Genomic DNA, 112078 nt, shown 5'->3' with positions numbered 1-112078 from the left:
ATGGCGACCATCATGACGGGATTAGTCGCGGCCGTCGCTTTGCCCGTTGCCGCGCAGGAGAAGCCAGGATTTCGGGACACGCCGACGCTGCCCGGTGGTCAATGGCATGTCCATGATGCCGACCGGCCCGCACCGACGGTAGTCACGCCGGCTGCAACCCCCGGTGGGGCGCCCGCCGACGCAGTCATTCTATTCGACGGTCGATCGACCGACGCGTGGCAAGGCGCGAGAGGTGCCTGGCCGGTCGCAAATGGCGCTATGACAATCCCGTCGCGCGCGAAGAGCGGTGGCGAGAACAATCTCGTATCGAAACAGAGTTTCGGCGACGTGCAACTGCACCTGGAATTCCGGTCGCCCAACCCGCCGACAAAGACGTCTCAGGATCGCGGGAACAGCGGCATCTGGTTCATGCAGCGGTATGAGGTGCAGATTCTCGATGGTTATCAGAACCCGACCTATGCCGATGGCACGGTGGGCGCAGTCTATGGCTGGAAACCACCATTGGTGAATGCGGCGCGCCGACCGGGCGAGTGGCAGACCTACGATATCGTGTTCGAACGACCGCGCTTCGCGGCCGATGGCGCGTTGCTGCGACCGGCTTACGTGACCGCATTCCTGAATGGCGTGCTGGTCCAGAACCATCAAGCGATGCTGGGCACCACGATTTGGCGTCAAGTTGCCAGTTACAAGGCACATCCCGATGCGGCGCCGATCCAGTTGCAGGATCACGACTCGCCGGTATCATTTCGCAACATCTGGGTTCGCCCGCTGACCGATGCGGCGATTGCGCAGGATCTTGGAAAGGACGGCAAGTGATTGACCGCAGAACTGCCTTGGCGGGCATCACCGCCATGTTCGGCACCGCCTTGTACGCCCCGATCGCCCGCGCGGCCGGCGCCGTTAAAACAGCAACGATGCCGATCATCAGCGAAGGCCCGCCCAGCGTGGCGGTGTTCACCCCCGTTCAACGGGCCCTGATGACCTCGCTCAGCGAGCGCGTATTGCCGACGACCGATACACCGGGCGCGATCGCGGCCGGGGTTCCGGCGTTTATCGAAAAGATGCTGGCCGACTGGGCCATGCCCGAAGATCGGGTACCGATCATCGCCGGGCTGGATGCAATCGAGGCCCGCAGTATGCAGGACTACAAAGTGCCGTCCGCCCGAACAACTGCCTTGCAGCAGGACGCGCTACTCACCTTGGCGATGAACGATCGGTTGCCATCAGGTAGTGTCTTCTTTGAGGCATTCCGGCAGCTCGTCCTTACCGGCTACTACACGTCGGAGATCGGCATGACGCAGGAGCGCGAATATCTGCCCGTCCCGGGCGAATATAACGGCGCCTTTCCTTATTCTCAGGTCAACAAGGTGTATTCGGCATGATTATCAACCGCAGAAACCTGCTGGCTGGCGCTGGATCGGTTGCCGCCCTGACCCTCGCCGATCTGGCGATGTCACCCGCCTCCGCCGCTCAACTCAAGGCAATCGGCCTGCAACTCTACACCGTCCGCGAACTGTTCCAGAAGGACCCGGTAGCCACGCTCGAGACGGTCGCGAAGATCGGGTACCGCGAGGTCGAATATGGCGGTGGCGGCTATGACGCCATGGACCATGCCATGCTGCGCAAGACGATGGACCGGCTCGGTCTGCGGGCACCCTCTGTCCACATCGGCTATGATGCCCTGCTTGGGCAATTCGACAAGTCAGTGACGATGGCGAAGAGCCTTGGCGCTGATACCGTCATTCTGCCTTACATGACCGACCAGTATCGGAACGAACAGGCTTGGGAAGCGGCGTTGCCAAACTTCAATCGGTTTGCCCGGGATCTTCGAAAAGCCGGTCTGGGATTCGCTTACCACAACCATGATTTCGAGTTCACGACCAAGCCGGGCGGCGTCAGTCTTTACGACCGGTTCCTGAAGGCAACCGACCCGGCGCTCGTGAAGGTCGAACTCGATCTGTATTGGGCGGCACATGCCGGTGAAAACCCTGCGGCGCTGATCGATCGCCTGTCGACCCGGCTCTACGCCTATCACGTCAAGGACATGCGCGCCGATCGCAGCATGACGGCGGTGGGTAATGGCACGATCGATTTCGGCGCCCTCTTCAAACTCAAGGGCAGCGCTGGGGTCCGCCATTTCTACGTCGAGAACGACGAGGCGCCGGCGCCCTATATCCCCGACATCACCACCAGTTTCCGCACGCTACGTTCGCTGCGTTTCTGATCGACTATTCGGAGAGGAATATCATGGCTTCGACCAACAGGTTCGACGCGATCGTCATCGGATCGGGCGTCAGCGGCGGTTTCGCCGCGAAGGAATTGACCGAAAAGGGTCTGCGCGTCCTCATGCTCGATCGCGGGGTGATGGTCGAGCATGGCGAGGGCTATACCTACGATGGCAAGCCCGCCTACGAAGTGCCGGCGCGCAACATCATGCCCAAGCCGCTGACCGAAAGCGACTATTTCATCGCCAAGCATGGCTATGTCTCGCCTAGCAATCAGCGGTTCTACAATGACGACCGACAGAACCCCTACGCCTTCGACGAAGGCAGCCAATTCTATTGGATCAGGCCCGGTGCGGTCGGCGGCAAGTCGCTGATCTGGGGGCGCTGGACTTTCCGGTGGAGCCCGGAGGATTTCGAGGCCAACAAGCGCGATGGCATCGATGGCGAGTGGCCGATCCGCTACGACGACATCGTGCCGTGGTACAGCTATGTCGAGAAATACATCGGCGTCTCGGGCTCGCGCGAGAACCTGCCCTATCTGCCCGACAGCGATTTCCAGCCGCCAATGCCCATGAACGTGGCGGAGAAGTGGCTGAAGCAGCGGCTCGAAACCAAGTTTCCCGGCCGCAAGCTCATCAACACGCGCCTGTCCAACATGACCGAGGACAAGCCCGACCAGAACCGGACGAAATGCCAGTATCGTAACCAGTGCAGCAATGGCTGCTCGTTCGGGGCATATTTCTCGACGCAGGCGGTAACGCTGCCAGCGGCTCGCGCGACCGGGCGTCTCACGCTGCAATCCGACGCGGTCGTCACAAATCTGGAATATGATGCAGCCCGCAAGCGTGTGACCGGCGTGCGCTACATCGATGCCAAGACTGGACAGGCCGAGGTGGTGAAGGCCGATCTCGTGTTCCTGTGCGCCTCGGCGATGGCATCGACTCAGATCATGATGAACTCACGCGCGCCGGGTAGCGATCGCAGCTATTTCGACGCGAGCGGGACGCTCGGTCGATATGTCATGGACCACATCTTCCGCGTCGGGATCGAGGGCGATATTCCCGGCATGGACGAATATATCGAATATGGCCGCCGGCCGGGCGGCGTCTATGTGCCGCGCTTCCGCAATATCGGCGGTGACGAGGGCGTCGGCTTCAAGCGCGGCTATGGCTATCAGGGCAGCGCTCATCGCGATCCGGCGAAACCCGTCGGTTTCGGCGCCTCGATGAAGCACGCGATGCGCAAATATGGTCCGTGGAAGTTCAGCATGGGCGCGTTCGGCGAGTGCCTACCTTACGAAGACAATCGCGTGTCCTTGCATGCCTCAAAGGTCGATCGGTTCGGTGTACCATTGATGCGGTTCGATGTCCGTTTCCGCGACAATGAGCTGAAGATGATGGCAGATGCCCGCGTGCAGGGCGAAGCCATGCTGAAGGGCGCGGGACTGACGAATGTCACCAGCTCCGAGAAGGAACATGTCCCCGGTGATGCCATTCACGAGATGGGTGGTGCACGCATGGGCGCCGATCCACGCCGGTCGGTGCTGAACGGCTGGAGCCAGGCCCACGACGCGACCAATCTGTACGTCACAGATGGCGCGCAGATGGCTTCTGTCTCATGCGTAAATCCGTCGCTAACCTTCATGGCGCTGACCGCAAGAGCCGCGGATCATGCAGTCAAGCAGATGCAAAAAGCATAAGATCGATATCACTGAAGGAAGTGGGGTCCAATTCTCGACGCTAATCAGGTCGATAATAGGACCTCACTTCCCCTTGCTAAAACCAGTGTCTGAAAACAAAGAGTTCTCGCCGTCATAAGCTAGATGGCTAAATCCGCGTCTTCCGGCAGAGGCACAGTTAAGCGACCATCTATCAAACGGGCCCTGAAAAACCGGGTTTTTGATTGCCCCCTACCCTTCAGGTCATACACCATCCAGCCGAGATCGATTATCCGGTCAGAGTGCGCCAAGCTCGGAACGCTTGGCGGGTCCTTGACCGTGGACACGGTGGCGGGACATTCGCGAAGGCCCAAAAAAGCAGCCGGTTTCACAGTCCAACCGTCGTCCTCCGTCATTCCCCGGGATCGTCGCGCATGAATGATATATTCGACATCTAGGAGCGCATTGATCCGGCGCGCAGGATAATTCCCGGCCTCAGCGCTAGTAATCCATCCGAATTGGATAGGCCGCAGGACATCTATGCTATCGACGGTCCAGCCGTCTGGCGTTCGGCTATCGACCCCCTCTAATAACCGTAGCGCGGCCAAGGGCGTCATCATGTCATAACTGACGAAATCCTCTCGGCATTCCGGGCGACGAAAACAAGCTCGCTCGCCGGATACCCGTACCGACACACGCAACGACAGCACCTCCGTTCGACTTGCGTTCGGGTTGTGTTCCGTCAAGATCGCTCAGTCCAGAAATGGCCTGTCCGGATCGGAGATTGTTAACCGCCGTTATCGAGGCAATCTTATTACCGCGGTCCACCGCCTAATGATCGGCGGTATTTGGAAGAGGGCTTGCCTCATGATTATCACCGTAACTGCCAAGCGTATGCGTTCCGGATCGTCCACGTCAGCAACCCAGTTGCAACTCCGTGTCGAGCTACCCGAGCGATCAGCCACAAATGCCCATCGCTCGTACCGTGCGGATCGCCGCGCTCGTAGCTAATAATCGATAACGCAGGCAACGGCTTGTTCGCGGGGCGAGTCCTGCGCATAGCCGTTGCCGTCTGTCGGAGCCTACGCACTATCAACGATCGTCTTTTACCCGCCATCGGTCTGCGTCTGCTGTCGGTCGGTCTGTTCGCCACCATGAACGCCTGCATCAAGCTGGCTGAAATCAACGGGGCGGTGCTGGGCGAGATCCTGTTCTTTCGACAGTTCGGGGCAGCGATCCTGGTGACCGGCGTCATCGCTGCCGGGCCAGGGCTGGCAACGGTGCGGACGCAGCGGATCGGGGCGCATGTGTCGCGGTGTGCGGTCGGCGTCATCAGCATGGCCTTTACCTTTGCCGCGTTGCTGGCGCTGCCGCTGGCAGAGGCGACGACCATCGCCTTCACGACGCCGATCTTCGCGACCGTGCTGGGCGCGGTGGTGCTGGGCGAGCCGACCGGGTGGCGACGGTGGTCGGCGGTCGCGCTGGGCTTTGCGGGCGTGCTGATCGTGATGCAGCCGGGCGGGTATGCGATCCCGCTCTACGGCGCAGCATGCGGCATCACGGCGGCGGTCCTGACGGCGGTGATCTTCATCCTGCTGCGCCAGATTGGTCGGACGGAGAAGGCGCAAACGACGGTCTGGTGGTTCTCGGTCTTGTCGTTGCTGCCGCTCGGCATCGTGTATCTAACACAGGCGCAGGCGCATCCATTGAAGACGTGGCTGGTGCTGATCGCGGTCGGCCTTGTCGGCGGTGGTGCGCAACTGGCGATGACAGCGTCGCTGAGGCGGGGTGCGGTGTCGCTGGTGGTGCCGTTCGACTATACGTCGCTGTTATGGGCGACGGCCTATGGCTGGTTGCTGTTCGGGGCGTTGCCGAGTGCGACGACGTGGATCGGGGCGCCGATCATCGCGGCCAGCGGTATCTATATCGTCTGGCGCGAGCATCGGCGGCGGCGGGCCGAGACGATGGCGGCGATCAGCGAGGAATAGCGCGCGACGCGGCCAGCAGGCGGCGGGCCCGGAGGAACATCTCCAGCCGCTGTACGGCGATCAGGCCCAGCGCGAACGCCATCAGCATGTCGGTCACCGCGATCGTATCGAGGTGCAGCCAATAGGCACCGCCGGCAGTGGCGGCGCGGCGAAGCAGGACGAGCGCCACGACGAAGATCAGCGCCGCCGGCGAGGATGCCTGGCTGAGCGCGTGGGTGGCGGGATCGACATCGATCCGCATCATCCGCCCGCGTTGCCATCCCAGCACACCGCCCAGGGCCAGCGCCATCAGGCAGAAGGCCCAGCCCCACCCGTGTGGCGGCATCTCGACGAAGAGGAAGGCCATCAGCGCGGCGAAGATGGCGGGCATGATCCATAGCCGCTCCAGCTTCAGCGGCTGTGGCCGACCCAATCGTTTCCATCGGACCGCCAGCACCACCGCCAGCACGATCGCCGGGATGGCATAAGCGGCGAAGAGGCCTTGTTGGATTTGCATGGTGCCATCATGTCCAAGCGGATCGGCGGCGTCCAGCGTGTTTGCCGCCTGTCGCGGGATCGGAAAGTTAGGCTAAAGTTAGGCCTAAACCGTACCTAACTCGACGATTGCCACCGGCGCTTTTGGCCCCATTTCACCCCCCCCTGCCCTGCCGTTCCCCGACATAATGCCGGGGAACGGGCTGGTCGTGGCCTGGACAGATGATAACCGATCCAGGGGGTTGTAGGACAGCCAGGTTATTCGGCGGCCTGCGCGATGGCGACAGGCTCTTTCCAGACTAGGATGGGCTTGCGTGCCGCCTGCGTCTCGTCGAGCCGGCTGCGCGGCGCGAAGTGGGGGGCGGTCTTCAGCGAGGCGTCGCCGGCCTTGGCCCGTTCGGCAACCGAGCGCAGCGCGCCGATGAACTGGTCGAGCGCGGCCTTCGATTCCGTTTCGGTCGGTTCCACCAGCATCGCGCCGTGGACGACGAGCGGGAAATACACCGTCATCGGGTGATAGCCCTCATCGATCAGCCCCTTGGCCACATCGAGCGTCGAGAAGCCGTCGGCGAGGTTGGAGTCGGAGAACAGCGCCTCGTGCATGCACGGCCCCGCGCCCGCGAACGGGGCATGGAGCACGTCTTCCAGACTGCGCAGCACATAGTTGGCGTTGAGGACGGCATCCTCGGCGACCTGACGCAGGCCATCGGCGCCGTGGCTGAGGATGTAGGTCAGCGCGCGGGTGAACATGCCCATCTGGCCGTGGAAGGCGACCATGCGACCGAAGCTGTCGGCATGGTGCTCGCCGGCGGTTTCCTCTTCGATCAGGACGAAATGCTCCCCCTGCTTTTCGACGAAAGGCAGCGGCGCGAAGGGCGTCAGTGCTTCGGAGAAGACCACCGGGCCGGAGCCGGGCCCGCCGCCGCCATGCGGGGTGGAGAAGGTCTTGTGCAGGTTGATGTGCATCGCATCGACGCCGAGATCGCCGGGGCGCACGCGGCCGACGATCGCGTTGAAGTTGGCGCCGTCGCAATAGACGTACCCGCCGGCGGCGTGGACCGCATCGGAGATCGTCTTTAGATCGCGTTCGAACAGACCGCAGGTGTTGGGGTTGGTGATCATCACGCCGGCGACATCGGGACCGAGCCGCGCGATCAGCGCGGCGGTGTCGATGCGGCCGTCGGGCGTGGCCGGAATGTCCTCTACCGCGAAGCCGGCGAAGGCGGCGGTGGCGGGGTTGGTGCCGTGCGCCGATTCAGGCACCAGGATGACCTTGCGCGCGACGTCGCCGCGTTTGGCCAGCGCCGCCTTGATCGCGAGGATGCCGCAAAGCTCGCCATGGGCGCCCGCCTTCGGACTCATCGCGACGCTGGTCATGCCGGTGAGCGTGACGAGCCAATGGGCGAGTTGGTGGATCACCTCCAGCGCACCCTGCACGGTATCGACGGGGGCGAGCGGGTGAACGTCCAGGAAGCCCGGCAGCCGCGCCATCTTTTCGTTGAGGCGTGGATTGTGCTTCATCGTGCAGCTACCGAGCGGGAACAGGCCGAGATCGATGGCGTAGTTCTGGCGCGACAGGCGGGTATAGTGGCGGACCGTCTCTGGCTCCGACAGGCCGGGAAGGCCGATCGGGGCGGTGCGGGCGAGGCCGCCGAGCTTGTCAGCCACCGCGGTGGGGGCATCGAAGCCGGTGAAATCGACGCCGGTCGTGGTGGTGTCGCCGATCTCGAAGATCAGCGCTTCCTCCAGCATCAGCGCCTTGTTGCCGGTGAAGGTTGGGGAGGCGTCGTTGCCCTTGGTCGGCGTGGTCGGGCGCCAGCCGCTCTGATTGATGCTCATGCCAGTATCTCCTGGAGCGCGGCGGCAAGGGTTTCGACATCCTCCGCGGTGGTCGTCTCGGTAACGGCGACGACGAGGCCGTTGGCGAGGTCGCCTTCGCCCGGATAGAGCCGGCCGAGCGAGACCCCGGCGAGGATGCCGCGATCGGCGAGCGTGCGGACGACGGGGCGTGCCTCGACCGGCAGCTTCAGCGTGAATTCGTTGAAGAAGCCGGTGTTGACCAGCTCGACGCCGGGAACCTGTGCCAGGCGCGTCGCGGCGGCGACAGCGCCGGCGTGGTTGACCTCGGCCAGTTGGCGCAGGCCGGCTTCACCGAGGAGCGTCATGTGAATCGAGAAAGCAAGCGCACACAGGCCCGAATTGGTGCAGATATTCGACGTCGCCTTCTCGCGGCGGATGTGTTGCTCTCGCGTGGACAGGGTCAGCACGAAGCCGCGACGGCCATCGGCGTCCACCGTCTCGCCGCATAGGCGGCCGGGCATCTGGCGGACATATTTGTCCTTGCAGCCGAACAGGCCGACATAAGGTCCGCCGAATTGCAGGCCGACGCCGAGCGACTGCCCCTCACCCACGACGATATCGGCATCCATCTCACCGGGCGACTTAAGCGCGCCGAGCGCGACGGGTTCGGTGACGACGACGATCAGCAGCGCCTTCTTTGCATGCGCCGCGTCGGCCAACGGCTTCAAGTCGGCGATCCGACCGAGGATGTCGGGATACTGGACGACGACGCACGACGTATCGTCGTCGATCGCACCGATCAGCCGGTCGATATCCATGTCGGGGACGAGCCACGGCGTAGTCGTGTCGAGCACGTCGCCGGTGTATTTCGCCATCGTTTTGGCGACCGAGACATAATGCGGGTGCAGGCCAGACGACAGGATCGCCTTGCCCTTGCGGGTGATGCGCCGGGCCATGCCAATCGCTTCCCAGCAGGCGGTCGAGCCGTCGTACATCGAGGCGTTGGCGACATCGGTGCCGAGCAAGCGCGCGACCTGCGTCTGGAATTCGAAGAGCATCTGAAGCGTGCCCTGTGCGATTTCCGGCTGATACGGCGTGTAGGCGGTCAGGAACTCGCCGCGCTGGATCAGGTGATCGACCGAGGCCGGTACGTGATGGCGATACGCGCCGCAGCCGAGGAAGAACGGCACTTCGCCCGCCACAATATTCTTGCGGGCGAGCGCGGTCATGTGCCGTTCGACCGCCAGTTCGGACGCGTGGTTCGGCAGATCACGGACGGGACCGTCAAGACGGGCGTCTTCGGGCACATCGACGAACAGCGCATCGATCGTGTCGGCGCCGATGACGTCGAGCATCGCGTCGCGGTCGGGCTGGGTGAGCGGCAGGTAGCGCATGTGTTGCTCCTCCCCTCCGGATTGCGGGAGGGGTTTGGGGTGGGGCGTTTGAAGAGGTGGGAGGCGCTCGTTTCGGCTTAACCCGTTGGCGCGCACTGCCCACCCCCGACCCCTCCCGCAAGCGGGAGGGGGAGAAGGATCAGAGCTTGGCGACGAAGGCTTCGTAGGCGGCCTCTTCCATCAGGCTTTCCAGTTCGCTCTCGTCCGACAGGGTGATGCGGAAGAACCAGCCCTCGCCTTCGGCGTCGGAGTTCACCAGATCGGGCGAGTCGGCGAGCGCCGGATTGCCTTCGAGGACGGCGCCGGAGACGGGCGAATAGACGTCGGATGCGGCCTTCACCGATTCGACGACGGCTGCCTCGTCACCCTTGGCCAGTTCGCGGCCATCGGCGGGAACATCGACGAACACGATGTCGCCGAGCTGGCTCTGGGCATAGTTCGAGATGCCGACGGTGCCGATCGCACCCTCGACGTCGATCCACTCATGATCCTCGGTGAAATAGCGCATTCTTCAGGCTCCAGTCTTGGTGGATTGGCGGATGTAGCGATGAGGCACGAACGGCATCGCCGAGACGGTCGCGTCGTGGACCTTGCCGCGCTGGATCAGGCGGACGGCGGTGCCGGTGATCGCGAGGTCGGCGGGGACATAGGCCATGGCGATCGGCGCGCCGAGCGTCGGGGCGAAGCTGCCGGAGGTGACACGGCCGATGATCGAGCCGTCCTCGGCGACGACGGACGCGCCCTCCCGCACCGGCTGGCGGCCGGTGACGATCAGGCCGACGCGCTTCACAGCGGGGCCGGATTCGCGCTCGGCCAGGATGCGGGCGGCGCCGGCGAAGTCGGCGGCCTCGCGGCGGCGCTTCGACAGGGCGAAGCCGAGATCGGCCATGACCGGCGTCGTCTCGGGATCGAGATCGTGGCCATAGAGCGGCAGGCCCGCCTCCAGCCGCAGCGAGTCGCGCGCGCCGAGTCCGATCGGCTTCACCTCGGGTTCGGCACAGATCGCGTCGGCGAAGGCGGCGGCGTGTTCGGCGGGGATCGAGATTTCGACACCGTCTTCACCGGTATAGCCCGAGCGGCTGATCCAGAGCGGGGTGCCGTTCCACTCGAACGCGCCGGCGGTCATGAATACCAGCGCCTCGACGCCGGGGATCAGGCGCGAAACGGCATCGACCGCTTTTGGCCCCTGCACCGCGAGCAGCGCCTGTTCGTCTTGCAGGTTGATGGTGATGTCGTCGGCCATCGAATCGAGAAAATGGCCGATATCGTCATATTTGGTCGCGCCGTTGACGACGACATAGATCTCGTCGGTGCCCTCTTCGCCGGCGCGGCGGGTGACCATCAGGTCGTCGAGCACGCCGCCGTCCTCGTTCAGCAGCAACGAGTAACGCATCCGGTTGCGGCCAAGGCCGGTGATGTCGCCGGGCAGGACGGCTTCGAGTGCCTTTGCCGGATCGACGCCGTCGCCGGTGAAGACGAGCTGGCCCATATGGCTGACGTCGAACAGGCCGGCATTCTCGCGGCACCACAGATGCTCGGCCATGATGCCCTCATACTGGACGGGCATGATATAGCCGGCGAACGGCACCATGCGGCCACCATGGGCGCGGTGCCACGCGTCGAGCGGGAGGAGCTGTGGCTCTTCCTGATCTTCGGGTGCATCTTCGACGTTGAGGAGCGTGTCGGCTGGTAGGTCGCTCATGATACCGTCTCCAAAAAGGGCGGACGACGGCGGGACGCCCGCGATCGATCCGAACCCCCTCTGTCACGGGACCTGAGAGCTTTCGCCGGCGCGCCTGACGGACGCGGGCTTACCCCTTCGGTGGCCATCGACCTGAAAGGTCAGCGGCGCTTTCCAGAGTGTCGTATATCCTCGCGCGGTCCCTGGTGCCTGAGAGATTCCGGGGTGGTTGCTCCTTCGGCGCCCCGGATCCAGTCCGGGGTCTCTCCCGCGCGGGGCATCGACGGGACCGGCTCTGGCCAGCCCCGCCGGTTTAGTCAATCGGGGATCGTGTAACTTGCCTTATCGCGTCACGTTATAGCGCAGTTGCGCTTCGTTGAGCTGGAAGCCGACCAGCGCCTCGAAACTGGCGGAGAGGACGGCCTTGCGCACCTCGGGCTGGGTCAGCGGATCGACGGCGGCGTCGTCGTCGCCGGCCTTGCGACGGCGGGTCAGGCGTTCGCGCACCTCGGCCGGCAGCGTTGCGGCGGACCGGCTGACGGTAGCACTGGCGGTGCCGCTGGCCTGGGCGCGGGCCTGACCGGCGTCGAAATGCAGCTGGATCGTGCCGACGCGCTTGGCGACCGGGTTGGCACCGCCGCGCACGACGGCGATGTAATAGGGCAGCTGCACGTCGCGGGCGCCGTCGGTGCGCAGGCGACGGGCCTGCACGTCGAAGCTGACGGTGGTGACAATATCGTCGGTGGCATCGGCGCAGGTGCCGCGCACATTGGTCATCGTTGCGACGAGATCGATCGCTGACTGCGCCTGGCTGGTCGGCGGATCGAAGACCGTGACGTCGCCGGTGCCGGCGGGCACGCCGACGACCGGGCAGGCGGAACGGACCGCGGAGACGCCGCCGGTCGCGTCGATCTCACCCTTGCTGGCACAGCCGGCGAGCAGGACGGCGGTGGAGGCGGCAATCAAGAGGGAGGCTTTCACGGGCGACGCATACCTTTTGCAAGCGGCCGGCGGATCGGCTGGCCCTTTGCCCGCAGCCATAGGAACCGGCTTGGACGGGCGCAAGCAATCGCGTAAGGCCGGCACCATGCAGACGCCCCTTGCCAAGCCGCCGCTCGACCTCCTGATCGCCGCGCCGCGCGGCTTTTGCGCCGGTGTCGACCGCGCGATCCGGATCGTCGAGCTGGCCATCGAGAAGCACGGCGCGCCCGTGTATGTCCGTCACGAGATCGTCCACAACAAGTTCGTGGTCGATACGCTGAAGGCGCAGGGCGCGATCTTCGTCGAGGAACTGCACGAGGTGCCGGACGGTGCGCCCGTCGTCTTTTCCGCGCATGGCGTGCCGAAATCGGTGCCGGCCGATGCCGAGAGCCGGGGCCTGGACTATCTCGATGCCACCTGCCCGCTGGTCTCCAAGGTGCACCGGCAGGCGGAACGGCTGGTCGCGGCGGGGCGGCATATCGTGTTCATCGGCCATGCCGGCCATCCCGAGGTGATCGGCACGTTTGGCCAGGTGCCGGCGGGCGCGATGACCCTGATCGAGACGGATGCGGATGCCGAGGCGTTCACGCCGCCCGATCCCGCCAACCTCGCGTTCCTGACGCAGACGACGCTGTCGGTCGACGACACCGCCGCCGTGGTCGCCACGTTGCAGCGGCGCTTTCCGTTGATGCAGGCGCCGCGCGGCGAAGACATCTGTTACGCGACATCGAACCGGCAGGCCGCGGTGAAGGCGATCGCCGGGCAGTGCGACGCGATGCTGGTGATCGGCGCGCCCAATTCGTCGAACTCGGTCCGGCTGGTCGAAGTCGCCGAGCGCGAGGGTATCCGGGCGATGCTGATCCAGCGGGCGGCCGATCTGGACTGGGCGTTCCTGGACGGCGTCGGTACATTGGGCTTGACCGCTGGTGCCTCCGCGCCCGAATTGCTGGTGCGCGAACTGGTGGAGCGGTTGTCGGAGCGGTTCACGGTGTCCGAGCGCGAGGAGGAGACGACGCGCGAGACGATCGCGTTCAAGCTGCCGCGCGGGCTGGAAGCGGTAGCGGCCTGAATCATCCATCGGGGGCACGAACTGAGCCATGGCCGTTTATACGCAGGTGTCGGCCGAGGCGCTGACGGCGTTCCTTGCCCGGTACGATCACGGCGCGCTGGCGTCGGCCAAGGGGATCGCGGAGGGCGTCGAGAATTCCAATTATTTGGTAGATACGACGACCGGGCGCTTCATCCTGACATTGTACGAGAAACGGGTATCGGCGGACGACCTGCCGTTCTTCTTCGCGATGCTCGATCATCTGGCGGGCGACCGTAATCTGGTGCCGCGCGGACTGCCCGATCGCGAAGGCCGGGTCATCCAGGAACTGGAAGGTCGGCCCGCCTGCCTGATCGAATTCCTGTCCGGCGTGTCGGTGACGCGGCCGACGGCGGCGCAGGCGCGGGCGGCGGCGGCGGCGATGGGGGTGATGCACCGCAGCCTGGCGAGTTTCGACGGCGGGCGGCCCAATACGCTGGGCGTCGATGACTGGCGGCCGTTGCTGGAGCGGTGCGGTCGGTCGCTCGATACCATTCAGGTGGGACTGTACGCCCGGGTCGATGCTGCACTGGCGTCGGTAGAGCGGGACTGGCCGCGCGATCTGCCGGTCAGCGTGATCCATGCCGATCTGTTTCCCGATAACGTCCTGATGCTGGACGACCGGGTGACGGGGCTGATCGACTTCTATTTCGCCTGCACGGACGTGCGCGCCTATGATCTGGCGGTGATGCATTCGGCCTGGGCATTCGATCCGGCGGGCGAACCGCTGGACCCGGCGGTGGGCCGGGCGCTGGTCGAGGGATATGACGGCGCGTTCGGGCTTTCGGCGGCGGAGCGCGCGGCGTTATCGGTACTGGCGCGGGGCGCCTGCCTGCGGTTTCTGCTGACGCGCGCGTGGGACTGGCTGAACACGCCGGCCGATGCGCTGGTGACACGCAAGGACCCCCTCGCCTATGCCCGCCGGCTGGATTGGTATGAACGGGACAATGGATTTGACGCCGGTTGAAATCGCGACGGATGGTGCGTGCAAGGGTAATCCGGGTCCGGGCGGCTGGGGTGCGTTGATCCGCGCCGGGGATCAGGAAAAGGAATTGTCGGGCGGCGAGAAGCTGACGACCAACAACCGGATGGAACTGACCGCGGCGATCGAGGGGCTGAAGGCACTGACGCGACCCTGCGCCGTGACGCTCTCGACCGACAGCCGGTACGTGATGGACGGCCTGACCAAATGGATCCACGGCTGGCAGCGCAACGGCTGGAAGACGGCGGACAAGAAGCCGGTGAAGAATGCCGAGCTGTGGCAGGCACTGCTGGACGCGGCCAAGCCGCACAAGATCGAGTGGAAGTGGGTGAAAGGTCATGCCGGCCACCCGGATAACGAGCGGGTCGACAAGCTGGCGTCCGATGCGGCGGTGGTGGCCGGGCGGGGGTGAGCCGGCGAGGGTCTGTGTCGTCGCCTTCACTCTTCGGGGGCTTTAAGCCTTCCACCCTCTCCGGGTGGGAGGGAAAGACCTAGCCTTCTTCTACGGGAGCTTCCGGGCCGTTTTTCAGGACGGAGGCGATGGCGTTCCGGGCGCCGGCCTTGCTGGCATAGCCCTCGGTCCAGAAGATCGTCTCGCTGTTGTATTTGAACTTGGCGACATACTCGCCGGCCTTGTTCTGCTCGATCACGAATTTATGCGCCATCGTCGCTCTCCTGCCACTGCTGAAGTCAGCGGATGCTATCAACGAATCGACCCGGCGCATAGCGGGCGGGATCGACGCCGGGCAGGTCTGGCGATCGATCCAGTATCAGCGCGGCCGCGAGCGCCGCCGCCGCCGGGGCGGTCTGGATACCGAAGCCGCCCTGCCCCGCGCACCAGAAAAAGCCGGGTTCGGCAAAGCCATAGACCGGGCGGCGATCGGGCGCGAAGCTGCGCAGGCCGGCCCAGCGATGCTCCACCGCCTTGATCCGCCAGTCGACCGCGCCCTGCAAGCGATCGATGGCGATCGCGACGTCGATCTCCTCCGGCGCGGCGTCGCATGGGTCGGTGGGGATTTCGTCATGCGGCGACAGCCATAGCCGGCCGCCCGATTCGGGTTTGAAATAGAAGCCGCCGGCGATGTCCGCGACATGCGGCAGGCCGGCAGGCGGCGCAGGATCCGTGCGGAGTTGCACCATGGTGCGGCGATAGGGGCGGATACCGATCGGCCGAACGCCGCAGCGCGCGGCCACCACGTCTGCCCAGGCACCGGCGGCATTGACCAGCACGGGGGCGGTGAAGCGGCCGGCGGGCGTCTCGATCGACCATCGTTCATCACGCCGTGCAGCCGATCGCACGCCCGCGTCGGTGGCGATGACCGCACCGGCGCGGCGAGCCTGTGCCAGATAATGGGCGTGGAGCCCGGCGACGTCGATATAGGCGCAGCTCGGTTCCCAGATGCCGATCGTCCAATCGTCGCGCAGACCCGGGACATGGGCGTGCGGGTCGACCGATTCGAGCGCGACCGGGCTGTCGCGGAATTCGTCGAGAAATACCGCCGCTGCCGCCGAGTCGCTGGCCCGGCCGATATGCAGCGATCCGAGCGACTCGAGGAAACCCCCCTCGCGCAATGCCGCGCCCGACGCGGTGGTCAGCGGCTGGATCGCCGGGCCGCCATAGGTTTCGGACCAGAACGCCGCCGACCGTCCGGTGGCGTGAAGGCCCGGCGTCGATTCGGATTCCAGCACGACCACGCGGGCATGCGGTGCGAGCGCGGCGGCGAGGCTGGCGCCGGCAATGCCGCCACCGGCGATCGCGACATCGTATCCGCCGCCGCTGCCGGGATCGAGGACGCTATCGGGGTTGAGGACGGGATGATCGGTCATCGAAAGCCCGGTTACGGTTTCGCAAGCCCTGCCGTCTACACCGCATGACCATGGAATGGGATTTCGTTCGGATCGCGCTGGTGCTGGTCGCCGTTACCCTGCTGTTGTCGGCGGGGATCGAGGATGCACGCACGCGGGAAATCGCCAACCGCAAGAGCGCGGCGCTGGTGCTGCTGGCGCCTCTATGGTGGTGGGCGAACGGGGCGACGCTATGGCCGGGGGTACCCCTGCAACTGGCGCTGTCGCTGGCGGCGCTGGGTGTGTTCGCGTTCGCGTTCCACATCGGTGCGATGGGTGGCGGCGACGTGAAGCTGATTGCGGCGCTGAGCCTGTGGCTGCCGCTTCAATTGTTCGTGACGATGCTGGTCGTGATGTCGCTGGCCGGCGGCGCGGTGACGCTGGCGATGATCGTCGAGCGGCGGCTGAAGCGCGGCGATCCGGCGGGTGCGGTGGAGGTGCCGTACGGCGTGGCGATCGCCATCGCGGGCATTCTGGCCCTGCGCGAACCCATCCTTAACCAATTTGGCTGATGATTAACGTCGGATCAACCGACGGCCCTTCGAAAGGCGCGAGAAAGACACATGGATAGTCGCAAGGTCATTCTGCTGGTCGGCGCCCTGATGGTCGCGGTCGTCACCGCGCTGTTCGCGCGGTCGCTGATCGCGGGCAGCGCCGCGCCGCAGGCCGCCGCCGCCAACCAGCCACCGGTCGTCAACGGCCCGGAAGTGCTCGTGGCGACCCGCGCGCTGCCGATCGGCACCATCCTGGATGCCACCGCGCTGAAATTCCAGCCATGGCCGCGCGAACTGGTCGACAACGCCTATTACCTGAAGGCCAGCACCGATCTGGCCAAGCTGCAGGGTACCGTCGTCCGCAACCCGATCACCGCCGGCCAGCCGGTCACGCAGGGTGCGCTGGTGAAGCCCGGCGATCGTGGCTTTCTCGCCGCCGCCCTTGGGCCAGGGATGCGCGCCGTGACGGTGCCGGTATCGGCGCAGGCGGCGGTCGCGGGTTTCGTGTTTCCGGGTGACCGGATCGATCTGGTGCTGACGCAATCCGTCGCCGGTGGCGGCGACGGAACGCCGCTGCATGTGTCGGAGACGATCATGCGCAACCTGCGCGTGCTCGCCACCGATCAGCGCACCGACAATATCGCGGGCGATGACGGCAAGACCGTGGTCCGCACGTTCTCCAACGTAACGATCGAGGCGACGCCGAAGATCGCGGAGCAGATTGCGGTCGCCCAGACGCTGGGTTCGCTGTCGCTGTCGCTGCGGTCGATCGCCGACAATTCGAGCGAGCTGGAAGAGGCGATCGCCTCGGGCGCAGTAAAGGTGCCGGACGGCGACCCGCGGGCGGAAAAGGCGATGATCTTGCAGATGGCGCGGCAGCCGCAGACCGGTGCCTCGACCTACGCCACCGGTGCCGATGTATCGCGGTTCCAGCGCCGGTCCGTTCCGGGTCGGGCACCGGATTCAGGTATCAGCAGCATGTCGCCGAGCGGCGTGATGGCGACCGGCGGCGTGCCCGCAACCATTCCCGGCGGCACCGCGCAGGCGCCGGTGCAGAGCGGCCCTGTCGTGCGGATCGCCCGTGGCAACAACGTGTCCGCCGTATCGGTGGGGGGAAAGTAAGATGCGCGTTTCGATGAAGGTCCTGGGGAAGCCGCTGGGTGGCACGCTGTGTCTGGCCCTCGCCATGCCGACAATGCCGGTTGCCGCGCAGACGATGCCGGTGATGGCCACCGCCGCCCCGACGCTTGCGCCGGTCGTGCAGGTCAATACCGGTCGCGGGCGGCTGGTGACGCTGGCCCGGCCGATGAGCGATCTGTTCATCGCCGACGATTCGATCGCCGACGTGCAGGTCCGCTCGCCGACGCAGCTGTATATCTTTGGCAAGAAGACGGGCGAGACGACGATCTCGGCCACGGCGCGCGGCGGCGCGGTGGTGTTCACGACGACGGTGCGGGTGGGCAATAACCTCGATTCGGTGGCTTCGATGCTGGCGCTGGCGATGCCGGATGCCAAGGTGGTGACGACGCCGATGAACGGCATGATGCTGCTGACCGGCACCGTCGCGACGCCCGGCGATGCGGCGGAGGCGGAGCGGCTGGTCCAAGCGTTCGTCGGTGACGGCATGAAGGTGCTATCGCACCTGCGCACCGCGACGCCGCTGCAGGTGAACCTGCAGGTGCGGATCGCCGAGGTGAGCCGCAGTTTTGTAAAGAACATCGGCGTCAATCTGGCGACGCGTGACACCACCGGCGGCTTCCAGTTCGGAATCAGCGGCGGCCGGTCGCCGGGTACCTTCGCAGCGGCCGGTGCGGGCGTTTCGGCTTCCGGCTTCACCAATGGGTCGCAGCGCAGCACGATCGGCATGGCTGGCAAGCTGCTGGGCCTCGACATCCTGAGTGCGATCGATCTGGGTGAGACGATCGGTCAGGTGACGACGCTGGCGAACCCCAACCTGACGGCATTGTCCGGCGAGACCAGCACCTTCCTGGCGGGTGGCGAGATTCCGATCCCGATCAGCCAGGGGCTGGGTGCGGTATCTGTCGAGTTCAAGCAATACGGTATCAGCCTCGCCTACACACCGACGGTGCTGTCCGACGGGCGCATCAACCTGCGCGTCCGGCCTGAAGTGTCGCAGCTGTCGTCGGCGGGCGCGGTGCAGATCAACGGCACGACCATCCCCGCCCTCACCTCGCGCCGGGCGGAGACGACGGTCGAGCTGGGATCGGGCCAGAGCCTGGTCATCGGCGGGCTGATGTCGAACACCCAGCAGAACTCGATCGAGAAGACACCGGGGCTGGGCGATATCCCGATCTTGGGATCGCTGTTCCGGTCGAACGGGTGGCAGCGCAACGAGACCGAACTGGTCATCGTCATCACCCCGTATCTGGTGAAGCCGGTCGACAGCCCCGGCGACATCGCTTTGCCGACCGACGGATACAAGGCGCCGACCGATATCGATCGGATCCTGCTGGGCAAGTTGAGCAACGGTCAGACCGGCGGGCAGCGGCCGGTGCCCATGATGGCGCCGCCTGTCCAGTCACCGCCCCCAGCCGGGACGACGGCGGGCGGAACCGACCCAGTGACAGCCCCCGCCCGCAAGCCCCGCGCCGGCGCGCCGGCTCCTGGTTTCACGCAATGATCGCCGCTTCCCGAGGAATCGCTTCGATGACCACGCGTTCGCTCCTTCTTGCCTGCCTGATCCCGGCGCTGGCCGTCGGCGGTTGCACCGGCACCCGCAATCGTGGCCTGGAATCGGTCCATCAGCCGGTGGTCGCACGGACGGATTATCTGCTGGATCTGCAAGCGGCGGGGGGTTCGCTGGCCGCTGGTGAGGCACAGCGGTTGCAAGGGTGGCTGGCCGGGCTGCGCGCCGGTTATGGCGACCGGATCGCGATCGAGGATCCCGGCACGGGATCACGCGATGCGGTGGCGGAGATCGTATCTGGCTTTGGCCTGTTGCTGACCGACGAAGCGCCGGTATCGGCGGGCGTGGTCGCGCCCGGCACCGTCCGCATCGTGGTCAGCCGGATGAAGGCGCAGGTGCCGGGATGCCCGGACTGGTCGCGTGATTCGTCGGTGGATTACGAACAGAACACGTCATCGGGTTATGGCTGTTCCACCAACAGCAATCTGGCGGCGATGATCGCCAATCCGCAGGACCTGATCCGCGGCGCGGGCGCATCCGGCATGGCCGATCCGATGACCGTGTACAAATCGATCGACCTGTTCCGCAAGGCAGCCCCGAGCGGTGGCGGCGGCGCGAACGTGAAGGCCGAATCGGCGGGAGGGAAGTAGAATGAACGCACCCTGGAAACCGGCGGGCGCGGCCGTTCGCGAACCCTTCGTCGCCTATGTCTGCGACGACACCACCGCCGATGCGCTGCGCCCGGTCGTCGCCGAGCTTGGCTGGTCGGTCGAGAAGATCAACAAGGGCGGCCTGCGCGCCGGCGTGCAGGCGCTGTCAGTATCGGCCAGCCCACAGATCCTGTTCGTCGATCTGGCAGAATCGGGCGATCCGCTGAACGATATCAATGGGTTGGCCGAGGTATGCGAGCCCGGCACGGTCGTGATCGCGGCCGGACAGGTCAACGACGTGCGCCTGTACCGCGATCTGGTCGCCAGCGGCATTCAGGATTATCTGCTGAAGCCGCTGCATCCCGACATGCTGCGCGACGCGTTCGGGCAGGCGCAGGCGTTGCTGCATGCCCCCAAGGCCGCCGATGTCGCGGTCGACCGGCCGCATGCGGCGATCGCGGTTATCGGCGCGCGGGGCGGGGTCGGCGCATCGACGGTCGCGTCGTCGGTCGCGTGGTTGCTGGCGGAGCGCGAGGGACGATCGACCGCGCTGCTCGACCTCGACATCCATTTCGGCACGGCAGCGCTGGCGCTGGATCTGGAGCCGGGCCGCGGCCTGACCGATGCGATCGAGAATCCCAGCCGGATCGACGGCCTGTTCATCGAACGCGCGATGGTTCGCGCGTCGGAGAAGCTGGCGGTCCTGTCGGCCGAGGCACCGATCAACGCGCCGCTCGTCACCGATGGTGCCGCCTTTTACCAGTTGCAGGAGGAGATGCGCGCCAGTTTCGAATGCACCATCGTCGACCTGCCGCGCGGGATGCTGGTCCAGCATCCGCATCTGATGAGCGACGTGCAGATCGCGGTGATCGTCACCGAACTGACGCTGGCGGCGGCGCGTGACACGATCCGCCTGCTGTCGTGGATGAAATCGAACGCCCCGCAGACGCAGGTGCAGGTTTTGGCCAATCGCGTGCTGACCGCCGGCACGCCAGAAATCACGCGCAAGGATTTCGAGACCTCGATCGAGCGCAAGATCGATTTCAGCGTGCCGATGGACCAGAAACTGGCGTGCCAGGCGGCCAAGCTGGGCAAGCCGCTGGCCGAGGCGGGCAAGACGACCAAGACGGTGACACCGCTGGTCGATCTGGTCACCGCCCTGTCGCGCATGGGGGTGGGCGCCGGCGGCGACGCGGTGAGTGCGGTAAAAACGACGACGCTGCTGGGCAAGATCGGCGATTTCAAAAGCCTGATGGCGAAGCGCTCGCCCGCAAAGAAGTAGGCGCGCGATGCTGCCGATCATCCTGATGATGCTGGGTTGTTCGCTGGTGCTGGTCATCGGCGTCATGGCCTTTTCGGGCCCATCGACGTCGCGCATCCAGGCGCGGCGGCTGGCCGGGCTACGCAATCGCCACGCCGCCGACGTGATCGTGACGGGACAAACACGCGGCATCTCCGCCACGCGCGATACCAAGATGGATATCGCATTCGGCCGCATCCTGCCTAACCGCGCGTTGTTGGCCAAGCGGCTGGCGATGACCGGCAAGGACTGGACGGTCGGCCAGTATGGCATGGCGACCGCTGGCCTGATGGTCGTCGTGCTGCTGCTGACCGTGTTACGGGGATTGCCGGTGTTGATGGCGCTGATGATGGCGCTCGCGATCGGCGCCGGCCTGCCGCATATGGTGGTGGGCAAGGTCATCAAACGGCGGGTCGGCAAGTTCACCACCCGGTTCCCCGATGCGATCGAGCTGCTGGTCCGTGGCCTCAGATCCGGGCTACCAATCAGCGAGACGATCGGCGTCGTCGGGGCCGAGGTGGACGGCGCGATCGGCGAGGAATTTCGTGCCATCGCCGACAAGATGAAGATCGGCCGCACGATGGACGCGGCGTTGCAGGAAACCGCCGATCGGCTGGGCACGCCCGAGTTCCAGTTCTTCGTCATCACCATCGCCATCCAGCGCGAGACGGGCGGCAATCTGGCCGAGACGCTCGCCAATCTGGCCGATGTGCTGCGCAAGCGCGCGCAGATGAAGCTGAAGATTCGGGCAATGTCGTCCGAATCCAAGGCGTCCGCCTATATCATCGGGTCGTTGCCGTTCATCGTGTTCGGGCTGATCTGGTTCATCAACCCGTTGTATATCGGCAAGTTCTTCGTCGACGAGCGCCTGATGGTGACGGGTATGGGCGGCATGATGTGGATGAGCATCGGCGCGTTCATCATGTCCAAGATGATCAGTTTCGAGATTTGAGGAACTACGGCTGATGGGCGAGACCGCCGGACCGACGCTGCTGGGCGTCGATGTGATCTGGGTTGCGACGATCCTGTCGGGCGTCGCGGCGTTCGCGGTGATGGTGGCGATCTATGCCGCCACGACCGTGCGCAATCCGATGGCCAAGCGCGTGAAGGCGCTGAACGACCGGCGTGAACAGTTGAAGGCCGGCATCACCGCATCGACCAAGCGACGCGCCAAGCTGGTGCAGCGCAACGAGACCACCGACCGGCTGCGATCGCTGCTGGGATCGATGAAGATGCTGCAGGAAAGCCAGATTAAGGACGCGCAACTGAAGCTGTTGCAGGCTGGCATCCGGTCAAAGGAATGGGCCGTCGCGGTGATCTTTGGCCGGCTGGCGATGCCGATCGTGCTGGGCGGTATCATCGGCTTCTGGGTCTATGCGACCGATGGGTTCGTCGAATGGTCGCCGATGAAGAAATACGCGCTGGTCGCGGGGACGCTGATCCTGTCGTACAAGGCGCCCGATATCTTCCTGAAGAACCGGATCGCCAAGCGGTCCGATGCGATCCGGAAAGGGTTGCCGGACGCACTCGACCTGCTGGTGATCTGTGCCGAAGCGGGGTTGACGGTGGATGCGGCATTCCACCGCGTGGCGCGCGAACTGGGGCGGGCCTATCCCGAACTGGGCGAGGAATTCACGCTGACCGCGATCGAACTGGGGTTCCTGACCGATCGGCGACAGGCGTTCGAGAACTTGGCCACACGGGTCGCGCTGGAGGCGGTGAAGGGCGTGACGACGACGATGGTGCAGACCGAGAAATACGGCACGCCCCTCGCCTCTGCGCTGCGGGTCCTGTCGTCGGAATTCCGCAACGAGCGGATGATGCGAGCGGAGGAAAAGGCGGCGCGGCTGCCGGCGATCATGACGGTGCCGCTGATCTGTTTCATCCTGCCGGTGTTGTTTGTCGTGATCCTGGGACCGGCGGCCTGTTCGATCAAGGATGCGCTGCTAAGCGGCAACTAAGCCGCTGAAACCAAGCGTCGGGACGGATCGTTGACCTTGCGTAACAGGAGGATGCGATGTTGTTTTCGACCCCGACGCAATTTGCGGTGCTGGCGCTGGCGCTGATCGCCGGCTGGTTATTGGGCCTGGCCAGCCACCCCGGCGGGCGCAAGTGGAAGGAACGCTATTCCGCCGAGCGAGAGGCGCATGCCGCGGCGCGCAAGGACGCGGACGACCGGATCGCCATAGCCGACAAGCGGGCGCTGGAGGCCGATCGACGGTTCGTAGAGGCCGAGCAGCTTCGCGAGGCGCCGGTGGTCGAGCGCGATCTGGCGGTCGGTACGCGTACCGAGACGGTGGCGATGCGACCCGTGGACGCCACAAGCTCACGCCCATTCGCCGCGTCGTCGGCACGGCCGGCGTATCCCAGCGACGGTCGCCGTGGCTGGTTCGATTGGGGCGACCGTACAACCGTGGGGTGATATGCTAGTCCGTCGCCCCTGCACCGGGGCGACGGACCATGACGTTTAGCGCGCCCGAAGCGCCGCCTGCGCCGCGGCGAGCCGGGCGATCGGTACGCGGTAGGGTGAGGCCGAAACGTAATCGAGGCCGATCTTCTCGCAGAATGCAATGCTGGCGGGATCGCCGCCATGCTCGCCGCAAATGCCCAGCTTGATATCGGGTCGTGTCTTGCGGCCGCGCTCGGCGGCCAGTTCGATCAGCTCGCCGACCCCCTCGACATCGATGCTGACGAACGGGTCCTTGGCGTAGATGCCCTGTTCGACATAGGCGCCCAGGAAGCGGGCGGCGTCATCGCGGCTGACGCCGAGCGTCGTCTGGGTCAGGTCGTTGGTCCCGAACGAGAAGAATTCCCCCGACTCCGCGATCTCGCCGGCCTTCAGCGCGGCGCGGGGAAGTTCGATCATCGTGCCGACGAGATATTCGATCGTCCGGCCGCGTTCCTCGAACACCGCCTTGGCAGCCTTGTCGACGACGGCCTTCATCAGATCGAGCTCACGCTTGGTGGCAACGAGCGGGATCATGACTTCGGGGATCGGCGCGGTGCCGCTCTTTTCGGCGACGTCGATCGCGGCCTCGAAGATGGCGCGGGCCTGCATCTCGTAGATTTCGGGATAGGTGACGCCCAGCCGGCAACCGCGATGGCCGAGCATCGGGTTGAATTCGTGCAGCTCGGCGGCGCGGCGCTTCAGCGTGTCGATATCGATGCCGGCGGCCTGAGCCACCTCCTCGAACTCGTTCTCCTCGTGCGGCAGGAATTCGTGCAGCGGCGGATCGAGCAGGCGGACGGTGACGGGCAGGCCGGCCATTACCTCGAAGATTTCCGCAAAGTCGCTGCGCTGGGCCGGCAGCAGCTTGTCGAGCGCGACACGGCGGCCCTTCTCGTCGGTGGCGAGGATCATCTGGCGGACCGCAGTGATGCGGGCGGCGTCGAAGAACATATGCTCGGTGCGGCAGAGGCCAACGCCCTCCGCGCCGAATTCGCGCGCGGTGCGGCAGTCGAGCGGGGTTTCAGCGTTGGCGCGCACCTTCAGCCGGCGGACCTCGTCGGCCCACACCATCAGCGTGCCGAAATCGCCGGCAAGCTCCGGCTGCACGGTGGCGACCGAGCCGGCCATCACCTCACCCGTGGTGCCGTCGAGCGTCAGCGTATCGCCTTCGCGAATCTCGCGCCCGGCGACACGCATCACCTTGTCCTTGGCGGAGATCGAGATGCCGCCGGCGCCGGAGACGCAGGGGCGCCCCATGCCCCGCGCGACGACGGCGGCGTGGCTGGTCATGCCGCCGCGCGCGGTCAGGATGCCCTTAGCGGCGTGCATGCCGTGGATGTCCTCGGGGCTGGTTTCGGTGCGGATCAGGATCACCGCCTTGCCGTCGGCCGCCCAGCGTTCGGCCGTGTCGGCATCGAACACCGCGGCGCCGGATGCGGCACCGGGGGAGGCGGGAAGCCCCTTGGCGATGACGTCGCGATGCGCGTTCGGGTCGAGCGTAGGGTGGAGAAGCTGGTCGAGCGCCATCGGTTCGACGCGCAGGATAGCTTCCTCATGCGTGATCAGGCCTTCGTTCGCCATGTCGACCGCGATCTTCAGCGCGGCCTTGGCGGTGCGCTTGCCGCTGCGAGTTTGGAGCATCCAGAGTTTCGTGCGCTCGACCGTGAACTCGATGTCCTGCATGTCGCGGTAATGGGTTTCGAGCGTGTCGAAGACCGATGCCAGCTCGGCATAGACCTCTGGCATCGCCTCTTCCATCGAGGCGGGCTTGGCGCCGGCTTCCTCGCGCGCGGTCTTCGTCAGATATTGCGGGGTGCGGATGCCGGCGACGACGTCCTCACCCTGCGCGTTGATCAGGAATTCGCCGTAATAGGCGCGGTCGCCCTTTGACGGATCGCGGGTGAAAGCGACGCCGGTGGCCGAGGTTTCGCCCATATTGCCGAAGACCATCGCCTGGATATTGACGGCGGTGCCCCAGGCGGCGGGAATGTCGTTCAGCCGGCGATAAACCTTGGCGCGTTCCGACTGCCACGATCCGAACACCGCGCCGACCGCGCCCCAAAGCTGGTCGTGGACGTCCTGCGGGAAGGGCTTGTTCCACTGCTTCTCGACCAGCGCTTTGTATTCGGCGACCAGCGCGCGGAGATCGTCGGCGCTAAGTTCGGTGTCGAGGGTGAATCCCTGATCTTCCTTGGCGATCTCCAGCGCTTCCTCGAACGCGCCGTGATCGAGTTCGAGGACCACGTCGGCGTACATCTGGATGAAGCGACGATAGCTATCCCACGCAAACCGCGCATCGCCCGATGTCGCGGCAAGTCCCTCGACGGTTTCGTCGTTGAGGCCGAGGTTGAGGACGGTGTCCATCATGCCGGGCATCGAGGCCCGCGCGCCGCTGCGGACCGAAACGAGCAGGGGGTCGGCGGCATTGCCGAACGTTTTGCCGGTAACGCCCTCGATATGGGCGATGCCGGTGGCGACCTCGTCGCGCAACCCTTGCGGGAAATTGCCGCCCTCATCGTAATAGACCGCGCAGAAATCGGTCGAGATGGTGAAGCCGGGGGGCACCGGCAGGCCGATCGACGCCATTTCCGCCAGGTTCGCGCCCTTGCCGCCGAGCAGGTTGCGGTCGCCCGAACCGCCGTCCGAAACACCGCCGCCGAATCGATAGACATACTGCGTCATGGCCGGTTCCTCGCTGGTCCCCGAAGGGAAGATCATGGCGTCCTGTTAAACAAGTTAAACGCGGTCGTCAGCCCTCGATTTTCGAAAAGTCCGCGACGGTGTGGACGGCAGCGCGGACGCGGGTAAGCAGCGCGAGGCGGGCGGTGCGTTTGGCGGGATCGGCGTCGTTGACGGTCACGGTGTCGAAGAACGCGTCGATCGGCGCCCGCAGCGTGGCAAGCGCGGCCATCGCGGCTTCGAAATCCTCGCGCGCGACGGCATTGGCGGCGGCGGGTTCGGCGGTGTCGAGCGCGGCGTGGAGCGCGGCCTCGGCCGGTTCGGGGGTGTAGGAGAGCACGCCGTCGCCCTCATCGAAGGTGACGTTTTCCTTTTTCAGGATGTTGGCTGCGCGTTTGTACCCGGCGAGCAGGTTGGTGCCATCCTCGGTCGTGACGAACGCCTGCAAGGCGCGGACGCGGGCAAGCAGGCGGACGAGATCATCCTCGCCGCCGAGCGCAAACACGGCGTCGATCAGGTCGTGGCGGACGCCAGCTTCGCGTTGCTGAACCTTCAGCCGGTCAGCGAAGAACGACAGCAACGCGGGCGTCGCGCGGTTCGAGGATTCAAGGAACGCGGCAACCACGGGGTTGTCTTCGTGGACGCCGACCCGCTCGTCGTGCAGCAGGCTCTGGATCAATTCGCGCGTGCTGGCGAAATCACGTGCAGTCTTGTCGAAAACGGCGGCGAGATCACCACCGATCCGCATGGCGACGGTGTAGCCGAAAGACTGGGCGACCTCACCCACAGCAAAGTCGAACGCCTGATGCAGCCGCAGGCGCAGCGACGAGCGTTCGATCAACAGCAGGATGCCGAGCGCGGCCCGGCGCAACGCGAACGGGTCCTTCGAGCCTGTCGGCAGTTCGCCGATCGCGAAGAACGATGCGACGGTATCGAGCTTGTCCGCCAGTGATACCGCGACCGTGACCGGATCGGTCGGGACGTCGTCGCCCTGCCCGACCGGCTTGTAATGATCGCGGATCGCGGCGGCGACGGCGGGGTCTTCACCCTGAGCCGCGGCGTAGTATCCGCCCATCAGCCCCTGTAGCTCGGGGAACTCGCCGACCATGCCGGTGACCAAGTCCGCCTTCGCGAGGCGGGCGGCGCGTTCGGCTTGACTGGCCAGGGTTTCCCCCTCGGCGGCGGATGGCTCACCGTTTGCTGAAAGGCCCTCACCTAGCCCCCGCACGCGGGATGGCCATCCTCGAACGATGCCCTCTTCCACCAGCCAGCGGGCCAGCTTGGCGACGCGATCTACCTTGTCGGCGACGGTGCCGAGCCGTTCGTGGAAGACGATCTTTTCCAGTTTGGGGCGCAGGTCGTCGAGCGGGATCTTCAGGTCGGTGTCGTAGAAGAAGCGGGCGTCGGCGAGGCGGGCGGCGAGGACCTTGCGGTTGCCCTCGACGATCTTGGCGCCGTCGTCATGTGCGTCGATGTTGGCGGTGCAGACGAAGGCGTTGGCGAGGTTGCCCGCGGCATCGCGACAGACGAAGTATTTCTGGTTCACGCGCGCGGTGAGCTGGATCACTTCTGGCGGGACGGTGAGAAACTGCTCGTCGAAGCGGCCGAGCAACGGCACCGGCCACTCGGTCAGGCCGGCATTCTCGATCAACAGGCCCTCGTCACGGACCAGCGTCAGCCCGGCCTTTGCAGCGGCCATCGTGGCGCCGAGCGCGATGATCGACTGGCGTTCGGCCTGATCGACGATGACGTGGCAGGCGCGCAGCTTTTCGACATAGTCCGCTGCCGATCCGATCGTGATCGGGCCGGGGTGATGGAAACGGTGGCCATAGGTGATGGCCGAACTGGTGATGCCGGCGATCTCGATGGGCACGATCGTTTCACCCAGCAGCGCGACGATGCCGTGCAGCGGGCGGACCCAGCGGAGCGACTCGGTCGAGGTGGAGGCGCCGCCCCAGCGCATCGATTTCGGCCACGGAAAGGCGCGGATGATCGCGGGGATCGCCTCGGCCAGCACCGATGCGGTGGCGCGACCGGGCTTTTCGGTGATGGCGAAGAAGATGCCGTCGCGTTCGACCAGCTGCTCACGGGTCAGGCCGGTCTTGCGAAGGAAGCCGTCGAGCGCCTGTGGCGGGGCGGATGTCTTCGGGCCCTTCACCTCTTCGGACACGGCCAGTGTCTCAGGCGGCAGATCGCGGGCGATCAGCGCGAGACGACGGGGGGTGGCGTAGGTGACGATCGCGGCGGCGGACAGGCCGGCCTTCGCCAGTTCGGCGGTAAACAGGCGGGCGAAATCATCCCGCGCCTTGTCCTGCATCCGCGCGGGGATTTCTTCGGAGCGGAGTTCGAGGAGGAAGTCGGTCATCGTTTTTCGGGGCCGAAGAAGAATGAAGGAGTTTGTTCGCGCGGAGACGCGGAGACGCGGAGAAGAAGATTTGAGTGGTTGGGCCGTGGGTGGGGCCGATGTTCCTTCGACGCCCGCAGGCGCTCCCTGTAGATCTGGGGACGCGACAAAAGTGCCGAGCTAACAGCGAGCGCTACGGCCCCCTTTTCCTCCGCGTCTCCGCGTCTCCGCGCGGACAAACCTTCTTCCATCCAGTCGAGCATCGTCACGCCGCCCATCCGTTCTTCTCCATCCAGGCGCCACAGGCGCCCTTCGCCAGATCGCGGACGCGGCCGATATAGGCCTGGCGTTCGGCGACGGAGATGACGCCGCGAGCCTGGAGCAGGTTGAAGGTGTGGCTGGCCTTGATTGCCTGTTCATAGGCGGGGATGGGCAACCCCGCGGCGAGGCAGTTCTCGCACTCGGCGGCAGATTTGCGAAACTGGTCGAACAGGGTGTCGGTGTCGGCGACCTCGAAATTCCATTTCGACATCTGTTTCTCGTTTTCGAGAAACACGTCGCCATAGGATACGCCGGCGTCGTTGAACTTCAGGTCGTACACATTGTCGACGTCCTGAATGTACATGGCGAGGCGTTCGAGGCCGTAGGTCAGCTCACCAGCGACGGGTTTCATGTCGAAGCCGCCCATCTGCTGGAAATAGGTGAACTGCGTCACTTCCATGCCGTCGCACCAGACTTCCCAGCCGAGACCCCAGGCGCCGAGCGTGGGGGATTCCCAGTCGTCCTCGACGAAACGGATGTCGTGCAGGTTCGTGTCCACGCCGATCGCGGCTAGGCTGCCGAGGTACAAATCCTGCAGATTGGACGGGCTGGGCTTCAGAATTACCTGATACTGATAGTAATGCTGCAGCCGATTGGGATTCTCGCCATAGCGGCCGTCGGTGGGGCGGCGGCAGGGCTGGACGAAGGCGGCGTTCCACGTATCGGGGCCGAGCGCGCGTAGCGTCGTGGCCGGATGGAAGGTGCCGGCGCCCATTTCCATGTCGTAGGGCTGCAGGATCAGGCAGCCATGATCGCTCCAGTAATCGTGGAGGGTGAGGATCATGCGCTGGAAGGATAGCGGGTTTGTCACGGGCGCGTCTCTGGCCGATGGGGCGGGCTCTGGCAAGAAGGGCAGCCCCTGCCTACATCGCGCGGGCATGACCCGATCCTTTCGCGCCGCGTTCACGGCCCTCGCCCTTACCCTGTCGCTGCCCGCCTGTGCGCAGACCGCGAAGCCCGCCAACGATGCCGATCCGGCGCTGTGGGTGGTGAAGGATGCCGACACGACGATCTATCTGTTCGGGACGATCCATGTGCTGAAACCCGGCATGACCTGGTTCGACGAAGCGGTGAAGACCGCGTTCGACCGATCGGACGAGGTGAAGCTGGAGCTGGTGATGCCCGATCCGGCGACGATGCAGGGACTGGTGAAGGCAACGGGGCTGGCCCCGGCCGGTACGCCGCCGCTGGTCGAGCGGCTGCCGGTGGCGCGGCGGGCGGCGTATACGCAAGCGGTGATCGATGCGGGCCTGCCAGCAAATGCACTCGACAAGTTCAAGCCGTGGCTGGCGGCGACGCAGCTGTCGGTGACGCCGCTGGCGAAGCTGGGATACGACACGTCGAACGGGCCGGAACAGGTCATCACGGCGGCGGCGAAGGCGGCGGGCAAACCAGTGACGGGGCTGGAGACGGCGGCGCAGCAGCTTGGGTACTTCAGCAGCCTGTCGGACAAGGCGCAGCTGGAGTTTCTGGGCAGCACGATCGATGAATTGCCAACGGTCGAGACGGTGATGTCGAAGATGGTCGACGACTGGGCTGCCGGGCGTCCGGAAGCACTGGCCGAGGATATGAACGACAGCCTGAAGGACTCGCCGGAGGTCGCCAAGGTGTTGTTGGTCGATCGCAACAAGCGGTGGGCGACATGGATCAAGCAGCGCATGGCACGGCCGGGCACGGTGTTCATCGCGGTGGGTGCCGGGCATCTGGCGGGGGCCGATTCGGTGCAGGCACAGTTGAACGCACTGGGGGTGAAGGCGACGCGGGTGGCTTATTGAATCTCTTCCCCGTCGGACGGGGGGAGACTGGAAGACTTGCGATTTTCACCTGTCTCCGCTAAGCGCGCCCGCTTCCGGCCATGGTCATCCCTGGAGGCGTGGCGCGGGAAAGCACAAGTTTCGGAGATATGATATGAGCGACACCATTACGCTCGCAGCCGAGACGCGCGACCGGGTTGGCAAGGGAGCCTCCCGGGCGCTGCGTCGTGACGGCCGCGTGCCTGCCGTGATCTATGGCCAGAACAAGGAGCCGACTTCCGTTCATCTGGAAGAGAAGGTCCTGATGAAGGCGCTGATGACCGGCCACTTCATGAATTCGATCGTGATGGTCGATGGTCAGCGCACGCTGCCCAAGGACGTGGCCTTCCACCCCGTCACCGATCGCCCGATCCACGTCGACTTCCTGCGCATCGGCGAGCACACGACCGTGACGGTCGCCGTGCCGGTGGTGTTCACCGACGAGGAAGAGGCACCCGGCATCAAGCGCGGCAATGGTGTGCTGAACATCACGCGTCACGAGATCGAACTGGTGGTCGATGCGTCGGATATCCCGGCCGAGATTTCGATCTCGCTGAAGGGTCTCGAAATCGGCGACTCGATCCACATCTCGGACGTGAAGCTGCCCAAGGGCGCGACGGCCGCGATCGACGACCGCGATTTCGCGATCGCCACGATCGTGCCGCCGACCGTGCCGACCGTCGAGGACGAGCAGCTTGAGGCCGAAGTCGCCGAAGCACAGGCAGCCGAGGCTGAGGCCGAAGCGGCCGCCGAGGAGCCGAACGACGACGATAACGACGACGACAAGGTGTCGGTCCAGAAGAAGGACTGATGCCGACTGCGTCGCCCACCGGGTGGCGTACCGATCGGGGGCAGGGAAGCGGCGACGCTCCCCTGCCCCTTTTTCGTTGGGAGAGATGACGTGCAGGTGTGGGCAGGACTCGGCAATCCGGGCGCGCAATATGCGCTGCACCGGCACAATGTCGGCTTCATGGCGGTCGATGCCATCGCGGCGGTGCATGGCTTCGGCCCGGTCAGGAAGCAGTTCCAGGGCTGGACGCAGGAAGGCCGAATCGGGTCGGAGAAAGTGCTGTTGCTGAAACCGGCGACCTTCATGAACGACAGCGGCCGGTCGATCGGGGAAGCGCTGCGCTTCTACAAGCTGGATGTGGACGCGCTGACGGTGTTCCACGACGAACTCGATCTGGTGCCGTTCAAGGTGAAGGTGAAGACCGGCGGCGGCGCGGCGGGGCATAACGGCCTGCGATCGACCGACCAGCATCTGGGCCAGGAGTATCGCCGGGTACGTCTGGGCATCGGCCATCCGGGGCACAAGGACCGGGTAAGTGGTTATGTACTCGGCAATTTCGCCAAGGCTGAAATGGACCCGCTGGCCGATATGCTGGGCGCGGTGGCGGGCGAGGCCGCGTGGCTGACCGCCGGTGATCCGGTGCGGTTCATGAATGACGTCGCCATGCGACTGTCCTGAACTGTAAATGATAGTTGATCGCAATAGTTGAATACTTGAATGAGACTTATTCGCAGCTTGAGTGAGAGTTTATCGCAATAGTTGATTGTTGTTGTTTCAGGAACTTTGCGGGGTTACTTGACGTTCAACAGACAACAACTTGCAACGGAGATATTCCATGGCTCTCACCACCGCCGGCGCCGCTGCATGCGCCAAGTGCCGCTTTTTCGATAGCGAGGCATCCGCCGATCTGGGCCTGTGCCGTTACAACCCGCCGATCAGCCAGCCGAGCGGCGACACCGCCGGCGTATGGCCGAAGGTCGAAGCAAATGACTGGTGCGGCCACTTCGAGGCTGCTGCGGCCTAACACCCCCAGTCTTCATCAAATACGAAAAAGCCGGTCGCGACGAAATCGCGGCCGGCTTTTTCGTGTGCGATGAAGCATGGGGCTGAACCGGGAGCGATCGGGGACATACTGCTGCCATGCGGATTGCTGCCATTCAATGTCGGGCCATTGCCGATGATGCCGTGGCCGCGGGCGACGCGATCGTGCAGCGCCTGCAATGGGCCGCGACGGAAGCTATCGATTTGATCGTCTTTCCCGAAGCGTTTCTGCTGGGGCATTCTTATGACCTCACCACGATCCGCTTGCGGGCGGGGCATGCATCCGACTTCGCCCTGACCGCTTTGTGCAGACGCGTGGCGGCTTATTCCACGACGTTGGTCGTGGGCGCCTTCGTTTCGGTGGACGGACGGATATTCAATCGTGCGCTGGTCATCGAACGCGGCCGGATCATCGGGCATTTTGCCAAAGCCCACCCCAACGAACCGGGCGTCACGGCGGGCGAAGATTTTCCTACCTTCGTCAGATCGGGTGTCCGGTTCGGCATCAACATCTGCAACGATGCCAATCATGCCGACGCTGCTGAAAGACTGGCCGAACAGCAGGCTCGCCTGATCCTCTACCCACTGAATAATATGCTGCCGCCAGAAACGGCAGGGCGCTGGCGGACGAAGAGTCTCGCCAATCTGGTGGACCGCGCCCGTCAGACCGGCTGTTGGGTGGTATCATCCGATGTGACCGGCGCTTGCGACGATCGCCTGAGTTACAGCTGCACCGCGATCGTCGCGCCGGACGGTCGGATCGTGGCGCGGGTTCCGGAACTGGTGGAAGGGGCCGTCGTGTTCAGCCTACCCGATGTCGAGGTGGCCACCGACCAGATTGTGGGCTGACTGACTCATCTGACGCTGGCGGCGATTATACCGGCCACACCCGAGCATGCGCTTCCTCGAACGCGGCCAGATCGTCGGGATCCTCGATCAGCCGGCGCGCCCGATCGTGACAGTTGCGGGCGAACACGCTGATGGCGCCCCGTGCGGACGGCAGGGCCGTCGACAGAGCGGCCAGCGTGCTGGTGAGACGGATGGCGACCTCTGTCTGACTGCCGCCATCCCGCAGGATGGGACGGAAGGCGTCGGCCAGCATGTCGTCAATCGTCAGTCGCGGCAGGTGAACGCGCGGCCGCTCGGCCCGCTCTGCTGGCCCCGGCTCGTCGGGTGGCAGGCAAAGCAGGACGCGAAGGAGGGCGTTCAACACTTCGATCGCGGTTCCTGGATCGTTGACCGCGGGTGACAGCGCCCGGCTGGCAATTTCGGACAGCGCGATCAGGCCAAGCCGGGGGTCCTGATCGAATGTGCGGTGCCGCTCGATCGTAAACGCAGCGATCATCGCACCGCGCGTCTCATCGTCGATCGCCCCCTCGACCTGCATCAGGTCGCGCTGTGGATGCAGCATCGTTCCCGGCAAGGCGCTGACGTGGATGACGAGGCCGGATCGGGCGGCGATCGCGCCCAACTCGGCGATATCGATATGGGTTACATATCCCGTCCTTTCGCCGCGGATCGGCGTGGCGTCACCCGGAATCGGCACGACTGGCCGGCCACCGAGATAGGGATCGTCAGCGAACGCCTTCATCGCCTGCCCGGCGGCATCCTCAACCCGGTCGATCACGTCGGACATGCGCCCGAACGCGGTGATATGCGCGATCCAGCGCAGCAACGTCACGACGACCCAGATAATGACTAGGATCGTCGCTCCGAACAGGATGATCCGGCCTTCGGTGCCGTAGACACTCGTCTGCAACCCGATGATGCCGACGATCGAAAAGACAAAGGCACCCAGGAAGGTAGACAACGCGTTCTGCGAGGTCGGATCGCTGATGAGCAACTGCGTGGCGCGGGGCGTCGCCAGTTGCGTTGCGGACGAATAGGCGCTGACCATGGCGGTGAGGGAGAATGTCGTCACCGCCAACATGCTCGACGCCATGATCTGAAGGATCGTGCCGACCGCGTCCTGCCCCAGATCGCCGCCGAAATCATAGGGCAGATGCGGCGTCACCACGGCTGCCAGTATCGCTAGTGCGACGCTCAACAGGCTGATGAGGGCAGCGCGGAACCAGACCTGACGGATGATCCGCCTGACGATCCATGACCATCTGCTCAATGTCTGCCCCTCCCCAATCGCCCATAGCTGGCGACGGATTACCAATGCACGACGCGGCCGAACGTGCCGTCGATCGCATGATACGCATTGACCAAGACGCTCCCAGCTATTAGTGAGAGGCATTCTCATTAGCGAGTGGAGTGCGTTACTTGTACGACCTCATCGATCGGCCGGTTTCCGAATTGCCTGTATTCGAACGCTATCTCCTCGATGCGACACGGACCTGGGTTCATGCACTGACGTTGGCGGGCGTACCCGCCACGGCCACCGCCAGCGGTTTTGCCGGACATGGCGGCGCGACCGCGTGTGCGGCATTCGATCAGGTGATGCGCGCCATGGATGACGGATCGGCGGAGACGCTGGTGTTCCAGCGCCCCTGCCACTCCGACGTGGAGGAAACCGAGGCCGTCGTGCTCGGCATCTGGCGACTGGTGCGCGCGGACCGCATCGCCGCGGCGCAGGCCGCCGCCGCCACGCTGGTCGATGGTACGGCCGCGCGCGCGGTAATCGCCGGAATGACACGGGTGGTCGCAGCGGATCACGCGGCGGGTTGATCCCGCCGCCGCGACGGGCGCGTGGTTGACAGGCCCTCCCCCACGGCGCACCCGCATCCGTCATGGCGGTACGGCAGTTCTTTCCCACGCTTCTCTATGATGAACAGCTGGGTGACGAGGCCCTGTTGACCGAACTGGAGCATTCGGTGCGGACATTGGCGGTGGACGATACTGCCGGTCGTCGCTGGTCGCGCGATCATGGCTATCGCGGTTATACCTCGTACGCGTCGCTGGACGACTTGCCGCGGCGCGATCCGATCTTTGCCGATCTGAAGCGGTTACTGGACAAGCATGTCGCGCGCTTTGCGGAGGCCTGTGCGTTCGATCTGGGCGGCAAGCGGCTGAAGCTCGACAGTTTGTGGGTCAATCTGCTGAAGACCGGCGGGCATCATAGCGCGCATCTGCATCCGCACAGCGTCGTATCCGGTACGCTGTATGTCGTGATGCCGGAGGGCGCCGGCGGCCTGACGCTGGAAGACCCGCGCCTGCCGATGCTGATGGCCGCCCCCACCCGCCGCGCCGATGCGGTGGAGGGCATGCGGACGTTCGAGACGATCCGCCCCCTGCCCGGCACCGTTTTGCTGTGGGAAAGCTGGTTGCGCCACGAAGTTGTCACCAATGCCGCCAAGGGTGAACGGATCAGCATCAGTTTCAATTATCGTTGATGGCGATAGCGCTTTGTTCCCGCCCGCCATTCCCCTTTATCGCAGGAATAGCGCATTTCGCCGTTAACCATTTTTCAGCGCTTGTCGGCCATTGATAAGACCGGATCGGGAATGGTGGCCAGTCGGCTGCCGGATCGACAGCGGGAAGGCGTTATGTTCGGAGCGGTTGTCTTCACCTATGGGATGCTGATGAGCTTTGTGCTCTCTGGCGCGGCGCGCAATCGCAAGGAACAGCGACCCAATCCCAAGATTCTGGAATTTGTCGGCCTGATCCTGTGCGGTGTATCGGTCGCGTTGTCGGTGAGCCTGTTCGGCTATGCCGCCGTGGACCAACTGGCCGGCTGATCCGACCCATTGAGGTAAGGGGCCGGGGCCGCTAGAGCGACGCTTTCCCCCTCACCTATCAGGAACGACGCATGGGTTTCCGCTGCGGCATCGTGGGCCTGCCCAATGTGGGCAAGTCCACCCTTTTCAATGCGCTGACCGAGACGGCGGCGGCCCAGGCGGCCAATTACCCGTTTTGCACGATCGAGCCGAACGTCGGCAACGTGGCCGTGCCCGATGCGCGACTGGACAAGCTGGCGGCGATCGCCGGCTCTGCGAAGATCATCGAAACGCAGCTGGCATTCGTCGACATCGCCGGGCTGGTCCGCGGCGCGTCGAAGGGCGAGGGGCTGGGCAACCAGTTCCTCGGCAACATCCGCGAGGTGGATGCGATCGTTCATGTCCTGCGCTGTTTCGAGGACGGCGACGTCACCCATGTCGAAGGCAAGGTCGATCCGATCGCCGATGCCGAGACGGTCGAAACCGAGCTGATGCTGTCGGACCTCGAAAGCCTCGAAAAGCGCGTCCCCAATCTGGCGAAAAAGGGTCAGCAGGGCGACAAGGAATCGAAGATCGGTGCGTCGGTACTGGGTCAGGCACTGGATCTGTTGCGCGAGGGCAAGCCGGCGCGGCTGACCAAGCCGAAGGACGAGGAGGAGGCGCGCGTCTTCGCGCAGGCGCAGTTGCTGACCGCCAAGCCGGTCCTGTACGTCTGCAACGTCGACGAGGCGAACGCCGCCGACGGCAATGCCTTCAGCGCGCGCGTGTTTGAAAAGGCCAAGGCGGAGGGTGCCGAAGCCGTTGTCGTATCCGCGGCGATCGAGGCGGAAATCGCCACGATGCCGAGCGAGGATCGCGGCGAATTCCTGGCGGAGTTGGGCCTGTCGGAAACCGGGCTCGCACGGGTGATCCAGGCGGGATACAAGCTGTTGCACCTGCTGACCTTCTTCACCGTCGGGCCGAAGGAAGCACGGGCGTGGACGGTGCATGTCGGTGCGAAGGCCCCGCAGGCCGCCGGTGAGATCCACACCGATTTCGAACGCGGGTTCATCCGGGCGGAAACGATCGCGTTCGATGATTACATCGCGCTGGGCGGCGAAAGCGGTGCGCGCGATGCGGGCAAGCTGCGTCAGGAAGGCAAGGAATATGTCGTCCATGATGGCGACGTAATGCTGTTCCGATTCAACGTCTGACGGGGTGCGTGACCGCGTCCTGACGGGTGTCGCGGTCACCGGCTTCGCGTTCGGCACCGCGACGCACGCGTGGGATTTCCTGCGCTTCGGCTGGTGGCCATATCGATATGGGCCGGTGGGCCTGACGCTGTTCTCGAACGCGCTGGTGTTGCTGGATGCGGTCGTCGTTGTGCTGTTGCTGACACGGCGGCGGGTGGGCTTGTCGGTCGGGATTGCCGTCATGATGCTGGATGTAGTGGCCAACAGCTATGCATGGCGGGTGTTAGGCTATGACGGGTTCGACATCGCGGTGCCGATCCAGGCGGCGTTCCTGATCTTCCTCTTGATCGCGTGGCCGGCGCTGGCGGGGCGGCATTGCCGCGTATAAAGGCAACTCTACTATGCCGATCGATCTGATCTGTCTCGATGCCGATGATACGCTGTGGCACAATATGCGGCATTTCGTGGCCGCCGAAGACGCCTTGCTGGCGATGCTGGCGCCGTTCACCGATGCGGGCGTCGCGCGCGATACGCTGACTGAATGTGAGGCGCGGAACCTGCCGCTGTATGGCTATGGTGCCAAAGGCTTTACCCTGTCGATGATCGAAACCGCGTTGGAACTGGGCGGCGATGCGTTGCCGGCCAGCGTGGTGGGTGAGATACTGGCGGCGGGTCGCGCTTTGTTGGCGCATCCGGTCGAGTTACTGGACGGGATCGAAGCGACGCTGGATGCGCTGGCGACACAGGGGCGGCTGGTGCTGGTGACCAAGGGCGACCTGCTGCACCAAGAGGCGAAGCTGGCTGCTTCGGGCCTGGGCGATCGTTTTGCGGGAATCGAGATCGTCAGCGACAAGACGCCGGCGACCTTCACGCGTATCTTTGACCGTTACGCCGTTCAGCCCGCGCGGGCGGTGATGGCGGGCGATTCGATGCGATCGGACGTGTTGCCGGCGATCGAGGCGGGGGGTTGGGGCGCCTATGTACCGCAGCCACTGGCGTGGGACCACGAACACGCCCCTGCCCCCGTCAACCATCATCGGTTCGCGCAGTTGCGGTCGCTCGCCGAACTGCCGGAATGGATCGATAGGATCGCCCGACTCGACGCATGATCGCTGGCGATTCGCCGTAATAAGCGACACATTCGCGGCAGGAGATTGTCGATGCGGTATTTCGAGGATGTGACCGTTGGCCATCGGGCCAGCTTCGGTGAATATGCGGTGACGCGCGAGGAGGTAATGGCCTTTGCCCAGCAATACGATCCGCAGCCCTTTCATCTGTCGGACGAGGCGGCGGCCGTGACGCATTTCGGGCGTCTGTCGGCCAGTGGCTGGCATACCTGCGCGATGACGATGGCGATGATCGTCGAGAATTTGAAACGCCATGACGAGGCGGGATTGGGATCACCCGGCATCGACGAACTGCGCTGGTTGCGCCCCGTCTATCCGGGCGACACGCTTCGTTGCGAGACAGAGATCCTCGACAAGCGGCGGTCGAAGAGCCGACCGGAAATGGGCCTCTATCGCAGCCGCATGACCGTGTTCAATCAGGATGACGTGGCGGTGATGAGCTTCATTTCGCAGGGTATGATCCGAACGCGGGAGACCGGCTGAGCCCGCCCGCGTGCCCGCCGCAGATCAGGGTATCTGGGTCTGCGGCGCGCCGCCGCGTTGCATGGATCCGCCGCGCGCGCCGCCGCCACGGTTGCCAGAACCACGACCCTGTCCGGGGTTACCGAACCCACGGTTCTCCCGTCGTTCCTGGCGCATCTGGCCACGCAGTTCGCGCTGCGCCTGGCGACGCTCGTTGTTCACCTGACCGCGATCGATCATACCATTGCGGTAGTCGGGTCGATTGCCACGAACGACACCACGATCGTTACGGCCGTCCCGGCCGCCATCGCGTGACTGATCACGCCGGAAATCGGCCCAGTTGTCGCGTGGGCCATCACCGCGGATGTTGCCGCGGCGACCCTCCCAATAACGGCGCTGGCCGTCGTTCCAACGGTGGCGACCACGGTTGCGATCGTACACGTACACGCCGGTGCCGGGATAATAGTAATTACCATACCAGCCATAGTTGGCGAGGCCGCCATAGCCGCCATAACCATAACCGGCATCATATGGGTCGTAATACCCCCCAGAGCCGTAACCGCCGCCGACGCCATAACCGACATTGACGCCGGAATAGCCATAGCCATCGGTACAGGCGGACGTGGCAAAACCCAGCCCGACGAGAAGACCGGTCAACGCAAGACGACGAATAGACATGGCAACCTCCAGTACTGCGAGGCAAGCGGCAGGAACGCACCGCTAGTCATGAGGGAACGTGGCTGAACGATTGCTGGTTCCGAAGTACATTCTGCCGCAACTTTGGTCGCCGAGCGCGAAGTGAGCCCATCACGAAGAAGGGGCAAGACCACCGGTCCCGCCCCCTTTTAAATCAAATCGTGTCAGTCACCGAACGGCTATCAATGCTTCACGTCGCGCCAGACGTTCTGATACGCGCCCCATGCCAGGAAGCAGAAGATCAGGATGAACACGACCGACGCGAAACCGGCGGCGTGGCGTGCTTCCAGTTTTGGCTCCGCGGTCCAGGTCAGGAACGCGGCGACATCCTTGGCCATCTGATCATGCGTGGCGACGGTGCCATCGGTGTACGTTACCTGCCCATCGGTCGTCAGTGGCGGCGGCATCGCGATGTTCAGGTTGGCGAAGTACGGATTGTAATGAAGACCATCGGGTGTCTTCGTTTCCGCAAATTTCTTCAGCAATTCGGCTGGTTGCGGACGATATCCGTCCTTGCCGACGAGCGAGAAAACATAGTTTGCGCCGTCATGACGCGCCTTGGTGATCAGTGACAGATCGGGCGGCAGCGCGTTGTTGTTGGCGGCGCGAGCGGCGACCTCATTGGCGAAGGGCGACGGGAAGCGATCGCTGGCAACGCTCTTGCGCGTGGCAGCTTCACCGGTGTCGGGGTTCACCGACGGCGTCTCGATCACCCATTGATTGGCGATCGCCTTCACCTCGGCCTCCGAATAGCCGATCTCTTCCAGATCGCGGAAGGCGACGAACTTCAGGCTGTGACAGGCTGAGCAGACTTCCTTGAACACCTGGAAGCCGCGCTGCACCTGACGGCGATCGTATTTGCCGAAAAATCCCGCCGACGACAGACCGGCATCGCGCGGATGCAGGTGGAATTCATGCTCGGCGGTCTCGGGCGCCGGATCGGTGATCGCGGTGGATACCGTCCCCCAGAGCGCCAGCGCCAGCACGAAGGTGAAGCCGGCGCCGACCAGTATGGCGATGATGCGAACCATGGTGCGTGTCAGTCCTTATCAGTTCGCGAGCGCAGTCTGGGCGGGGCTGGTGCCCCCATTCTTCGTCAGCACGGCCTCCGTAATCGAATTCGGAAGGGCGCGAGGCCGCTCCGAACTCGACACCAGCGGCAGGATCACGAGAAAGTGCAGGAAGTAATAGGCGGATGCCAACTGCCCCAGGATCACGTTGCGAGCATTCGCCTCCGCACCGCCGACATAGCCCAGCAACAGCACGTCGAAGAGAAGCACGATCAGGAAACCGCGATACTTCGGCCGATAGTTCGACGAGCGCACCGGCGACGTGTCGAGCCAGGGCAGGAAGAACAGCAGCAGGATCGACCCGAACATCGCCAGCACGCCCCACAGCTTGGCCGGCAGGATGAAATCCGCCGTGAAGCTCTTCAGGATCGCGTAAAACGGAAGGAAATACCATTCCGGTACGATGTGCGCAGGCGTCGAAAGCGGGTTCGCCTCGATATAGTTATCGGGGTGACCAAGCAGGTTGGGGCTGAAAAAGATCAGCGTTGCGAAGATCAGCAGGAACACGCCCAAGCCGACCGCATCCTTGGCCGTGTAATAGGGATGGAACGGCACCGTATCCTGCTTGCCCTTAACATCGACACCGGTCGGGTTGTTCGAGCCGGGAATGTGGAGCGCCCAGATGTGCAGGATGATGACGCCCGCCGTGACGAACGGCAGCAGATAATGAAGCGAGAAGAAGCGGTTCAGCGCGGCGTTGTCCGGCGCGTAGCCGCCCAGCAGCCAGATGCGGATCGATTCGCCCACCAGCGGGATCGCAGAGAAGAAGCCGGTGATGACCTGGGCACCCCAGAAGCTCATCTGACCCCATGGCAGGACATAGCCCATGAAGGCGGTGGCCATCATCAAGAGAAAGATGACGACGCCGAGCAGCCACACCATTTCTCGTGGTGCCTTGTACGACCCATAATAAAGGCCGCGGCCGATATGGATGTAGACGACGAGCAGGAACATCGACGCGCCGTTCGCGTGCGCATAGCGCAGGAGCCAGCCGGAGTTGACGTCGCGCATGATGCTTTCGACCGAACCGAATGCCACGCCGCCATTGGCGGCATAGTGCATCGCCAGCACGACGCCGGTGATGATCTGGATACCCAGCGCCGCCCCTGCGAGCACGCCGAAGTTCCAGAAATAGTTCAGGTTGCGCGGCACGGGATAACCGGCACCGACCGCGTTGTAGACGAGACGCGGCACGGGCAGCTTCTCGTCCAGCCACCGCATCAGCGGCTGCTTCGGTTCATATTGCTTGGCCCAGGGAAAGCTCATGTGCGGCTACCTCAACCCACCGTCACGACGGTGTCGGAATTGAATGCATATTCGGGAACGTGCAGGTTCAGCGGTGCCGGACCCTGCCGGATACGGCCGGCGGTATCGTAGGCCGAACCGTGGCACGGGCAGAAATAGCCGCCGAACGGCCCCTTGTTCTCGCCCTCACCCGCGCCGAGCGGCACGCAACCAAGATGGGTGCAGACGCCGAGCGTGATGAGCCAGTTCTTCTTGCCCGCCTTCGTCCGCTCTTCCAGCGTCTGCGGATCGCGCAGAGTGCTGATCTGCACCGCATCGGCAGCGGCGATTTCCGCCGGCGTCAGGTTGCGGACGAACAGCGGCTGTTTGCGAAACGAGGATTTGATCGCCTGACCGGGGGCGATCTTGGAAATGTCGATCTCGGTCGACGACTGCGCCAGCACGTCGGCCGAGGGGTTCATCTGGTTGATGAGCGGCAGCACGACCGCGACCGCACCGACGCCGGCGAACGAAACCGCGGCGACATTGATGAAGTCGCGACGGCGCGGATCATGGACCTCTTCGTCGAGGAGCGCCGGGTCCTCGCCCGGGGGAAGCTGGTCTTCGACAGTCGCCATTCAGTAAAACCCTCACCTGATCGCGGGTGCCCGGCGCCATATGCGTCGTCACGCCCGCAGCCCATCCATCCCCATGGCGGGCCGCCCGATGTGTTAGCCGCCGCTTCGCCGTTTTGCCAATAGCATTTTGAAAAGCTGGCCCCATCGCTATGGAACAGGCCATGCGCCTTGCCCTGTTCGAACCTGATATCGCCGGTAATGTCGGCACACTTTTGCGGACGGCGGCATGCTGGGGAATCGGGGTCGATCTGATCGAACCGATGGGATTCGCATTCGGCGACCGGGCGATGGCGCGGGCTGGCATGGATTATGCGGCGCGGGCCGATGTGGTGCGCCATGCCGATTGGGCAGCGTTCGAACGCCAGGTCAGCGGTCGTATCGTCCTGATGACGACAGCGGGAGCGATGCCGCTTTCCAATATCTCCTTTCGAGCGGACGATATCATCCTGCTGGGATCGGAGGGGGCGGGCGTGCCGGCCGCCGTACAGGACCGGGCCGACCTGCGCATCCTGATCCCGATGCGGCCCGGTTTCCGATCGCTGAACGTGGCGGTGGCGGGCGGAGTCGCGATGGCGGAGGCGTGTCGGCAGACCGTCTGGGCATTTTGACCGCTGGCAGTGACCGCCGCTTCGATTAGGATGGCGATTATGACCGACCACGATCCCGATCTGCAAGCTGCCCGCCGCTGGTTCGAAAGCCTGCGCGACCGTATCTGTGCCGCATTCGAGGCGATCGAACGCGAAGCGGGGTCCGATGCCGCATTCGATTATATTGAATGGGACCGCGTCGACCCGTCGGGCGAGCCAGGCGGTGGCGGCGTGCGCGGGGTGATGAAGGGTCGCGTGTTCGAGAAGGTGGGCGTCAACGTATCGACCGTCGCCGGCACGTTCGAACCCGGCTTCGCGACATCGATCCATGGTGCCGACGCCGACCCTCACTTTGCCGCCACGGGCATCAGCCTGGTCGCGCATATGGCCAATCCGCATGTGCCGGCCGTGCATATGAATACCCGGTTCCTGACGACGACGAAGCGCTGGTTCGGCGGCGGGGCCGATTTGAACCCGCCATTGCCAATCGCGGAGGACACGGACGAATTCCATGCCGTGCTGAAAGCGGCATGCGATCGGCATGATGCCGGCTACTATCCCCGGTTCAAGGAATGGGCGGATACCTATTTCTACATTCCCCATCGCGGCGTGCATCGCGGTGTCGGCGGCATCTTCTACGACCATCAGGAGGGTGATTTCGACGCCGATTTCGCCCTGACCCGCGATGTCGGCGAGGCGTTTCTGGGCGTCTATCCGCGAATCGTGCGGCGGCGGATGGATGCCGCCTTCACGGAAGCGGACATCGCCGTGCAACGGGCATGGCGTGGGCGCTATGCCGAATTCAACCTGGTCCATGACCGCGGCACGCTGTTCGGTCTGAAGACCGGCGGCAATGTCGATGCGATCCTGATGAGCCTGCCGCCGGTCGCGACATGGGATTGATGCCGGTCGCCGCCGATCAGGTAGCGACTATAGTCACCACGCTGGAGATGCGGACACGGCCAGCACTGCGACCGATGCCACCATCACCGTTGAGGCTGGTGCGGTGGGAGCGGCCGACGCCGGCCAAGTACCGGGCGCTGTTCACCCGTGTCGGGGCGCCCTGGCTATGGTTCTCGCGGTTGGTGATGGTGGACGATGCGCTGGTCGCGATCATCCACGATCCCGCCGTCGCCATATTCGCGGCGGTCGATGCGGCGGGGATCGAGGTGGGTATGCTGGAACTGGATCATCGCGAAGCCGGTGCCTGCGAACTGGGCTATGTCGGCTTCGTCCCAGAGTTGGCGGGCAAGGGCCATGGCACCTGGCTGATGGCGGAGGCGCTGATGCGCGCCTGGACGAAGGGGGTGTCGCGGGTGTGGGTGCATACCTGTACGCTGGACCACCCGGCCGCCCTGCCCTTTTACCGCCGGCATGGTTTCGTCGCGATCGGGCGGACCGTCGAGACGTTCCCCGATCCGCGCGGTACCGGGGTATTGCCCGCCGATACCGCGCCACAGATTCCGCTGCTAGTTCAGCCGCCCAATGGGACCTCGCCGTTTTCGGCGACCGTGGCGACGTAAAGCTGCGCGGTGAAGGCGGCGGCGACGACCGAGAAGACGGTGGTCACGGCCGCGCCCGCCACGGAGGCCAGAAAGGTGACGACCGGCAGCGATTCGGCACCCAGTGCCAGTCGGGCGATCAATCCGACGATCGATTGTACGGCGAGGGTCGGCACCAGCAGGACGATGGCGAACAGCACCATCACCGCCGCGATCCGCCATGTCAGACCGCGGGTCAGCCGGAAAGAACGGGCGATGGCGCCGAGGCCGCGCCGCTCATTCAGGATCACCGGGTTCAACAACAACATTCTTGCGCCGACGAACAGTGCCAGAATGACGAAGGCGATCGTGTACAGGCCGATGAAGCCCGACGCGCCGGCCGGCACCGACTGCATCGCGGTCGGCTGAGAAAAATCGACGCCGGCGCGCATCAGCGCAATCACCGGTGGCACCAGCGCCAGCGCGAACAGTACGCCCAGCATCAGGATGACGCCCAGCGCCGGCAGCAGCCGTACCGTCGCCTGCCGGGCAGCATCGTCGCGCGTCGTGGCCGGATGCGTCGCCACCGCGAGCATCGCCAACTGACCCCAGATGTTGGCGAGCAGCACCAGCAGCGCGACGACCGCGGCGACGATTGCCGTCGTCCGCGACGCAGGATCGGCGAACAGCACCAACGCCCGGTTGACGACCGAGGGAACGAAGATCGCCCCGATCGCGATCGGGGCGAGGATGTTGGCCCGTCCCCGCAACACTTCGACCGCCCGATCCCAGACCGTGCCCATTCTGACCATCAAACCATGTCCCGCCATGCTGTCCATTACCCGGTACGGCATCGCGCATCCGGGCTTAACGAACCGATAGCCGAGCACCGACGGTTCGCAAAGTGTTGCGCGGGGGATGGCCAGCCGCCAGATGCGCAGGTGTGAGCGAACTTCCTGAACCCGAATGGCGCGTATCGGCGGGCCTGATCCCCTATGACGCGGCACTGGCCGAGATGGAGGCGCGGGCCGCCGCGATCGTGGCGCATCAGGCGCGCGAGCAGATCTGGCTGTTGGAACATCCGCCGGTCTATACCGCAGGAACCAGCGCCGATCCCGCCGAACTGGTCGATCCTCGCTTTCCAGTGATGCCGGCGGGGCGCGGTGGCCGCTACACCTATCATGGGCCAGGACAGCGGGTGGGGTATCTGATGCTCGACCTGAACGAACGCGGTCGCGACGTGCGCTGTTTCGTCCACGGCGTCGAGGGCTGGGTGATCGCCGCACTAGCCACTTTGGGACTGGACGCGTTTCGGGCGCCTGGACGTGTCGGCATCTGGACGCTGGACCGCGACGGGCGCGAGGCCAAGATCGGCGCAATCGGCGTGCGGGTGCGGCGATGGGTGACGCTTCACGGCTTTTCGGTGAACGTGTCGCCCGATCTGTCCCATTTCGGGGGGATCGTTCCCTGCGGACTGCCCGATTATCCCGTCACCAGCCTGGCGGCGCTGGGCCGATCGACGACGATGACTGCATTTGACGATGCATTGGCGGCGACCAAAGCGGGTTTCCTGCAAACTCTTTCTTGCCAGACATAAAACGAGTCTTGAGAGGTTTGCGTAATCCGTTTAATGTCCACGTTGATTTGGGTATTAACCGGGCAAGCAAGCCAACCAAATCCTCTATCTAGGGAGCTTCCAAAATGCGTGCACTCATCTCCAAGGTTCTGACCGGCTCGATGATCGCCGGCGCGGCGCTCGCGGTTGCGGCCTGCGGCCCGAAGACCGAGACGACGACCGACAACACGATGGTCACGGACATGAACACCACCGAGGGCATGGACACCATGACCGACAACATGACTGCCGTCGACGGCACGATGAACGGTGGCATGATGGCCAACGACACCATGATGGCGAACGACACGATGATGTCGAACGACACCATGATGACCAACAACATGATGTAATCCTTCACAGTATTACATGTTGCGGAAGGGGCCGTCCGGGCGACCGGGCGGCCCCTTCTCGTTTTGGCATTGTCGATTGCGGATATCGTTCCACGTGCGACCAGCGGTTGGCCGCATGGGACGAACGGTTCGGCCATGAGATTTATCGAAACCGACTGTGCAAGCCGTCGAAATGCTTTAGATTCCAGCAACGAAGATTGAGCCGGGAGCTGGTGACGTGAAAAGGGTGTGGCGATCGACGTGGATGCGAGGCATCGGGACGATGGGTGCGGCGATGGCCGGTATGTCCGCCGGCCCTGCCTCGGCGCAGTTCTTCCTGCAGAGTTTCGATTATGCCGGACTGCCGGTACAGGGCGCGGAACCCGGCATGGTGCAACCGCTGCCGGGCGCGACGCCGGAAGAGGTGCGCGCCGGCCTGACCTGGACGATGCGGTCAGCGCTCAACGTCGCGGCGCTGCAGTGCCAGTTCGAACCGACGCTGCTGACGGTCGGCAACTACAATGCCGTGCTGCTCGATCATAAGGACGAGCTGAAAACGGCGTGGGATACGCTGAACAAGTATTTCGAACGCACCAATAAAACCAAGCGCGACGGCCAGAACGCACTCGACCAGTTCGGGACGCGTACCTATTCCAGCTTCGCCACCGTCGCATCGCAATACGGTTTTTGCCGGACAGCGCATTCGATCGGCCGCGACGCGCTGTTCGCGCCGCGTGGCGAGTTGGCCAATGTCGCCCAGTCGCGGATGCGCGAACTGCGCAACAGCCTGAAACCCTATGGTGAGCAGCGTTTTCCCCGTTACATCGGCTATGGCTACATGCCCGTGCCACGGCTCGATATCTTGTGCTGGAACAAGAAGGCCGAGTGGCAGGTCAAGAAATGCGGCGCCTATGCCTGGCCACCCGCCGTTGCTCCATCCGCCAGTGCGGTGGCATCACAGCCGGCCAGCAGCGCGGTGGCTGTTCAGTAAGTTTCGCCCGCTCCCTGGCCCAGTGCCGGGGAGCGATTTCGTCAGGTCGTCAGCGCAGCCCCAACAGCTTGTGCGTCTGTAGCGACAGCCGCCAAGCCGGCCGCTCCATCACCAGATCGATGCACGCCTGATGATGCGCTACCGCGTGTGCGTCGTCGAGCGGCTGGATCAGCAGATGGGTGAAATCCCACGCCTCCAGCGTGACCGGGTCGATCGCCGCCTGTGGCCATACCAGCTTCAGCTCGTCACCGGCACGCTGCACGACTTCGCTGCCCGCCTTGGGGCTGATGCAGACCCAGTCGAGCCCAGGATGCGCGGGGATCGTCCCGTTGGATTCGATAGCGATCATGAATCCGGCGTCGTGCAGCGCATCGACGATCGCGTCATCGACCTGCAGCATCGGCTCACCGCCGGTCAGCACGACGAAGCGTCGATCGAGCGACGGCCCCCAGAATTCGACGACCGCCACCACCAACGCGTTAGCATCGGCGAACTTGCCGCCCCCCGCCCCGTCGGTGCCGACGAAATCGGTATCGCAGAAACGACAAACCGCCGTCGCACGGTCCTGCTCGCGGCCCGACCACAGGTTACATCCGGCGAAACGGACGAATACCGCGCGGCGACCCGCCTGCACGCCCTCGCCCTGCAACGTCAGGAACATTTCCTTGACGGCATAGCTCATCGACCGCGCCTCATGGCTTGGCGGCGTAGCGGGTGGGATCAGCGATGCCCGCTTCCTCGAACCCCTTGGCCCGCAGGCGGCAACTATCGCACAAGCCGCAGTGGAGACCACCCGGCGCCGGATCATAGCATGACCAACTGAGCCCCATGTCGAGGCCGAGCCGTGCCCCTTCACGGGCGATATCCGCCTTGGTCATGTGTTGCAGCGGCGCGCGGATGCGGAACGGTGCGCCTTCTACCCCGGCCTTGGTGGCCAGTTCGGCGAGTCCTTCGAAAGCATGGATGAATTCAGGTCGGCAATCGGGATAGCCCGAATAATCGAGCGCGTTGACGCCGATGAACAGATCGCGGGCGCCCGCCGCCTCCGACCAGCCGAGGGCCAAGCTGAGGAAGATGGTGTTACGGGCCGGGACATAGGTAACTGGGATGCCGCCCTGCCCCTCCGCACCGACGCCGTCCTTGGGCACATCGATATCGTCCGTCAGCGCAGAGCCGCCGAAGGCCGACAGGTCGAGCGGCAACACGACATGGCGTTCGGCGCCAAGCTCTGTGGCGACGCGGCGGGCGGCGGCCAGTTCGACGCGGTGCCGCTGGTTATAATCGATCGACAGGGCGAGCAGGCGGTATCCGGCTTCGCGCGCGAGCGCGGCGGACACCATCGAGTCTAGGCCGCCCGAGACAAGGACGACCGCAAGAGGCTGAGTATTCATGATCCGCCGCGAGCTAGGCCAGCTTTCGACAAAAAGAAAGGGCCGCGCGGATCGCACGGCCCCGAGGTGTGATGGGAACGACCCACCGAGGGAGAAACACGTGCTGAAGAACAAGCACCTGATTCTCCTAACCGTAAACGCGTAAACAGGGCGTTAACGCATCGGCGTCAGGTCCTCGGCGGACACCGGAAACTTCGTCGCGCAAAATGCACAGTCGACTTCGATCACGCCATTCGCATCCGCCATCTCGCGCCGATCCTCGACCGGAAATTTTGCGAGAACGCCCAGGATATGGTCGGGCGTGCACCGGCAACCCCGCACGATCGGCGTCGATGCCAGGACGCGGATCTCACTTTCTTCGTTGAACAACCGCCAGATCAGCGTTTCCAGCGGGATCGCCGGGTCGGCCAGCTCGTCGACGCCCATCGTGCTGCCGAGCGCCGCGACATGCTCCCATTCCGGGTGATCGAGCCGAGTATGGAGGCGCTCGCGTCCAACCTCCCCTTCCGGCAGATGCTGGAGCAGCATACCACCGGCGATGGTGCGGCCGGTGGCATCGCGGCCGATGCCCAGGCGGATCAGGGTCGGGATCTGTTCGGACTGCACGAAGTAGCTTTGCGCCGCCTCGGCCAGCGTTTCGGCGTCCAGTGGCACGATGCCCTGATATCGTTCACCAGACGTCGCGAGATCGAAGGTGATCGCCAGATATCCCTGACCGAACAACGCGAACAGCGTCGGCTGCTCCGGTGCCTCGGCCAGCCGGTCGGCATCATATTGGATATATCCGCGCAGCTCCCCACCGCGGTAATCGCAGACCAGCAATTGCACCACGCCGGCATCGCTGCGCGTCTGCATGGTCAGCTGCCCGCTTTCATCCTTCAGCGTCGATCCCATCAGCGCGCACAGCGCCAGCGCCTCTGTGAGCAGCCGTTCGATCGCCGGCGGATAGGCGTGGGCGGACAGGATCGTGTCGAGCGACGCCCCCAGGCGCACGACCCGGCCGCGGGCGTGGCGGGACGGGATCGTGAAGCCCAAGGCACGGTCGGTGTCGGAAAGAATTTGCTCGGTCATCATCGTCATCCGTCAGTCCGGCGGTAACCGGACCCTGTCGCCGCAAAGGGCGCCTGAAAAGGGAAGCGCCGGTGAGTGCCGGCCAGACGGATATGGGCGCGACCGGGCGGCGATCAACCGATCTGGTCGAAGCACCAGCGCAGTACGGACTTCTGCGCGTGCAGGCGGTTCTCCGCCTCAGGCCAGATCAGCGACTGGGGACCGTCGATCACCGCCGTGGCCACTTCCTCGCCGCGATGCGCGGGCAGGCAGTGGAGGAATTTGGCATCCGGCTTTGCCAGCGCCATCAGGTCGGGCGTGACCTGATAGGGACCGAGCGCCTTCAGCTTGGCATCGGCATGAGCCTGACCCATCGATATCCAGGTATCGGTGACGATGATGTCGGCACCCTCCGCCGCCTCACGCGGATCGGAGACGACACGGGCGCGGCCGGACGCGGCGACGATTGCTTCCTCGTCCGGGGCGAACCCTTGTGGACAGGCGGCAACGACGTCGAACTGCATCAGCCCGGCGGCCTCGACGATCGACGCCAGCACGTTGTTGCCATCGCCCAGCCACGCGACCTTCAGGCCGGGCAGCGCCTTGCCGGATTCGATGATGGTCAGCAGATCGGCCATGATCTGGCAGGGATGCGAGGCATCGGTCAGCCCGTTGATGACGGGGACGGACGCGTAATGCGCCATCTCCTCGACCTTGGCATGATCGTCGGTGCGGATCATGATCGCGTCGCAATAGCCCGACAGGACACGGGCGGTATCGGCCACGCTTTCACCACGGCCGAGCTGCATGGTGCCGGCGTCCATCACGACCGACGTGCCGCCGAGCTGGCGGATCGCCATGTCGAAACTGACGCGGGTACGGGTGGAGTTCTTTTCGAACACCATCGCCAGCGTGTGACCGGTAAGCGGAGCGTCACCATCGACACGTCCCTTTGCCCAGCCGGCGCGGGCCGCCTTGCGATCGAGCGCGTCGGCCAGCATCGCGGCGATACCGTCGGCGCCCGCATCGTACAAGTTCAGGAAATGGCGCATGTTCGATCCTTCCCTGCAAGGAAGACGGGGACCACGGTTTCATCGCGTGGAAGAAAGTATCCACGAGCGCTGCCGTTGAAGCGGTCCCCCTCCACCATGCTTCGCATGGTCCCCTCCCCGCGAACGGGGAGGATCGTTTCAGTCGTCGCTCGCCGGGACGTACACCCGTGCGGCGTCGCTCAGTTTCTGGGTGAATTCGGCGATATGACTTTCGTCGATCACCAGCGGCGGCAGGATGCGGACAACGTTTTCGCCTGCCGCGACCGTCAGCAACCCGTGGTTGTCACGGCAATGCGCGACGAAGCGACGGCTGTCGCTTTTCAGCTTCAGTCCCATCATCAGCCCACGGCCGCGCACCTCATGGAAAAGATGGTCATGGTTGGGGATCATCTGTTCCAGTGACGACCGCAGCCGATCGCCCATCGCGGTGACGTGATCGAGGAAGCCATCGGCCTGCATCACGTCAAGCACCGCCTCGCCCGCCGCCATCGCCAGCGGATTGCCGCCATAGGTGGAGCCATGAGTGCCGGCGACCATGCCCTTGGCTGCTTCCTCGGTCGCCAAACAGGCGCCGAGCGGGAAACCGCCGCCGATACCCTTGGCCACCGCCATGATATCGGGCGTGATGCCGTAGAGTTCGTGGGCGAAGAATTTGCCGGTGCGGCTGTATCCGCACTGCACCTCGTCCAGTACCAGCAACAGGCCGTGTTCGTCGCAGGCGGCGCGCAGCCCCTGGATGAACTCGTCTGTGCCGACCGTCAGGCCGCCCTCGCCCTGGATCGGTTCGACCAGGAAGCCGGCCGTATTATCATCGATCAGCGCCAACGCGCCGGCCAGATCGTTGAACGTCGCGTATTTGAAGCCGGGCAGCAGCGGTTCGAAGCCGTCGCGCATCTTGGCCTGATTGGTGGCCGAGATCGTGCCGAGCGTGCGGCCATGAAACGCGTTGTTGAACGTGATCAAGTCGTGCCGCTGCGAATTGCCATTGGCGAAATGATAACGGCGCGCGGTCTTGATCGCGCATTCCACCGCCTCGGCCCCCGAATTGGTGAAGAACACCGTGTCGGCGAAGGTCGCATCGACCAGTCGCTGCGCCAGATGCTCGCCCTGCGGGCTGCCATAAAGGTTCGACACGTGCATCAGCGTCGCCGCCTGATCCGCGATCGCCTTTACCAGCGCCGGGTGGCCATGACCCAGCGCGTTCACCGCGATGCCGCTGGCGAAATCAAGATAGCGGTCGCCATTCTCGCTGATCAGGTACACGCCCTCGCCTCGCACCGGTCGCACACCGCACCGTGGATAGACGGGCATGAGCGCGGGCGTAGACATGGTGGCTCCCTCCAACGAGAAAGGGCGGCCAAGGGGGCCGCCCGATGCGCCTGATACGGGCAGACGGCACAGCCGGTCAACACCATGACCGCGCTTCCTATTCTTCAGGCGTCCAATGCTTCCTCGTCCAGCCGGGCGGCGTTTTCCTGGATGAAGGCGAAGCGGTGGGCGGGGTTGGTGCCCATGAGGCGATCGACCAAGTCCTTCACTCCTGCGCGCTCCTCATATTCTTGGGGCAGGGTGATGCGGATCATTGAGCGGCTGGCGGGGTCCATCGTGGTTTCGCGCAGCTGCATCGGGTTCATTTCGCCCAGACCCTTGAAGCGCGCGACCTCGACCTTCTTGTTTCTGAACGCGGTGCGTTCCAGTTCCGCGCGGTGAGCGTCGTCCCGAGCGTAGAGCGACTTCGCGCCGGCGGTCAGGCGATAGAGCGGCGGCTGGGCCAGGTACAGATGCCCGCGCCGCACGAGATCGGGCATTTCCTGAAAGAAGAAGGTCATCAGCAACGTGGCGATATGCGCGCCATCGACATCGGCGTCGGTCATGATGACGATGCGTTCGTAGCGGAGATTATCGGCGATACAGTCCTTGCGCGTGCCGCAACCCAGCGCCTGGATCAGATCGGCGATTTCCTGATTGGCGAAGATCTTCGCGCTGGTGGCCGACGCGACATTCAGGATCTTGCCGCGGATCGGCAGGATCGCCTGCGTCTTGCGATCGCGCGCCTGTTTGGCCGAGCCACCAGCCGAATCACCCTCTACGATGAACAGTTCGGTGCCGGCGGGGTCGTTGGCGGAACAGTCGGTCAGCTTGCCGGGCAGGCGCAGCTTGCGCGCCGAGGTCGCGGTCTTGCGCTTGACGTCGCGTTCGGCCTTGCGGCGCAGGCGTTCATCCATCCGGTCGAGGACATAGCCGAGCAGCGCCTTGCCCCGGTCCATGTTGTGGCCGAGCCAGTGATCGAAATGATCGCGCATGGCACGCTCGACCAGACCGGCCGCCTCGGGGCTGGTCAGCCGGTCTTTGGTCTGGCTTTGAAATTGCGGCTCGCGGATGAAAACCGACAGCATCAGTTCGCTGCCGACCATCAGGTCGTCGGCGGTGATGTCCTTTGCCTTTTTCTGGTTCACCAGTTCGCCGAAATGGCGGAGGCCACGCACGAGCGCCTGACGCAGGCCCTGTTCGTGCGTGCCGCCATCGGGGGTCGGGATGGTGTTGCAGTACCAGCTGAAACTGCCGTCGCTCCATAACGGCCAGGCGACAGCCCATTCGACGCGGCCTTGCCCCCCCGGAAAGTCCTGTGACCCGGCAAAGAAATCCGCCGTTGCGCACTCGCGACCGCCGATTTGTTCGCGCAAATGGTCGGCGAGGCCGCCAGGGAACTGGAAAACCGCCTCGGCCGGCGTGTCGCTCCCCTCCACCAGTTCGGCCGCGCAATGCCAGCGGATTTCGACACCGGCGAACAGATATGCCTTTGACCGAGCGAGCTTGTACAGGCGGGCTGGTTTGAAGGCGAGTTCGGGGCCGAAGATCTCGGTATCCGGGGTGAAGGCGACCGAGGTGCCGCGCCGGTTAGGAGCGGCGCCGACCTGTTCGAGCGGGCCGAGCGTCTGGCCCTTGGCGAAACGCTGGCGGTAGAGTTGCCGGTCGCGGGCAACCTCGACCACCGTGTCCGACGACAGCGCGTTGACGACGGAGATGCCGACGCCGTGCAGACCGCCGCTGGTTGCATAGGCCTTGCCGGCGAACTTCCCGCCCGAGTGGAGGGTGGAGAGGATCACCTCCAGCGCCGACTTGTCTGGGAACTTCGGATGCGGATCGACCGGAATGCCGCGGCCGTTGTCGATGATGGTCAGGCGATTGCCGGGCTCCAGCGTCACTTCGATCCGGGTCGCATGGCCGGCGACCGCTTCGTCCATCGCGTTATCGAGCACCTCGGCGGCGAGATGATGCAGCGCGCGTTCGTCGGTGCCGCCGACGTACATACCGGGACGACGGCGGACCGGCTCCAGCCCCTCCAGCACCTCGATCGACGAGGCGTCATAGCTTTCCTGAGCGGGAGGCGCCGCGAACAGATCCTTGGACATAGGAAGAACATAGGCCGTGTCGCAGGACGAAGCCAGCGCGTCGGCTGTGGCGCGATTGCCACAGCTGAAAACAACTTGGATCAGTCAGGATATTTCCAGTGTTTTCACCCGTTCCTGTGGTTCCATTCAAAAAGATGACGGAATTTTCATGCAAAAGTTGACTGCCGGCCTGCTCGGTCTGGCCTCCTTCGCTGCTCTGGCGACGCCCGCCTTCGCACAGGAAACCACCGAGGATCGTCCGTTCTCGGGCATCTATGTCGGCGCGGCCGGCGGTTACGACGTACAGCCGAACGATGTCGGTTCGCGCATCCTGTTCGATCGGAACCTGGACGGTAACTTCAACAACACCGTGCTGACTGGCGCCGGCGGGAACGCGTTCAACCCCGGTTTCTGCAACGGTCGCGCAACCCAGACCGGCAACGTCGCCTGCCGTAATGACAAGGACGGCTGGGCCTATTACGGCCGCGTCGGCATGGACGTGCAGCGCAGCAACATTGTGATCGGTGCAGTCGGCGAGTTCGGCAAGTCAGAGATCACCGACAGCGTTACGGGTTTCTCGTCCACCCCCGCCAACTACGTGATGACGCGTAGTGTGAAGTGGGAATCGTCGATCCGTGGCCGCGCCGGTTATGCCGCTGACACGACGCTGTTCTATGGCACGTTCGGCGCCGGTTATGCCCGCATCGATCGGTCGTTCTCGTCGTCGCAGAGCACCAACACGTTCACCGGCCGTGGCGATCGTAACCAGTGGGGCATGCTGGGTGGCGGCGGCATCGAGCAGAAGCTCGGCCGTAACTTCTCGGTGGGCATGGAATATATGTACCACCAGTATCAGGATAACGATTACCGCGTCCGCGTGACCGGTCCGGCCGGCACGCCCTTCACGAACGCCAACAACGGCGGCACGGTGAATGGCACTGACATCGCACGCAGCGACGACAAGTTCCGCTGGCACAGCATCCGCGCGACAGCGGCGTTCCGGTTCTGAGGCGAAGAAGGACTAACGTCGAAAGGCTTCAGTCCTTCGAGTCCGGCCGGCAGCGCATCGCGCTGTTCGACGACGCGGCTGTAGCCGCGGCGGGATAGAAAAAGGGCCGCTTCCTCACGGAAGCGGCCCTTTTGTCGTGCGCTGGAGAACGAGAAGTCTGCGAGTTCAGGACGGGCGGGCTTCTGTCTCGATCCCCCTCCTTCGCGGTCCGGCTCTGGGCAACGCCCGTAACATCGAACGCACCCCTGGCTGCGTCGGCCAAGCGGCCTTCGCGTCCGCAGGCGCTTGGCGCCTTATCGAACGCGAGGGCCGCCAAACGGCAGCGGCGGCGGAGGACGGCGATCGCGGCGGGGCAACTGCGCCTGATAGGCATGACCGCAGTGATCCACACAATACGGGAAACCCGGGTTCACCGCCTTGCCGCAAAAATGGAAGTCCGGTTCACCCGGATGGCCGAGTGGCCATTTGCAGATACGGTCGTTCAGATCGAGCAGGCTAGTCTTGCCGGCGATCTCGGCGGATGGCTTGGCGGGCACCAATCGACGCGGCGGTGCAGGCGCGATTGGCGGTTGTTGCTCGCCGGGTGCCTGACGCAGGAAGCCGCCGGGGCCGACCGAGCGCAGGATCGGTTGCGGCGGTGTCTCGCGCACGACTTCGGGGGTCGCGACGACCTCGTCATCCTCGGCTTCCGGCTCGGGCTCAGGAGCCGGAGGTGAAGGCGGCGCCGACGGCGGTGGGGGTGGCGGCGGTGGCGCTGCCTCTACGACGGGTTCAGACACTGCCTCGACCACAACCGGCGTGGGCTCGCTCGGCGACATTTTCACCGGCGACGGCCGTGCCTGCAGGCCAAGACGATGCGCCTTGCCGATGACGGCGTTGCGGCTAACCTCGCCCAGCGCTTCCGCGATCTGGCTGGCCGTCTGGCCGCCCTCCCACATCTTCCTGAGCGTTTCGATCCGCTCGTCGGTCCATGACATTCGTCGTTCCTCAGCAATACGGCCGGTTGCGGGCGGCGGCGGCAGCGACTACGCGCTTGCACGATGAGCAGCCAGCCCCCAATCGGCGAAATTCAGTCAGCGGTCCGCAACGCCCCCGGCGTGCCCGTCATCCGTAGCATCAACTGGGGCGGCCTTCGCACCCTTTATATCAAGGAGGTGCGCCGTTTCTTCAAGGTGCAACTCCAGACCATCTGGGCGCCAGCGATCACGACGCTGTTGTTCCTGGTCATCTTCACCGTCGCACTGGGCAGCCGGCATGCGGTGCAGGTCGCTGGAATCGCGGTGCCGTTCGCCGATTTCATCGCCCCCGGCCTGATCGTGATGGGGATGCTGCAAAACGCATTCGCCAACGCCAGTTTCTCGCTGCTGGTCGGCAAGATCCAGGGGACGATCGTCGATTATCTGATGCCGCCGCTGTCGACGGCGGAGTTGCTAGCGGCGCTGGTCGGCGGCGCGGTGACGCGGGCGATCTTCGTCGGATGCGCGGTGGGACTGGCGATGGCGCTGTGGCCGAGCGTGCATGTGATGCCGCGGGCGCCGCTGGCGATCCTGTGGTTCGGCATCGGCGGATCGATCTTCCTAGCACTGCTGGGTGTGCTGACGTCGATCTGGGCGGAGAAGTTCGACCATGCCGCGGCCGTGACGAATTTCGTCGTGGCGCCGCTCTCGTTGCTGTCTGGGACATTCTATTCGGTCGATGCGCTCGATCCGACGTGGCGGGCGATCAGCCATGCCAATCCCTTCTTCTACATCATCTCAGGTTTCCGTTACGGCTTTCTGGGAATCGCCGATTCGCCGGTGATGTTCGGCGCGCTGGTCGTGTTGGGGATCGACGTGATGCTGGGGCTGACCTGTTACACGCTGCTGAAGCGCGGTTGGCGGCTGAAGAACTAGGCGCCGTTCGGCACCGGGCGCGTCAGACCGCCAGCGCCTCGACCAGCGCCTTCACTTTCTTCTGCCGCCACTGTGGCAATGGTGCGACGAGCCAATAACCGCCGCGCGAGGGCATGGTCTCACCGATCGCCACCACGCGGCCGGTCGCCAGGTCGTTCGCCGCGAGCAGCTCCGGCACCGTCGCCCGACCCAGACCGGCGGCGGCGGCGTCGAGCGCCAGGCCGGCGTCGGCGACCTGCATCGGCGCTGTGGCGTCGCCATCTGGACTACCAGGCCAAGTGATGATGCTCGTCGCGGTTTCGGTGGGCGCAGTGACGGTTATCATGCCGTCCGATTCGATCGCCTCCCCCTCATGCTCGCCCGGCCCGTCGCCCCAGCGGATCGCGAGATCGAGATTGGCTTGGGTGAAGTCGATCCCTTCTTCGGCGGACAGGAGCACGAAGCGCAGGTCGGGGTCTGTCGCGGCAATCCGCGCGAGGCGCGGCATCAGCCATTTCTCGGTCAGGTCGCGGGGGGCGGCGATGGTGAGGGACTTGGAAGACTGCCCCGCCTGCATCGCCCGCACGGCTTCCTCGAACTGCAGGAAGCCGTCGCGCAACGGCGCAAGCCCCGCCTCGCCTTCCGGCGTCAGTTCCAGGCCGCGCGTGGTGCGGCGGAAGAGGACGACGCCCAGTGTGTCCTCCAGCGCCCTGATCTGCTGACCGACCGCCGCCGGAGTGACTGCAAGCTCGTCTGCGGCACGGGTGAAGGACAGGTGGCGAGCGGCCGCATCGAGGACGCGCAAGCCGTTCAGCGGAAGATGGGTGCGTTTCATGGTGTCACCGTCGGCGCGATCAGGGCGAAGCGGGGAATATCGACGTCAAAGGTGGCGCCGTCCTCGCCGATCATGCGGTAACTGCCCTGCATTGCCCCGGTCGGCGTCGCCAACGGGCAGCCGGAGACATAATCGAAGCTGGCGCCGGGATCGATCAGTGGCTGCTCACCGACGACGCCCTCGCCTTCCACTGTATGGCGCGCGCCGCGGCCGTCGGTAATGATCCAATGGCGTGTGAGGAGCTGTACCGTCTGGTCGCCCTCGTTCTCCAACCGGATGTGATAGGCCCAGAACCAGCGCCCACGCGCCGGTTCCGATTGTTCGGGCAGATAACTCACCGACACACGCACCGTTACCCCCAGCGTCGTCGTCGCGTGAGGGAACAGCGCCTTCATCACAGGCCGACCTGCCGTAGCGCCTGATCGAGATCGGCGATCACGTCGTCCGCGTCCTCCAGCCCGACGTTGAAGCGCAGCATGCCTTCGCTGATGCCCATTTCCTCACGCTTCTCGACGGAGACGCTGGCATGGGTGGTGGATGCCGGATGCGTCATCAGCGACCGGGAATCGCCGATGTTGTTCGAGATGTCGACCAATTCCAGTGCGTCGAGCAACCCATGTGCCTGTTCGCGCCCATCATCCAGTTCGAACGCAAAGATGGGGCCAGCGGCAGCCATCTGGCGCATCGCAAGTTCGTGCTGCGGATGGCTGGGAAGGCCGGGATGCATCACGCGCGGCACGCGGCCTTCGAGGAAGGTACCGACCTTCACCGAATTTTCCGATTGGCGACGGATACGCAGGTCGAGCGTCTCCAGCCCCTTCAGCACCACCCAGGCGTTGAACGCCGACAGTGTCGGGCCGGTGTTGCGGGTGAAGGGCAGCAGCGTGTTGTCGATCCAGTCCTGCGTCCCACAGACAGCGCCGGCCAGCACCCGGCCCTGCCCGTCCATCATCTTGGTTGCGGAATACGCGACGACGTCCGCGCCGAATTCCATCGGCCGTTGCAAGACCGGCGTGGCGAAGGCGTTATCGACCACCGTCACGATGCCGCGCTCACGCGCGATCGCGCAGACCGCGGCGAGATCGACCACGTCCATCGTCGGGTTGGCGGGCGTTTCGAAGAAGAAGACCTTCGTCTCCGGCCTGACGGCATCGAGGAACGCCTGCGGATCGCGGGCATCGACGACAGTGGTGGCGATGCCGAACTTGGGCAGCAAGGTGTCGGTCAGCCAGCGGCACGATCCGAATGCGGCGCGGCCGCCGACGAGGTGGTCACCCTGCTGCAATTGGCAGAGCAAGGCGGCGGTCATCGCCGCCATGCCGGTCGCCATGCTGCGGCACGCCTCCGCCCCTTCGAGCAGGGCGATGCGCTGTTCCAGCATCTCGACGGTGGGGTTCTGGAGGCGGGAATAGGTCATCCCCACCTGCTCGCCCGCGAACCGCGCGGCGGCGTCGCCGGCACAGTCATAGGCGTAGCCGGAGGTGAGAAAGAGCGCCTCCGATGTCTCGCCATATTCGGAACGCGCGGTGCCGCCCCGGATCGCCTGCGTCGCGGGCTTCCAGGTGGAGGTGATGGTGCGGTCCTGGCCGGTCTTGCGCTTCATCCGCGCGCTTTGCCCCGATGGGCGAACGCTTGCAAGTGAAGGGCGGACGGGGAACAAGGCGGCCCGTGCCACAATTCCTTCGCCGCCCCGTCCCGCTCGGCCTGTTGATCGCGCTGGTCGCGCAGCTTCTGTTCGCGTGGCGACTCACCACGCCGCACAAACTGATGTTCGACGAAGTGCATTATGTGCCCGCCGCGCGCCAGTTGCTGGCGCTGGATGGTCCGATCAACATCGAACATCCGTTGATGGCCAAGACGCTGATCGCCGCCGGTATCGCGTTGTTCGGCGACAATGCGCTGGGATGGCGGGCGTTATCGACGCTGGCGGGGACGGCCGTGGTCGCGGGCGTGTTCGCGTTGTTGTGGCTGGGGACGCGACAACTGCGCCCGGCGGCGACGGGTGCGGTGTGCGCGATGTTGGGGTTCACGGTGTTCGTGCAGGCCCGGATCGCGATGCTCGACGGGTTCATGGCGGCGTTCGTCGTGACCGGGGCGGTGTGCCTGTTATGGGCGATGCACGGCACACGGCCACAGGTCTGGCGGCGATGGGTGGCGGGCGCGGTGCTGCTCGGGCTGGCGACGGGGTGCAAGTGGACCGCCGCGCCGTATGTGGCGTTCGCGGGCCTGGCGCTGGTGGTGCTGAAGCATCGGCGGCCGGATCGATGGGCCGGCATGGACGTAATCGCCGGGCTGGCGGTGCTGGGGATGGTCAGCGTCGCGGCGTACTTCCTCACCTTCGCGCCGGCCTTCTTCTACGGGCGCGATCCCCTGACGCTGGCGACGCTCATCCCGTTCCAACTAAAGATGTATGCGCAACAGACGCAGGTGTTGCCGCCGCACACCTATCAATCGTCGTGGTGGACCTGGCCGATCGACATCCGACCGATCTGGTATCTGTATGAACAGGTGGACGGGGCGCAGCGCGGGGTGCTGATGATCGGCAACCCGGCGGTGATCTGGGGCGGTTTGATCGCGGTGGCGGCCTGTGCGCTCGGCTGGTTGCGGACGCGCGACGTGCGGCTGGGGGTGGCGGCGGCGGTGTGGATCGCCGGGTTCGCGGTGTGGGCGATCATCCCCAAGTCGTTGGGTTTCTTTTATTATTATTATCTACCGAGCATCTGGCTGTGCATCGCCATCGCGGTGGCGCTGAATCGATGGCGGGTTCGGCTGGCGGGGTGGGATGAGGCGTATATAGTGCTAGTGGCGGGGCTGTTCCTGCACTTTTACCCGATCATCTCCGCCGCGCCGCTATCTGGGCCGCGAGCGTTCGAGCGGTGGATGTGGCTGTCCAGTTGGCCTTGATATGGCCACCTTCCCTCCCGTGGGTGGGAGGGAAGGTATTTATCCCAACTGAACCATGATCGCATCGCCCATCGCGTCGGTGGTCATGCTGCCGCCCAGATCGGCGGTACGGGCGCCGGCCAGGATGGCGGCGGCGACGGCGGTTTCGATACGGTCGGCAACGTCAGCGCGGTCGAGCGAGTGGCGCAACATCATCGCGGCAGACAGGATCGCGGCGCAGGGGTTGGCCTTGCCCTGACCGGCGATGTCCGGCGCGGAGCCGTGGATCGGTTCGTACATCCCCTGCGCGCTGCTGCCGAGCGCGGCGGAGGGGAGCATGCCGATCGAACCGGCACACATCGATGACTGATCCGAGAGGATGTCGCCGAACAGATTCCCGGTGACGATGGTATCGAACTGGCCGGGATCGCGGACCAACTGCATCGCGGCATTGTCGACATACATGTGGCTGAGCGCCACATCGGGAAAGTCGCGCGCCACTTCATTCACCACATCGCGCCACAGTTGCGAGGTTTCGAGGACATTGGCCTTATCGACCGACAACAGCTTGTGTCGGCGGGTACGCGCAGTCTCGAACCCGACGCGGGCGATGCGGGCGACCTCGACCTCGTCATAGCGCATCAGGTCGTGGCCCTCGCGCAGGCCGGTGCGGGTGATGCCCCTGCCCTTGTCGCCGAAATAGACGTCGCCCGTCAGCTCACGGACGATGACGAGATCGATCTTGCGCGCGATCTCGGGCTTCAAGGCGGAGGCGTCTTCCAGACCCGCGAACAGCTTGGCCGGGCGCAGATTGGCGAACAGGCCAAGGCCCTTGCGCAATCCCAAGATCGCCTGTTCCGGCCGCATCGCGCGTTCCAGCGCATCGAAGGCGGGATCGCCGACCGCGCCGAACAGCACCGCGTCCGACCGCTTGGCCAGCGCCAGCGTCTCCGGTGGCAACGGATGGCCCTGCGTGCGATAGGCTGCACCACCGACCGCACCCTCCTCGAACACCAGATCGGGGGCGAGTGCTTCCAGCACGCGGCGGGCCTGAGCGGTGACTTCGGGGCCAATGCCGTCGCCGGCGAGTAGTGCGATGAGGGTCATGACGGGTGCCTCTGCCGTCAGGGGCAGGCTTACGCAACCGCTCTCTTGATCCGATCGATTAGCCGGTCGCGTGCGGCGAGCGGCGCGGCGCGGCGATCGTTGAGGACATCGCGAGCGATGAAATGGCCGGTGAGGCGCAGACCCGCCAGAATATCGGACCAGTCCGGCGTGTCCGCGCCGCCGGGCAGGAAGGCGGGGATCGGCAGCAACCGCTCCTCATATCCCATCGCGGCATCACGGCTGACCGCCCCACCGGTGCGCGGGCTGACATAGCCGAGATCGTCGGTCGTGCCGGTCACGACGCAATGATCGAGGTCGAGGCCAAAACCCAATTGGCCGAGCAACAATAGTTCATACCGAACAAGCGCCACCGACCACCCACGCGCACTGGGCGCGGCGAGCAGCGCGGCGAGAACGCCTGTCAGCCCGTCATATAGCCGTGGATAGGGTTGCGCCTCCGGCAACGTCGCGGTGGTCAACGCGGTGATCCAGTCGAGCGCCGTCGCGGCCAGCGGCTCGCCGTGAAGCGCCGCCGCGCTGTCGATGAGTTCCAGCGTCAGCGCAGGCAATTGTTCCGCGGTCCGCGCCCGCCATTCGCCCATCACGATGTTGCCCGGCTGGAGCACCGGCCGCAGCGACCGCGACCGACCGCCACGAACATAGCCCGGCTGTACGCCGTCATCCCGCGTCAGCGCCCGCACCACGCTGCCATGCTCACCATGCGGCCGCGCGGACAACAGGATGGCGCGGGTGGTCAGATGCATGAGGGCGCGCGCGTGAGGATCAGGGCTTGATACCCCACCGAGCATATTCGCGATCGACCTGCGGCCAGATCGCGCGTGCGGTGGCGACGTCGACCTTGCTTTCGGCGAGCTTGCCCTGCCGGGCGCGGATGATCCCGCGCAAATACAGGCTGGCGGCCTGATCGGGCGAGGTGGCGAGCGCGGTGCCGAGGTCCGTCATCGCCTCGTCGAGACGGTTAAGGCGAAAATATACCATCGCCCGACTGTCGATTACGGCGGTACTGCCACTGCTGAGTTCGATCGAACGCGAGCAATCCTTTAGCGCGGTATCCAGCTGGACGCCCAGCGTTCCCTTGATCCAGCAGCGTGAATTGAGCAGCGCGGCGCTCGCCGGATCGTCAGCCAGCGCGGCATCGATCGCGGCCAGTGCCTCGTCCTTGCGCCCTGCTTTGGCGAGCAGGTCGGCCTTCATCGCCAGATAGCTGCCTGCATCCTTACCACCGGCGTCGACATGCTCCTGAACCATCGCCAGCGCCTGCGCCTGCTCGCCATGATCTATCCGGTATCCTGCCATCGCACCGACCACGTCGCTGTTGGCCGGATCGAGTTCCGCCGCCTGCTTCAGATCGGCGACCTGTTTTACCGGATCACCGGTCTGGTCGTACAGATTGGCCCGCCAGAGATAGGTCGACACCTCCGGCTCTATCTCCAGCGCCTTGCCCAGATCGGGGATCGCGGCGGCGCGATCGTATATGCCATCGAAGAAACGGGCGCGATTAAGATAGACGTCCTTGTCGCCCGGATCATTCTCGATCGCCTTGGCATAGGCGGTGAGGATCGGCTTCAGCGTCCCGCTGCGCCGGGCAGCGACGGCACTGGCATAGGCGGACGGCAGATTGGCCGGCGCGACGACCTCCAGCAGGCGGGTGTCCGCCAACGCCAGACGGGCGCGGGTGGCAGCGACGTCGGGCGCGGCGATTTCCGGCACGACCGTCGCGCTTTCCTCGTCGACCGTGACTAGGCCAGCCGCCAACGTCGTATTGCGCTTGATCGCCCGGCCGGCGATCGTTTCCCCGAGCGTCTGATCCCCGCCCAATGCGAAGCCCTGTCCGTCCTGCGGCAGATGCAGCCGGGTGTGGATCACCAGTCGTTCGCGCGCACCCACGATCACCGGCATCGCGCGCCATGCCGGCCGAATCCGGTCAGGTGTGAATTCGATCTGCCCGACGACGCGATCGAGCGTGAACCGGCGCCGTTCCCGCTCCTGCCGCCACGGGGTTGTCAACATACCGGTCGCCGTGACGGTCGCGAAGCCGGTGGCCGCGTCATAGGCGATCTTCTCATCGGCCAGCCGGGTGTCGCCGACCAGTTTGGTGACGAGGCCCTGAACCATCTCGCGGCGCTGATCCGCCGTCACCTGTTCGGCGGCGAGGCCGATCATCGATGCCGCCTGACCACGGAACTTCATCGAGACCGACATCAGCGTCGGCAAGGTCACGCCGGCACGCTGATCAAGGTCCAGCGTCACCTCGCCATCCGCGCGTGTATCCGGGCGGAACGGCACCGGCAGCAGATCCGCCCCGGCGTCACGGAGCGGCAGCACGGTACGGAACGGCGGAACGTCATGGATATCGACCAGCCGCGTGCCGCCGGCGGTGCCGTCCAGCCACAGCGTCTCTCCGCCGATCATGGCCTTCACCATCACATGGTCGAACGCGCCGGGCATCGGCAGACGGCCGGCGATCAGGTCGCCCGCCTGCGCGGGCGCGACTGCTGCCTCCGCGTCGATATTCAGTTCATGGAGCAGGGCGAGAAGCAACAGCGTCTTCGCCTTGCAATCGCCATAGCGCAGCGTCCAGGTTTCGGCTGGTGCTTGCGGTCGGTAATTACCGCCGTCCATGCCGTTGAACAGATAGCGGATCTTTTCCTGCACGAGTTCCAGTGCCTGCGCCGCGCGCGTTACCGGATCGGCAGAGGCTGCCTTGATCCGCGCGACCTCGCCGGCGAGCGGACTGCCGGCAGGAATTAGGCCTGCTGTGGTGTAGAGCGCTGCCATCGTCTTCGAGACGGCGGACCAGCCGGCAAAACTGGTCGCCTCGACGATTGTCGGACGGGCGAAGCGGACGGGGGCATCGGTCGGGATATCGGGCTGTTTGGGCAGGATGCCCTCGACTGTCAGGTCGCGATAGCCGCCGGTGGTCGTGACCACGGGCTTCGCACCCTCGGCATAGGTCTTCCATTGGACGGGATCGGCGACTGGCCACACAAAGCGCGTGCGCGCATAGCCGATACGGAACGGGGTGACCGGCAACGGCGCGCTGGTCTGCACCTGCCCCTTCAAGGCGGAATCGCGGTTGGTGATCGACACTGCGACGCGCAGCAAGTCGCCGATGCGCAGCCCCTCGACCGGCATCGTCGCGGTCAGCACGCCGTTGACCTCCCGCTGTTCCAATTGCTGTTCGCGGCGGATTACGGTGAAACGCTTGCCACCGGCGAGCAGATCGATGTGATCGGTGCCGCGAACGATCTCCACCCGGTGAACGATCAGATCACCGTTCGACGGCTGCCATGGAATGGTGAGCGTGCCGCTTTGTGCCAGCACCTCGGCCGACGCCATCCGCGTCGCACGATCGACATAGCCCCAGACCTGACCGTCCTGCAGCCGCTGCTGGTTGTCGAACAGCACGAACAGCGGCGCGGCGGGCGCGAGTTGCGCCGGCGTGATCGCCGGGGCGGGCTTCACCCAGTCGGGCGCCGGCTGATACAGCGGCGTCTCCCCTGCATGGGCAGTGCTCGCCAGCAACGCCCACGCCCCGACCGACCAACCCCACCGCGCCATCTTAATCCCCACTGAACCAACATGATCGTAGCCGGACCACGTGCACGATCAATGAAGATTCCGTGGTTCCTATGTCCCGATCTTATCCGTGTTCCGATCAGCGCGCGTGGTAGAAGTCATAGACCTGCTGAGCGACTGCCCCGGAGACGCCCGGTGCCCGCTGCAGATCGTCGAGGCTGGCGTTGCGGACGGCGCGGCCCGTGCCGAAGTGCATCAATAGCGCCTTCTTCCGGGCGGGACCGATACCAGGCACCTCGTCGAGCGGAGAAGCGCCCATTGCCTTTGCCCGCTTGTCGCGATGCGCGCCGATCACGAAACGGTGAACCTCGTCACGCAGGCGCTGGAGGTAGAACAGGACGGGCGCATTCACCGGCAATGTCAGTTCGCGGCCATCCATGAGGTGGAACACCTCCCGCCCCTCACGACCATGGTTCGGCCCTTTGGCGACGCCGACGAGGCAGACGTCCTCAATACCCAGATCCTCCAGGACGGTCTTGGCGGCATTCAACTGGCCACGGCCGCCGTCGATCAGGACGAGATCGGGCCAGCTGGCGTCGTCACGATCGGGATTTTCCTCCATCTGCCGGGTGAAGCGACGGCGGAACACCTCGCGCATCATACCGAAATCATCGTCGGTCGCCGCCTCGTTCCCCTTGATGTTGAACTTGCGATACTGACCTTTGCGGAAACCCTCCGGCCCGGCGACGACCATCGCGCCGAGAGCGTTGGTGCCCTGAATATGGCTGTTGTCGTAGATTTCGATACGGTCGGGCGGCCCTTCCAACTCGAACAACTCGGCGATCTCGCGCAACAGCTTGGCCTGCGTGGTGCTTTCGGCGAGCCGGCGTTCCAGTGCTTCTACGGCGTTGCGCTTGGCCTGTTCCATCAGCCGACGGCGGTCGCCGCGTTGCGGCACCGACAGCGCGACCTTGTAGCCGGCGGCGTCGCCCAGTGCCTGGGCCAGCAACTCGCCTTCTTCCAGTTCGCGGTCCAGCAGGATATGGCGGGCGGGCGGGACCTCTTCGTAGAATTGGGTGAGAAAACTGGTCATCACCTCGTCCTCCGGCACCTCGGCGGTGTGGGTGGGGAAGAAACTGCGATGGCCCCAGTTCTGACCGCCGCGGATGAAGAATGCCTGGATGCCGATCAGGCCGTCCTGACAGGCAAGCGCGAAGACATCGGCATCGCCCACACCCTCCGCATTGATCGCCTGCGTCCCCTGCACGAAGGTGAGCGCACGGAGACGATCGCGGAACAGCGCGGCAAGTTCGAAGTCCATGTTTTCGGCCGCCGTCTGCATCTGCGCGCCTAGCTTGGCCTGAACCTGCGTCGACTTGCCGGCGAGGAAATCCTTCGCGTCGCCGACCAACTCAGCATAGCCGTCCTTGTCGATCCGGCCGACGCAGGGCGCCGAGCAGCGCTTTATCTGGTAGAGCAGGCATGGCCGATCGCGGGTTTTGAAGAAGCCGTCGGTGCACGAGCGCAGCAGAAACAGCTTTTGCAGGGCGTTCAGCGTGTTGTTAACGCTGCCGGCGCTTGCGAAGGGGCCATAGTAATTGCCGACCGCGCGGCGGGCGCCACGATGCTTCTGGACGCGCGGGAAATCGCTGTCGGCCCGCAGCAGAATGAAGGGGAAGCTTTTGTCGTCGCGCAACAGGACGTTGTAGGCAGGGCGATAACGCTTGATGAGCTGCGCTTCGAGGAGCAGCGCCTCCGCCTCGTTGTTCGTCGTAACGATCGTCATCGACCGGGTTTGCGACACCATCCGTTGCAGGCGCTTCGGCAGGGCCTTGATCTGCGTATAGTTGGCCACCCGGTGTTTCAGCGAGCGCGCCTTGCCGATGTAAAGCACGTCACCCTTGGCATCCTGCATCCGGTAGACACCCGAGCGTTGCGGCAGGGTTTGCAGCACGTTGCGGATCGCGGCGACGCCGGCGTCGAGATCGGGCGTGTCCGATCCGCGCAGGGTGTAGGTCTGTTGTTCTTCGTTGAAGCGATCGGAAGTGGGGGCTGACATCGTTGCCGGAATCTAGGGTGCCGGCCGCGCTGCGGCTACCCCCGTGTCGCTATACTTGCGCGAACAGCTTCGTGCCGACGACGCCGACGACGGTCAGCGCCATGAAACCCATCTGCACCGGTCCGACCCGGTCGCCGAACAGGATAACACCGCCGATGATGACACCGACCGCGCCAAGCCCGGTCCAGACCGCATAGGCCGTGCCCGCGGGCAGTCCGCGCATCGCCACAGCCAGCAGGCCCATGTTGACGAAGCTGAGAACGATCGGCACCGACGATGCCTGCCATGTCGCGAGCGTCGCCGCCCATTTCAGGCTGAGTGCCCAGCAGATTTCAGTGCCGACGGCGACGGCGAGGACGAGCCAATACATGGGATTCTCCCACGGGCTCGTTTGAAAGCGGGCCGCCGGAAACCCGGAAGAGGCGGCCCGATATTCTTCGAACGTCTTAGTTCGGCCGACCGAGCCCAGCGATCGTGCGGCTGACCATCGCGTGGTCGGCGGTCGCATTGTGATGCTCGGCGATCAGCAGGCCCGCCGCCTTGGCAGCGGCATCGGCGGCGCGGGCACGGACCTCGGCGATCGCGGCGCGCTCGGCAGCGGCGATCTTGTCTTCGGCCATCTTGGCGCGACGATCCATCAGTGCTTCGGCATCTGCCTTGGCCTTGACGATGATGCCATGGGCCTCCGCACGGGCATGCTCGCGCATCGTCTCCGCGTCGGCATGAGCCGACTTGGCCTTGGCCTCGTATTCCGCCCGGAGTGCTTCGGCCTCAGCGCGCAGTTTGGCGGCCTCGTCCAATTGCGTGCGGATCGCGGCGATGCGGGTGTCGAGCATGCCGCCGATCAGCGTCGGCACCTTCTTCCACAACATGATCGCCACGACGACCAGCGCCGCAATGGCGACCCAGCCGGTGGAGTCGAAGCCGAGCGCGGTCGGCGACGGCGCGTGTTCTTCCGTGGAAGCGACGGTGCCGTGGACGCCGTCGCCTTCCTTGATCGGCACTGCGTTCATGCCGGTTTCATGAGCGGCGTCGGCGAGGTTGTCGGCGACGGCCGTGCTGGCATTGATGCCGGGATTAGCCATGCGCCCGTACCTCCCGAACCGCATGCGCGGCCTGATCGACGCTCACCTGAACGCCCGACAGCTTGGCGACAAGCTGCTGGGCCACTTCGGCAGCGACGGTTTCCAGATTGGCGAGCGCTTCTGCCTTGGCATTGGCGATCGCCAGATCGTGGTGTCCCAGACGCTCGGCCAATTCAGCGTCCGCCGCCTTGACCTGCAATTCTGCCGATTGAGTCGCTTGAATCTTGGCAGCGTTGGTGTCGGCGGCGGCGGCGGTGCGTGCCGCCTCCATCTCGACGCGCCATGCCTCCTCCGTCCTGTCCGCCTGAAGCCGGGCGGCTTCGGCAGCGGCAAGATCACCGGCGATCCGCGATTCGCGCGCGTCGACGGTGGCCACGATCTTCGTCACCATCCCGCGACCCACTACGAAGTAGAGTAGGCCGAACGTGATGAGCAGCCAAAAGATCTGCGAGGCATAAGTGGCGGCGATCTGGGAAATCTGGGGCATGCGCGTCCTTCAGCGTTCGACCGGGAGCCCCCGATAAAGGGACACCCGGCCGATACGGCTTCTTAAATCAGGCGACGAACAGCAGGATGATCATCGTCACGAACGCGAGCAGGCCGAGAAGCTCCGCACCGGCGAAACCGATGAACAGGCGGCCCTGCTGGCTGTCCGCGGCGCCCGGATTGCGCAGGGCGCCTTCGAGGAACTTGGCGAACACGTTGCCCACGCCGAGCGAGGCGAGGCCCATGCCGATCGCGGCCAGACCGGCGCCGATCATCTTTGCGGCTTCTGCGTCCATATCAATCACTCCAGGTCAGATAAAAAAGGGTGGAAAGTCTCGAAAGTCACACCTGCGCACGCGCACGCGCGTCAGTGCAGGTTCACCGCGTCGTTCAGATACACGCTCGTCAGCAACGCGAAGACATAGGCCTGAATCGCCGCGACCAGCAGTTCCAGAAGGGTGATGCCGATCATCAGCACGAAGCTGGGCAGCGTCACGATCGCCGCATAGCCCGGACCCATGTTGATGCCGTTGATGACGAACGCCGCCAGCACCTTCAGCAGGATGTGCCCGGCGGTCATCGCGACGAACAGTCGCAGACCCAGCGAGAACGGGCGTACCAGAAAGCTCATCAGCTCGACGACGAAGATCAGCGGGATCATCACCACTGGCGTGCCGTGCGGCACGAACAGCGAGAAGAAATGGAAGCCGTGGCGGCCGAAGCCGACGATCAGGACGATCGCGAACGAGATGATCGCGAGCACGCCGGTGACGGTCAGGTGGCTGGTAACGGTGAACGGATGGACACCCGGCACGACACCGAAAGGCAACAATCCCAGGATGTTGGCGAACAGGATGAACATGAACAGCGAGAAGACATAAGGGATAAACCGCTTGCCTTCAGGCCCGACGTTCGACGTCAGCATGTTGGAGACGAAGCCGGTGAAACCCTCCACAGCGGCCTGCCAGCGACCGGGAACCAGCTCGCGCTTCATCCCGCCGATCATGAAGACCATCAGCGAGGCGAGTGTCACCACCATCCACAACGCGGAGTTGGTGAACGACAGGTCGTAGCCGCCCACCACCCAATGCGAACCCAGCACGGGTTCGATCAGGAACTGGTGCATCGGGTCGATCTTGCTGCCTTCTGCCGCCGCCACCAACTAGCTCCAAACTACGAAAAAGCGCTCGGATCACTCCGGGCGCTCGTTGCCTATACGAATGATCTGCCTGAACGCGACCGCTATCCCGAGGAACAGCAATACGATCAGCCCCCATGGCGTCGTGCCGAACCAGCGGTCTATGCACCACCCGATCAGCGCGCTGCCGACCAGACTTCCGATCAAGGCCGAGATGACGCGGTTTCCCTGGGAATATCCCCGGTCCGTATCCACCTTCACCCCCGACCGTGCCGCTTCCTGAACTCGCGCCTCTCGCAAACGCTCGTCGAGCGCGGAAAGTCGCGGGTCCTCCGCGTCATGGAAGTCCCGTCCGGAGTCGTTTTCCGCCACGTATCATCCCCTGCCCAAAACATTGGCCATACCGGGGGAAACACGAGAACGGCGAGCGACCCCGCCAAGGCGCCGTCCGTTTAGAAAGCGTAACCGGCCAAGTCAACCGCATGACAGCAATCGCGCCGTCATGCGGGATCGCGCGACCGTCTAGACGCAGCGAGGATCGCGAGTCGGCGCGGCGGCCGTCCGGGTCGCCCAGACGCCATCGGGCGTGCGGTACTTTTCCCCCGGCGCGGTCTGCGCGATCAGGTTGCAGCCGCTGGTGAAGGCCATCTGCTCGACCGTCGCACCGCTGGCCGACGCCTTTTGCGTGTAGGCCGACTTGCGCTGGATGTTGATGTTCGCGACCACCGCGCGCAGATCGGCCGAGCCGGCGCCGACAAGGCCGATATAGCCGTCCGCCTGCTCGCCCACCTGCCCCGTGGCGCGCGCGGCGGCATAGGCGGGATCGCGCTGTGCCCAGGCGGTAGCGGACAAGCCGATGGTCAGGGCCGCGGCGGCGATCAGGATGGCCTTGGTCTTCATGTCAGAAAATCCCCGGGTTCTGCTGGATCAGTGTCTTCGCCTCATTATCGAGCCGGTACACCACTTCCTGCGTCACACTGATGTTCAGGTTTATCACGATCGGCTTGTCGGGCGCGGTGACGTTCACGCATCCAGCGGTCGTCACGGTCGCACCTGCCAGCATGAGGATCGTCATTGTTCGCATCGTCGTCAACCTGAAACGGTTCATCGCATGGTCTCGCTTGCTGAAGGCTGAATGGCGGGAGTCGGCAGGGTCGGGATCGAGATCGTCGGCGGGTGCGCCTGCCCCGCGCGGCGCTGTTGTTCGAGAAGGGCGGGCAGGTTGCGCTGGATCAGGCGGCGGGGGTCGTAAAAGGACTGCGCCGAATCGAGCAGGCCGCGAAACGGCGCCTTGATGCGCACGTTGAAGATGAAGGGCAGCTTCTGCAGGCGGCGGACGAGGAAATTCGATTTTGCCCCCTGCCCCTGACTGATCCCGGCGAACCGGACGTCGGTGACCATCTCGCCCGCGAGCGGGCCGTTCAGGGTTAGCGCGAGGCTGCGATAACGCAGTGATTTCAACGCCTGGAAGGCGAGATCGCCCCAGACGCCGAGCTGCTCCTGCCCCAGCGCACCGACATAGGCGATCGTGCCGCCGCCCTCACGCATGGCGAGTTGACCGTTTTCGATCCGGCCGCCGGATTCGTCGAAGATCATCGGCAGAACGCCGTCGAAGGTGCCGGTGGCGTTCAGATTGTCGACGTCGAACTGTTGCAGGAACTGGTCGGCACGAGCTCCATCGACGCGGAAGGTCAATCGCCGCTCGCTGGTGCCGTCGAAGGTCAGGCGGGACGGATCGAGTGTCAGAGCACCGCCCGCAAAGGGCCAGCGAGCACCCTCCACCTGCACCTGCGCCGGGCCGAGCAATTGGTAGTTCACGGTGCCGTCCTGCACGGCGATGCCGGGATTGACGGTGCGGATCGTCGCAACCTGACCCGGCGGCGTATGCAGGCCGAGCAAATCGTCGAACCGCACGCGCGTCGCGATCCCCATCGCCGGGCCGAACGCGGCGGCGAGATCGAGCGCGGCGGTGCCGAAATCGCCGGTGCTGGTGACGCCGGCCGGGCTCCAGGCGATATGGCCAGTGCCGTCGACGGTGCCGCGGACATCGGCGACGACACCGAAGGTCAACGGCGTCAGCAGATCAGGCTGGAAGCCGTCGCCGAACGCCAGCGCGGGGACCGCAAGATCAGCGGTGCCGGTGCCGCTCGACAGCCGGTGGAGGATGGCGACGTTCGCGACGCGAGTGCCGGTTGTCGGTTCGTGCAGGGTACCGGTGACGTCGATGCGGTCGCCCGCCAGCGTGAGTGCCACATCGCGGGCGGCGAGCGGGCGGAAGCGAGGGACAGTCGCCTGATCCGATACGGTGAGCGCGCCGGTCAATGCGAGGGTGCCGCCGGCCAGCGTCCAGTCGCCCGACGCCGCCGACAGGATCAGCGGGACATTGCCGATCTGGCCGCCGGCGCCGTCGTATTGGCCGGTCACGCGGCCGCTCGCCACCGTGCCGGTCAGCGTGGCGATGTCGAGTCGGGAAAGGCGATCGGGGCTGCCGAGTTGGGCGGCGACGTTGGCGAGGGTGAAGCCCGGTTTACCCAACCGCCCTTCCCCGCCGGCGATCGTCAGCGTCAGGGGCGTGCCGCCGAGGCGTCCGGTGAGGGTCGTGGCGGCAAGCCGGGCGCCACCGGCGAGACGGTTGCCATCCAGCGTCACCAGCGCGGAGCCGGTCGGGCACAGAGTCGATCGGGCGGGATCGAGCGTCAGGCCGGCGAGCGTCAGCGCGTCGATCGTCACCGGCGTGCAGGACGGATTGACGACGACATGGCGGTGGCCGTCCCAGAACAAGGAGATCGGTGCGGTCAGGCCATCGACGCGACCGTTGCCGATCGGGCCGGACAAGGTCGCGTGCGTCGCGATCCGCGTCGCGCCGCCGGGAGTGGCCGAGAAGGTGACTGGCGACAGCGCGAGGCGGGCAGTGTCCGCGGTATAGGGATCGACGATGGCGCGGCCGCGGATGGGCGCGCCGACCATTGCCTGTGACAGTGAGACGCGCAATCCGGGCAGGCCCCCGCCCCCGACGATCAACTGCCCGTCGAGGCGGACGCCGGTCTGGTCGATCGCGGTCGCCCCCCATTGCGTGAGCCGCGCGCCGCTGGCCGTGTCGATCGCGATGCGGGACAGGGCGAGCGACTTGGGGGACGCCCGCAGATCGGCCACCGCGTCGAAGCGATGACCGGCGGCGGCGACGGCGGCGGCGCCCTTTGCGACCAGCGGCGCCAGCGGTGTTCCTGCCGCCGCATCGTGCCATGAGGTGACCTGTCGAAGCAGCAAGGGATCGATGGCACCGGCGGTGATGGCGGCCCGGCCAGTGAAATGCGGGTGGGTGCCGATCTGATAACGGCCATCGATCGTCAATTGACCCGCACTGCCCTGCATCAGCCGTGGCCGATCAGCGGTAGCGAAGATCGTGCCGTCGATCTGTTGCGTGGTGCCGCCGAATGTCAGCTGGCCGTGCGTGGCGGCGATGCGGGCGCCCGTCGTCGAGATGCCAGCGGTGGCGATCTGTGCCTCGCCTTGCCAGCGATCGAGGGCGGCGCTCAGCGCGACATCCAGATCGGCGCGGGCTGCGATGACAGTAATGGTATCGCACTGGATACGGGCAGCGCGGACGGGGCCGACGAGATGGGGTTGCTCTCGCGTGATCCGAACCTGCATCGAGGCAGTGGTGCCGGTCGCGATACAGGGACCGGTCGACAGTCGTGGTGCGGCCAGCCGCACGCGACCGGCGAAACCGTCGTCCAGCTTGCCCCTGCCGGTGACCGCCAGTGCGACGGCACCGGCCGGGGTCGCGAGGCGGATTTGTGCGTCTTCGACGTCGACGTTCAGGGACGGCAGCGCGAACGGCTTGCCGGATGATGGCGGCAGGAGCCGATCGATCGCGCCCAGCGAGACCTTGCCATCGACCAGCTTGCCGTTGAGGCGGACATGGCCGGCGGATACACCAACCAGGTACGGCCCCGATGGTGACAGGGCGACGCGCGTCTCCACCCAGTCGGCGGTTAGGTCGGGGTTGGCGGGATCGCCGATCGAGACGTTGGTCAGCCGCTGGCGGCCAATGCCGAGATCGGCGACCGTATAGCGCGCCGGCACTTGTCGCCGGCTTAGTTCGCGATCGACGAAATGGGTGAGGATCGGCCGACGCTCGATCCACAAAATGCCCAGCACCGTGGAGAGCGACAAGGCCGCCGCCAACGCAAGACGGCGTTTCCGGTAAGGTGATGGCTCCGGCAACGGTGCGTGGTCGTCAGTCTCGTCCACGCATTCCTGCCGTTATTCCAACGCTCATCACCATCCCATAAGGACGGCGGCGGGCGGCGGCAATCGATCCTGCGGTTTAGTCGAGCGGGGCAGGGCCGGTAGTGGAGACAGGAATCTGGCCGACGCTGTGGTCCTGTGCGGCGAGCAGGTAATCGGCGTTGGTCAGGAAGGGCACGGGGTTGACCGCGTGGCCATCCATCCGGACTTCGTAATGAAGGTGGGAGCCGGTGGAGCGGCCGGTCGAGCCCATCAGCGCGATCAACTGGCCACGGGTGACGCGGGCGCCATCGCTGACGAGGATCTTCGACAGATGGCCGTAGCGGGTCGCGATGCCCTTGCCGTGGTTGATCTCAACCAGGTTGCCATAGCCGCCCTGACGATCGGCGTGCGATACGATACCGTCGGCGGTCGCATAGATCGGCGTGCCGATCGGACCAGGGATATCGACCCCGGCGTGCATCGCGGCGGTGCCGCGGAACGGATCGGAGCGGATACCGAAATTGCTGGTGAACTGAAGCTTGGCGACGGGGTGGACCGAGGGGATCGCGATCGCGCCCTTACCGAGGCCGCCATCGAAGCTCTTCCAGGTCTGGAACAGCGTCTTGAACTGACGGTCCGCCTTCAGGTCGGCGGTCGCTTCGGCACTGGGGATCGGAATGTACTCGCCGCCGGTGGCGGGCTTGCCAGCAACGGTGTGGGCTGTGGCCGGCTCGTCGGCAGCCAGAGCCGGCGTGGCGATCGTCGAGAAGACCAACATGGCCGAAAGGAAATGCTTGTTCATCGAACCCCGCACAACATCGCCGATCTCCCGTTCGGGGATCGACCCGACCATCCAAGCTGATTCGCAGCCCCACCGCGTTCCAACACGATGATGTGTGGCCGGAATGTTCAGTCGGCGGCAAGAGGCGCGTAGAACTCTCGCGTCAGACCGGCACGGGCGCGCGCCGAATCGTTGAACGGCGGCTTAACGACACCGCGAAAGTAGCGGCGGACCAGCATCTGCCAGTGCGGCGCGGGGGCGATATCGCCCGCTGCACACAGGAATCCGAACCATTTGGCGCCGAAACCGACATGGCGAATCTCGTCGGTGTAGATGCGGTGGAGGATGCGGGCGCTCGGTTCGTCACCGGCGATCCGGAAGCGGGTGACGGTGTCGGGCGTGACGTCGAGGCCGCGTGCCTCCAGCACCATGGGCACGACCGCGAGCCGGGCGGCAGCATCGTGCGCGGTTGCCGCTGCCGAATCCCACAGGCCGACATGCGCGGGCAAGGCCCCATAGCCTGATCCCAACACGCGCAATCGCCGATCGAGGATGGCGAAATGCATCGCCTCGTCCGCGCCGACCGATAGCCAGTCGTCGACGAAGCTGCGAGGAAACTGCGCGCCGAAGCGGCCCGCCACGTCAAAGGCGAGATCGATCGCGGAAAATTCGATATGCGCCAGTGCGTGAAGCAGTGCGATCCGGCCGCGTTCCGATCCGCCGCCGCGTTTCGGCATGCGGTTGGGCGGCAGCAATTCGGGCGAGGCCGGGCGGGCCGGTTGATCGGGCATCGTAGCATCGAAATCGTGGCGCAGGTCGCCACGCCGCCATGCCCGCGCCACGGCCCGCGCGGTGCGGATCTTCAGCGGCGGGTCGGCGGCGAGCAGGACCGCCCGGCACGCCTCCCCCACCGTTTGCATCACGCCGCCCGCGCCGCCGTCAGCACCGCTTCGGCATGGCCGGGCACGCGCACCTTGCGCCACACCTGCCCCAGCGTGCCGTCGATGCCAAACAGGAAGGTGGCGCGCTCGATGCCCATATAGGTCTTGCCGTACATCTGCTTTTCGCCCCAGACGCCGAATGCCTCGCAGGCAGTGCCGTCCTCATCGCTGGCCAAGGCGACGGTGAGCGCGTGCTTGGCGGTGAACTTCATGTGGGCGGCGGGCGAATCCTTCGACAGGCCGAGTACGGTGACGCCGGCAGCGGCGAAATCGGCGGCGAGCGCGGAGAAATCCTGCGCCTCGCGTGTGCAGCCCGACGTGTCATCCTTGGGATAGAAATACACGACCAGCGGCAGCGGCATCGTCGCCAGATCGAGCGGTTCGCCGTCCGGTTTCGTTACGCGGACCGGGGGAACGGGATCGCCAATGTTCATCATGCCTCCAGCGCGGACCACGCCGCCGCGACCTCCTGCCGCGCCGTATCAAGACTGGCAACCACCGCGGCCCAGTCCGGCAGGCCGAGCGCGGTTGCGACCAGCGCGCGGGTGGCATCGGCGGGCGGCGCGGCATCAGGCGCGACGAGCCGCATCGTGATCAGCAGGCGGGTCAGCAGATCATACGCGGCGCGCATCGTCGGCGGCAGCCGTTGACTGTCGATCAGCCGATCGATCGCGGTGCCGAGATCGGGGACCAGCGCAGTGTGGTGCGACAGTTGCAGGGCGTGGACGGTGAATTCCAGATCGACGAGGCCGCCGGGCAGCAGCTTGGCATCGAGCGGGCCGGCGGGCGGCTTGTGACGGGCGACGTCGGCGCGCATCGTCCTGGCCTCTGCGACGATGTCGCGCGATGGCCGGTTGCCGCCCAAGACATCCACGACGATCGCGTCGGTCGCCGCGCGGGCGGCGGCTGAACCGAAGACGACGCGGGCGCGGGTCAGCGCCATATGCTCCCACGTCCAGGCGTCCCCGCGCTGATAACGCGCGAAGCTGTCGAGCGTCACGGCGAGCGGGCCATGCGTGCCTGATGGCCGCAGCCGCGTATCGACGGCATAGAGCTGCCCCGCCGCCGTCGCGACGGACAGCGCCGCCGTCACCCGGCTCGCGAGCCGGTTGTAATAGAGCGTCGCGCCGAGAGGCTTGGTGCCATCCGATTCGGCGGCAAAATCGCCAGTGAACAGATAGACGAGATCGAGATCGGAGGCATGCGTCAGCACGCCGCCGCCCAGTCGGCCGAGCGCGAGGATCACCAACTCACTGTCCGGCACGCGGCCATGCGTTTGCGCGAATTCGGCCACCGTTGCCTCCGCCAGCACCGCCACCGCCGCCTCTGCGACACGGGCATAACCCGCCCCGACGGCGAGCGGATCGGCAGTACCGGCGACGATCTGAGCGCCCAGCGCGAAGCGCGCCTCGCCGACGATCCGTCTGACATGGTCGAGCCGCGCACTGTAATCAGCGACATCACCACCGCGCATGGTTTCGGCGAGGGCGGTGACCTCTCCGACCCCATCCAGCGCGGTCGCATCGATCAGGCCGTCGAGCAGCGCTGGCTGGCGCGCCAGTTCGTCAGCCAGCGGCGGCGCGTGCGACAACAGCCGGACGAGCAGATCGGCGAGACCCGGTCGCGCCTCCAGCAGGCGGAAGATGTTGATGGCGCTGGGCATTCGCTCCAGCATCGTGTCGAACCGGCGCAGTGCCTGATCCGGATCAGGTGCGCCGCCGAGCGCTTCGACCAGCGTCGGCAGCACCGCCTCCAGCGCGGCACGGGCGGGCGGGCTGCGCAGGGCGGGATAAGTGCCGGTGCGCCATGCGGCAATTCGTTGGGTGGTCGTGGCCGGGTCGAAGCCCGCCGCCGCCAGTGCGGGGGCGAGCGTTTCCGGATCGCGCGACAATGCCGGGCGCTGGCGATCGTCTAGCGCGTCATACACTCGGCCGACCCGCTCGACGTGCGGGCGCAGCAAGTCGAGGAGGGCATCGCCGTCCGCCAGACCGTGCAGCGTCGCCACCTGGTCGAGCGGTTCGCCGGCCAGCGGCAGGTGGTGCGTCTGCCGGTCGTCGACCATCTGCACGCGGTGTTCGATGGTCCGCAGCAGCGTGTAGGCGGATGACAGCGCGGCGGCATCGTCGACGTCGATCGAGCCGGCGATCGCCAGTTCCTCCAACGCGTTACGTGTCGCGGGCGCGCGCAGGGCGGCATCGCGACCGCCATGGATCAACTGGTGAATCTGCGCGAAGAATTCGACCTCGCGGATGCCGCCCCGGCCGCGCTTCAGATCGTAGCCGGGGCCGAACGCCTGCCCTTGCGCGTGATGGTCGCGAATGCGCGCGGACAGGCCGCGGATTTCGCCGACCGCGCCGAAATCGAGTGTGCGCCGCCAGACGAATGGCCGCACCGCCGCAAGGAAACGGCGGCCCAATTCCAGATCGCCAGCGGCGGCGCGCGCTCTGATGAAGGCGGCCCGCTCCCATGCCAATGCCTGGCTTTCGTAATAGGCGATGGCGCCGTTCACCGGCAGGGCGATCGGCGTCACCTCTGGTGATGGGCGCAGGCGCAGATCGACGCGAAGGACATACCCTTCGCCATCGCGGGCCTGCAGCAATTCAACGACGCGCCGGGCGATGCGGACGGCGGCCTCCTCCGGCTCCTCGCGGGCGCGGCGGGGCAATGTTTCGGGATCGAACAGCAGGATAGGATCGATGTCCGATGAATAATTGAGCTCGCCGGATCCCTGTTTGCCGAGCGCAATCGCGGCGAAACCGCGCGGCTCCTCGCCGGGATATCGCTCGGTAATGGCGGCGCGGATGGCGGTGCCGAGCGCGTCGTCGGCGAATCGGGTCAGCGCACCGGTAACGGCAGTCAGATCGAGAGCGCCCGCCAGATCGCCCAGCGCGATCCCCAGTGCGAGCGCGCGGCGGCGGCGGCGGAGACGGACTGCTACCGGCAAGTCAAGTGGCAGATCGTCGGTATCGAGTAGCAGCCGCCCTGCCCTAGCCGCGTCGGCGACCCGCGGCTCTCGCGTCGCCAGCATCGCCAGAAAAGGCGACCATTTGATCGCGCGGTCCAGTGCATCGGGGAGGCCGGCGTGGACCTGCGCAATTGTCATGCGATCGTCACAGATGCGGACCTAGACGAAACGAAAGCGCCGCCCGTACGTTTAAGGCGGCATGTCATGGTCAGCAAGCCTTGTGATCGAACGAGACGGCGGCGAGCAATTCGTCCGACGCCCGCGCGACTATGCCACGATTGGTGGTGCGTTGCTCAACGCCTATACAGCCGCTGATCTGCCCGCCGACATGATCGAACTGCTCCGTCGACTGGATGGGTCCGCGTCGCGCCATCATTTATGACGCGACGACAATAACCTCAACGTCCGCGGCTAAGTTGGTCCACATCGCCCATGATCGAATCGAGCGCTGTCTTGCTGCTGTCGACCTCATGATCGCGGCGTGACGGCAGGGCGCCGTTGGTCAACAATGCTTCGAGAGCGACGCGACCGCGGGCGACGCGGCTTTTAATCGTGCCAACCGCCACGTTGCAGATCTCAGCTGCTTCTTCATACGCAAAGCCACCCGCGCCAACGAGGATCAAGGCTTCGCGCTGTGGCTGCGGCAGGTGCATCAGCGCGCGCTGCATATCACCCAATTCGACGTGGCGGTCCTGGCTAGCCGGCGCCGCAAGAATGCGATCGGCGACAAGATCGTCCCACTCGCCCTTGAAACGAGCGCGGCGCATTTGCGACAGATACAGGTTGCGCAGGATGATAAAGGTCCAGGCGCGCATGTTGGTGCCAGCCTGAAACCGCTGGCGAGCGGCCCAAGCCTTCAACAGCGTTTCTTGCACCAAATCGTCCGCCAAATCGCGGCTGCCGGAGAGCGAACGACCAAAGGCGCGAAGGTGCGGGATAACCTGCGCCAACTGCTTCTTGAATTCAGGGTCGGACAACGAAACGTGTTCGACCGGTACGATGTCCTGCTCGTCCGCGTCATCGTCACGCAGCATGGGCTGTGTCATTCTTGTCCGATCATGAGGCGCGGCGCACGAGTTGCGTTGCGCCAAGGTAGGCGTTGCCGCCCCGCTTTCCAACCCGTTCGAATGAAGCAACATTCACAAAGGTCGCGCGGGGCGGCGATCCGTCAGCGAAACACCATCACCGCGAAGATCACGATGATCAGTCCCAACGAGATCGGGAGGATATAGCGCGTCATATGCGGGGTGGCACCAGCGCGCGCCTCTTCTCCGGTCAGATGTGCCGGATGTTCTGGATCAGTCATGAAGCCTTAACCTCCCAATGTCGTTTTAGCTCCGCAACGGTTTCAGCCGAGCGGTTTATTCGGCCGGCACCGTCGTCTGGTCGAAGAACAGCGCCTGGCTAATTGCCGCCTTCACCGTCGACCGCTGGAACGGCTTAGTGATGAGGAAGGTCGGCTCGGGACGCTCGCCAGTCAGCAGACGTTCCGGGAAGGCGGTGATGAAGATGACGGGCACTTCGAATTCGGCCAGGATGTCCTTCACCGCATCGATACCCGAACTATCATCGGCCAGCTGGATGTCGGCCAGCACCAGACCAGGGCGGTCCTCCATGGCCAGGCCGACCGCCTCATCACGCGTGACCGCGACGCCGGTGACGTCGTGGCCCAGGTCGCGGACGATCGTTTCGATATCCATCGCAATGATCGGTTCGTCCTCGATTATCAGCACGCGAGCACGGGTCTGGTTCTCAATTTCCGACAGCGCCTCGGCGACCAGCCGGTCGACCTCGTCTGCATCAACGTCGATCAGGTACGCCGCATCCTCAGGCGAGAAGCCTTCCATGGCGGTTAGCAACAGCGCCTGACGAGACAGTGGCGTCATGCGCGACAGGCGCGCGCGGGTCACTGCTTCGGCACCGGCCAGCTCGCTGCCCAGATTATCTTCCATCTCGTCGTAATTGGCCGACGACCAGATGCCCTGGAACATGCGGTACAGGCCCAAACGCGGATCAACATCGCGAGGGAACTGGTCCGGCGCGGCGACGATCGCCTCGAGCGTGGCGCGGACGTACTTGTCGCCATGGCTCTGGCTGCCCGTGAGCGCCCGGCCATAACGCCGCAAAAAGGGAAGGTGCGGTGCGAGTTGCTGTCCGAGCGACATGTTCGATGAAAACTCCCTGAAACGTATCTGTCGGGCTTAACGCGCGAGCCCGAAAATGATGCAACGCCAAATGATCGAATACGGCAATCCGGTATCTGTCCGGTTTTTCGTACTGATGTGGGAACCATCGAGACGATTTTTGGTTTCATGCCGTTGTTCACGTCGCGCTACAAAGGGCGGCATACTGCGTGGCCGTCGCGTTCTGGCGGTATCTGGGGGAAAGACGCGAATCTTGGGTCAGGATAAGATCAAAAAGACGCCGGATACCAGGAAAGCCGTTGTCTCCGACAAGGACCGGGTCATGGGCTCCGCATTGCGCTCCGTCTATCAGAAGACGGTGGATGAAAGCGTGCCCGACGATCTGCTCGATCTGCTCGGCAAATTGACCTGACGCCGGGCAGCACGCCCGTGTCAGATGTACCCGACCCCATCTCCGTCGCTCCCGCCGAACGTCGTTCCGGTCTTGACCGCATTCCGACGGGCGCCAAACTATTCCTGATTTTGAGCGCGGCATTGCTGCCGTTGGCGTTGATCGCGGTCGTCGCCACGCTGCAGACGACGCGGCTAGCCGATTCAGAGGCGCGGGCGCGTCTAAGAATCGCGGCGACGGAGAGCGCGCGATCGATCGCCATCGAACTGATCGGCGATATGACGGCGCTGCGAGTGGCAGTGGACGCGTTGGGGGCCGACCCGGCCGATGCGCCTAGTTGCGCCCGCACCAAGGGCGTCTTTGCGCAGCAGGCATCGGCCGGTGCGCGGTTTGCCATCACCGACCGGCGTGGTCGTCTGTTATGCGGCGAATTACTGCCTTCGGTGCGAACCGAGGATTCGGACCTGCCAATCGATGCGGCGATCGTGCCGGATCAGGGCGTCGTCCTGTCGTTCGGTGAAGCGCGGACCGACATCATGGCCCGTGCGTTTTTTCCGCAGCAGTTTTTGCGTCGGCTCGGTCGTCCGACCAGCCGGGCCACGACGTTCGCCAGCACGTTGGTGGATGGCGGTACGGTTCTGGAATTGGAGACGATTCCGGATGACGGTCCGTTGCGTCGCATGGAGACGTTGCGGACGGAGTTGGGCATCGGTGGACTGGTCCTAGCGGCTCAGGTGCCGAGTGCGCCGATTACGTCGTCACTGGTGATCGCGCTGATGCTGCCGCTATTGATGTGGGCGGCAGCCGCGGGGATCGCGTGGTTCGTGGTGGATCGCCTTCTACTCCGGCCGCTGCGTCATCTGCGCGCCAGCGTGGCGGCGTTCACGCCCGGTCAGGTCATCGATGCAAGAGCGACCAGCCTGCCAGCTCAAGAAATCCGTGAATTGGGCGAGACATTCAAGGCGATCAGCCAAACAGTCGCAGCACATGAGGCGGGTCTGGAAGAAGGGCTGCGGCGTCAGACGAAACTGACGCGAGAAGTCCATCACCGGGTCAAGAACAACCTGCAGGTCATCTCGAGCCTGATCGCGTTTCACGCCCGTGGCGCGCGCAGCCCTGATGCCTCTGCCGCCTATGCGTCGATCCAGCGGCGTGTCGATGCGTTGGCGGTCGTACATCGTCACCATTTCGCTGAGCTTGAGGAACATCGCGGCCTGAACCTGCGGACGATGATCGGCGAACTGGCGTCCAACATCCGCGCCACGGCCTCCGAGCGGGCGCAGGCGATCGGCATCTCGCTGGACGTCGATGCCTATCTGGTCAATCAGGACGTGGCGGTCGCGCTGGCCTTTCTGGTCACCGAGATGATCGAGTTGGCCTCGTCCTGCGATCCGTCGGCGCAGATCCGCGTATCGGTTAAGCCGAGCGATCAGGAAGATCGTGCAACGTTGCGGGTCGTGTCCCGTGCTCTGGTGGATGGCGACCTGTTACAAGACCTTGCACGCACCCGGTACGGCCGCGTGATGGAGGGACTGTCCCGCCAGTTGCGAGCAAAGCTGCATCACGATCCACTAACAGGCGCATATGAAATCGCCTTCGCCGTGATCGGTCGAGACTGACGGCAAAAAATTCTCGATCTCGGCTGGAACCCGTTTTTATCACGGCCGTTTTAACTGCGGACCGCGAATTTATGCCCCCCCGCTCTCGCGGTCCACGTCATAGGCCCGGAAACATCGACCCTCCCCCCCCGGTCGAGTTTTCGGGCCTTTAACTTTTAGGCGTGGCCTCGCCATTGGTCCGTAGGTGGAACGATCGGCTGGGTCGAACATTGCTCACTTCGGCAGTTTCGCCTTCAGGAGGTTTTTATGCGTAAGTTCGTTGGTTTCGCAGTGGTCGCGGGCGCATTGCTGGTTTCGGCCTGCAACACGATCGAGGGCGCGGGCAAGGACGTGAGTTCGGCCGGCAAGACGGTGGCCAAGACCGCAGACGACGCAAAGTAAGCCATCAAGGCCGAGCCCGGTCAATTCGGGATCGCGGGCTCCGGTGTCATAGACACCGGAGCCCGTTTGCTATTCGGCCTCGAGCTCTTCAACTTCGCGGGCGCGGCGGCGTTCGGTGAACCAGATGCCGATCAGGGCCGCTTCGTAAAGAATGCAGAGCGGGATCGCGAGGAGAAGCTGCGATCCGATATCCGGCGGCGTCAATACCGCCGCGATCGCGAACGCGCCGACGATCGCATAGCGCCGTGCCGACACGAGTTGCTTGCGGGTCACGATGCCGGCGCGTTCCAGCAGCATCAGCAGGACCGGGAGCAGGAATGACAGGCCGAAGCCGAACAGGAACTGCATGATGAACGACAGGTAATTGCCGATCGCCGGCAACGCCTCTCGCTTCACGCCGCCGACGACACCATCGAAGCCAAGCAGAAAGTGCAGCGCCATCGGAATGGCGACATAATAGGCCATTGCGGCGCCAAGGATGAACAGCATCGGCGTCGCCAGCAGGAACGGCAGCAGCGCCCGCCTCTCCTTGCGATACAAACCCGGCGCGACGAATTGCCACAACTGGTTGGCAATCACCGGGAACGCGATCATCATCGCCGCAAAGAACGCGACCTTCACCTGGACGAAAAACGCCTCGAAAATCTCGGTGTAGATCACCGTCCCCTGCCCGGCCGCCAGCAGCGGCTGGACGAGGAAGGCGAAAATCGATTCCGAAAAATAGAAGGCGATCGCGAACGCGATGACCAGCGCAGCGATGCACATCAGCAGGCGGCGGCGAAGTTCGATCAGATGATCGAGCAGCGGCGCACGGCTTTCATCGATCTCGCTCACGAGGCGGCACCTTCGGAGCGGCCGGGTTCCACCTTCGTGGCGGGCGACACTTCCGGCTTCTCAACCATTATCGGTTGTTCCGCCGCCGTTGGATGCGTGGCGGGGGTCGGTTCATGATCGACATGATCGGCGGGCAACCCGCGATCCGGTATGGCGTCGGGATCGTCGGACGGTGCCGGATGCTCACGCATGATCCGTTCGTTCTCCGCCGCCCATTTCTTTTCCATTTCTTCCAGCTCCGCTTCGCGCACCATGGCGTCGAAGCCGGACCGGAACTGACGCGCGACGCCGCGCGCACGTCCAACCCAATAGCCGACGACACGCATCGCCTTGGGAAGATCCTTTGGACCGATTACGACAAGCGCGACGGCGGCAACGAGCAGCAGCTCCTGCGGCGCGATATCAAACATTCGGGACGCGCCTCAGCGATAGAGCAGAATCAGCGGTCGTCGCGCGCGCGATCGGCTTCGCGATCGAATGCGGGCTCGGCGCGGGTCTGGGCTTCGATACGCTTAGCCGGCTTGGCCGCTGCATCGTCGTCCTGTTCGGCCATGCCCTTCTTGAAATTCTTCACACCCTTGGCGACGTCACCCATCAGGCTGGAGAATCGACCGCCGCCCAGGAGCAAGATGGCGACGACGGCGAGAACGAGCAGATGAATCGGGCTGAAACTGCCCATGGTGCGTACTCCTGAAGCTGATGATCCATCTAGGCGCTATTCGAGGGCATTTCCAGCGTCATGCCAGAGCGAGCAATGCGTTGCAGCGCGCGATCGCCGCGGCGGGATCGGGAAGGTCACTAGGCCGGGTCGATATCGCATCTTGCAGGCGTCGCTCGGATCGAGCGGACATGGGCGGCAAGGCTGCAGCCAAGATCGCAATTTCATCCGGCGTCGCCCGGCAGCAGAGCGCGAGGTCGCATCCGGCCGCGACCGCAGCGACCGCAAGATCGACAAGATTACCCGTAAGTGCGTTCATGTGGAGATCGTCGGACACCAACAATCCATCGAACCCGATCGCACCACGAATCACCCTGTCGATGACAATCGGTGACAGCGTTGCCGGTTGCGCTGTATCCCAGGCGGTGAAAACCGCATGCGCCGTCATACCCGCACGGGCCTGTGCCAGCGTCCGAAACGGGGCGACATCGCGATCCAGTTCTGCCGCCGTCGCGGTGATGACGGGCAGCGCGTGATGGGGATCGACGGTCGCCCGGCCATGGCCGGGCATGTGCTTCAGGATACCGGTCACGCCAGCGGTCGCCATCCCTTCCAGCGTCGCCCGTCCCAGTGCCGCCACCTGCATTGGTTCGGCCCCCAACGCCCGATTGGCCAGTGCTGGGTCGGCGCCAGGATAGGCGAGGTCGAGCATTGGCGCAGCATTCATCGTGATGCCGGCCGCCGCCAGCGTCAGCCCGATCGCCTCACCATTGGCGCGCATCGCCTGGATCGCCGACATCGGCGCCTGTTGGTACAACGCGGCGAAACGAGCTGGCGCCGGGAAATCTGGCCATTCCGGCGGCCGCAGCCGCGCGACGGCACCACCCTCCTGATCGATCAGGATTGGCAAATTTTCCCGTCCGGTCAGCATCCGCAGTTCGTCGGTCAGCGCCCGCAGCTGGATTGGATCGATGACATTACGGGCGAACAGGATGAAGCCCGTCGGCGTCGACGCCGTGAAGGCGGCGCGCTCCACCGGTGACAGCGTCGGGCCGTCCAGCCCGACGATCATCGGGGTCATATCGGGCTACGCTCCGCAAGCATGGTCAACCGGCGACGAAGCACGCCTCGCCCGCGACCCGGAGGCGACCGCATAAATCGGCGGCCTGATTGGCGTTGCCGGCATCGACCCGGAGGCGATAGAGCGTCTTGCCGCCGCGCGCGACCGGTTGGACCGCCTTGGGTAGCGGGGCGAGATAGCCGAAGCGTTTGGCGAAGCGGCCCCATGATTCGTTGGCCACCGCTTCGCTGGGATAGGCGCCCAATTGCACCATCGTTCCGCCCGTCGACTGACCCTGACCAGCGGGACGCGAGGACGTCAGCGGCGCGGCGGCGACCAATTTGCCGCTGCGGGCCGGCACATCGGCCACCGCATTGCGGCTGCCCTCGTCGTCGGTCGCGGTGGCGTTGGGACGCGCACGCGTGGTGTCGATCGGCGCTTCCGGTACGGCGCCTAGATCGATCGCGCCGGTGCCGGCTGCCTTGCCGGCGCTGGTGGCGATGGCGCTGTCGCCCTCGCCCTCTACCTTCAGGCCACCCTGTTCCTCTGGCCGCACCTTGTAGGCGGTGGTCGCGGCGGGGATCAACTGGCCGGTGCCGGATGCCTCACGCCCGCGAAAGGTCAGGACGGCGAGAACGATGCCGGCCAGCACGGCCAGACCGACCAGCACCAGCGCGATGATGCGGATGATCGGCGCGGAGGACTCCTCGTCCTCCGCATCCACCGTTTCCAGCCAGGGAAGCCGGTCTTCGTTGCGGATATGCCTGTCGTCGGCCATCAATTCATCTCCGAAACGGCTTCGACGCCCATGATCGCCAGACCGTTGCGGATTATCTGCCCTACGCCGGCCGCCAAGAAAAGCCGTGCCCGCGTCGCATCAGCGTCTTCAACCACCAGAAAGCGACGATCGGGGCGATCGTTGCCGACATTCCACAGCGCGTGAAAGGCGCCCGCCAAGTCATAGAGATAGAAAGCGATGCGATGAGGTTCGCGCGTCGATGCGGCGGTTTCGACCATGCGCGGGAACTGGGCGAGCAGCTTCACCAGCGTCAGTTCCTCCGTCCCGAGGCGGGACAGATCGGCCTCGCCCTCCGCGATCCCCGCCTCGGCGGCGCGGCGGTGAAGCGAGGCGATGCGGGCATGCGCATACTGGACGTAGAAGACAGGGTTGTCCTTCGATGCCTCGACCACCTTGGCGAAATCGAAATCCATCTGCGCATCGGCGCGGCGCGTCAGCATCGTGAAGCGGACGACGTCGCGCCCAACCTCGCGGACGACGTCGGCCAACGTCACGAAATTGCCCGACCGTTTCGACATCTTCACCGGTTCACCGGCGCGGAGCAGGCGGACCATCTGGATCAGCTTCACGTCGAACCGCGTCTTGCCGCCGGTCAGCGCCGCGACGGCCGCGACGATCCGCTTGACGGTGCCGGCATGGTCGGCGCCCCAGATGTCGATCAACTGATCGGCGCTCTGTGCCTTTTGATAGTGATAAGCGAGGTCGGCGCCGAAGTAGGTCCACTGGCCGTTCGACTTCTTGATCGGGCGATCCTGATCGTCGCCATACTGTGTCGAGCGGAACAGGGGGAGCTCAACCGGCTCCCAATCGTCGGGGGTTTCGCCCTTGGGCGCTTCCAGCACGCCGTCATAGACCAGATCGCGCGCGCGCAGTTCCGCCTCGGCCGCCTCGGGCTTGCCGGCGGCCTGCAACTCGGCCTCGGACGAGAACAGATCATGGTGGATGCCGAGCAGGGCGAGATCGTCGCGGATAAGGACGAGCATCGCGGCCACCGCACGCGTGCGGAACAGGGGCAGCCATTCTGCCTCAGGCGCGGCCACGTAGCGATCGTCGTATTCGGCTGCGAGCGCCTGACCCACCGGCACCAAATAGTCGCCGGGATACAGGCCCTCAGGGATGGTCACGGTTTCGCCGAGCGCCTCGCGATACCGGACATGCGCGGAACGGCCGAGGACATCGACCTGACCGCCAGCGTCGTTCACGTAATATTCGCGGATCACCTTGTTGCCGGCGAATTCGAGCAGGTTGGCGAGCGCATCGCCGACCACTGCGCCGCGGCAATGGCCCATGTGCATCGGCCCGGTCGGGTTGGCCGACACATATTCGATGTTGACGGTGATGCCCTCACCCGTCGTCGAGCGGCCATAATCGGCGCGGGCGGCATGGACGGTGGCGAGTTCGGCGCGCCAGCTATCGTCGGTCAGCATCATGTTGATGAAACCGGGGCCAGCCACGTCGACACGGGCGACATCGTCCAGCTTGGTCAGTTCGGCCGCCAGTTGCTCCGCCAGATCGCGCGGCTTCACGCCGGCGGGCTTGGCCAGCACCATCGCCGCGTTCGTCGCCAGATCGCCATGGCTGGCGTCGCGCGGCGGTTCGACCGTCACGTTGCGGCGATCGAGCCCGGCCGGCAGCACGCCCGCCGTCGTCAACGTATCGAGCGCCGCATCGATATGCGCGGCGAAGCGGGTGTAAAGCGTCATGGCTGTTCCGGATGATCGAAAGCGGGGCATCTAGCGGTAAAGCCGACGCGGCTCAAATGCGGATGCATCTTCTGCAATCGCAATCCCGGACCTTTGCAATTGTCAGGCATGCTGCACCGCAATATTTGTGCGTTTAACGACATAAAGAGGACCTGATCGGGCGCCACGCCCTTCCAGCGAGGAACACGATCATGCGTACTGCCATTTTCCTGACCGCTTCTGCCATCATCTTCACCGCCGCGACGCCAGTGTCGGCCGCCGAGGGCGAGCAGAGCTTCCAGCACGAGGGTTACACCTACGTGTACAAGACGTCCGACGATAATGGCCGCAAGGTCATCAGCGGCCATCGCCTGCCCGGCAATGCGCCGTTCCGCCTCGTGGTGAAGGATGGTCGCGTCACCGGTACGTCGGGTAACACGAACGTTGCGTTCCGTACGTCGGAAGCACGTGGCGCTGCCGGCGGTATGGCTGCCATTGGCCGCTAAGCGATCATCAGTCTGACGAAAGGGCCTTCCCGGTATCATGCCGGGGAGGCCCTTTTCGTATCTCGCTTATCCCGATGCGGATGGATCAGAATCCTTCGGGCAGGTCGATCGGCCCGATCAGTTCACGATAGCGGGCGATGGCGTAGCGATCCGTCATGCCGGCGATGAAATCGGCGATATGCCGGCTGCGCGCAGGCTCCTGATCGGGCAGGCGATCGCGCCATTCGATCGGGATGGTATCCGCCCGCGTGGCATAGACCGCGAATAATCCGGTGACGATGCGGTGCGCCGCTTCGGCCGCCTCCAACTGGCGGGGGTGGTGATAGAGGTTGGCGTACATGAAGCGCTTGAGGTCGCGTTCCTCGACACGGAGGCTATCGGAAAAGCCGACCAGCGCCCTGCCTGCCTGCCGCACGTCATCGGCGCTCGTCACGCCGCTGTCGGCGATCCGCTGCTGCGTTTCGGCGATCAGGTCGGTCACCATCTCGCCGATCTGGCTGCGGATCAATTCGCGGGCCAACCGGGTTTCATCGACGGTCGGAAAGCGCGCGCGTACCGCGACCCAGGTCCGCGCGACCAGGGGCTGCGCCATCAATTGATCGAGCGTCAGCAAACCGGCGCGCAGGCCATCGTCAATGTCGTGATTATCATATGCGATGTCGTCGGAGATCGCCGCGACCTGTGCCTCTAGCGAGGACCAGCCCGCCAGATCGAGCGGGAACGCCGCATTCGCCGCCGCCAATGCCCAGCCGGGATGGCGAACCGGACCGTTGTGCTTGGCGAGCCCCTCCAGCGTTTCCCAACTGAGGTTCAGGCCATTCCATAGCGGATAAGGACGCTCGATCTCGGTCAGGGTGCGCAACGTATGCCCGTTATGGTCGAAGCCGCCCGCCGTCGCCATCGCCGCCTTCAGCGCATCCTCGCCGGCATGACCGAACGGCGGATGGCCGATATCGTGCGCGAGGCACAAGGCCTCGGTCAGATCCTCGTTCAGACCGAGCGCACGGGCGATGGCCCGGCCGATCTGCGCTACCTCGATACTGTGCGTCAGGCGGACGCGGAAATGGTCGCCATCGGGTGCCATGAACACCTGCGTCTTGTGGCGCAGGCGGCGGAAGCTGATCGAGTGGATCACCCGGTCGCGATCGCGCTGGAACGCGTCGCGGGGGCCGCGCACGCCATCCCCCTCTTCGTCATGCAATCGGCCGCGACTGGAAGCCGGGTCCGCGGCGTAGGACGCGCGGACGATCGTGGCGGGCGCCGTCACTTGCCCGGCAGACGAGCGACCTGCTGACCCGCCTCGGTCGTGACGGGGAAGCCCGCCACACCCTTTTTGGCGAGCTGATTGACGAAGGCGCGGGCCTCGGCGTCGGTCTTGAACGGACCGGTCAGGACGCGGTTGGTGGCGCGGAACGGCAGGGTGTAGCCGCCGCGCGTGCCGAGCACCGCCGGCGCCTTCGCCTTTGCACCCGTCCATGCCTTGGCAAGATCGCCTTCGTTCGCACCGCTGGCGACCTGGACCCAGACGCGGGCGGGATTGGCGCGGGCCGCCTTCTTCTCGGCGGCGGCCTTGTCGGCCAGCGCCTTGACCTCGGAGCCCTTTTTCTTGTCGGCCAGCGCGACGCGAGCGGCGGCACGGCGTTCGGCGAGCGTCTGTGCTGCAGCTTCTTCCTTCGCCGCCGCCGCGGCCTTGCGAGCAGCGGCCCGACGACCGGCAGCCGTCTTGGGCACGGGTTCGACGTCCGCCGCTTCCAGGGTCGCCTCTTCCTTGGCGGCAGCCGCCGCCTTGCGCGCGGCGGCGCGCCGGCCATCGGCTGTCTTCGGCACTGGCTCGACATCGGCGACGGCCGCCAGCGCAGCCTCTTCCTTGGCCGCGGCCGCCGCCTTGCGAGCAGCGGCACGGCGGCCGGCGGCGGTCATGGGGACCGGCTCGACCTCGGCCACGACCGCTCGACGGCCAGTTCGGCTCGGGGTGATGTCGTCAGCCTTGGCATCACCAGTCAGTTTGGCGGCGACGACGCGGCGGACCTGGGTATCGCGCGCTTCCTTGGCGGATGCCTCGGCGACGACGCGGCGGCCGGCGTCGGAGGTGGGTGCCGCCGTGTTAGTCACGGCGCGCTCTGGCTCGACGATGCCCAGTTCGGATGCGGGAATCGACAGGCTGGCGACGATCCGCGCCAAGACCGAATCGGCGCGCTGCGTCGCCGCGCTGGACTGGACGGGGGCAACGCGATCGACAGTGCGGGCTGAGACGATCGCAGCAGCGACCTCGACGGGGCGAGACACGGGTTGCTGCGGCACCGGCTGCACGACGGCGCGCGGGGCGGCCATGACGATGGTTGGTGCAGCGGGGGTCGGTGCAGCGGGGGTTGGTGCAGCGGGGGTCGGTACAGCGGATGCCGGCGCAACCGTGGTCGGTGTCGACATAGCCACGACCGGCGCGCCCGTTATCGGTGCTGCCGCCACCTGAGCAGCATTGGTTGAAGGCTGGGCCGTGACAACCGGCGCAGCCGCGACCATGGGTCGGGTATTGCGCGTGTTCCGCGACCGGCTATCGCGGCGGCGATCGACCACCGGTGTCACCGCGGCCACCTGCACCGGCGGTGCAACGGTGTCGGGGACGAAGGCCGGCAGCGCGGGGATCAGCTTCGCATCCGCCAAGCGCTCGGGCGTGGGATAGATTTCGCCGAAGTGCACCGCGAAAGCGCGATCGATCGGCGAAAGGGTCGGCAGCCGCTGGAAAAAAGCGGCAAGCCCCTGCGCCATGCCCGCGGGCATCATAGTCGTCGCGATCTTGGCGGCGGCGGCGGTGTCGCCGTTCATCGCCAAGACGAAGGCCTGAGCCCGCCAGCCCGCCCGATCCTGTTTTCGCACCAGCGGGTCGAGCTGCTGCAGCGCCTGTGCCTGTCGACCGGAAATGCCCAGCGACAGCGCGTAGCGGCGGATCGTCTCGTCGTCGCTGCCATTGGCCAGCGCGGTACGGTAATCGCGCTGGGCCCGATCCTGCTGACCGATCAGATCATAGGCGAGTCCACGATCCGCGGCGAACCGGCTGGGCGACAGACCGGCTTTCTCCGCCTGATCGAAGAACCGCAACGCCTCGCCCGGCCGTTCCGACCGGACCAGGATCGATCCCATGCCGGCCTTCACGCGGGGGTTGCGGGGATCGATCTTGTCGGCGCGCGCGAACAGCGAGGCGGCGGCGCTGAGATCGCCAAGTTTGATCGACAGTTCGCCCGCCTGCGCCAGCGCATTCACATCGCGCGGATTGGCGGCGATCTGACGCATCTGGGTGGCGAGCAGATCGGCATCGGTCAGACCAAGCGGCTGGACCACCTCCTGAGCAACAAGCGGCGGGGCGGCGGCGGCCATCGCCAGGATGACGGCAAGGGCGGAGGAGATCGGCAGTTTCATGAGACCTCGGTCGCTACAGCCGAACAGCGCTGAACCGGCAATGCCCGACATCCGGCCCCGCGACGAAGCGGGGGGTGCGGACGGCGAATGACGTACGTAACGATGGAAGGATCAATCGCCGTGGACAAACCCCACGCCGACTGTTGGTCGACGTGGGGGCAGGTACATTCGAGCGATAGAACCGTTACTGGTTGTTCTGGCGGTGCAGGAAACGCGGGATGTCGACCGGCGGATCGGCCGGCTTATCGTCATCCTCACGCGCCGCACCGCGCGCGGCGTTCGACATCCGTTCAAACAACGTCCCACCCAGCTTTACCCGCGGCGCAGCGGCCGGCTCGGCGGCAGCCGGCACGTCGTTGCCCGGGGCAATCCAGCGGCGACGCATACCGCCTTCGTCGGCCGCCGGCATCGGTGCGCCCAGCGTCGGCGCGGCGGCCGTCGCCGGTGCAGGAATCGGTGCCGGAACCGGGACGGCGTCGGCATAGCGAGGCACCGCCGGGGCGGCGGGCGGCGGTGCCGGCGGAGTCACGATCGTGTCGGCACCCAAGACCAGCTCGTCACCATCACCCGACGAATCGGCCGGCGCAGCGGCGGCGGCGGGCGGTGCGGCTGGCGTCGGTGCGGGTGCCGGCTGAACAGCGGCCGGCTCAGTGCTCGGACGGAAGGACGGCGTTTCGTCGGAACGGCGCGGGCCGCCGAAGCTGAAGCTGGTCGAAGTCCCGGCGGGGGCGGCGGGAGCCATCGGCCGCTCGATCGCCTCGATACCGGTGGCGACCACCGACACGCGGATCTTGCCTTCAAGATCGGGATTGAACGCAGAGCCCCAGATGATGTTCGCGTCAGGATCGACCAGATCGCGGATATGGTTCGCGGCCTCATCGACCTCCAGCAGGCGCATGTCGTCGCCACCGGTGATGGAGATGATGACGCCCTTGGCCCCTTGCATCGACACGCCGTCGAGCAGCGGGTTGGCAATCGCCTTCTGCGCGGCTTCCAGCGCGCGATTGTCGCCGGATGCCTCACCAGTGCCCATCATCGCCTTGCCCATCTCCTGCATCACCGAACGGACGTCGGCGAAATCGAGGTTGATCAGGCCGGGCATTACCATCAGGTCGGTGATGCCGCGAACGCCCTGTTGCAGGACCTCGTCAGCCATTTCGAACGCTTCCTTGAACGTCGTGTTGGCGTTGGCGATCAGGAACAGGTTCTGGTTGGGGATGACGATCAGCGTATCGACGTACTTCTGCAGTTCCTCGATCCCGCCCTCGGCGGACTTGGCGCGGCGATTGCCCTCGAACGCGAACGGCTTGGTGACGACACCGACGGTCAGGATGCCCATGTCGCGGGCCGCCTTGGCGATCACCGGCGCGGCGCCGGTGCCGGTGCCACCACCCATGCCGGCGGCAATGAAGCACATGTGAGCACCCTCTAGCAGCTTGGCGAGCTGGTCGATCGTCTCCTCGGCGGCGGCGCGACCGATTTCGGGGCGACTACCGGCGCCAAGCCCTTGGGTGATCTTGGCGCCCAACTGAATCCTGTGCGGCGCGGTCGACGACTTCAACGCCTGCGCGTCGGTGTTGGTGACCAGGAAGTCGACGCCCTGCACATCGGCACGCATCATGTTGGCGATGGCGTTGCCGCCGGCGCCGCCCACGCCGATCACCGCGATACGCGGGGTCAGCTCATCCACTTCGGGTGCCAGGAATTCGATGCTCATCGCCAATATGTCTCCGCCGTACCCGAAATCATGATGCGCCTGTCCGGGACCTTAAGAACTCTTTTACCCGACATGGCGCGCGCCGCCAGCCGAAAAGCGCGTCTAGTAATTTGCGCGCGCTGCCTGGATCAACTTGCGGAACAGCCCCATACCCTTGCTGGGGCGATGCACGGTCTGCCCGGCGGGTGCCACCGCCCGCAGATCGATAGGATCGGTCGCCGCGTAAAAAGCGAGACCTGCCAGCGTCGCGAAGGCGGGGCCGCCGTGAGCCTCCGGCAGACCGGTCAATCCGCGCGGGCGACCGAGCCGTACCGAACGACCCAGCGCCTGTTGCGCGTAATCGGCTACGCCCTTCAATTCGGCACCGCCGCCGGTCAGCACCACCTGACGGCCCACCGGCCCTTCGAACTTCAACTGAGTCAGCGCTTTTCGCACCTCGGCCATCTGGTGTTCCAGCCGCTGGCGGATCACGCCGATCAACTGCGCCTTGGTGATCTGCATGCCGGCATGTTCGTCGTCCTCGGCAGCGATCGGCATGACCGGGATCATGTCGTGATTGTCGCGCGGCGAGGCGTTGGCCGAGCCGTGGAAGCACTTCATCCGCTCCGCCTGTTGCCGGCGCGTGCCGAAAGCCGAGGCGATATCGTCGGTGATGTCCGCCGCGCCCATCGGCAGCGAACACAGGCCGACCAGCATGCCGCCGGCGAACAGCGACACGTTGGTGATCCCTGCCCCCATCTCGACTAGCGCGACGCCCAGTTCGCGCTCTTCCTCGCTAAGACAGGCGAGGCCGGTGGCGACGGGCGAGGCGATGATCGACTTCACCTCAAGATGCGCGGAACGGACGCAGAGATCCAGATTACGTACCGGCGATCCATCTGCGGCGACGACGTGGATGTGGACGCCCAGCCGGTCTGCATGAAGGCCCAGCGGTTTCTTCACGCCGGTCAGGCCATCGAGCGTGTAGAGCGCGGGCTGGGCGTGCAGCACCATGCGACCCTGCGGATCGATCGACTGGCGACCGGCGGCCAGCAGCGCGTCGATATCGCCCTGTTCGACGCGGTGGCCGCCCAGTTCGAATTCGACTTCGGCGACGTCGGACACCAGCCCGCCAGCAGAGAAGCCGACCCAGACATTCTCGATGTTGAGGCCGGCGATGCGTTCGGCCTGCTCCACCGCTTCTCGTACCGCTGCCTCGGTGGCGGCCATGTCGGCGATGTAGCCGCGCTTGACGCCGCGGCTTTCGCGCTGGCCGGTGCCGAGCACGATCAGCTCGCCGCCGTCACCACGCGTCGCGATCATCGCCGACACTTTGGACGAGCCGATGTCGAGCGCGGTGATCAGTCCTTCGGGCGCTACCTTGGCCATGTCTTAGTCCCCCCAACGTGCATCACCCGGCATCCACCCCCACCGGTTCCGCTACACCGCCCGCATCAGACGGATCGGCCAATGCGCGATTCTGGTCGATACCGGGCTTGCGCGCAACCAGCTTCGCCGGATCGCGCATATCGAAGCGCAGCCAGCCCCGGCCCAGCAGCGGTCGCGCGCCGTCCAGTTCCGCAAACCGCACCAGCGCGCGCGGCGCACCCTCTTCGGGGAGCGCCAGCACCTCGCCGCTTTCGAATGTCAGGTCCCAGCGGCGATTGCCGATCCACGTCGCCGCCTTAATCCGCGGCTTGAGCGCGGGTGCGGCGGCGAGCAGCGCCTGATAATTCGCCTCTTGCCGATCGGCGCCGGGGCCGATTACCAGCGGCAATGCCGGGATCGCATCGGGTCGTACCGGTTCCAGCAGCACCCCCTGCGCATCGATCAACGTCAGTTCGCCGCGATCCTGCCACACCGCCGCCGGCGTGCGTTCGACGATATCGATCAGCAACGTATCGGGCAGCCGGCGCGAGACGTGCGCGTCGGCGATCCAGCCGTAGCGCAACAAATTCTGCCGCACCGATTCCAGATCGACGAGCGGCATCGCGCGACTTTGCTGGTCGAGCGCCACGGCATAAACGGACATTCGATCCATCCGCTTCAGGCCGGTGATCTCGATCTGCTGGACCCGGAACCCCGCCTGCCCGGCGGTTTCGGCCAGCGCCGCTCCGATCATGCCAGGGATGCCGATCCACGTCGCTGCGACGACAACCGAGGCGCCGGCGATGCCGGTGATTGTCCATGTCACGGCGCGGCGAAGCGTCTCCTCGCTGACCGGCAGGCGCGCAACGATCCGGTCGATCATCGACACCTTCTTAACCGGCTGTTTGCGCCGGGGAGCGGGTCGCTTGGGCGGGGTGCCGCGCTTGATCGTCCGGCTCATCCCGATATGGCCTTCCGATCGGCCATCGCCTCATCGACGATCGCCTGCACCAGTTGCGGATAGCTCATCCCGATGTGCCGCGCCTGTTCGGGGACTAGGCTGAGCGGAGTCATGCCGGGCTGGGTGTTCACTTCGAGCAGGAACAGACCGTCGACGCCGCGTTCGTCGTCCCAGCGGAAGTCGGAGCGGCTGGCACCCTTGCAGCCGAGCAGACGATGCGCCTCCAATGCCAATGCCTTGCAGGCATCGGCGATCTCGTCGGGAATACGCGCGGGGCAGACATGCTCGGTCAGGCCGTCGGTGTATTTCGCGTCGAAATCATACCAGCCATTCTTCGGGATCAGTTCGGTGACGCCCAACGCCCGGTTGCCCAGTACCGACGTGGTCAGCTCGCGACCGCGGATGTATGGCTCGGCGAGCAGTTCCTCGAACTCCTGCCACGGACCGGTCGCGTCAGGGGCGATCGGGTCGCCGTAATTGCCGTCTGCGGTCACGATAGCGACGCCGACTGACGAGCCTTCGTTGACGGGTTTCAATACATAGGGACGCGGCAGTGGGTCGCGTTCGAACAGATCGGCGGACTTGACGATGCGGCCGCCGGGCATCGGCACGCCGTTTGGCACCAAAGCCTGCTTGGTCAGCACCTTGTCGATCGCGATGACCGAGGTGGCGAGGCCGGAATGGGTATAGGCGACGCCCATCAGGTCCATCAGGCCCTGCACGCTGCCGTCCTCACCCGGCGTGCCGTGCAGCGCGTTGAAGACGAGATCGGGCTTCGTATCGGCGAGGCGCGCAGCCACATCGCGGTCCATGTCGATGCGGGTGACGCGGTGGCCAAGCGACTCCAGCGCATCGGCAACGCCCGCGCCCGATTGCAGCGACACGGATCGTTCGGCCGACCAGCCCCCCATCAGGACGGCGATATGGAGGGTCTGAATATCGCTCATCACTTCAATCCCACCCGCTGGATTTCCCATTCCAGTGTCACGCCCGATTGCACCTTCACACGGTCGCGGACCTCCTCGCCCAGCGCTTCGATCTCGGCGGAGGTGGCACTGCCGAGGTTCAGCAGGAAATTACAGTGTTTTTCCGACACCTGCGCATCGCCGCGGGTCAGGCCGCGACAGCCGGAGGCGTCGATCAGCGCCCAAGCCTTGTGGCCGGGCGGGTTCTTGAAGGTTGACCCGCCGGTGCGGCTGCGCAGCGGCTGCGATGCCTCGCGCTCGGCAGCGATGCGGTCCATCTCGGCACCGATCGCGGCGGGATCGCCGGGGGTGCCACGGAAGGTCGCCTCAATGACGATCGCGCCGTCGGGCAGGTCGGAATGCCGATAGGTGTAGCCCAGTTGCTCCACCGTCATCGGCTGCACCGTGCCGTCGCGCAGCACCACGACGCAGGCGGTCAGCACGTCGGCGACCTCACGACCATAGGCGCCGCCGTTCATGCGGACGAAACCGCCGACGGTGCCGGGGATCGAGCGCAGGAACTCCACCCCGGCGATGCCGGCGTCACGTGCGGTGGAGGCGACGAGGATGCCTGACGTGCCACCGCCGCAGGTCATGGTGACGCCGTCGTCCGACGTGCGGGCGAAGGCGAACGGCTTACCGAGCCGCACGGTGACGCCGGGCATCCCGCCATCGCGCACGATCAGGTTCGATCCCAGCCCCAGCGGCCAGACCGGCACCGCCGGATCGAGCGCGGCGAGGAAAGCGGACAGGTCATCGACATCTGCCGGCTCGAACAGCCAGTCGGCCGGGCCGCCGGTCTTGAACCAGACGAGCGGCGCCAGGGAGGCGGACCGGGTCAGCCGGCCGCGTACCTGGGGCATCGTGGGTGGCAGATCGGCGGCGGCCGTCACCATGGACCGACACCCCATAGTCGCGTCCATGCCTGCCATGCGGCCAAATTCGCCTCCGCCGCCTTGCGCGATGCCTCCTGCGCCTTCACCAGCGCGTCGCCATTATCGACCGCCTGCTGGCCCATGTTCAGCGCCTGCTTCTGCGCGTCGAGCATCTGCTTTTGCAGGTCCATCGATGCTTTCAGCCAGTCGTTCATCGGCCCGATCCTCTTTTCGCCTCGATCGCCGGCGCGAGCGACGCCGCCCATTTGGTGATGTCGCCGGCCCCCAGACAGACGATCATATCATGGGCCTCGATCGTCGTCGCGAGTTCGTCGGCCAGCGCATCGGCATCCGTCACCACGCCGGCATGGCGATGGCCGCGCCGTTTCAGTCCGGCGACGAGCGCCTCGGAATCGACCCCGTCGATCGGCTCCTCACCCGCGGCATAGACCGGCGTCACCAGCACCCGATCGGCGTCGTTGAAAGCGGTCTGGAAATCCTCCATCAGATTGCCCAGCCGCGTGAAGCGATGCGGCTGCACGACCGCGATCACCCGGCCCTGCGCGCCTTCGCGGGCGGCGGCGAGCACCGCGCGGATTTCGACCGGATGATGACCGTAATCGTCGATGATGGTGGCGCCGGCCACCTCGCCCACCTTGGTGAAGCGCCGCTTCACGCCGCCGAACTTGGCGAACCCGTTCTGGATGGTCGCGTCGTCGATGCCCATTTCCAGCGCGACGCCGATCGCGGCGAGCGCGTTCTGGACGTTGTGGCGGCCGGGCATCGGCATCTCGATCCCCTCGATCGAGCGGGTCGCGCCATCGCGGCCCCGCACGATGCATTCGAAGCGATTGCCGCCCGGTATCGGCGTCACGTTGACGCCGCGCACGTCCGCCTGTGCGGAGAAACCATAGGTCACGACCCGGCGATCGCGGACACGCGGCAGGATGTTCTGCACCTCGGGATGGTCGAGACAGAGCAGCGCGGCGCCATAGAAGGGCACGTTCTCGACGAATTCGACGAACGCGTCCTTCACCGCATCGAACGATCCGTAGTGATCGAGATGTTCGGGATCGATGTTGGTCACGACCGCGATGGTGCCGTCGAGGCGCAGGAAACTGCCGTCGCTCTCGTCCGCCTCCACGACCATCCAGTCGCTGGCCCCGAGCCGGGCGTTGGAGCCATAGCTGTTGATGATGCCGCCGTTGATGACGGTAGGATCGACGCCGCCGGCATCGAGCAACGCGGCGACCATCGACGTCGTCGTGGTCTTGCCATGCGTACCGGCCACCGCGACGGTCGATTTCAGGCGCATCAGTTCGGCCAGCATCTCCGCCCGGCGGACGACGGGGACGCGCCGTTCCAGCGCCGCCTCGACTTCCGGATTCGAGCGCACGATCGCGGTCGAGACGACGACGACGGCGGCGTCGCCGATATTGGCGGCATTATGCCCGATCGCCACGGGGATGCCCTTGTCGCGCAGGCCCTGCACGACATAGCCCTCCGCCACATCGGACCCCTGCACGGCATAGCCGAGGTTCTTCATCACCTCCGCGATGCCGGACATGCCGATGCCGCCGATGCCGACGAAGTGGATCGTGCCGATGTCGGTCGCTACACCTCTCATGCGTAGGCGGCCTTTTGCTGGCGTGTCGTCACGGGCAGGCGCGCGCGCGGGGCGTCGAGGCTTTCGACCAGATCGGCGAGGTCGCCGACCGCATAGGGGCGACCGATGCTGCACGCGCGGCCGGCGGCGTTTTCGAGGGCGGCGGGGTCGAGACCCAGTTTCTGCATCTGCTTGGCGAGTTCCACGGCGGTGAATTTCTGTTGCGGGATCGTGCGGGCGCCGCCGATATCGGTCATCTCGCGCGCATTGGCGGTCTGATGATCGTCAGTCGCGGACGGCAGCGGCACGAGGATCGCGGGCCGGCCGGCGGCGGTCAGTTCGGCGATGGTGGAGGCTCCGGCGCGACCGATGACCAGATGCGCCCAGGCCAGTTGTTCGGGCATGTCGGGCAGGTACGTCGCCAGTTCGGCCGCGATCTGGTGTTCGGCATATTGCGCGCGGGCGGCGTCGATATCCTCGATCCGTGCCTGATGCGTCACCTGCAAGCGGCGGCGGAAGGTGGGCGGCAGCATCGCGAGGCCATCCGGCACCACCTGACTGAGCACGCTGGCCCCCTGGCTGCCACCGGTCACCAGCACCCGGAAGATGCCGTCTGCTTCCAGCAACGGATACGGACGCGTGCGTAGTGCCAGTACCGCCTCGCGCACGGGATTGCCGACGAGGTGGGTCTTGGCGATCAGCTTTTCGGGCAGGCGCTCGGTGCGTTCGTACGACGTCGCGATCGCATCGACGCGGCGGGCGACGAGGCGGTTGACGCGGCCCAGCACCGCGTTCTGTTCATGCACCGCGGTCGGGATCTTGTGCGCGAAGGCGGCCAGCAGCGCGGGCATCGCCGGATAGCCGCCGAAGCCGATCACCGCCGCCGGCCGGAACGTCTTGTACAACTCGCGCGCCATCGCCCGGCCGCGCCACATCTCGCGCAACGCCTTCGCATAGCCGAGCGGACCACCGGCGAACCGGCCGGCGGGCAGGACATGGGTCTGCACGCCGTCGAACAGTTCCGGAAAGCGCACGCCCCGCGCATCGGATACCAGCGCGACGTGATGCCCGCGCTTCATCAGTTCGGCCGCCAGCGCCGCTGCGGGAACCATGTGACCGCCGGTGCCGCCGGCCGCCAATACGTAATGCTTCGTCATTCGCCGCTCCAGCGGACCACGTAGGGTGACCGCGTCAGGAACGGATTGCGCCGGGTAAACGCCAGCAGCAAGCCCATGCCGACCGACAGCGCGATCATCGAAGACCCGCCATAGCTGATGAAGGGCAACGTCATACCCTTGGACGGGGCCATGCCGGTATTGACCGCCATCGACACCAATGCCTGCATCCCGAACTGGGTGGCGAGGCCGGAGGCGGCGAGCAGCTTGAATTCATCCTGTTCGTCCAGCAGCTTGACGAATACCCGGACGACGATCGCCAGAAAGATGACCGCGATTACAGCGCAGGCGATCAGGCCGAATTCCTCGCCGATCACTGAAAAGATGTAATCGGTATGCGCCTCGGGCAGGCCAAACTTCACGGAGCCACCGCCGGGCCCGGTGCCCGTCCAGCCGCCCGCCGTCAGCGTACGATGCGCAGCATCCACCTGAAAATGATCCGCCGCGCCTTCGCCCTCGATACCCGGAAACAGAAACGCATCAATCCGCTGGCGCGCGGTGCCGTAGAACAGATACGCCGCCGCCAGTCCGGCCGGGATCATCGCGGCCAATCCTACCAGCACCTTCGTCGGCGTGCCGGCGATCATCAGGAGCGCCATCCAGACCGAACAGAAAATCACCGTCTGGCCGAAATCGGGCTGCATCATCAGGATGAAGGCGATGCCAGCGGTGATGCCGCCGGTCATCAGCACGGTCGGCAATTCCTGATCCTTGGCCTTCAGCGACAGCAGCCACGCGATCGTGACGATGAACAGCGGTTTCAGGAATTCCGACGGCTGGAACTGCGCGAAGCCATAGCCGATCCAGCGCTTCGCACCGTTCACCTCGACACCGATCAGCGGCGTCAGTGCGAGCAACAGCGTGAACAGTGCCGCCCCCATCACCGCGAACCGTCGCGCCACCGTGACGGGGAGCATCGACACGCCGAACAAAACAGGCAGCGACACGCCCACCCACATCAACTGACGCCAGAAGTAATAAAGCGGTGCAATCTTGTGCTTGTCGCCCGAATAGCGGACCGCCGAAGCCGGGCTGGCCGCCGCCACCGCGATCAGGCCGATCGCGATCAGGAACAGCGTCAGCAACAAAAGCATCCGATCGATGTCCCAGAACCACGTGCCGAGCGGCGATCGATCGCCGCGACCGCCGCGCCGCTTCACCTGTGCCATCAATCGTGCGCCCTTGCCGTCACCGGCCCGCATATCAGTCATGTCAGCGCCTCCACGGCCGCGCGGAACGCGGCCCCCCGCTCCTCATAATCGCGGAACTGATCGAAGCTAGCACAGGCTGGCGACAGCAGAACCACCTCACCCGGTTTCGCCTGTGCCGCAGCACTGGCTACGGCGGCGGCGAGCGTGCCTGCCTGTTCGACCGGCATGTGGGCAGAGAGGACGTCGGCGAAACGTGGTCCTACCTCGCCGATGGTATACGCCTTAACGACGTGGCCGAATGACGGTGCGCAGGCGTCGAGATCGTCGCCCTTGGCGCGGCCGCCGACGATCCAGTGAACGCGGGGATAGGCGGCAAGCGCCGGAGCGGCGCTCTCTGGGTTGGTCGCCTTGGAATCATCGACATAGGCGACGCCGCCGACACTGCCGATCTGTTCCATCCGGTGCGGCAGGCCACGGAAGCTGGCCAATCCCCGGTCGATATCGACTTCTGCGGTACCCAGCGCGTGGGCGACGGCGATGGCGGCGAGCGCGTTCTGGGCGTTGTGCGGCCCTTGCAGCGACTGCCAGCCGCGCTGGTCCATGCAAACGCCCGGCGCGATCTTCGTCAGATGTTCGCCGCGGGCGGACAGCGACCGCGCGATCACGGCCGAAGGGGCGTCGCCGATGCCGATTACAGCGTCATGCGTCGCCGACTGCATCGCGAAGAGGCGTGCCTTCGAGGCAGCATAGCCGTCGAACCCGTCATAGCGATCGAGGTGGTCGGGCGTGATGTTCAGTAGCACCGCGACGTCGCAATCGAGGCTTTGCGTCAGATCGATCTGGTAGCTCGACAGTTCCAGCACATAGACGCCGCCGGCGGGCAGCGGCTCCGCGCCCAGGATCGGCAGGCCGATATTGCCGCCCATCAGCGTTGGCAGGCCGGCGGTGTCGCAGAGGTGCTTGATGAGCGCGGTGGTGGTCGATTTACCGTTAGTGCCGGTAATGCCGACGACCTTGTGCGGCGGCAGATCGGCACGTGCTTCGGCGAACAGTTCGATGTCGCCGATAACGGGTACGCCGGCGGCGCGGGCGGCGGCCACGAGCGGGTGGGTGTTGAGGGGAACGCCGGGCGATACGACGAGACCGGCGGCGCCGTCCAGACGCAGGTCGGCGAGATCGTGGATGATGACCCCATCGATCGCCGCCGCCCGCTCGCGCGCGGCCCGGTCCGTATCCCACGCCACGACATGCGCGCCGGCCGACGCCAGCGCCGCGACCGTCGCCAGCCCCGACCGTGCCAGCCCCAGCACGGCGTAGCGTTTACCGCTCCAAGTGGCGGCGACGATCACCGCAGCTTCAACGTCGATAGGCCAGCGAGCGCCAGCACGAACGCGATGATCCAGAAGCGGATGACGACGGTCGGTTCGCTCCAGCCGAGCTGTTCGAAATGATGGTGGATCGGCGCCATTTTGAAGACGCGGCGGCCGGTGCGCTTGTAGAAGAAGACCTGGATGATGACGCTCATGGCCTCGACCACGAACAGGCCGCCGATGATGCCCAGCACGATCTCATGATGCGCGACCACGGCAATCGTCCCGAGCGCGCCACCCAGCGCGAGGCTGCCGGTATCACCCATGAAGACGGCGGCGGGTGGGGCGTTGAACCATAAGAAGGCGAGGCCCGCGCCGACCACTGCGCCGCAGAAGATCGCCAGTTCGCCGGCGCCGGGCACGTGCTGGATACCCAAATACTCCGCGAACTTCACGTTGCCGGCCAGATAGACGATGACCATGAACGCTACGCTGGCGATGATGACCGGCATGGTAGCCAGGCCATCGAGCCCATCGGTCAGGTTCACCGCATTACCGAACGCGACGATCGTGAAGGCGGCGAACAGCGGGTAGAAATACCAAAGCTCGATATACATCCGGTTGGTGAAGGGCAGGTACAGGCCAGTCCCGTTCTGCCGCATGATGATGCAGGCCGCGATTCCGGCGATGATGAATTCCAGCAACAGGCGCACTCGCCCCGGCACGCCAGCGGTCGTGGCTTTGCGAACCTTGTCGTAATCGTCGAGGAACCCGATCGCGCCGAACCCCAGCGTCACGAACAGGCATGCCCAGACATAGGGGTTGGATATGTCCATCCACATCAGGATCGCCAGCGACATCGCGGTCAGGATCATCAGCCCGCCCATCGTCGGCGTGCCGCGCTTGGCCAGATGCGTCTGCGGCCCGTCGGCACGGATCGGCTGCCCCTTGCCCTGGCGCACGCGCAGCCAGCCAATGAATTTTGGACCGATGATTAGGCCGATGAACAACGCCGTAGCCACCGCCGCACCGGTGCGAAACGATTGATAGCGGATGAGGTTGAGCAGCCCCTGGAAACCCAGATGCTCGGCGATCCAGTACAACATTATCCGCCCTTCAGACCCGCGATCACGCGCGCCAGCCCGACCCCGTTGGAACCCTTCACCAGCACCGCGTCGCCGGGTGCGATTAGGGCGCGCAACCGATCGAGCGCCATCGAAGCGTCGGGCACATGGACGATTGCGACCCGGCCCTCAAGCCTTTCCGCGAGCGGCCGCATCGCTTCACCGACCAGGATGGCCGTTTCGACGCGCGCGTCCTCGACCGGGCCGGCGAGCCCGGCGTGATAGTCGGCCGATGCCTCACCAAGTTCACGCATTTCGCCCAAAACGGCAATGTGGCGTCCGGGTTCATGCGCCAGCACCGCCAGCGTCGCGCGCATCGATGCGGGGTTCGCGTTGTAGCTTTCGTCGATCACCAACGCATCGCCGGCGGTCACGAAGCGGGCGCCCCGGCCGGGCAAACCGCCCAGTTCGGCCAGCGCCAGTCCCGCCATCGCCAGATCGCCGCCGACTGCATCGACCGCAGCCAGCACGGCAAGCGCATTCGACACCCAATGGGCGCCGGGCTGAGACAGCGTAAAGCTAAGTTCGCGGTCGCCGATGCGCGCGGTCACGAAGCTACCGCCGCTTTTCACGCGCACTGCCTCGATCGCGCGGACATCGGCGGCCGGATCATTGCCGAAGGTCACGATCCGCGCGGCATAGGGCTGCGCAGCGGCGATCAGCCGGTCGCGATGCGTGCTGTCATACGGGATGATCGCCACCCCGCCCGGCTCGAGGCCACGAAAAATCTCGCCTTTGGCATCCGCGATCGCGCTTTCGTCGGGGAAGAAGGCGGTGTGCGCCGGTGCGATGGCGGTGACGACGGCGACATGCGGTCGCACCAGCGTCGTCAGATGGGCCAGTTCGCCGGGATGGTTCATGCCCATTTCGAAGACCGCCGCATGGGTAGCGGCGGGCATCCGGGCGAGGCTGAGCGGCACGCCGGTGTGATTGTTGTAGCTCTTGACCGAGCGGTGCGCCTGCCCGCGCCAGATGCGATCGAGGCAGGCGTACAGCGCCTCCTTGGCGCTCGTCTTGCCGACCGAACCGGTGACGCCGATCACCTTGGCCGCAGTGTGTGCCCGCGATGCGCGCGCCAGGTCTTCCAGCGCGGCGAAGGTATCGGCGACGCGGACATGTGGTCCGTCAGACATATCTGATACGATCGCACCGGTGGCACCCTGCGCGAAGGCTTGCGTCAGGAAACGGTGGCCGTCCGTGGCTTCGCCCGTCAGCGCGATGAACAGGTCGCCCGGCCCGACCTCGCGACTGTCGAAGGCGACGCCCGTGGCCGCGAAGTCAGCCGAGGCGCGACCACGGGTCGCAGCGGCGATCGCGGCCGACGTCCACAAGCTCATCCGTCCGCCCCGTAGCGAAGACCGAGTTTGGGACGTTCGGAGACCGGCATATTGCGCGTTTTCGGCGAGGCGGTCTTGGCCGGCATCACCAGCTTGCGATCCTTCGGGGATCGGAACCAGTCGGCCGTGACCGACAAACCATCAAATTCATCGGCCGCTTCGATCGCGGACCAATTCAACCCTGCCCTCATCCAACGCACTCCCGTGCTACGGCGACATCATCGAACGGCAGCACCATGTCGCCGACGATCTGTCCCTGTTCATGCCCCTTGCCGGCAATCAGAACGATGTCCGCCGGCCCCGCATCGCGGATCGCGGCAGCAATCGCGGTGCGGCGGTCGCCGATCTCGATCGCGTCCGGTGCGCCCTTCAGCACCGACCGGCGGATGATCGACGCATTCTCACCGCGCGGATTATCGTCGGTGACGATTACCCGGTCGGCCTGCGCCGCCGCCACCTGTCCCATCGGTTCACGCTTGCCCGTGTCGCGATCGCCACCCGCGCCGAACACGACGATCAATTGCCCTGCGGCATGGGGCTTCAGCGCCGCGATGGCCGCTTCGAGTGCGTCGGGCGTGTGGGCGTAATCGACATATATGGGTGCGCCGGATTTCGCGATGGCGGCACGTTCCAGCCGTCCGCGTACCGGCTGCAACCGGGCCAGCGCCTGCAACGTCGCCACGACCGATGCGCCAGTGGCGATGACCAGCCCGACCGCTACGAGCGCATTGGCGGCTTGGTAGGCGCCGATCAGCGGCAGTTCGATACGGTGCGTGACGCCTTCCGCCTCGATCGTCAGCCCCTGTCCCAGCAGGCTTGGTTCCCGGCCGACGAGGCGCAGCGTGCTACCGCGCGCGCCGACGGTGATGAGGCGGTTGCCGCGTTCCCGTGCCAGATCGACGACACGTGCCGACTCGGGATCATCGGCCCAGACAACGGCGGTGCCGTCAGGCGACAGCACTTCGGAGAACAGGCGCATCTTGGCGGTCAGATACGCCGCCATATCGCCGTGATAGTCCAGATGATCACGGCTGAGATTGGTGAATGCCGCGGCATCGACGGTCAGACCCTCGGTCCGGTATTGCGTCAGACCATGGCTGGATGCCTCGAAGGCCAGATGCGTCACGCCTTCGCGGGCCAGCCCGGCGACGTTGGACAGGAACGTCACGACATCGGGCGTCGTCAGTCCCGTCGTCACCCGCTCGTCGGCAGTCGTGACGCCCAGCGTACCGATAGACGCCGCGTGATGGCCCGTCATCCGCCACAGCTGGCGGACCATCTCGACCGTCGATGTCTTGCCGTTGGTACCCGTCACCGCAACCACGGTATTGGGAAACGGACCGAAGAAACGGGCGGCGGCGCGGGCGAAGGCGGCACGAGGTTCGTCGTCGATAATGTGGACCGCGCCCTGCACCACCGCTTCGGGTCGGGCGACCACGGCGATCGCCCCGGCGCGGATCGCATCGGCGATAAAATCTTCGCCGTTCACGCGAGCGCCGCGGAAGGCGCCGAAGATGGTGCCGGGCGCAACCTTGCGATGATCGATAGCGAAGCCGGTGACGGCCACGTCTTCGCTGCCGCCGGTCAGCTGACCGAGCCTCATCGCGCGCCGCTCATTGTCCGGTCGCCGGTCGGCGGCTGGGATCGTCCCACAGGGTCGGTGTGATGTCCGACACGTCGATGTCGCGCGCCTCGTCGGGGACGACGCCCAGGATTGCGCCGACCCGCGAAATCGTCCGACCGACGACGGGAGCGGCGTTCCACGCGGCAGTCTTCCAACCGGAGGTTTCCTTTGTGCCCAGCGGCGAATCAAGCATGGCGAGCACGACATAACGCGGTGCATCCATCGGGAATGCCGCCGCGAAGGTCGCGACGTTGCGCGAGCGATCATAGCCCCCCGCCACCGCCGCCTCGGCCGTGCCGGTCTTGCCACCGACGCGATAGCCCGGTGCCTCCCCCTTGCGACCGGTGCCGCGCTGGACGATCAGGCGCAACATCTGCCGCATCCGCGCGCTCGTCTGTTCGCTGATGACACGCCGGCCTGCCGCGGCATGGCCCGGTTCGACCTTCAGCAACGTCGCCGGCCGCCAGATGCCGCCATTGACCAGCGTGGCATAGGCGTTGGCGAGGTGCAGCGGCGTCACTGCGATGCCATGGCCATAGGCGGTGGTCATCGTGGTCGTGCGCGCCCAATATTTTGGCCACAGCGGACCACCCTTTTCGCGCAATTCGATGTCGGGCTTGGTATCGAAGCCGAGCTTTTTGAACATCGCCTGCATCCGCTGCGGCCCGACCTCGTCGGCGACGCGGGCGGTGGCGATGTTGGAGGAGTAGATCAGCGTTTCCGCCATATTCAACCAGCGCTTCGGATCGCCGCGCTCGTCATGGATGGTATAGCCGCCAACCTTCAGTGGATGGGTCGCGTCGAAGCGGCGGGCGAAAGAGGTCACGACGCCGGTATCCATCGCCGTCGCCATCGTAATCGGCTTGAAGGTGGAGCCCAGCTCGAACACGCTCTGCGTGGTGATGTTGCGCAGTTCCTCGCTGCCGGCCATGCCAACGCGGTTGGGATTGAACGTCGGCAGCGAAACCATGGCGATCACCTCACCGGTCGCGACATCCAGGACGATGCCGCCGGCGCCGCGGGCCGAAAAAGTGTTCATCGCGCGGCCGAGTTCGCTCTCCATCGCCGCCTGTACGCGGGTATCGAGCGACAGCGCGATGGGTTGGCCGGCGGTAGCGGGATTCGTCAGGCGCTCGTCCAGCACGCGCTCCATACCGCTCATGCCATGGCCGTCGGTGGACAGGAAGCCGAGCGCATGGGCCGCCATCGACGATTGCGGATAGAGGCGCTGCGTCTCGCGCGCAAAGACGATCGCCGGCTCACCCAATGCATTGACCTGCTCGACCAGGGCGGGAGAGGCGCGGCGTTGCAGATAGGTGAACGAGACGTCCTTGGTCAGCTGGCCATAGAACCAGGTCTGATCGCCACGATCGGGCATTAGCGCCGCCAGCTTCGACGCCAGCTCCATCTTGTCGCCCATAAGGTCGCGCGGATGCACTGCGATCGTCCAGGCATCAATCGTCCGGGCAAGCGGCGCGCCGTTGCGGTCGACGATGTCGCCCCGCCCAGCCAATGTAGCGACACGGGCCTGCGCCTCGGCACCTGAAAACATCGCCAGCACAGTCAGCCGCCCGAGCACCAGCACCACCGCCATCGCGAACAGCAGCATCAGCATCATCAGCCGCGTATGGGCCGTGGCCACCAGCTGATGACGCTGTTTGGCGTTACCACGTTGCGCGATCGGCCGGGCGACGAGAGCGGTCAACGCTTGCGACCCGCCTCGGCGCGTGCGCCCGACAGGATATCGCCGAGCGTGGTGTCGGACAGCAGCTTGCGATCGAGCAATGCCACCGCGTCCGGCCGCACCTTCGCCACCGCGGCGACGGCGGCGCGGCGGGCGACCGACATCTCCGTGCTGCGCGTAGGTGCGATCGCGACCGTGGCGATCACCCGCTGGACGGCGGGAGCGGCAACGGGCGGCGGCGTATTGGCGGCGACGAGCGTCATCGCGGCGGGCAGCAGCGGGGCGGCGCCTGTGGGCACGACCAGCGCGGCGGTCCGCACCATGGCCCCGCCCATCGGCGCGGTCACGTCGAGCGAAGCCAACTGCGCCTCGTCACTGATGAACTGGCCGGCGGTGGGCGCCGACAGAGCCAGCGTATCACCGTTCCACTTTTCCAGCTGGGCCAGATTCGCGCGCGTGTCGAACTCAGTCTCCAGCGCGCGAATATCACGCTCGGCAACCGTAATGCGGCGATTGACCTGTTCGAGCTTCTTGCGCTCGCCCGCGACCTGCAGCGAGACGAGGTAGAAGCCGAGCACGATCGCGACGCACCCGCCGAACCAGCCGATCCCCTTCAGTCTGTACGCCGCCGTCATACGCTCACCTCCACATGCCCAAGGTCGTCCTGCCACGCCGGTGCCGCCGTCCGCCGGGCCGTCCGCAATGTTGCGGAGCGGGCGCGCGGGTTCGCGGCCACCTCCGCCTCGCCGGCGCGGATACCGCGGCCGACCAGTTCGAAACTCGGTGCCGGACCCTGAATGGCCTGCGGCAAATGACGCGAAGCTGAAGGAGCACCGCCGGACCGATCGCGCAGGAACCGCTTCACCATGCGATCCTCCAGGCTGTGAAACGTCACCACCGCCAGTCGGCCGCCCGGTTTTAACACGCGTTCCGCCGCGGCGAGACCATCCGCCAGTTCGCCCAGTTCGCGGTTCACATGGATGCGAATCGCCTGAAAGGTCCGCGTCGCCGGGTCCTTTTTGTCGTGCGGCTTGTAGCCCAGCGCACGGCGGACGATCGAAGCCAGCTCGCTCGTCCGCGTCAACGGCCGCGCCGCCACGATGGCGCGCGCAATCCGCCGCGACTTGGGTTCGTCGCCATACCGATAAATGACGTCGGCGATTAGTGTTTCGTCAGCCTCGTTGCAGAACTCGGCCGCGCTCATGCCCGCCTGCGCCATGCGCATGTCGAGCGGTCCATCGGACTGAAAGGAAAAGCCGCGATCCGCCTGATCCAGTTGCATCGACGACACGCCGATATCCATCGTCACGCCATCGACCGGCCCGACGCCGATACCGTCCAGCGCCGACTCCATCGCCGAGAAATCGGCGTGAATCAGCGTTAGCCCGTCGATCGCCGCAGCTTCACCCGCGGCGATCGCATCGGGATCACGATCGAACGCAATCACCCGCGCGCCGCTGGTAAGGATCGCGCGGGTATAACCGCCGGCACCGAAGGTGGCGTCGACCATCACATCGCCCGGGGCAGGAGCGAGCGCGGCCACGACTTCGGTCATCAGCACCGGGACATGGGGGGCGCTCACAGCGCGATTCCCTTCGACTGCATATAGAAGCGCGCCATTTCCTTGACGACGACGGGCATGTCCTCAGTCGCGATCAAGGTCGTGGGGTCCCAGATTTCGATATAGTCGAGCACGCCGTAGAAGAATGCGTGTTCGCCGATCCCGGCATAGAAGCGCGGGAACGCCGGCATGATGAAGCGACCAGAACCGTCGAACGGCACCGCTTCGCCCACCGCAGCGCGGCGCTTGATGTTGTAATCGTACTCGCCGTCCGCGCTGGTGTTTTCCGCTTCGCGACGATCCAGCCGCTCGGCCAGGATATCGAGATAACCCGAATCATAAGCGACGAGGCAACGGTTCTTCTGGTGAGCACCGATGATGATCGTGCCGCCGGTTTTGCCGTCAGCCTTGGGCGCATTGGCAGCGAGCGTGGTGCGAAGTGCGGAGGGGATAGCTACCCGGCCCTTGTCGTCGACAAGGCCGATGCCGTCTCCCTGATACCGCCCCCTGATCAACACGCCAAACTCCACCCCGGCGCGCACGACTCACCGGCCTCGGACCACGACCATCGTCACGGTCCGGATGCCCAACGCATTCGGAGAGTCTGCCCCTGAAGTAACCTGGGTGTATCAGCGCCCCCCCAACCTAGCAACGGG

General features: G+C 65.3%; 114 protein-coding genes and 1 riboswitch (1 of these 115 only partly in view). Of the genes, 41 read left to right on the top strand and 73 right to left on the bottom strand.

Annotated elements, in window-relative coordinates:
* The 5 genes from ASG67_RS03730 to ASG67_RS03705 all read left to right on the top strand — a co-directional run.
* On the top strand, positions 1 to 816 hold the 3' portion of the coding sequence (locus tag ASG67_RS03730) for a DUF1080 domain-containing protein (protein ID WP_156460616.1). 18 nt of this gene lie to the left of the window's left edge; 816 of the gene's 834 nt are visible here — the last part of the coding sequence; the start codon falls outside the window, past its left edge; its stop codon occupies positions 814 to 816.
* The gene (locus ASG67_RS03725) at positions 813 to 1382 is read left to right on the top strand and encodes a gluconate 2-dehydrogenase subunit 3 family protein (protein WP_056525357.1); all 570 of its coding nucleotides are present in this window, start codon (positions 813 to 815) and stop codon (positions 1380 to 1382) included. The genes ASG67_RS03730 and ASG67_RS03725 overlap by 4 nt, the downstream gene beginning before the upstream one ends.
* Positions 1379 to 2224, top strand: a complete 846-nt coding sequence (locus ASG67_RS03720) for a sugar phosphate isomerase/epimerase family protein (protein ID WP_056525354.1) — start codon at positions 1379 to 1381, stop codon at positions 2222 to 2224. The genes ASG67_RS03725 and ASG67_RS03720 overlap by 4 nt, the downstream gene beginning before the upstream one ends.
* Before the next feature lie 23 nt (positions 2225 to 2247).
* Positions 2248 to 3924 carry a GMC oxidoreductase gene (locus ASG67_RS03715; RefSeq protein ID WP_056525351.1) on the top strand — a complete coding sequence of 559 codons (1677 nt, stop codon included), beginning with the start codon at positions 2248 to 2250 and terminating at the stop codon, positions 3922 to 3924.
* 992 nt (positions 3925 to 4916) lie between these two features.
* Entirely contained in the window at positions 4917 to 5870 is a 954-nt protein-coding gene (locus ASG67_RS03705) for a DMT family transporter (RefSeq protein WP_414887379.1), read from the top strand.
* Here ASG67_RS03705 and ASG67_RS03700 read toward each other — a convergent pair.
* The 6 genes from ASG67_RS03700 to ASG67_RS03675 all read right to left on the bottom strand — a co-directional run bounded on the left by ASG67_RS03700 (position 5857) and on the right by ASG67_RS03675 (position 12200).
* Positions 5857 to 6366, bottom strand: a complete 510-nt coding sequence (locus ASG67_RS03700; RefSeq protein WP_056525345.1) for a CcdC protein domain-containing protein — start codon at positions 6364 to 6366, stop codon at positions 5857 to 5859. The genes ASG67_RS03705 and ASG67_RS03700 overlap by 14 nt on opposite strands.
* Before the next feature lie 236 nt (positions 6367 to 6602).
* A complete protein-coding gene (gene gcvPB, locus ASG67_RS03695) occupies positions 6603 to 8183 on the bottom strand; it encodes an aminomethyl-transferring glycine dehydrogenase subunit GcvPB (RefSeq protein ID WP_056525343.1) in 1581 nt (526 codons plus the stop codon).
* Positions 8180 to 9538, bottom strand: a complete 1359-nt coding sequence (gene gcvPA, locus ASG67_RS03690) for an aminomethyl-transferring glycine dehydrogenase subunit GcvPA (protein WP_056525340.1) — start codon at positions 9536 to 9538, stop codon at positions 8180 to 8182. Before gcvPA ends, gcvPB begins: the two co-directional genes overlap by 4 nt.
* A 139-nt stretch (positions 9539 to 9677) precedes the next feature.
* Positions 9678 to 10046, bottom strand: a complete 369-nt coding sequence (gene gcvH, locus ASG67_RS03685; RefSeq protein WP_056525337.1) for a glycine cleavage system protein GcvH — start codon at positions 10044 to 10046, stop codon at positions 9678 to 9680.
* Positions 10047 to 10049: 3 nt separating this feature from the next.
* Entirely contained in the window at positions 10050 to 11240 is a 1191-nt protein-coding gene (gene gcvT / locus ASG67_RS03680) for a glycine cleavage system aminomethyltransferase GcvT (protein WP_056525334.1), read from the bottom strand.
* A 166-nt stretch (positions 11241 to 11406) separates the two neighbouring features.
* Positions 11407 to 11500, bottom strand: a riboswitch (glycine riboswitch).
* A gap of 61 nt (positions 11501 to 11561) precedes the next feature.
* Positions 11562 to 12200: a hypothetical protein gene (locus ASG67_RS03675; protein WP_235535029.1), complete on the bottom strand. Its 639-nt coding sequence runs from the start codon at positions 12198 to 12200 to the stop codon at positions 11562 to 11564.
* Between the two features lie 106 nt (positions 12201 to 12306).
* On the opposite strand from ASG67_RS03675, the gene ispH reads away from it, so the two are divergent.
* From ispH to rnhA, 3 genes are read left to right on the top strand one after another with little or no spacing between them, the layout of a single operon-like run.
* Positions 12307 to 13269: a 4-hydroxy-3-methylbut-2-enyl diphosphate reductase gene (gene ispH / locus ASG67_RS03670; RefSeq protein WP_056526457.1), complete on the top strand. Its 963-nt coding sequence runs from the start codon at positions 12307 to 12309 to the stop codon at positions 13267 to 13269.
* Between the two features lie 28 nt (positions 13270 to 13297).
* Entirely contained in the window at positions 13298 to 14254 is a 957-nt protein-coding gene (gene thrB / locus ASG67_RS03665; RefSeq protein ID WP_056525331.1) for a homoserine kinase, read from the top strand.
* Positions 14235 to 14681 carry a ribonuclease HI gene (gene rnhA / locus ASG67_RS03660; protein WP_414887377.1) on the top strand — a complete coding sequence of 149 codons (447 nt, stop codon included), beginning with the start codon at positions 14235 to 14237 and terminating at the stop codon, positions 14679 to 14681. The genes thrB and rnhA overlap by 20 nt, the downstream gene beginning before the upstream one ends.
* 79 nt (positions 14682 to 14760) lie before the next feature.
* Here rnhA and ASG67_RS18195 read toward each other — a convergent pair whose 3' ends face one another.
* Both ASG67_RS18195 and ASG67_RS03655 read right to left on the bottom strand, forming a co-directional pair.
* Complete coding sequence (locus tag ASG67_RS18195) at positions 14761 to 14934, bottom strand: YegP family protein (protein WP_082543272.1); 174 nt, start codon at positions 14932 to 14934, stop codon at positions 14761 to 14763.
* A 25-nt stretch (positions 14935 to 14959) separates the two neighbouring features.
* Positions 14960 to 16096 carry an NAD(P)/FAD-dependent oxidoreductase gene (locus ASG67_RS03655; protein WP_056525324.1) on the bottom strand — a complete coding sequence of 379 codons (1137 nt, stop codon included), beginning with the start codon at positions 16094 to 16096 and terminating at the stop codon, positions 14960 to 14962.
* 44 nt (positions 16097 to 16140) lie between these two features.
* Here ASG67_RS03655 and ASG67_RS03650 point away from each other — a divergent pair, with 44 nt between their 5' ends.
* The 8 genes from ASG67_RS03650 to ASG67_RS03615 are packed head-to-tail and all read left to right on the top strand — an operon-like array spanning position 16141 to position 23627.
* Positions 16141 to 16626 carry a prepilin peptidase gene (locus tag ASG67_RS03650; protein ID WP_321163524.1) on the top strand — a complete coding sequence of 162 codons (486 nt, stop codon included), beginning with the start codon at positions 16141 to 16143 and terminating at the stop codon, positions 16624 to 16626.
* A 51-nt stretch (positions 16627 to 16677) separates the two neighbouring features.
* Positions 16678 to 17730, top strand: a complete 1053-nt coding sequence (cpaB, locus tag ASG67_RS03645; protein ID WP_056525321.1) for a Flp pilus assembly protein CpaB — start codon at positions 16678 to 16680, stop codon at positions 17728 to 17730.
* Position 17731: 1 nt separating this feature from the next.
* Positions 17732 to 19249: a type II and III secretion system protein family protein gene (locus ASG67_RS03640; protein ID WP_056525318.1), complete on the top strand. Its 1518-nt coding sequence runs from the start codon at positions 17732 to 17734 to the stop codon at positions 19247 to 19249.
* Positions 19250 to 19275: 26 nt separating this feature from the next.
* Positions 19276 to 19905, top strand: a complete 630-nt coding sequence (locus tag ASG67_RS03635) for a CpaD family pilus assembly protein (RefSeq protein ID WP_200940705.1) — start codon at positions 19276 to 19278, stop codon at positions 19903 to 19905.
* A gap of 1 nt (position 19906) precedes the next feature.
* A complete protein-coding gene (locus ASG67_RS03630) occupies positions 19907 to 21187 on the top strand; it encodes an AAA family ATPase (protein ID WP_056525313.1) in 1281 nt (426 codons plus the stop codon).
* Between the two features lie 7 nt (positions 21188 to 21194).
* A complete protein-coding gene (locus tag ASG67_RS03625) occupies positions 21195 to 22157 on the top strand; it encodes a type II secretion system F family protein (RefSeq protein WP_056525310.1) in 963 nt (320 codons plus the stop codon).
* Positions 22158 to 22170: 13 nt separating this feature from the next.
* Positions 22171 to 23166 carry a type II secretion system F family protein gene (locus ASG67_RS03620; RefSeq protein WP_200940703.1) on the top strand — a complete coding sequence of 332 codons (996 nt, stop codon included), beginning with the start codon at positions 22171 to 22173 and terminating at the stop codon, positions 23164 to 23166.
* Positions 23167 to 23222: 56 nt separating this feature from the next.
* The gene (locus ASG67_RS03615; protein WP_056525308.1) at positions 23223 to 23627 is read left to right on the top strand and encodes a hypothetical protein; all 405 of its coding nucleotides are present in this window, start codon (positions 23223 to 23225) and stop codon (positions 23625 to 23627) included.
* 45 nt (positions 23628 to 23672) lie between these two features.
* Here ASG67_RS03615 and ppdK read toward each other — a convergent pair whose 3' ends face one another.
* The 3 genes from ppdK to ASG67_RS03600 all read right to left on the bottom strand — a co-directional run bounded on the left by ppdK (position 23673) and on the right by ASG67_RS03600 (position 29782).
* Positions 23673 to 26336, bottom strand: coding sequence for a pyruvate, phosphate dikinase (gene ppdK / locus ASG67_RS03610; RefSeq protein WP_056526444.1), 2664 nt, complete (start codon positions 26334 to 26336; stop codon positions 23673 to 23675).
* 67 nt (positions 26337 to 26403) lie between these two features.
* On the bottom strand, positions 26404 to 28698 hold the full coding sequence (gene glyS / locus ASG67_RS03605) for a glycine--tRNA ligase subunit beta (protein WP_056525305.1): 2295 nt from the start codon (positions 28696 to 28698) through the stop codon (positions 26404 to 26406).
* Between the two features lie 244 nt (positions 28699 to 28942).
* Positions 28943 to 29782, bottom strand: coding sequence for a glycine--tRNA ligase subunit alpha (locus ASG67_RS03600; protein WP_056525302.1), 840 nt, complete (start codon positions 29780 to 29782; stop codon positions 28943 to 28945).
* Between the two features lie 94 nt (positions 29783 to 29876).
* Between ASG67_RS03600 and ASG67_RS03595 the strand changes: the two genes are divergently transcribed.
* The 5 genes from ASG67_RS03595 (at position 29877) to ASG67_RS03575 (ending at position 33471) form a co-directional block, all read left to right on the top strand.
* Positions 29877 to 30773 carry a TraB/GumN family protein gene (locus ASG67_RS03595; protein WP_056526440.1) on the top strand — a complete coding sequence of 299 codons (897 nt, stop codon included), beginning with the start codon at positions 29877 to 29879 and terminating at the stop codon, positions 30771 to 30773.
* Between the two features lie 133 nt (positions 30774 to 30906).
* Complete coding sequence (locus ASG67_RS03590; RefSeq protein ID WP_056525299.1) at positions 30907 to 31602, top strand: 50S ribosomal protein L25/general stress protein Ctc; 696 nt, start codon at positions 30907 to 30909, stop codon at positions 31600 to 31602.
* A 90-nt stretch (positions 31603 to 31692) separates the two neighbouring features.
* Positions 31693 to 32259, top strand: coding sequence for an aminoacyl-tRNA hydrolase (pth, locus tag ASG67_RS03585; RefSeq protein ID WP_056525296.1), 567 nt, complete (start codon positions 31693 to 31695; stop codon positions 32257 to 32259).
* A 157-nt stretch (positions 32260 to 32416) separates the two neighbouring features.
* Positions 32417 to 32605 carry a hypothetical protein gene (locus ASG67_RS03580; protein WP_056525293.1) on the top strand — a complete coding sequence of 63 codons (189 nt, stop codon included), beginning with the start codon at positions 32417 to 32419 and terminating at the stop codon, positions 32603 to 32605.
* 116 nt (positions 32606 to 32721) lie between these two features.
* The gene (locus ASG67_RS03575) at positions 32722 to 33471 is read left to right on the top strand and encodes a carbon-nitrogen hydrolase family protein (protein ID WP_056525290.1); all 750 of its coding nucleotides are present in this window, start codon (positions 32722 to 32724) and stop codon (positions 33469 to 33471) included.
* A gap of 25 nt (positions 33472 to 33496) precedes the next feature.
* Here the strand turns inward: ASG67_RS03575 and ASG67_RS03570 are convergent, their stop codons facing one another.
* Positions 33497 to 34741, bottom strand: coding sequence for a DUF2254 domain-containing protein (locus tag ASG67_RS03570; protein WP_156460615.1), 1245 nt, complete (start codon positions 34739 to 34741; stop codon positions 33497 to 33499).
* Positions 34742 to 34890: 149 nt separating this feature from the next.
* Here ASG67_RS03570 and ASG67_RS03565 point away from each other — a divergent pair, with 149 nt between their 5' ends.
* The 7 genes from ASG67_RS03565 to ASG67_RS03535 all read left to right on the top strand — a co-directional run bounded on the left by ASG67_RS03565 (position 34891) and on the right by ASG67_RS03535 (position 39066).
* Entirely contained in the window at positions 34891 to 35295 is a 405-nt protein-coding gene (locus ASG67_RS03565; protein ID WP_056525288.1) for a hypothetical protein, read from the top strand.
* A 62-nt stretch (positions 35296 to 35357) separates the two neighbouring features.
* Complete coding sequence (locus ASG67_RS03560; RefSeq protein ID WP_056525285.1) at positions 35358 to 35960, top strand: TIGR02466 family protein; 603 nt, start codon at positions 35358 to 35360, stop codon at positions 35958 to 35960.
* A gap of 189 nt (positions 35961 to 36149) precedes the next feature.
* Complete coding sequence (locus ASG67_RS03555; RefSeq protein WP_235535027.1) at positions 36150 to 36305, top strand: hypothetical protein; 156 nt, start codon at positions 36150 to 36152, stop codon at positions 36303 to 36305.
* A gap of 71 nt (positions 36306 to 36376) precedes the next feature.
* Entirely contained in the window at positions 36377 to 37477 is a 1101-nt protein-coding gene (ychF, locus tag ASG67_RS03550; RefSeq protein ID WP_056525282.1) for a redox-regulated ATPase YchF, read from the top strand.
* A gap of 4 nt (positions 37478 to 37481) precedes the next feature.
* The gene (locus ASG67_RS03545) at positions 37482 to 37844 is read left to right on the top strand and encodes a hypothetical protein (protein WP_056525278.1); all 363 of its coding nucleotides are present in this window, start codon (positions 37482 to 37484) and stop codon (positions 37842 to 37844) included.
* A 13-nt stretch (positions 37845 to 37857) separates the two neighbouring features.
* Positions 37858 to 38565 carry an HAD family hydrolase gene (locus ASG67_RS03540; protein ID WP_056525275.1) on the top strand — a complete coding sequence of 236 codons (708 nt, stop codon included), beginning with the start codon at positions 37858 to 37860 and terminating at the stop codon, positions 38563 to 38565.
* A 51-nt stretch (positions 38566 to 38616) separates the two neighbouring features.
* Positions 38617 to 39066: a MaoC family dehydratase gene (locus ASG67_RS03535; RefSeq protein WP_056526430.1), complete on the top strand. Its 450-nt coding sequence runs from the start codon at positions 38617 to 38619 to the stop codon at positions 39064 to 39066.
* A 24-nt stretch (positions 39067 to 39090) separates the two neighbouring features.
* Here the strand turns inward: ASG67_RS03535 and ASG67_RS19340 are convergent, their stop codons facing one another.
* From ASG67_RS19340 to petA, 4 genes are all read right to left on the bottom strand, one after another.
* Positions 39091 to 39723, bottom strand: coding sequence for a hypothetical protein (locus tag ASG67_RS19340; protein WP_082543271.1), 633 nt, complete (start codon positions 39721 to 39723; stop codon positions 39091 to 39093).
* 200 nt (positions 39724 to 39923) lie between these two features.
* Positions 39924 to 40772, bottom strand: coding sequence for a cytochrome c1 (locus ASG67_RS03525; RefSeq protein ID WP_056525269.1), 849 nt, complete (start codon positions 40770 to 40772; stop codon positions 39924 to 39926).
* 18 nt (positions 40773 to 40790) lie between these two features.
* Positions 40791 to 42077, bottom strand: a complete 1287-nt coding sequence (locus ASG67_RS03520) for a cytochrome b (RefSeq protein WP_056525265.1) — start codon at positions 42075 to 42077, stop codon at positions 40791 to 40793.
* An 11-nt stretch (positions 42078 to 42088) separates the two neighbouring features.
* Entirely contained in the window at positions 42089 to 42673 is a 585-nt protein-coding gene (gene petA, locus ASG67_RS03515; protein WP_056525263.1) for a ubiquinol-cytochrome c reductase iron-sulfur subunit, read from the bottom strand.
* Positions 42674 to 42834: 161 nt separating this feature from the next.
* On the opposite strand from petA, the gene ASG67_RS03510 reads away from it, so the two are divergent.
* The 3 genes from ASG67_RS03510 to ASG67_RS03500 are packed head-to-tail and all read left to right on the top strand — an operon-like array spanning position 42835 to position 44783.
* Positions 42835 to 43281, top strand: a complete 447-nt coding sequence (locus ASG67_RS03510) for a tRNA (cytidine(34)-2'-O)-methyltransferase (RefSeq protein WP_056526427.1) — start codon at positions 42835 to 42837, stop codon at positions 43279 to 43281.
* A gap of 39 nt (positions 43282 to 43320) precedes the next feature.
* The gene (hemF, locus tag ASG67_RS03505; protein WP_156460614.1) at positions 43321 to 44163 is read left to right on the top strand and encodes an oxygen-dependent coproporphyrinogen oxidase; all 843 of its coding nucleotides are present in this window, start codon (positions 43321 to 43323) and stop codon (positions 44161 to 44163) included.
* Positions 44154 to 44783 (top strand): GNAT family N-acetyltransferase, encoded by a 630-nt coding sequence (locus ASG67_RS03500; protein ID WP_056525257.1) that lies wholly within the window; start codon positions 44154 to 44156, stop codon positions 44781 to 44783. The genes hemF and ASG67_RS03500 overlap by 10 nt, the downstream gene beginning before the upstream one ends.
* Here ASG67_RS03500 and ASG67_RS03495 read toward each other — a convergent pair.
* Positions 44735 to 45595, bottom strand: coding sequence for a hypothetical protein (locus ASG67_RS03495; RefSeq protein WP_156460613.1), 861 nt, complete (start codon positions 45593 to 45595; stop codon positions 44735 to 44737). The two genes, ASG67_RS03500 and ASG67_RS03495, sit on opposite strands and share 49 nt — an antisense overlap.
* 89 nt (positions 45596 to 45684) lie before the next feature.
* Here ASG67_RS03495 and lipB point away from each other — a divergent pair, with 89 nt between their 5' ends.
* From lipB to ASG67_RS03480, 3 genes are all read left to right on the top strand, one after another.
* Positions 45685 to 46338 carry a lipoyl(octanoyl) transferase LipB gene (lipB, locus tag ASG67_RS03490; protein WP_056525251.1) on the top strand — a complete coding sequence of 218 codons (654 nt, stop codon included), beginning with the start codon at positions 45685 to 45687 and terminating at the stop codon, positions 46336 to 46338.
* Between the two features lie 104 nt (positions 46339 to 46442).
* Positions 46443 to 46709, top strand: a complete 267-nt coding sequence (locus tag ASG67_RS03485; protein WP_056525247.1) for a hypothetical protein — start codon at positions 46443 to 46445, stop codon at positions 46707 to 46709.
* Positions 46710 to 46983: 274 nt separating this feature from the next.
* Positions 46984 to 47679, top strand: coding sequence for a hypothetical protein (locus ASG67_RS03480; RefSeq protein ID WP_235535026.1), 696 nt, complete (start codon positions 46984 to 46986; stop codon positions 47677 to 47679).
* 49 nt (positions 47680 to 47728) lie between these two features.
* Here the strand turns inward: ASG67_RS03480 and queE are convergent, their stop codons facing one another.
* The 6 genes from queE to parE form a co-directional block, all read right to left on the bottom strand.
* Positions 47729 to 48361: a 7-carboxy-7-deazaguanine synthase gene (gene queE / locus ASG67_RS03475; protein WP_056525241.1), complete on the bottom strand. Its 633-nt coding sequence runs from the start codon at positions 48359 to 48361 to the stop codon at positions 47729 to 47731.
* A 10-nt stretch (positions 48362 to 48371) separates the two neighbouring features.
* Positions 48372 to 49070, bottom strand: a complete 699-nt coding sequence (gene queC / locus ASG67_RS03470) for a 7-cyano-7-deazaguanine synthase QueC (protein ID WP_056525238.1) — start codon at positions 49068 to 49070, stop codon at positions 48372 to 48374.
* A 153-nt stretch (positions 49071 to 49223) separates the two neighbouring features.
* Positions 49224 to 50141, bottom strand: a complete 918-nt coding sequence (locus tag ASG67_RS03465) for an Hsp33 family molecular chaperone HslO (RefSeq protein WP_056526424.1) — start codon at positions 50139 to 50141, stop codon at positions 49224 to 49226.
* 113 nt (positions 50142 to 50254) lie between these two features.
* On the bottom strand, positions 50255 to 51172 hold the full coding sequence (argF, locus tag ASG67_RS03460) for an ornithine carbamoyltransferase (protein WP_056525235.1): 918 nt from the start codon (positions 51170 to 51172) through the stop codon (positions 50255 to 50257).
* Between the two features lie 138 nt (positions 51173 to 51310).
* Positions 51311 to 52501, bottom strand: a complete 1191-nt coding sequence (locus tag ASG67_RS03455; RefSeq protein ID WP_056525232.1) for an aspartate aminotransferase family protein — start codon at positions 52499 to 52501, stop codon at positions 51311 to 51313.
* Positions 52502 to 52605: 104 nt separating this feature from the next.
* Positions 52606 to 54585 carry a DNA topoisomerase IV subunit B gene (gene parE, locus ASG67_RS03450; RefSeq protein ID WP_056525228.1) on the bottom strand — a complete coding sequence of 660 codons (1980 nt, stop codon included), beginning with the start codon at positions 54583 to 54585 and terminating at the stop codon, positions 52606 to 52608.
* Positions 54586 to 54733: 148 nt separating this feature from the next.
* On the opposite strand from parE, the gene ASG67_RS03445 reads away from it, so the two are divergent.
* Positions 54734 to 55573, top strand: coding sequence for an outer membrane protein (locus ASG67_RS03445; RefSeq protein WP_056525224.1), 840 nt, complete (start codon positions 54734 to 54736; stop codon positions 55571 to 55573).
* A gap of 293 nt (positions 55574 to 55866) precedes the next feature.
* Here ASG67_RS03445 and ASG67_RS03440 read toward each other — a convergent pair whose 3' ends face one another.
* Entirely contained in the window at positions 55867 to 56550 is a 684-nt protein-coding gene (locus ASG67_RS03440; protein ID WP_056525221.1) for a GcrA family cell cycle regulator, read from the bottom strand.
* Positions 56551 to 56613: 63 nt separating this feature from the next.
* Between ASG67_RS03440 and ASG67_RS03435 the strand changes: the two genes are divergently transcribed.
* Positions 56614 to 57465 carry an ABC transporter permease gene (locus ASG67_RS03435; protein WP_056525218.1) on the top strand — a complete coding sequence of 284 codons (852 nt, stop codon included), beginning with the start codon at positions 56614 to 56616 and terminating at the stop codon, positions 57463 to 57465.
* A gap of 22 nt (positions 57466 to 57487) precedes the next feature.
* Here ASG67_RS03435 and ASG67_RS03430 read toward each other — a convergent pair whose 3' ends face one another.
* Genes ASG67_RS03430 through ASG67_RS03420 form a run of 3 tightly spaced genes read right to left on the bottom strand, consistent with a single transcriptional unit; the run spans position 57488 to position 59882 of the window.
* The gene (locus tag ASG67_RS03430) at positions 57488 to 58279 is read right to left on the bottom strand and encodes a LysR family transcriptional regulator (protein ID WP_056525215.1); all 792 of its coding nucleotides are present in this window, start codon (positions 58277 to 58279) and stop codon (positions 57488 to 57490) included.
* Complete coding sequence (gene apaG, locus ASG67_RS03425) at positions 58276 to 58674, bottom strand: Co2+/Mg2+ efflux protein ApaG (RefSeq protein ID WP_056525212.1); 399 nt, start codon at positions 58672 to 58674, stop codon at positions 58276 to 58278. The genes ASG67_RS03430 and apaG overlap by 4 nt, the downstream gene beginning before the upstream one ends.
* Positions 58674 to 59882: a trans-sulfuration enzyme family protein gene (locus ASG67_RS03420; protein ID WP_056525209.1), complete on the bottom strand. Its 1209-nt coding sequence runs from the start codon at positions 59880 to 59882 to the stop codon at positions 58674 to 58676. The genes apaG and ASG67_RS03420 overlap by 1 nt, the downstream gene beginning before the upstream one ends.
* A gap of 65 nt (positions 59883 to 59947) precedes the next feature.
* Here ASG67_RS03420 and ASG67_RS03415 point away from each other — a divergent pair, with 65 nt between their 5' ends.
* Entirely contained in the window at positions 59948 to 61183 is a 1236-nt protein-coding gene (locus tag ASG67_RS03415; protein WP_056525206.1) for a phospholipid carrier-dependent glycosyltransferase, read from the top strand.
* Positions 61184 to 61222: 39 nt separating this feature from the next.
* Here the strand turns inward: ASG67_RS03415 and leuB are convergent, their stop codons facing one another.
* The 21 genes from leuB to ASG67_RS03315 all read right to left on the bottom strand — a co-directional run bounded on the left by leuB (position 61223) and on the right by ASG67_RS03315 (position 81662).
* The gene (gene leuB, locus ASG67_RS03410; protein ID WP_056525204.1) at positions 61223 to 62269 is read right to left on the bottom strand and encodes a 3-isopropylmalate dehydrogenase; all 1047 of its coding nucleotides are present in this window, start codon (positions 62267 to 62269) and stop codon (positions 61223 to 61225) included.
* Positions 62270 to 62298: 29 nt separating this feature from the next.
* Complete coding sequence (gene recO, locus ASG67_RS03405; protein ID WP_056525201.1) at positions 62299 to 63033, bottom strand: DNA repair protein RecO; 735 nt, start codon at positions 63031 to 63033, stop codon at positions 62299 to 62301.
* A gap of 19 nt (positions 63034 to 63052) precedes the next feature.
* Positions 63053 to 65851 carry a DUF3857 domain-containing protein gene (locus ASG67_RS03400; protein ID WP_056525198.1) on the bottom strand — a complete coding sequence of 933 codons (2799 nt, stop codon included), beginning with the start codon at positions 65849 to 65851 and terminating at the stop codon, positions 63053 to 63055.
* Positions 65852 to 65948: 97 nt separating this feature from the next.
* Complete coding sequence (gene uvrC, locus ASG67_RS03395; protein ID WP_056525193.1) at positions 65949 to 67868, bottom strand: excinuclease ABC subunit UvrC; 1920 nt, start codon at positions 67866 to 67868, stop codon at positions 65949 to 65951.
* A gap of 49 nt (positions 67869 to 67917) precedes the next feature.
* The gene (locus ASG67_RS03390; protein WP_056525191.1) at positions 67918 to 68238 is read right to left on the bottom strand and encodes a DMT family transporter; all 321 of its coding nucleotides are present in this window, start codon (positions 68236 to 68238) and stop codon (positions 67918 to 67920) included.
* Between the two features lie 76 nt (positions 68239 to 68314).
* Positions 68315 to 68953 (bottom strand): ATP synthase subunit B, encoded by a 639-nt coding sequence (locus ASG67_RS03385; RefSeq protein ID WP_056525188.1) that lies wholly within the window; start codon positions 68951 to 68953, stop codon positions 68315 to 68317.
* Entirely contained in the window at positions 68946 to 69440 is a 495-nt protein-coding gene (locus ASG67_RS03380; RefSeq protein ID WP_056525185.1) for an ATPase, read from the bottom strand. The genes ASG67_RS03385 and ASG67_RS03380 overlap by 8 nt, the downstream gene beginning before the upstream one ends.
* 67 nt (positions 69441 to 69507) lie before the next feature.
* Positions 69508 to 69735, bottom strand: a complete 228-nt coding sequence (locus ASG67_RS03375) for a F0F1 ATP synthase subunit C (protein WP_038662560.1) — start codon at positions 69733 to 69735, stop codon at positions 69508 to 69510.
* 71 nt (positions 69736 to 69806) lie between these two features.
* Positions 69807 to 70598 carry a F0F1 ATP synthase subunit A gene (locus ASG67_RS03370; protein ID WP_268796272.1) on the bottom strand — a complete coding sequence of 264 codons (792 nt, stop codon included), beginning with the start codon at positions 70596 to 70598 and terminating at the stop codon, positions 69807 to 69809.
* Positions 70599 to 70631: 33 nt separating this feature from the next.
* Positions 70632 to 70949, bottom strand: a complete 318-nt coding sequence (locus tag ASG67_RS03365; RefSeq protein WP_056525182.1) for an AtpZ/AtpI family protein — start codon at positions 70947 to 70949, stop codon at positions 70632 to 70634.
* A 150-nt stretch (positions 70950 to 71099) separates the two neighbouring features.
* Complete coding sequence (locus ASG67_RS03360; protein WP_056525179.1) at positions 71100 to 71477, bottom strand: YdbL family protein; 378 nt, start codon at positions 71475 to 71477, stop codon at positions 71100 to 71102.
* A gap of 1 nt (position 71478) precedes the next feature.
* Entirely contained in the window at positions 71479 to 71652 is a 174-nt protein-coding gene (locus ASG67_RS03355; RefSeq protein WP_235535025.1) for a YnbE family lipoprotein, read from the bottom strand.
* 29 nt (positions 71653 to 71681) lie between these two features.
* Positions 71682 to 74831: an intermembrane phospholipid transport protein YdbH family protein gene (locus tag ASG67_RS03350; RefSeq protein ID WP_235535024.1), complete on the bottom strand. Its 3150-nt coding sequence runs from the start codon at positions 74829 to 74831 to the stop codon at positions 71682 to 71684.
* 76 nt (positions 74832 to 74907) lie between these two features.
* Positions 74908 to 75612, bottom strand: a complete 705-nt coding sequence (locus ASG67_RS03345; protein ID WP_056526415.1) for a M23 family metallopeptidase — start codon at positions 75610 to 75612, stop codon at positions 74908 to 74910.
* A 107-nt stretch (positions 75613 to 75719) separates the two neighbouring features.
* Positions 75720 to 76511 (bottom strand): ferritin-like domain-containing protein, encoded by a 792-nt coding sequence (locus ASG67_RS03340; protein WP_056525174.1) that lies wholly within the window; start codon positions 76509 to 76511, stop codon positions 75720 to 75722.
* Positions 76511 to 76966 (bottom strand): peroxiredoxin, encoded by a 456-nt coding sequence (locus ASG67_RS03335; RefSeq protein WP_056525171.1) that lies wholly within the window; start codon positions 76964 to 76966, stop codon positions 76511 to 76513. Before ASG67_RS03335 ends, ASG67_RS03340 begins: the two co-directional genes overlap by 1 nt.
* Positions 76966 to 79635 carry a bifunctional [glutamine synthetase] adenylyltransferase/[glutamine synthetase]-adenylyl-L-tyrosine phosphorylase gene (locus ASG67_RS03330; RefSeq protein WP_056525168.1) on the bottom strand — a complete coding sequence of 890 codons (2670 nt, stop codon included), beginning with the start codon at positions 79633 to 79635 and terminating at the stop codon, positions 76966 to 76968. The genes ASG67_RS03335 and ASG67_RS03330 overlap by 1 nt, the downstream gene beginning before the upstream one ends.
* Before the next feature lie 70 nt (positions 79636 to 79705).
* Positions 79706 to 79873: a hypothetical protein gene (locus ASG67_RS18700; protein WP_156460612.1), complete on the bottom strand. Its 168-nt coding sequence runs from the start codon at positions 79871 to 79873 to the stop codon at positions 79706 to 79708.
* Positions 79874 to 79895: 22 nt separating this feature from the next.
* Complete coding sequence (locus ASG67_RS03325; protein WP_056525165.1) at positions 79896 to 80543, bottom strand: sigma-70 family RNA polymerase sigma factor; 648 nt, start codon at positions 80541 to 80543, stop codon at positions 79896 to 79898.
* A gap of 122 nt (positions 80544 to 80665) precedes the next feature.
* Positions 80666 to 80803: a hypothetical protein gene (locus ASG67_RS19150; RefSeq protein ID WP_056525161.1), complete on the bottom strand. Its 138-nt coding sequence runs from the start codon at positions 80801 to 80803 to the stop codon at positions 80666 to 80668.
* Positions 80804 to 80858: 55 nt separating this feature from the next.
* Entirely contained in the window at positions 80859 to 81662 is an 804-nt protein-coding gene (locus ASG67_RS03315; protein ID WP_056525158.1) for a response regulator, read from the bottom strand.
* 70 nt (positions 81663 to 81732) lie between these two features.
* Between ASG67_RS03315 and ASG67_RS19335 the strand changes: the two genes are divergently transcribed.
* The 3 genes from ASG67_RS19335 (at position 81733) to ASG67_RS03300 (ending at position 84032) form a co-directional block, all read left to right on the top strand.
* The gene (locus tag ASG67_RS19335) at positions 81733 to 82053 is read left to right on the top strand and encodes a NepR family anti-sigma factor (protein ID WP_156460611.1); all 321 of its coding nucleotides are present in this window, start codon (positions 81733 to 81735) and stop codon (positions 82051 to 82053) included.
* Positions 82054 to 82070: 17 nt separating this feature from the next.
* Entirely contained in the window at positions 82071 to 83651 is a 1581-nt protein-coding gene (locus tag ASG67_RS03305; RefSeq protein ID WP_056525155.1) for a sensor histidine kinase, read from the top strand.
* Positions 83652 to 83897: 246 nt separating this feature from the next.
* Positions 83898 to 84032: an entericidin A/B family lipoprotein gene (locus tag ASG67_RS03300; RefSeq protein WP_056525152.1), complete on the top strand. Its 135-nt coding sequence runs from the start codon at positions 83898 to 83900 to the stop codon at positions 84030 to 84032.
* A 69-nt stretch (positions 84033 to 84101) separates the two neighbouring features.
* On the opposite strand, the gene tatC is transcribed toward ASG67_RS03300, so the two are convergent.
* The 6 genes from tatC to argS are packed head-to-tail and all read right to left on the bottom strand — an operon-like array spanning position 84102 to position 89086.
* Complete coding sequence (tatC, locus tag ASG67_RS03295) at positions 84102 to 84866, bottom strand: twin-arginine translocase subunit TatC (protein ID WP_056525149.1); 765 nt, start codon at positions 84864 to 84866, stop codon at positions 84102 to 84104.
* The gene (gene tatB, locus ASG67_RS03290) at positions 84863 to 85276 is read right to left on the bottom strand and encodes a Sec-independent protein translocase protein TatB (RefSeq protein ID WP_056525146.1); all 414 of its coding nucleotides are present in this window, start codon (positions 85274 to 85276) and stop codon (positions 84863 to 84865) included. Before tatB ends, tatC begins: the two co-directional genes overlap by 4 nt.
* A gap of 29 nt (positions 85277 to 85305) precedes the next feature.
* Positions 85306 to 85545: a twin-arginine translocase TatA/TatE family subunit gene (locus ASG67_RS03285; RefSeq protein ID WP_056525143.1), complete on the bottom strand. Its 240-nt coding sequence runs from the start codon at positions 85543 to 85545 to the stop codon at positions 85306 to 85308.
* 58 nt (positions 85546 to 85603) lie between these two features.
* Positions 85604 to 86605, bottom strand: a complete 1002-nt coding sequence (gene nagZ, locus ASG67_RS03280) for a beta-N-acetylhexosaminidase (RefSeq protein ID WP_056525140.1) — start codon at positions 86603 to 86605, stop codon at positions 85604 to 85606.
* Positions 86606 to 86630: 25 nt separating this feature from the next.
* Positions 86631 to 87362, bottom strand: a complete 732-nt coding sequence (locus tag ASG67_RS03275) for an SPOR domain-containing protein (protein WP_056525137.1) — start codon at positions 87360 to 87362, stop codon at positions 86631 to 86633.
* The gene (gene argS / locus ASG67_RS03270) at positions 87362 to 89086 is read right to left on the bottom strand and encodes an arginine--tRNA ligase (protein WP_056525135.1); all 1725 of its coding nucleotides are present in this window, start codon (positions 89084 to 89086) and stop codon (positions 87362 to 87364) included. The genes ASG67_RS03275 and argS overlap by 1 nt, the downstream gene beginning before the upstream one ends.
* Positions 89087 to 89277: 191 nt before the next feature.
* Between argS and ASG67_RS03265 the strand changes: the two genes are divergently transcribed.
* Positions 89278 to 89571 (top strand): hypothetical protein, encoded by a 294-nt coding sequence (locus tag ASG67_RS03265; RefSeq protein WP_056525132.1) that lies wholly within the window; start codon positions 89278 to 89280, stop codon positions 89569 to 89571.
* 85 nt (positions 89572 to 89656) lie between these two features.
* Here the strand turns inward: ASG67_RS03265 and ASG67_RS03260 are convergent, their stop codons facing one another.
* The 19 genes from ASG67_RS03260 to ASG67_RS03165 form a co-directional block, all read right to left on the bottom strand.
* On the bottom strand, positions 89657 to 90838 hold the full coding sequence (locus ASG67_RS03260) for a deoxyguanosinetriphosphate triphosphohydrolase (RefSeq protein WP_235535023.1): 1182 nt from the start codon (positions 90836 to 90838) through the stop codon (positions 89657 to 89659).
* Positions 90835 to 92985 (bottom strand): SPOR domain-containing protein, encoded by a 2151-nt coding sequence (locus ASG67_RS19330; RefSeq protein WP_056525129.1) that lies wholly within the window; start codon positions 92983 to 92985, stop codon positions 90835 to 90837. Before ASG67_RS19330 ends, ASG67_RS03260 begins: the two co-directional genes overlap by 4 nt.
* A 184-nt stretch (positions 92986 to 93169) precedes the next feature.
* Positions 93170 to 94702: a cell division protein FtsZ gene (ftsZ, locus tag ASG67_RS03250; RefSeq protein WP_056525126.1), complete on the bottom strand. Its 1533-nt coding sequence runs from the start codon at positions 94700 to 94702 to the stop codon at positions 93170 to 93172.
* A gap of 102 nt (positions 94703 to 94804) precedes the next feature.
* Complete coding sequence (ftsA, locus tag ASG67_RS03245; RefSeq protein WP_056525123.1) at positions 94805 to 96070, bottom strand: cell division protein FtsA; 1266 nt, start codon at positions 96068 to 96070, stop codon at positions 94805 to 94807.
* Positions 96071 to 96092: 22 nt separating this feature from the next.
* Positions 96093 to 97010 carry a cell division protein FtsQ/DivIB gene (locus ASG67_RS03240; RefSeq protein WP_056525120.1) on the bottom strand — a complete coding sequence of 306 codons (918 nt, stop codon included), beginning with the start codon at positions 97008 to 97010 and terminating at the stop codon, positions 96093 to 96095.
* A complete protein-coding gene (locus ASG67_RS03235; protein WP_056525117.1) occupies positions 97007 to 97957 on the bottom strand; it encodes a D-alanine--D-alanine ligase in 951 nt (316 codons plus the stop codon). Before ASG67_RS03235 ends, ASG67_RS03240 begins: the two co-directional genes overlap by 4 nt.
* Complete coding sequence (gene murB, locus ASG67_RS03230; protein WP_235535022.1) at positions 97957 to 98871, bottom strand: UDP-N-acetylmuramate dehydrogenase; 915 nt, start codon at positions 98869 to 98871, stop codon at positions 97957 to 97959. The genes ASG67_RS03235 and murB overlap by 1 nt, the downstream gene beginning before the upstream one ends.
* Positions 98865 to 99065: a hypothetical protein gene (locus tag ASG67_RS03225; protein WP_056525113.1), complete on the bottom strand. Its 201-nt coding sequence runs from the start codon at positions 99063 to 99065 to the stop codon at positions 98865 to 98867. Before ASG67_RS03225 ends, murB begins: the two co-directional genes overlap by 7 nt.
* Positions 99062 to 100477 carry a UDP-N-acetylmuramate--L-alanine ligase gene (gene murC, locus ASG67_RS03220; RefSeq protein ID WP_056525111.1) on the bottom strand — a complete coding sequence of 472 codons (1416 nt, stop codon included), beginning with the start codon at positions 100475 to 100477 and terminating at the stop codon, positions 99062 to 99064. Before murC ends, ASG67_RS03225 begins: the two co-directional genes overlap by 4 nt.
* On the bottom strand, positions 100474 to 101613 hold the full coding sequence (gene murG / locus ASG67_RS03215; RefSeq protein WP_056525108.1) for an undecaprenyldiphospho-muramoylpentapeptide beta-N-acetylglucosaminyltransferase: 1140 nt from the start codon (positions 101611 to 101613) through the stop codon (positions 100474 to 100476). Before murG ends, murC begins: the two co-directional genes overlap by 4 nt.
* On the bottom strand, positions 101610 to 102842 hold the full coding sequence (locus ASG67_RS03210; RefSeq protein ID WP_056525105.1) for an FtsW/RodA/SpoVE family cell cycle protein: 1233 nt from the start codon (positions 102840 to 102842) through the stop codon (positions 101610 to 101612). The genes murG and ASG67_RS03210 overlap by 4 nt, the downstream gene beginning before the upstream one ends.
* Positions 102839 to 104131, bottom strand: a complete 1293-nt coding sequence (gene murD, locus ASG67_RS03205) for a UDP-N-acetylmuramoyl-L-alanine--D-glutamate ligase (protein ID WP_056525102.1) — start codon at positions 104129 to 104131, stop codon at positions 102839 to 102841. The genes ASG67_RS03210 and murD overlap by 4 nt, the downstream gene beginning before the upstream one ends.
* Positions 104128 to 105198 carry a phospho-N-acetylmuramoyl-pentapeptide-transferase gene (mraY, locus tag ASG67_RS03200; protein ID WP_056525100.1) on the bottom strand — a complete coding sequence of 357 codons (1071 nt, stop codon included), beginning with the start codon at positions 105196 to 105198 and terminating at the stop codon, positions 104128 to 104130. The genes murD and mraY overlap by 4 nt, the downstream gene beginning before the upstream one ends.
* Entirely contained in the window at positions 105198 to 106553 is a 1356-nt protein-coding gene (locus ASG67_RS03195) for a UDP-N-acetylmuramoyl-tripeptide--D-alanyl-D-alanine ligase (RefSeq protein WP_056525097.1), read from the bottom strand. The genes mraY and ASG67_RS03195 overlap by 1 nt, the downstream gene beginning before the upstream one ends.
* Before the next feature lie 187 nt (positions 106554 to 106740).
* Positions 106741 to 108156, bottom strand: a complete 1416-nt coding sequence (locus ASG67_RS03185; protein WP_056525092.1) for a UDP-N-acetylmuramoyl-L-alanyl-D-glutamate--2,6-diaminopimelate ligase — start codon at positions 108154 to 108156, stop codon at positions 106741 to 106743.
* Between the two features lie 10 nt (positions 108157 to 108166).
* Positions 108167 to 109882 carry a peptidoglycan D,D-transpeptidase FtsI family protein gene (locus ASG67_RS03180; RefSeq protein WP_056525089.1) on the bottom strand — a complete coding sequence of 572 codons (1716 nt, stop codon included), beginning with the start codon at positions 109880 to 109882 and terminating at the stop codon, positions 108167 to 108169.
* Positions 109879 to 110496 (bottom strand): hypothetical protein, encoded by a 618-nt coding sequence (locus ASG67_RS03175; RefSeq protein WP_056525087.1) that lies wholly within the window; start codon positions 110494 to 110496, stop codon positions 109879 to 109881. Before ASG67_RS03175 ends, ASG67_RS03180 begins: the two co-directional genes overlap by 4 nt.
* Positions 110493 to 111443, bottom strand: coding sequence for a 16S rRNA (cytosine(1402)-N(4))-methyltransferase RsmH (gene rsmH / locus ASG67_RS03170; RefSeq protein ID WP_414887364.1), 951 nt, complete (start codon positions 111441 to 111443; stop codon positions 110493 to 110495). The genes ASG67_RS03175 and rsmH overlap by 4 nt, the downstream gene beginning before the upstream one ends.
* The gene (locus ASG67_RS03165; RefSeq protein ID WP_156460610.1) at positions 111440 to 111940 is read right to left on the bottom strand and encodes a division/cell wall cluster transcriptional repressor MraZ; all 501 of its coding nucleotides are present in this window, start codon (positions 111938 to 111940) and stop codon (positions 111440 to 111442) included. Before ASG67_RS03165 ends, rsmH begins: the two co-directional genes overlap by 4 nt.
* Positions 111941 to 112078 lie beyond the last annotated feature (138 nt).

The sequence above is a fragment of the Sphingomonas sp. Leaf339 genome (genome assembly GCF_001426195.1).
In the GTDB taxonomy this organism is placed as follows: Bacteria; Pseudomonadota; Alphaproteobacteria; order Sphingomonadales; family Sphingomonadaceae; genus Sphingomonas.
The sequence above is the reverse complement of the archived record's forward strand: the minus strand, read 5'-3'. Positions and strand labels throughout refer to the sequence as shown.

What these genes read in the sequence shown, in the direction of transcription:
- ASG67_RS03630 (WP_056525313.1), top strand. Translation starts at nt 19,907, where the DNA reads ATGAACGCACCCTGGAAACCGGCGGGCGCGGCCGTTCGCGAACCCTTC.
- ASG67_RS03285 (WP_056525143.1), bottom strand. Translation starts at nt 85,545, where the DNA reads ATGGGCAGTTTCAGCCCGATTCATCTGCTCGTTCTCGCCGTCGTCGCC.
- ASG67_RS03225 (WP_056525113.1), bottom strand. Translation starts at nt 99,065, where the DNA reads ATGAACGACTGGCTGAAAGCATCGATGGACCTGCAAAAGCAGATGCTC.
- ASG67_RS03315 (WP_056525158.1), bottom strand. Translation starts at nt 81,662, where the DNA reads ATGTCGCTCGGACAGCAACTCGCACCGCACCTTCCCTTTTTGCGGCGT.
- ftsZ (WP_056525126.1), bottom strand. Translation starts at nt 94,702, where the DNA reads ATGAGCATCGAATTCCTGGCACCCGAAGTGGATGAGCTGACCCCGCGT.
- petA (WP_056525263.1), bottom strand. Translation starts at nt 42,673, where the DNA reads ATGGCGACTGTCGAAGACCAGCTTCCCCCGGGCGAGGACCCGGCGCTC.
- gcvPB (WP_056525343.1), bottom strand. Translation starts at nt 8,183, where the DNA reads ATGAGCATCAATCAGAGCGGCTGGCGCCCGACCACGCCGACCAAGGGC.
- ASG67_RS03330 (WP_056525168.1), bottom strand. Translation starts at nt 79,635, where the DNA reads ATGACAATTGCGCAGGTCCACGCCGGCCTCCCCGATGCACTGGACCGC.
- ASG67_RS03300 (WP_056525152.1), top strand. Translation starts at nt 83,898, where the DNA reads ATGCGTAAGTTCGTTGGTTTCGCAGTGGTCGCGGGCGCATTGCTGGTT.
- ASG67_RS03265 (WP_056525132.1), top strand. Translation starts at nt 89,278, where the DNA reads ATGCGTACTGCCATTTTCCTGACCGCTTCTGCCATCATCTTCACCGCC.
- thrB (WP_056525331.1), top strand. Translation starts at nt 13,298, where the DNA reads ATGGCCGTTTATACGCAGGTGTCGGCCGAGGCGCTGACGGCGTTCCTT.
- ASG67_RS03440 (WP_056525221.1), bottom strand. Translation starts at nt 56,550, where the DNA reads ATGTCATGGACCGACGAGCGGATCGAAACGCTCAGGAAGATGTGGGAG.
- parE (WP_056525228.1), bottom strand. Translation starts at nt 54,585, where the DNA reads ATGTCCAAGGATCTGTTCGCGGCGCCTCCCGCTCAGGAAAGCTATGAC.
- gcvPA (WP_056525340.1), bottom strand. Translation starts at nt 9,538, where the DNA reads ATGCGCTACCTGCCGCTCACCCAGCCCGACCGCGACGCGATGCTCGAC.
- murC (WP_056525111.1), bottom strand. Translation starts at nt 100,477, where the DNA reads ATGAGAGGTGTAGCGACCGACATCGGCACGATCCACTTCGTCGGCATC.
- ASG67_RS03445 (WP_056525224.1), top strand. Translation starts at nt 54,734, where the DNA reads ATGCAAAAGTTGACTGCCGGCCTGCTCGGTCTGGCCTCCTTCGCTGCT.
- murB (WP_235535022.1), bottom strand. Translation starts at nt 98,871, where the DNA reads ATGGTGACGGCCGCCGCCGATCTGCCACCCACGATGCCCCAGGTACGC.
- gcvT (WP_056525334.1), bottom strand. Translation starts at nt 11,240, where the DNA reads ATGAGCGACCTACCAGCCGACACGCTCCTCAACGTCGAAGATGCACCC.
- ASG67_RS03455 (WP_056525232.1), bottom strand. Translation starts at nt 52,501, where the DNA reads ATGTCTACGCCCGCGCTCATGCCCGTCTATCCACGGTGCGGTGTGCGA.
- ASG67_RS03595 (WP_056526440.1), top strand. Translation starts at nt 29,877, where the DNA reads ATGACCCGATCCTTTCGCGCCGCGTTCACGGCCCTCGCCCTTACCCTG.
- rnhA (WP_414887377.1), top strand. Translation starts at nt 14,235, where the DNA reads ATGGATTTGACGCCGGTTGAAATCGCGACGGATGGTGCGTGCAAGGGT.
- ASG67_RS03500 (WP_056525257.1), top strand. Translation starts at nt 44,154, where the DNA reads ATGGGATTGATGCCGGTCGCCGCCGATCAGGTAGCGACTATAGTCACC.
- ASG67_RS03480 (WP_235535026.1), top strand. Translation starts at nt 46,984, where the DNA reads ATGGCCGGTATGTCCGCCGGCCCTGCCTCGGCGCAGTTCTTCCTGCAG.
- ASG67_RS03380 (WP_056525185.1), bottom strand. Translation starts at nt 69,440, where the DNA reads ATGCCCCAGATTTCCCAGATCGCCGCCACTTATGCCTCGCAGATCTTT.
- murG (WP_056525108.1), bottom strand. Translation starts at nt 101,613, where the DNA reads ATGACGAAGCATTACGTATTGGCGGCCGGCGGCACCGGCGGTCACATG.
- ASG67_RS03700 (WP_056525345.1), bottom strand. Translation starts at nt 6,366, where the DNA reads ATGCAAATCCAACAAGGCCTCTTCGCCGCTTATGCCATCCCGGCGATC.
- nagZ (WP_056525140.1), bottom strand. Translation starts at nt 86,605, where the DNA reads ATGACCCCGATGATCGTCGGGCTGGACGGCCCGACGCTGTCACCGGTG.
- ASG67_RS03485 (WP_056525247.1), top strand. Translation starts at nt 46,443, where the DNA reads ATGCGTGCACTCATCTCCAAGGTTCTGACCGGCTCGATGATCGCCGGC.
- ASG67_RS03335 (WP_056525171.1), bottom strand. Translation starts at nt 76,966, where the DNA reads ATGAACATTGGCGATCCCGTTCCCCCGGTCCGCGTAACGAAACCGGAC.
- ispH (WP_056526457.1), top strand. Translation starts at nt 12,307, where the DNA reads ATGCAGACGCCCCTTGCCAAGCCGCCGCTCGACCTCCTGATCGCCGCG.
- ASG67_RS03495 (WP_156460613.1), bottom strand. Translation starts at nt 45,595, where the DNA reads ATGCCGTACCGGGTAATGGACAGCATGGCGGGACATGGTTTGATGGTC.
- ASG67_RS03590 (WP_056525299.1), top strand. Translation starts at nt 30,907, where the DNA reads ATGAGCGACACCATTACGCTCGCAGCCGAGACGCGCGACCGGGTTGGC.
- ASG67_RS03525 (WP_056525269.1), bottom strand. Translation starts at nt 40,772, where the DNA reads ATGGTTCGCATCATCGCCATACTGGTCGGCGCCGGCTTCACCTTCGTG.
- glyS (WP_056525305.1), bottom strand. Translation starts at nt 28,698, where the DNA reads ATGACCGACTTCCTCCTCGAACTCCGCTCCGAAGAAATCCCCGCGCGG.
- ASG67_RS18700 (WP_156460612.1), bottom strand. Translation starts at nt 79,873, where the DNA reads ATGATGGCGCGACGCGGACCCATCCAGTCGACGGAGCAGTTCGATCAT.
- ASG67_RS03640 (WP_056525318.1), top strand. Translation starts at nt 17,732, where the DNA reads ATGCGCGTTTCGATGAAGGTCCTGGGGAAGCCGCTGGGTGGCACGCTG.
- ASG67_RS03345 (WP_056526415.1), bottom strand. Translation starts at nt 75,612, where the DNA reads ATGAACAAGCATTTCCTTTCGGCCATGTTGGTCTTCTCGACGATCGCC.
- tatB (WP_056525146.1), bottom strand. Translation starts at nt 85,276, where the DNA reads ATGTTTGATATCGCGCCGCAGGAGCTGCTGCTCGTTGCCGCCGTCGCG.
- ASG67_RS03355 (WP_235535025.1), bottom strand. Translation starts at nt 71,652, where the DNA reads ATGACGATCCTCATGCTGGCAGGTGCGACCGTGACGACCGCTGGATGC.
- ASG67_RS03195 (WP_056525097.1), bottom strand. Translation starts at nt 106,553, where the DNA reads ATGAGCTTGTGGACGTCGGCCGCGATCGCCGCTGCGACCCGTGGTCGC.
- ASG67_RS03360 (WP_056525179.1), bottom strand. Translation starts at nt 71,477, where the DNA reads ATGAAGACCAAGGCCATCCTGATCGCCGCCGCGGCCCTGACCATCGGC.
- ASG67_RS03325 (WP_056525165.1), bottom strand. Translation starts at nt 80,543, where the DNA reads ATGACACAGCCCATGCTGCGTGACGATGACGCGGACGAGCAGGACATC.
- argS (WP_056525135.1), bottom strand. Translation starts at nt 89,086, where the DNA reads ATGACGCTTTACACCCGCTTCGCCGCGCATATCGATGCGGCGCTCGAT.
- ASG67_RS03580 (WP_056525293.1), top strand. Translation starts at nt 32,417, where the DNA reads ATGGCTCTCACCACCGCCGGCGCCGCTGCATGCGCCAAGTGCCGCTTT.
- queC (WP_056525238.1), bottom strand. Translation starts at nt 49,070, where the DNA reads ATGAATACTCAGCCTCTTGCGGTCGTCCTTGTCTCGGGCGGCCTAGAC.
- ASG67_RS03275 (WP_056525137.1), bottom strand. Translation starts at nt 87,362, where the DNA reads ATGGCCGACGACAGGCATATCCGCAACGAAGACCGGCTTCCCTGGCTG.
- ASG67_RS03620 (WP_200940703.1), top strand. Translation starts at nt 22,171, where the DNA reads ATGGGCGAGACCGCCGGACCGACGCTGCTGGGCGTCGATGTGATCTGG.
- ASG67_RS03575 (WP_056525290.1), top strand. Translation starts at nt 32,722, where the DNA reads ATGCGGATTGCTGCCATTCAATGTCGGGCCATTGCCGATGATGCCGTG.
- gcvH (WP_056525337.1), bottom strand. Translation starts at nt 10,046, where the DNA reads ATGCGCTATTTCACCGAGGATCATGAGTGGATCGACGTCGAGGGTGCG.
- ASG67_RS03465 (WP_056526424.1), bottom strand. Translation starts at nt 50,141, where the DNA reads ATGACCGAGCAAATTCTTTCCGACACCGACCGTGCCTTGGGCTTCACG.
- ASG67_RS03185 (WP_056525092.1), bottom strand. Translation starts at nt 108,156, where the DNA reads ATGAGGCTCGGTCAGCTGACCGGCGGCAGCGAAGACGTGGCCGTCACC.
- ftsA (WP_056525123.1), bottom strand. Translation starts at nt 96,070, where the DNA reads ATGGCCAAGGTAGCGCCCGAAGGACTGATCACCGCGCTCGACATCGGC.
- ASG67_RS18195 (WP_082543272.1), bottom strand. Translation starts at nt 14,934, where the DNA reads ATGGCGCATAAATTCGTGATCGAGCAGAACAAGGCCGGCGAGTATGTC.
- ASG67_RS19150 (WP_056525161.1), bottom strand. Translation starts at nt 80,803, where the DNA reads ATGACTGATCCAGAACATCCGGCACATCTGACCGGAGAAGAGGCGCGC.
- recO (WP_056525201.1), bottom strand. Translation starts at nt 63,033, where the DNA reads ATGCATCTGACCACCCGCGCCATCCTGTTGTCCGCGCGGCCGCATGGT.
- ASG67_RS19335 (WP_156460611.1), top strand. Translation starts at nt 81,733, where the DNA reads ATGATCGAATACGGCAATCCGGTATCTGTCCGGTTTTTCGTACTGATG.
- ASG67_RS03235 (WP_056525117.1), bottom strand. Translation starts at nt 97,957, where the DNA reads ATGAGCGATATTCAGACCCTCCATATCGCCGTCCTGATGGGGGGCTGG.
- ASG67_RS03435 (WP_056525218.1), top strand. Translation starts at nt 56,614, where the DNA reads ATGAGCAGCCAGCCCCCAATCGGCGAAATTCAGTCAGCGGTCCGCAAC.
- ASG67_RS03650 (WP_321163524.1), top strand. Translation starts at nt 16,141, where the DNA reads ATGACCATGGAATGGGATTTCGTTCGGATCGCGCTGGTGCTGGTCGCC.
- mraY (WP_056525100.1), bottom strand. Translation starts at nt 105,198, where the DNA reads ATGTTGTACTGGATCGCCGAGCATCTGGGTTTCCAGGGGCTGCTCAAC.
- queE (WP_056525241.1), bottom strand. Translation starts at nt 48,361, where the DNA reads ATGAGCTATGCCGTCAAGGAAATGTTCCTGACGTTGCAGGGCGAGGGC.
- ASG67_RS03385 (WP_056525188.1), bottom strand. Translation starts at nt 68,953, where the DNA reads ATGGCTAATCCCGGCATCAATGCCAGCACGGCCGTCGCCGACAACCTC.
- ASG67_RS19330 (WP_056525129.1), bottom strand. Translation starts at nt 92,985, where the DNA reads ATGAAACTGCCGATCTCCTCCGCCCTTGCCGTCATCCTGGCGATGGCC.
- ASG67_RS03655 (WP_056525324.1), bottom strand. Translation starts at nt 16,096, where the DNA reads ATGACCGATCATCCCGTCCTCAACCCCGATAGCGTCCTCGATCCCGGC.
- ASG67_RS03210 (WP_056525105.1), bottom strand. Translation starts at nt 102,842, where the DNA reads ATGACTGATATGCGGGCCGGTGACGGCAAGGGCGCACGATTGATGGCA.
- ASG67_RS03400 (WP_056525198.1), bottom strand. Translation starts at nt 65,851, where the DNA reads ATGGCGCGGTGGGGTTGGTCGGTCGGGGCGTGGGCGTTGCTGGCGAGC.
- ASG67_RS03175 (WP_056525087.1), bottom strand. Translation starts at nt 110,496, where the DNA reads ATGACGGCGGCGTACAGACTGAAGGGGATCGGCTGGTTCGGCGGGTGC.
- ASG67_RS03520 (WP_056525265.1), bottom strand. Translation starts at nt 42,077, where the DNA reads ATGAGCTTTCCCTGGGCCAAGCAATATGAACCGAAGCAGCCGCTGATG.
- ASG67_RS03535 (WP_056526430.1), top strand. Translation starts at nt 38,617, where the DNA reads ATGCGGTATTTCGAGGATGTGACCGTTGGCCATCGGGCCAGCTTCGGT.
- ASG67_RS03560 (WP_056525285.1), top strand. Translation starts at nt 35,358, where the DNA reads ATGGCGGTACGGCAGTTCTTTCCCACGCTTCTCTATGATGAACAGCTG.
- hemF (WP_156460614.1), top strand. Translation starts at nt 43,321, where the DNA reads ATGACCGACCACGATCCCGATCTGCAAGCTGCCCGCCGCTGGTTCGAA.
- ASG67_RS03635 (WP_200940705.1), top strand. Translation starts at nt 19,276, where the DNA reads ATGACCACGCGTTCGCTCCTTCTTGCCTGCCTGATCCCGGCGCTGGCC.
- ppdK (WP_056526444.1), bottom strand. Translation starts at nt 26,336, where the DNA reads ATGACGCAGTATGTCTATCGATTCGGCGGCGGTGTTTCGGACGGCGGT.
- ASG67_RS19340 (WP_082543271.1), bottom strand. Translation starts at nt 39,723, where the DNA reads ATGTCTATTCGTCGTCTTGCGTTGACCGGTCTTCTCGTCGGGCTGGGT.
- ychF (WP_056525282.1), top strand. Translation starts at nt 36,377, where the DNA reads ATGGGTTTCCGCTGCGGCATCGTGGGCCTGCCCAATGTGGGCAAGTCC.
- leuB (WP_056525204.1), bottom strand. Translation starts at nt 62,269, where the DNA reads ATGACCCTCATCGCACTACTCGCCGGCGACGGCATTGGCCCCGAAGTC.
- ASG67_RS03375 (WP_038662560.1), bottom strand. Translation starts at nt 69,735, where the DNA reads ATGGACGCAGAAGCCGCAAAGATGATCGGCGCCGGTCTGGCCGCGATC.
- ASG67_RS03420 (WP_056525209.1), bottom strand. Translation starts at nt 59,882, where the DNA reads ATGAAGCGCAAGACCGGCCAGGACCGCACCATCACCTCCACCTGGAAG.
- ASG67_RS03720 (WP_056525354.1), top strand. Translation starts at nt 1,379, where the DNA reads ATGATTATCAACCGCAGAAACCTGCTGGCTGGCGCTGGATCGGTTGCC.
- ASG67_RS03240 (WP_056525120.1), bottom strand. Translation starts at nt 97,010, where the DNA reads ATGAGCCGGACGATCAAGCGCGGCACCCCGCCCAAGCGACCCGCTCCC.
- ASG67_RS03600 (WP_056525302.1), bottom strand. Translation starts at nt 29,782, where the DNA reads ATGATCCTCACCCTCCACGATTACTGGAGCGATCATGGCTGCCTGATC.
- uvrC (WP_056525193.1), bottom strand. Translation starts at nt 67,868, where the DNA reads ATGTCAGCCCCCACTTCCGATCGCTTCAACGAAGAACAACAGACCTAC.
- ASG67_RS03625 (WP_056525310.1), top strand. Translation starts at nt 21,195, where the DNA reads ATGCTGCCGATCATCCTGATGATGCTGGGTTGTTCGCTGGTGCTGGTC.
- cpaB (WP_056525321.1), top strand. Translation starts at nt 16,678, where the DNA reads ATGGATAGTCGCAAGGTCATTCTGCTGGTCGGCGCCCTGATGGTCGCG.
- ASG67_RS03555 (WP_235535027.1), top strand. Translation starts at nt 36,150, where the DNA reads ATGAGCTTTGTGCTCTCTGGCGCGGCGCGCAATCGCAAGGAACAGCGA.
- ASG67_RS03430 (WP_056525215.1), bottom strand. Translation starts at nt 58,279, where the DNA reads ATGAAACGCACCCATCTTCCGCTGAACGGCTTGCGCGTCCTCGATGCG.
- ASG67_RS03390 (WP_056525191.1), bottom strand. Translation starts at nt 68,238, where the DNA reads ATGTATTGGCTCGTCCTCGCCGTCGCCGTCGGCACTGAAATCTGCTGG.
- argF (WP_056525235.1), bottom strand. Translation starts at nt 51,172, where the DNA reads ATGCGCCATTTCCTGAACTTGTACGATGCGGGCGCCGACGGTATCGCC.
- ASG67_RS03615 (WP_056525308.1), top strand. Translation starts at nt 23,223, where the DNA reads ATGTTGTTTTCGACCCCGACGCAATTTGCGGTGCTGGCGCTGGCGCTG.
- ASG67_RS03540 (WP_056525275.1), top strand. Translation starts at nt 37,858, where the DNA reads ATGCCGATCGATCTGATCTGTCTCGATGCCGATGATACGCTGTGGCAC.
- ASG67_RS03510 (WP_056526427.1), top strand. Translation starts at nt 42,835, where the DNA reads ATGCGCCTTGCCCTGTTCGAACCTGATATCGCCGGTAATGTCGGCACA.
- ASG67_RS03715 (WP_056525351.1), top strand. Translation starts at nt 2,248, where the DNA reads ATGGCTTCGACCAACAGGTTCGACGCGATCGTCATCGGATCGGGCGTC.
- apaG (WP_056525212.1), bottom strand. Translation starts at nt 58,674, where the DNA reads ATGAAGGCGCTGTTCCCTCACGCGACGACGACGCTGGGGGTAACGGTG.
- ASG67_RS03340 (WP_056525174.1), bottom strand. Translation starts at nt 76,511, where the DNA reads ATGCAAACGGTGGGGGAGGCGTGCCGGGCGGTCCTGCTCGCCGCCGAC.